Source organism: Sphingopyxis indica, from assembly GCF_032879645.1.
GTDB classification, from domain to species: Bacteria; Pseudomonadota; Alphaproteobacteria; order Sphingomonadales; family Sphingomonadaceae; genus Sphingopyxis; species Sphingopyxis indica.
Map to the genome: position 1 here is coordinate 4105960 of NZ_CP076394.1, position 110619 is coordinate 4216578.

The window sequence follows — 110619 nt, forward strand, 5'->3', positions numbered from 1 at the left end:
AAGGATTTCGCCGTTTCGATCAGTCCCCGTCATGGTCGTTCATCCCGGCCATGCCGGCTGCTGCGCCGGCTTCGGCGATGGCGTCGTTGATTTCCTCGATCGTGAACCGCGCGCCGTTGCCCTTCACTATCCCGCGCAGGTCATCCCACGAGCTTTTGCGCGGTGCCGGCGGCGCGATGCCCGCCGCCGTCGCGGCGGTCATCAGGTCATCCAGCGAGAATCTGTTAAACTTCCCGCGCAGGAGGTCGTTGAGGCGGGGCGGCGTCAGCCCGAGCCGCTTGGCGGCCTCGCCCAGCGGCACGTCCCACGACTTCACCCGCGCGGTGATGCCCCGCATCAGGTCCGCGCGCGTCCTCAACTCCGTCGCCTCCTCCGGCGTGTCGGCGATTGCGTCAAAGACGCAGGCGAAGGTTTCGACCTTCATGTCGTCGGCGTTCATTGCCCTGCCTTCCAAACGTTCGGCCGTCGAGCCGATTACTCGAACAGTTCCGAATGGGTTCCCGCGCGCACGAAGTTCACCAGATTGCCCTCAATCGTGTAGATCAGCAGGAAATCGCCGCCGATATGGCACTCGCGATGATCGCTCCAATCGCCCTTGAGGGCGTGGTCCAGCCATTCCGGGCCAAGCGGCGCATCGTTGGCGATGAGCAGCATCATCGCTTCCTTGAGCTGGTTCATGTTGTAGCGGCCGCTGCGCGACAGCCGGCTCTGTTGCAAAAATCGTGAAGCTTGAGCATGCTTGGCGGAGATTGGACGGACGGAACGATGACGGATTTCAAGTGGCGCCATTTCCAGGGTGATGTGATCCTGTGGGCGGTGCGCTGGTATTGTCGCTATCCGATCAGCTATCGCGACCTTGAGGAAATGCTGGCGGAACGCGGCATTTCGGTCGACCATACGACGATCTATCGCTGGGTCCAGTGCTACGCCCCGGAGATGGAGAAGCGGCTGCGCTGGTTCTGGCGGCGTGGCTTTGATCCGAGCTGGCGCCTGGATGAAACCTACGTCAAGGTGCGGGGCAAGTGGACCTACCTGTACCGGGCAGTCGACAAGCGGGGCGACACGATCGATTTCTACCTGTCGCCGACCCGCAGCGCCAAGGCAGCGAAGCGGTTCCTGGGCAAGGCCCTGCGAGGCCTGAAGCACTGGGAAAAGCCTGCCACGCTCAATACCGACAAAGCGCCGAGCTATGGTGCAGCGATCACCGAATTGAAGCGCGAAGGAAAGCTGGACCGGGAGACGGCCCACCGGCAGGTGAAGTATCTCAATAACGTGATCGAGGCCGATCACGGAAAGCTCAAGATACTGATCAAGCCGGTGCGCGGTTTCAAATCGATCCCCACGGCCTATGCCACGATCAAGGGATTCGAAGTCATGCGAGCCCTGCGCAAAGGACAGGCTCGCCCCTGGTGCCTGCAGCCCGGCATCAGGGGCGAGGTGCGCCTTGTGGAGAGAGCTTTTGGCATTGGGCCCTCGGCGCTGACGGAGGCCATGGGCATGCTCAACCACCATTTCGCAGCAGCCGCCTGATCGGCGCAGAGCGACAGCCTACCTCTGACTGCCGCCAATCTTTGCAACAGAGCCAGCTATGGTGCAGCGATCACCGAATTGAAGCGCGAAGGAAAGCTGGACCGGGAGACGGCCCACCGGCAGGTGAAGTATCTCAATAACGTGATCGAGGCCGATCACGGAAAGCTCAAGATACTGATCAAGCCGGTGCGCGGTTTCAAATCGATCCCCACGGCCTATGCCACGATCAAGGGATTCGAAGTCATGCGAGCCCTGCGCAAAGGACAGGCTCGCCCCTGGTGCCTGCAGCCCGGCATCAGGGGCGAGGTGCGCCTTGTGGAGAGAGCTTTTGGCATTGGGCCCTCGGCGCTGACGGAGGCCATGGGCATGCTCAACCACCATTTCGCAGCAGCCGCCTGATCGGCGCAGAGCGACAGCCTACCTCTGACTGCCGCCAATCTTTGCAACAGAGCCAGCTATGGTGCAGCGATCACCGAATTGAAGCGCGAAGGAAAGCTGGACCGGGAGACGGCCCACCGGCAGGTGAAGTATCTCAATAACGTGATCGAGGCCGATCACGGAAAGCTCAAGATACTGATCAAGCCGGTGCGCGGTTTCAAATCGATCCCCACGGCCTATGCCACGATCAAGGGATTCGAAGTCATGCGAGCCCTGCGCAAAGGACAGGCTCGCCCCTGGTGCCTGCAGCCCGGCATCAGGGGCGAGGTGCGCCTTGTGGAGAGAGCTTTTGGCATTGGGCCCTCGGCGCTGACGGAGGCCATGGGCATGCTCAACCACCATTTCGCAGCAGCCGCCTGATCGGCGCAGAGCGACAGCCTACCTCTGACTGCCGCCAATCTTTGCAACAGAGCCGATGCTGGCAAGCTCGGTCATCTCGTTCATGCGACGAACTCCTTTACAGCGTTGGCTCTGCCGTCCGCAGGATGCGGACCTGGTGCGGATAGGGCGAATTGTGCGCGCGCGGCTGCTTGTGCAATTCTACGGACATCGCCGCGTGAGCCAGCGCCAGCTGTAGCCTGAACAGGCGCAGCGTCGGCGCCGGCATCGCGTCGAGCGGAAAGGTCTCGACATGGTCGAGGATGGCTTCCGAACGGGAGAGCAGCACATCGTAGAAGCGGGTTATCTCCGCCATAGTCGCGCGCGCCCGGATATCCCATCGTTCCTGCGCCGTCTCGCCGATCCAGTGCGGCACGAATTCGAGAAGATCCTCGAAGCCGGGGGGCAGCACGGGCTCCTCGTCGAGCGCGGGGGCCGGCATCAGATCACCCGCTCGGCCGATGCCAGCATCGTGTAATGCTGGCCGGCCTGTGCCAGGAGCGCATCGAACGCCGCGCGATCACCCGCCACGCCGCGTTCGAAATCGGATAGCGTCGGCCACCACAGTTCGCGCGCGCCGATGAACGGCGAGGTGCCCTTGTGCACCGCGTCTATCGCGAACGAGCGGACATGCCGAAACGCGCCGATGCGATCGCCCAGCGCCTTGTCCTGATCGCCTGCCCAGGCCGGATTGCCATCCGCCTTGACCAGTTGCAGGATCTTGACGCTTACCGACCATTCGGTGGGCGACCACTGCACGGCCGCATCATCGGGATCGTCCACCGCCGGTCGCGAGCGGATAATGTCCTCCTCGAAGAAGGTGAACTTCAGTCCGTCCATGTCGATGAACAGCGGTTCGTCGGGGATGTTGTATTTGCGATGCGCGGGATCTTTGCCCATGTTGAGCGCATCGTCGAGACTGTCATACCACAGCTCGGTAATGCCGTCGTAGGCCAGCTGTGTATCAGGCAGCAGCGGAGAGACGATCCGGTGCGATTGCACATAGCCGCGCAGGCACGCGATCTTCTTGCTGAGTGTGCCGTGCGGATGGCGCCAGTGATCGTGGAACTGCTGTTCCGAAATGTCCTTCCGGCGCGGGATCGTCGCGAGTATCTTGATGCTGTGCATGGAGGCTGCTCCGTAAAATGATCAGATCGCGGTAAAGCCGCCGTCTGCTGCAAGGCAGGAGCCGGTGACGAACGAAGCCGCGTCGGACAGCAACCATACGGCGGCCTGGGCCTGCTCGTGCGGTTCGCTGAAACGGCCGATCGGGTGGATCGAGTTCAGATAGGGCTCAAGGCCCGCATCATTGTCCATCGCGCGCTGCAGCATAGGCGTGCGCACCGCGCCGGGCACAAGCGCGTTCACGCGAATGCCGTGCTTGCCATAGTCTGCCGCCGCCATGCGGGTCAGCCCGACCACCGCATGCTTCGCGCCGACATATTCGCCGTGCATCGGCACGCCGACCACGCCAGCGACGGATGCGGTGTTGACGATCGATCCCTTCGTCCCGCGCTCGATCATCGCAAGGATCTGGTACTTCATGCACAGGAACGTGCCGGTTACATTGATATCCATGCTCTGCCGAAACCGTTCGAGCGACACTTCGGCAAGCGGCAGTCCGGCCTGCGGGATCCCCGCATTGTTGAACGCGCCGTCAAGCCCGCCGAACGCCGCCAGAGTCTGCGCGACAAGTGCCTTCACGTCCTCTTCCTGTGCGATGTCGCACCGGAAATAGGCGGCCTTCCCGCCAGACGCAGCGACGACCGCCTCACCGGCCTCGTCGTTGATGTCCGCCACCGCGACGTTGGCACCACTGGCCACCAGCAATTCCACGGTGGCGCGCCCGATGCCGCTGCCACCACCCGTCACGATTATCGTCTTGCCGCTCAAATCAGACATCTATCCCTCCAACAGTTTCTTATCGGCGTTCCGGTTTCATTACTGGACTTGAAGCGCACGGTCAAGCCATATTCGGCGGGTCGACCAGCGTAGCGAACAACGGTATCGTAAGTCTGGATCGTGTTTGTCCAGTAATACTTGTTGAAGATATTGCGACCCCAGCCGAAGACCGCCCAGCGGCCATCAGGCGCTTCCACGCCAAGCCGCGCGGAAACGAGCGTGCGGCCATTCACCTCGTAGAGATCCTTGTCCGCGTTGGTGATGGCCAGAACGCCCAGCGATTTGCTTTGTGAGGAGATCGTCGTGCCCATGGTTAGGTTCACGCCACCCAGCGGCAGGCTGTAGTCCGCGCTCAGGCTCGATTGCCATTTGGGCGAAAACGGCAGCCGTGCGCCGCTGAAATCGCCCCGGATCGGATCGAACAGGCCCACTTCGTTGGCAACGGAGCCGACGATCCCCTGATAGTGGCGAACCTTGGCGTCGATATAGGTCGCGGCCGCACTGACCGTGAGCCCCTCGACCACTCTGGCGCTCAGTTCCAGTTCGGCACCCTTGACGCGCGACTTGGGGACATTGACCAGGCCATCCAGCGCATTGAAGAACGGATCGACGATCTTGGCGCGCAGCTGCTTGTTCTTGTAGTCATAATAGAAAACGCCGCCATTCAGCGTCACTTTGCGATCGAACAGTGTGGTCTTGAAGCCTGCTTCGTAATCGACCAGCGATTCCTGCGTGACGGCGGCATATTGCGCGAACGTTCCGGCGGAGACGCCCGGGAAACTTCCCGCCTTGTACCCTTTCGAAACATTGGCGTAGAGCAGGAGCGTCGGCGTCGCCTTGTAGTTCACGCCGAGCATCCATGACGTGCTGTTTTCATTCAGCTTGTCCCGAAACGTGCCCGGCAAGCCCGTCTGGCTGTTCAGCGAAACCGAATCTCCCAATGGCACCAGCGGTATCGGGCCGCCGAAATCGAAGATCTGGCGATAGGTGTTGATGACGGTGGTGAACAAAGAGGCTCTGTTGCAAAGATTGGCGGCAGTCAGAGGTAGGCTGTCGCTCTGCGCCGATCAGGCGGCTGCTGCGAAATGGTGGTTGAGCATGCCCATGGCCTCCGTCAGCGCCGAGGGCCCAATGCCAAAAGCTCTCTCCACAAGGCGCACCTCGCCCCTGATGCCGGGCTGCAGGCACCAGGGGCGAGCCTGTCCTTTGCGCAGGGCTCGCATGACTTCGAATCCCTTGATCGTGGCATAGGCCGTGGGGATCGATTTGAAACCGCGCACCGGCTTGATCAGTATCTTGAGCTTTCCGTGATCGGCCTCGATCACGTTATTGAGATACTTCACCTGCCGGTGGGCCGTCTCCCGGTCCAGCTTTCCTTCGCGCTTCAATTCGGTGATCGCTGCACCATAGCTCGGCGCTTTGTCGGTATTGAGCGTGGCAGGCTTTTCCCAGTGCTTCAGGCCTCGCAGGGCCTTGCCCAGGAACCGCTTCGCTGCCTTGGCGCTGCGGGTCGGCGACAGGTAGAAATCGATCGTGTCGCCCCGCTTGTCGACTGCCCGGTACAGGTAGGTCCACTTGCCCCGCACCTTGACGTAGGTTTCATCCAGGCGCCAGCTCGGATCAAAGCCACGCCGCCAGAACCAGCGCAGCCGCTTCTCCATCTCCGGGGCGTAGCACTGGACCCAGCGATAGATCGTCGTATGGTCGACCGAAATGCCGCGTTCCGCCAGCATTTCCTCAAGGTCGCGATAGCTGATCGGATAGCGACAATACCAGCGCACCGCCCACAGGATCACATCACCCTGGAAATGGCGCCACTTGAAATCCGTCATCGTTCCGTCCGTCCAATCTCCGCCAAGCATGCTCAAGCTTCACGATTTTTGCAACAGAGCCGTGTTGACCGAGCGCGGCCGCGCCTCGCGCTTCTCCTGCAATTACCACAACTGGGTCTACCGCAACGACGGCAGCCTGATGGGCGTGCCAGACGAGGCGAACTTCTTCGATCTCGACAAGAAGAAATGCGGCCTCGTGCCGATCGCCACCGATGTGTGGGAAGGCTGGATATTCCTCAACCACCAGAAGCAGCCCGAAGTCAGCCTGCAGGAATTCCTTGGAGACTTCGGAACGCGGTTTGCCGGGGTTTCTTGGGAAAATACGGATACGTCACTCTATTTCGAGGCGCATCTCGATGCGAACTGGAAAGTGCTGGCCGATGCCTTTTCGGAAACCTACCATATCCCTTCGATCCACCCGGCGACGATCGGCAAGACTTTCGCCAGCGCGGTCAATCCGCATTCCCGCCCGCTCGATGCACGCTTCTGGGGACCACACCGCCAGTTTTCCACTTTCGGCAATCCGGACTACGCTCCGCCCGAAGATGCGATGGTCGAAAAGATGGCCTATGCGAACCGCGATACCGGCAACGTGCTGGGTGCCGCGGAAACGGCGGGGATGACCGAGTATCTCGATCATCCCGCGATCAATCCCAAGCAATCGAAACACTGGGCGCTGGACATCGCCGTCGCTTTTCCCACGCTGCACATAAACCTTTCGCCCGGCGGTTTCTGGTCGCACAGGTTCTGGCCGATCAGCGTCAATCGCACGCGGTGGGAAGCCGAGTTTCATGTACCCAAGCCACTGACCGGGCGGGAAAAGCTGCAACAGGAACTCTATATCACGCGCATCGCGGAAATCCTGCTGGAGGACGTGACGAACACCGAACGCACCCAGCGCGGCATCGAGGCCGGCGCATACGATACGATGCAGTTGCAGGATGGCGAAGTACAGATCCGCCACAACCTTCACCACGTCGATCGCTGGGTGAACGCCAGGACCGTGCGCGAAGCGCTGGGCATCTGACAGGCAGCGCCCTTCACTTGCCCGTCAGTCAAAAATGGGGTCCTCAATGTCCGGATTGGAGCAACGCAGCTATATCGTGACGGGCGCAGGCGGCAGTATCGGCCGCGCTGCCGCCCTTATTCTTGCCCGTCGGGGCGCGAATGTGGTTGTCGCCGATATCGTCGAAGCCGCAGCCGAGGAAACGGTCAGACTGATACGCGCGGAAGGTGGCAACGCCGTCTACAGCCATTGCGACGTCAGTATCGAGGACAACGCGTGGTCGACCGTGGAACTCGCCATCACCGAATTCGGTCGCCTTGATGGCGCATTCAACAATGCGGGGCTGCCGCCGGTCAACGTGCCGCTTCATCAACTGACGAGCGCCGATTTCCAACGATCCCTGGATATCAACGTGCTCGGCGTTTTTCATTGCATGAAACATCAGATCGCAGCGATGCTGAAAGCGGGGAGCGGCGGTTCGATCGTGAACACGGCGTCGGTTGGCGGCACCGTCGCGATCCCCGCACATGGCGAGTACATCGCAGCCAAACATGCCGTTATCGGGCTGACGCGGATCGCTGCCGTCGATTACGGGCAACAGGGAATCCGCGTGAACGCAGTTCTACCGGGCGCTATCCGCACTCCGATGCTGATGTCGGTGATCGAGAACGAGCCTTCGCACGCGGAATTCCTGAAAACCGCCCACCCGATCGGTCGATATGGCGAACCGGCGGAGATCGGCGAAACGGCAGCCTGGTTGCTGTCGGATGCCTCTTCGTTCGTCACCGGCGCCGCCATTGCTGCCGATGGCGGCTACACCGCAATCTGAACTGCCAGAACCGTTGGGAACCGGACTATGAGCGCAATACGAATGATGGCGGTCTTCGCACGGAGAGTGGGAATGACGCCTCAGGCGTTTCACGATCACTGGCGCTATCCCCACGGCTCGCTGGGACAAGGCATCCGGATTATCAAGCGCTATGTCCAGAGCCATCAGGTCGACGTCGATTTCCTCGATGCCGATCAGAACCGCTACGAAGGCATCGCCGAAGTCTGGTTCGACAGCGAAGCGGACGCTGCCGCCTTCGTGACCGATCCTGATTATGTGGCCTATGCGCTGAAAGATGAGCCGAATTTCGTCGACATGGACAACTTCTTTGCCGTTTTCGCACGCGAAGAGGTTCTCAAAAGCCGCGCCGAAGCGCTGCGCGGTGACGAGGCGGCCTATAACTGGTCGATCGACCGACGACCGAACTTCGCCAAGCTTACCCAGGTGGTGTTCGAGGAAGGCGGCACGGCCTGGGCCGGAGACGACGATTTCGCACTTGGCGAGCGTCTTGGCGCATTTCGCCATACCCGGTGCCATCCGATCGAAAAGCTCGTCCTCCCCGGCCCCTCGGTGATCGGTGTGCGCGAACTTTATTGGCCGACGCGGACATTGGCAGAACAGGGCATAGCTGCAGCAGGTGACGCTTTCCATGCGCTGTTTAGCCGAGCGCCAAAGGCACAAACGATCTTCTCGATAAGTGAGCGCTACGTCTGACGGTGCAGGTTAACCGCCCCTGCGCCTCAAGACGCTTCTCAACCAGACGCCGCTCCTGCGCAGCCCATGGTAGAGCCAGAATGCGATCCATACCGAGCTTCAGCGGCCCTTCCAGGCGCTTCTGCAAATAGCGGCCGATCTCGAACGGGTTAGTCTTCGCCTGCCCTTCCACCACGGTCTTGCCGTCGGGATCGAGAACACAGATGCTCGTGCTGCGCTGGCTGACATCCAGACCCACGCTGTATGTTGCTTCGTGCCGGATAGGCGAGCCGTCCGATCAGGCGCAGGATGTTGCGCTCTGCCGGCGATTGTGGCGCATTGCGCAGCCAGGATAGCCATGTCGCGGCCTGCCCCGGTCGTCGGGCTAGCAAATCGTCCAGACCCTGAGCCAGCCAGCGCGGACGACGGCGATGCTGGCCGATGCGCGAAATCGTCGAAGCCATTTTCTATCTGCTACGGGCAGGATGTCCCTGGCGGCTTTTGCCCGACAGTTTTCCGCCATGGCGCACGGTATACCAGTGGTTCTGCACCTTGCGCGACGATGGGGTATTCGAAAGCCTCAATCATCATCTCGTTCGGATCGATCGCATCCGGACAGGGCGAGAACCAGCACCATCCGCGGCAGTCATCGACAGCCAGAGCGTGAAGACCACCGAAGCAGGCGGACCTCGTGGTTACGACGCAGGCAAGAAGACCATGGGACGCAAACGCCATGCAATGGTCGATACCGATGGTCGCGCCCTTATCATACTGGTCCATCCTGCCGATGTGCAGGACCGCGATGGCGCGGTGCCCTTGCTCCAGCAGTCTCACCAGCGGCATCCCTTCGTCGCGCGCGCCTATGCCGACAGCGCCTACAACAGCGATCGCGTCCGGGACGCCACCTCCATTACGATCGAAATCGTCCGCAAATTCGCCGATCAGACCGGCTTCGTCGTCCATCCCAGACGATGGATCGTCGAACGCACCTTCGCATGGATCAACCGCAATCGCCGTCTGGCCAAAGACTTCGAGCGGACCATCAAATCCGCAACCGCGCTCCTCTATGCCGCCGCTGCCATCGTCCTCATCCGACGCATCGCTCGTTACCCATGAGATTCAAGACAGACTCTTAACAAAATTTCGTTACTTGACGGATTTCTTGGACTTAGGGTTGCAGTGCGCCGCATGTAGATGGCTGTTCGTGGAGAAAGACAACGTGATACGTATGTTGGGTGAATTTTGGCCAGATATATTCGTGATCTTACTGGTCTGTTCGCTCGTATCATTTGCAAACCAAAAATTCGGAATATTTGTCGCTACTCCGATAACATTGGGATCGACTGCATTAACGCTATTGCTCGGAGCCGCTGGGGCGACATGATTCTACTCTTATCTTCCTTTTGGCCTTGGCTTGTTCCAGCAATTGCGTGGATCGGATTTTTCACCGGTCGCTATTTTAGAAGAAAGAGCATAGCGAAAAACACATGATGGCTCTGTTGCAAAAATCGTGAAGCTTGAGCATGCTTGGCGGAGATTGGACGGACGGAACGATGACGGATTTCAAGTGGCGCCATTTCCAGGGTGATGTGATCCTGTGGGCGGTGCGCTGGTATTGTCGCTATCCGATCAGCTATCGCGACCTTGAGGAAATGCTGGCGGAACGCGGCATTTCGGTCGACCATACGACGATCTATCGCTGGGTCCAGTGCTACGCCCCGGAGATGGAGAAGCGGCTGCGCTGGTTCTGGCGGCGTGGCTTTGATCCGAGCTGGCGCCTGGATGAAACCTACGTCAAGGTGCGGGGCAAGTGGACCTACCTGTACCGGGCAGTCGACAAGCGGGGCGACACGATCGATTTCTACCTGTCGCCGACCCGCAGCGCCAAGGCAGCGAAGCGGTTCCTGGGCAAGGCCCTGCGAGGCCTGAAGCACTGGGAAAAGCCTGCCACGCTCAATACCGACAAAGCGCCGAGCTATGGTGCAGCGATCACCGAATTGAAGCGCGAAGGAAAGCTGGACCGGGAGACGGCCCACCGGCAGGTGAAGTATCTCAATAACGTGATCGAGGCCGATCACGGAAAGCTCAAGATACTGATCAAGCCGGTGCGCGGTTTCAAATCGATCCCCACGGCCTATGCCACGATCAAGGGATTCGAAGTCATGCGAGCCCTGCGCAAAGGACAGGCTCGCCCCTGGTGCCTGCAGCCCGGCATCAGGGGCGAGGTGCGCCTTGTGGAGAGAGCTTTTGGCATTGGGCCCTCGGCGCTGACGGAGGCCATGGGCATGCTCAACCACCATTTCGCAGCAGCCGCCTGATCGGCGCAGAGCGACAGCCTACCTCTGACTGCCGCCAATCTTTGCAACAGAGCCCGGCAAGATGCTCCTCCGCCTGAGCGGCGGGAAAGGCTGTTCCGACCTTCGCGCGCACGCTTGGGTCCGTTCGCATGATATTGGCGACCTCGAGGCCGATCGCCGGTTCCTTCGCAAACTCCTCCCGAAAAATCTCGAGGCGGCGGCGGAGCGGCGGCAAGCCGCCGCCTTCGGCAAATCGTTCGGCAAGGCGGCGGTATCGCGCCGCGATGAAGGCTGCCATCGCCGAAGCGGCGATATCTTCCTTCGCTGGGAAATGATGAAAAACGGCGCCGCGAGACGCGCCGGCTTCGACGGCGATCAGGTTGATGGAAAGCTTGGCATAGCCGTCGCGTCCGAGGCATCGCAGGGTTGCGGCATGGAGGCGTTCCACCATAGCTTCGCTGCGCTCTGCCTGAGTCCGTCTCGCCATTTAAAGGGTTGCCCTGCTTAGCTTCATTCCCCGGCACCGCCGTCGCGCCAGAACTTTTCACTAACATACGGGTTGGCTGGTATGCTAGTGAGATTTCGCTGCCGCAGTCTCGTGCCCTGGCTTTACGCTTTCCGCCGGATCATCCGCGCGATCGCCCGGGCGAGGGTTTGCCGCAGCCATTGATGCGCGGGGTCCGCCTGGTTCCGGTCGTGCCAATATTGCTTGACCTCGAAACCGGCGATCGGGAACGGCGGGCCAAGCGCCACCAGCTTCAATTTCTCGGAGAGCCCGCGAACGATCAGCCTGGGCGCGGTCAGGATCGCTGTGGAGTCGGACGCCGCTGCCAGGGCAACGAGGAAGCTGCCGGTGATGATCCGCATTTTCGATGTGGGAAGCATGCGGGCAAGGACACGCTCCGCGTCCAAGTGGGCATGGGAAAGTCTGCGCACGCTGACGATGACATGGTCGGAGGAGAGAAACTCCTCAAGACTGGGCTTTATGGCGAACGGGTGCTCACATCCAGCGAAACACGCATATTCTTCCTCGTACAGCTTCTGGCTACGGATACCGGTTACAAGCCTCGGGTAGGGGCCGAATGCGAGATCGACATGACCTGTCTCGAGCGCCGCGATCATTTCGTCACCGCTGAGCGTCAGGGTACGGAATCGTACGCCAGGTGCCTCGTCCTTGGCCACGGTATCCAGCGCTTTGAGGACAGCAAATTGGGCGATATCGGATCCGGCGATCACGAATTCGCGCTCGAGTGTCGCGATCGAGAACGCACCGCCGCCATCGGCGAGGCTTTGCCGCAGGCTCAGTAGGCCTTCAACGATCGACGTCAGGGCGACGGCGCGCGGCGTGGGTTCCATGCCGCCGCGCGCGCGAACGAGCAGGGGGTCCTGCAAGGCGACCCGCAGCCGGGTGAGACCGTGGCTCGCGGAGGGCTGGGGGATATCGAGCTCCCGCGCAGACGCGGAAACGCTGTGCGTCCGCAGGAGCGTGTCCAGCAATCGGAGGTGTTTGAAGTCGAGATCATCGATATTCATTTTTTGAATGTATATTATTGAAGTCACTCAATTGTCAAATATTATGGGCGTGGCACTTTCCAATCCAACTACTCGGCCGACTTGAGTCGAGACCACCGGACAGGAGAGTGATCATGCATCAATTGCCCGAGAGGCTTCAGGGCCTTCATCACATCACCGTGGCCACCGGGTCGGCGCAAGGCGACGTCGACCTCATGGTAAAGACGCTCGGCCAGCGCCTCGTCAAGCGCACGATGTTCTATGACGGCGCAAGGCCCGTCTATCACCTCTATTTCGGAAACGAGCTCGGCGAGCCCGGCACGCTCTACACGACCTTCCCCGTTCGCCAGGCGGGCTATACCGGGCGGCGCGGCGCGGGGCAGATCTCGGCTGTCTCCTACAGCGCGCCGCGCGGCACGCTCGATTGGTGGCAGGAGCATCTGACCAAGTCGCAGGTGTCCGTCTCCGAGGTCAAGGAACGCTTCGGCCAGCGCTATCTCTCCTTCGCGCATCCGGACTGCGGCGTCGGATTCGAGATTGTCGAGCAAGACGTCGAGGGGGCGTTCGAGCCGTGGGACTCGCCCTATGTGCCCAAGGAGGTCGCGCTTCGCGGCTTCCATAGCTGGACCGCGACCCTCAACGCGAACGAGGAGATGGACGACTTCATGCGCAACGCATGGAATCTCAAGTTCGAAGGTCAGGACGGAAAGTATCGCCGCTATCACTTCGACCAGGGAGGGCCGGCAAAGGTGTTCGACGTCTTCGTGGATGAAGACGAGAAGCCCGGCAGCTGGGCGCTGGGCGAGGGGGCAGTGCATCACGCCGCCTTTGAGGTGGCTGATCTCGATGTGCAGGCGGCCCTCAAGTTCGATGTCGAAGGTCTTGGCTACACCGACTTTTCGGATCGCAAGCATCGCGGCTATTTCGAATCCATCTATGTCCGGACCCCGGGGGGCATCCTCTTCGAGGCGGCCGTGACGATCGGCTTTACACATGACGAGCCCATCGAGACTCTCGGCACCGAGGTCATGGTCGCGCCGCAGCTCGAGGGTGTGAAGGATAAGCTCCTTCGCGAAATGAATGATCCGATAGCCGTCTAGGGCGCGCCGCCGCCCAAAGCCGGACACACGCTCAAAAATTAGGGGACGTTGGAAACTGCGCGACCGGCCCAAGAGCCGGCGTGCTTTGGAGGGGAAGTGCGATGAAGAGTCGGAGATTTTGGCTGTTGGCTTCGAGTTCGGTGCTGCTTGCAACACCCGCTTTTGCACAGGAGACGCCACCGTCAAGCCAGCCGGCGGCCGCGCAAACGGACGATACTGGCCGCAGCGGTGGGTTGGCAGACATCGTCGTCACCGCACGGCGGACCTCGGAAAATCTGCAGAGCACGCCAGTCGCGGTGACCGCTGTTTCCGCCGAAACGCTCGCATCGCGGGGCTCGGCCGATATCACGGCGCTTCAGGATTTCGTGCCGAATGTCACCTTCAATCCGACCGCGTCTAACTCGGGCAGTTCGAACGCAGCGGTGATCTTCATCCGCGGCATCGGGCAGAGCGATTTCTATCCCCAGGTGGACCCCGGCGTCGGCGTCGGCTCTGTTGCAAAGATTGGCGGCAGTCAGAGGTAGGCTGTCGCTCTGCGCCGATCAGGCGGCTGCTGCGAAATGGTGGTTGAGCATGCCCATGGCCTCCGTCAGCGCCGAGGGCCCAATGCCAAAAGCTCTCTCCACAAGGCGCACCTCGCCCCTGATGCCGGGCTGCAGGCACCAGGGGCGAGCCTGTCCTTTGCGCAGGGCTCGCATGACTTCGAATCCCTTGATCGTGGCATAGGCCGTGGGGATCGATTTGAAACCGCGCACCGGCTTGATCAGTATCTTGAGCTTTCCGTGATCGGCCTCGATCACGTTATTGAGATACTTCACCTGCCGGTGGGCCGTCTCCCGGTCCAGCTTTCCTTCGCGCTTCAATTCGGTGATCGCTGCACCATAGCTCGGCGCTTTGTCGGTATTGAGCGTGGCAGGCTTTTCCCAGTGCTTCAGGCCTCGCAGGGCCTTGCCCAGGAACCGCTTCGCTGCCTTGGCGCTGCGGGTCGGCGACAGGTAGAAATCGATCGTGTCGCCCCGCTTGTCGACTGCCCGGTACAGGTAGGTCCACTTGCCCCGCACCTTGACGTAGGTTTCATCCAGGCGCCAGCTCGGATCAAAGCCACGCCGCCAGAACCAGCGCAGCCGCTTCTCCATCTCCGGGGCGTAGCACTGGACCCAGCGATAGATCGTCGTATGGTCGACCGAAATGCCGCGTTCCGCCAGCATTTCCTCAAGGTCGCGATAGCTGATCGGATAGCGACAATACCAGCGCACCGCCCACAGGATCACATCACCCTGGAAATGGCGCCACTTGAAATCCGTCATCGTTCCGTCCGTCCAATCTCCGCCAAGCATGCTCAAGCTTCACGATTTTTGCAACAGAGCCGTATTACACAATCGCGGACGCTGGTGGCTCTTCCCTGACCAGCCCCGCGAAGGGATGCCCCCAGCCGTAGCATTGTCGGGTCGGCTAACGCCTGCTGCGACGGAATTCTACAACCCTCTGCAGGCTGACTATACCCTCGGCGCAGGCATTGAGGCCTTGAACTCCGGCAGCCTATGCTGGCGCGGCAAGCTCGTCCTTGTTCCAAGCCATACTGATACGACGCTCTTCGACATTGATGCCCACTGGCTCATCGAGGAAATTGACGAGCGAGAAACCCGCCGATTGCGGATGCTCATTGATGCCATGTTCCATTCCCTGCCCGCAGGTTTCGTTTCCGTTGCGACAGCAATGCCCAGCTGCGACACGCCCGTACTGGCGATCCGCTATTCTGGCTACCAGTCCGCTGTTTTCGAGGTTCTCACCGCGAAATATCGCCCCGACCGAAATCCTGCGACGCCGTGGCGCACCCTCAACGGCAATGCCGTTTCCGATCACGGAACCGAGATTATCGGTTGGGCCGACGGCACGACATGGCTTGCGCCCGCTTGACGCAAAGATGTGCCAGCGGCGCCTTAGTGCACCGCTGGCACCACATTCAATTCCCCATCTCGCCGGCAGCGAATGGGCCAGGCGCGCCGGATCACTCCGGCGCGCCGGCGCCTTCGTTGCCTCTGATCTGATCCATGACCCGATCCCGAAAGAAAGCGACCTCTTCGTCCACTCGCAGCACGCGCTTGCCCTCGATGCTCAGTGTCTCGCCATTGTCCCACGCGTCCATCTCATGGCCGCGCGACACCAGCTCCGCGCGCTGCTCCTTGCTGAACTTCAACGCGTCGGGGCCGTGATAGGACAAAAGATCGCCGACATCGGCCGCGAGATGTTTGAAGGCGAAGCGCTCGCGCGAGGCCACCATGATCGACTTCTCGCACCGCGGGCCTGTCCGGTACCGGTCGATGAGCTGGTCATAGGTGAGGATCTCGATCCCGGCGCGCTCTGCCTCCATCACGAACATCGCCTTGTGCGCGTCGCTCCGGTTCTTGGTCGGCGAGCGGCCGATGATCAGCTGATAGGCGAACATCAGCTTGTTCCCCGACATTGGGCGCATCAGCTTCGCGAGACTCTCTCGGACCGCCGCGCGGTGCTCGTCGACATAGTGCTGCCATTGCTTGATCTGGGCGAGCGCACCGTTGAACTCGGCGGTAAAGGTCGGGCGATCGAGGTCGCTCGTGAAGATCGCCTTCTCGGGCTTTTCCAGCTCGACGAAAGTCACCAGATAGCGCCCTGAATTCTTCGTGAGATAGGCATAATCGGTTGTCAGTGCCGTCCCCAGCGGGAACTTCGAGACGATCGATCTCATGTGCAGGCCGTGGTGGTCGAGGTTGGTCATCGGCACGAGCACGGTGTTCGCCTCGAGGAAATCCTGGACCACCTGTTCCTTCTGCCGTCCCTGCGGTGCCGGCGCATCCAGCATCGCCTTGAACCGCGTGATCAGATCCTCGTCGACTGCCGGCACGCTTTTCCCCCTCAAACTGATCGACACTGGCTAGCGCGATCGGGGCGAACCGCAAGCCAGTACTTGGCGCGGCGAGGCGTCCAGCACAGCATCCACTCATTTCGTGGCTATCCCGGATGTCACAATGGGACGGGCCATCCCGCCCATGGGCGCGCCCCGGGCGGGACCGGGGCTCTAGTCGCGTCCCGCTCCCGGAGCCGCGCCGCGAGCGTCTCCGCCCTGCCGGGTGACGATCCCCTTGGTACGGGACAGGGCAGGGGCGCTGGACGCGGCAGCGGCCATCAACACGATCGAGCTGCGGCCGATTTGCCGTTAACCCGCGCGATCCCGCGCGGGGCAAATCGAAAAACTCTCCAACATCTCGGGATCAGACCAGCTTCATCGCCAAAGTCTGAGGGGCTCCGCGCCCTTTCGTCAAGGATGAGCGGTCCCCCCAATTTTCACGCAGGGCCGCGCTGCGCCCGGCCCTGCGAGAAAATCGGCTCCCCCGCTCCCCGCCGAGGCGGCGCGGTTCCTTGCGTCACCGCGTCCCTGACCAAAGCGCCTCCACCCCTCCGATGACGATCATCTTTCATCCGATCCCGGGTGGGAGAGCATTCAAGGAGGCTCAATTGACCCACAATTTCACCAGCTTCGCCGATCTCGCCAGCTACGTCGCCGCAAACCGCGGCAATGACGCGCAGGTCGAGGCCTATGCCGGCGCCTTCGTCGAATATGACGAAATGGCCAAGATGAGCATCGTGGCCGAACCCGAGCGGCTCGAAATGCCCGATGAAGGTCAGGCGCGGGCAGCGGTCGAAATGGTCGTCGGAACGATCTTCGATGTCTTCCGCGATACCCGGCTCGAAGCCTTCGCACGCGACCTCGTCTGGGGCTTCGTTCACAGCTTCCACACGGTCGCAAAGCGCATCGAAGGCCAGGAAGACGATGCGGCAAAGAAGCTCAAGGAGCTCATCCGCGAATTCGACCCTTCCGAAAATTACGCGGTCGACGTCGAGGATACCCAGGCGCTTTGCCAGACGCTCCAGGGATGCCGCGAGGCGATGGAATGCATGCGCGACCACGCCGCCGAGGTCTATCGCGTCGAGACGGGCAAGCCCTTCTCACCGACCCGGGGAAGCAAGGTCTCGCGGGTCCTCAATGCCTCGATGATCGATGCGCGCGACTTCCTCGCCGCTCGCGCACGAGAGCGTGACGCCCAGTTCAAACCGACCGGACCCGTGGTCGTCTTCTCGGGCGGTCAACAATGGGAAGACCATGACCTCCTGTGGCGCGGTCTCGACTCCATCAAGGCCCGGATCCCCGAGATGGTCCTCGTCACCACCGCCCAGAACAAGGGCTGCGACGCCATAGCGCAAGCCTGGGCCGCGGCCCGCGGCGTCCAGGTCATCCTGTTCCGCCTGGACAGGGGGCTCGGGGCCAAGGCAGCCTTCGTTCGCAACGACCGCCTGCTGTCGCTGCGGCCCGTCGAAGCGGTGGTGTGCGAAGGCAGCGGCATCCAGATGAACCTTGCCCAGAAGCTGCGCAAGGCAGGCGTGCCGCTCCACGTCGTCAGGCTCGACCAGCAACGCAACCAACGGTCTCCTGAAGAGGTCGCAAAGGTCGAAGCGCGTCGCCGCGACGCGGCCGAGCGGAACATCGCCCGCGCTGCCAGGGCATTCGTCAAGCAAAGCACCATCCGGTCCGATGCGTTGCATGCACAGGACTGAGCCCACAGATGGGGCCTCGACTTCGGTCGGGGCCTCATTCCCTCTTTTTGCCTGTTGATCGGCACGGCGAGGCATCGAGCCCCGCCGCACCGCTGGCGCACACCCGAGAAGGGAAAATCTCTCACAGTCCTCCAAGGGTTTCAGACGGCCAAGACCGCCTCAAGGACGGCGGGGCCCCACCATTTTCTTCGGCGGATCGGCCGCCGCGCCCATGGTTCGCCGTCAGTGGCCGCCGAAGAAAATCGTGACCCCCACCGCCGCTGGCGCGGTCGCTTCGCGATCCTTGACCCGGTCTCGGCCGCCCGAACGGCGCGCGCCTGTCATTCAAGACAGACAGGAGCACGTCCATGCAGATGATCTCGACCAGCGCCGCCGCCGACAACGCCGCCTATTTCGCCGCAGTGGCCAACGCCGAGCGGCGCGCGCGTCACAGCTACTTCGAGCAGCATGTCATAGCCGAAGAGGGGGGGTACTTCGCGATCGACGAGGGCGATTATGGCGCATTGTCGCAGGTGATGATCGACCGCATCGTCTACACCGCGCTGCCCGGGCTTCTCGACGAATATTGAGGGCAGGGGCGGCGCGAGCCGCTCCTTTCTTCTATCACGGAATAAGCGGACATGGGGGCATCGAACCCCCATGTCCGCGTCGCGACCGACGTCGCGACGCAGGCTTCGATCCGGCTCGACCTTTGACAGCCCGAGATGGACCGTTCTAGATTCGGACCCCAACGGGAGGCGCGTTCCGCGGCCAGACCGACAACATGCAGGGCAGGGGGCCGCCATGGCGACCGCAGAATTACCCGGCGAGGCAGGGGAGACCTGGCTCGGCCATCCGCGAGGCCTATTCCTCCTTTTCTTCGTGGAAATGTGGGAGCGGTTTTCATTCTACGGAATGCGCGCGCTGCTGATCTTCTACCTGACCCAGCACTTCCTCTTCAGCGACCGTGACGCCAGCTATTCCTACGGCGCCTATATGTCGCTCATCTACATCGCCCCGCTCATGGGCGGCTACCTTGCCGACCGCTACCTCGGGCAGCGCAAGGCAGTTCTCTTCGGCGGGATCGTCATCGCGATCGGGCACATCATCCTCGGGCTCGAAGCCGACGACAAAGGCGCGATGGGGCTCGGCCTTTTCTGGCTTGGGCTGGCGACCGTCATAACGGGTACAGGATTTCTCAAATCCAGCGCATCGGCCCTCGTCGGGGCGCTTTATCCGCGAGACGATATCCGCCGCGATCCGGCCTATACGATCTTCTACATGGGCATCAATCTCGGCGCGACCATGGGGCCCATCCTTTGCGGCTATCTGGGCCAAACATGGGGCTGGCACTGGGGCTTTGGCGCCGCCTCCGTCGGAATGGTCGCGGGCGTCATCGGGTTCATTTTATGCAAGCCATTGCTCCACGGGAACGGCGAGCCCCCCGATCCCGATCGGCTTGCCGAGCGCATCGCCGGCATCATCTCCCGCGAATGGCTCGTTTATCTTTCCAGTCTGGCGTCAATCGCGATCTGCTGGCTCCTGATTCAGCAGCATGTCATCGTCGGCTGGTTGCTCGCCGCGGCAAGCGTCGGCGCGGTCCTCTACATCCTCTGGGAAGCCTTCGGACGAATGGAGCGCGCCGGGCGCAACCGCCTGCTGGCCGCACTGTTCCTGCTGGTCGTCAACCCGATCTTCTGGGGCCTCTATGAACAGACCGGATCGTCCCTCAGCCTCTTCACCGACCGGTTCACCGACCGGAACATCCTCGGCCTCACAATCCCGGCGTCGATGTTTCAATCCCTGACAGCCCTTTACATCCTGATCTTCGGACCGGTCATGGCCGCGCTCTGGATGTGGCTCGCGAAGCGCGGGTGGGAGCCATCGATACCGGCGAAATTCGGGATCGCGCTGGCACTGGTCGGCACCGGATTTCTCGTCCTCGTCGCCGGGTCGGGCGAACCGGGCGCGCTGACACCCGTTTTGTTTATTTTCATTCTCTACCTCTGCCACACCATCGGCGAGCTTTGCCTTTCGCCGGTTGGTCTGTCGGCGATGTCGAAATTGGCCCCGGCACGGATGATCGGCCTGATGATGGGCATCTGGTTCCTAGCGATGGCGCTCGGTGAATATGCCGCAGGCATGATAGCAGCCGCCAGCGGCGGCAGCAGCGGTACGGCCGACCGGCAGTCCGTGCTCAATGTGTATAGTCAGATCGGCTGGTGGTCCGTCGGTATCGGCGGGGCAGTGATGGCGTTCGCGCCGTTGGTAAGACGCCTGATCGACGCCGATCCCCCGACCAGCTGAAGCCTGTTCGTACCGCGACCGACGTAGCGCCGTGTGCTGCCCCGCTCGCGCGACACTTCTGATTGTCCCAGGGGTGAGCGAGGGCGCCGCCCTCTCTCCCCCGCAAGGACAATCAGCCAGACCGAGGCTCTTTCGCTTCGCTCCCTGCGCCCGCACCACTCCGTCAGATTCTCCTTGCCCCCCACTCACCCGCCCTCGCCGGGAGCAGGAGTGCGGCAGCCAGCGGGCTGTCGCCCTCCAGTTCAAGGACGAGACAATGAAGGCTCTGGAACAGCAAATCAGCGCACTTGAAGCCGACCTCGCCGCCTGCGGCGACCCTCTCGAACGGTTCAGGATCGAGGCCGAATTGACCGTCGTCCGGTTCGCCAAGAAGCGAGCCGATGCGAAACGGGAGAGGCAGCGCGCGTCCGCCGGTTATACCGAGCCATCGGCCGCAATCCGTTACAACCCATGGCTTGGCCTCGCAGACGACATTTGTCCGCCATATGCGCCACCCGAGGCGCCGCCATGGACCGCACTTGAGCTCATCGAGCGCCTTGGGGCGATCGCCCTCGAATTGCATCTCGCTTACGCCAACGCTGAGCGCGCCGACACGCACATCGCGATCGCGCTCAACAGTCTCAACGACATGCAAGTGGAACTTTCCGGCGACCCCTTCTGACGTGGATTGCGGCGGCCGTTGTCGCTCTAGCCATGTGAGGCCGACGCCTCAAAGGAAAGAGGGTTGAGGTGTAATACTATGTATGATAGACAATCGGAAAGGGCCGGTGGCGACCATGCCCATTTATAAGAACCGCTGGTTCGACAAATTCGCCAGGCGCGAGCGGATCGCGGACGCCAGTTTGCATGAGGAGATCAAGCGAGCCGAAAGCGGATTGATCGATGCCGATCTTGGCGGCGGGCTGATCAAGCAGCGCGTCGCTAGGGAAGGGGAGGGGCGTTCGGGCGGATACCGGACGATCATCGTTTTCCGGTCAAAGGACCGGGCGATTTTCGTCCTCGGCTTCGCGAAGAACGACCGGGCCAATATCAGCGCAGGCGACCTCGCGATTTTGCGAGCGGCGGCAAAGATCACACTGAGCTTCACGCTCGACGAACTGGAAATTGAAGCCGAAAACGGCAATCTCATCGAGGTACGAAATGACGACGAAAACTTATAGGAGCGATGCGGCAGCCTCCATCCATGAGATGGCTGAGGGATTCTATGAGTCCGGGCTTATCGACAAACGGACCATGCGCGAGTTCGACGAATCCTGCCTGATCCCCGCTGCCCCGCTTCCGCCCGAAGAAATACGCGCCATTCGCGAAGCGGAGCATGTCTCGCAGCCCGTCTTCGCACGTTATCTCAACGTGTCGAAGAACCTCGTGTCAGACTGGGAGCGGGGGACGAAGCGGCCCGGAGGACCCGCCTTGCGGTTGCTCTCGATCGTCAAGCGCAAGGGTCTGAACGCAATCATCTAAGCGCATCGTCCCGCTTCGCTGGCGGGACGGATTGCGCCTTCCAGTCGACCAACACAGGAGGAGGCCGCGCGCCTCCTTTTTTGTGCTTGCGGTGAGGCGGCCGGGAAGGGCATCGAACCCTTCCCGGCCGCGCCGCGACGTTTAGTCGCGGCAGGTCTTGATCAGACGGCCAAACGCTTTTCCACCTCGTCGATCCCGAGCGCGCGTATGCGCGCAAGAAGACCGCCAAGACGCTTTGCGTCGATCCGCAAGAGCCCCGACTTCTCGACCTCCCCGATCGCCTGCTCGCGCTCGCGTTCCTCAAGGCGCCGCCGCCGTTCTCCCAGCCTCTTCTCCTCCGTCTCGAGCGCCGCGCGCTCCTGTTCCAAAGTGCGTGCCATAAGGCCCTCTTCGTTCACGCTGATCGGGCTGCGAACCGGAAGGACATTAGGCGCGGCCCCACCCGCGCGTCGAGAAAACCGCCGCCTCAAAACGTCTGAATTTGGTCCGATTTGGTGCCGGATCAGACGACAGGGGCCGGACCCTTTGCCTGCCCCTTCCTGACCCGCAAATGATGTCCACGCGGGGCAACATCCAATGGCCCGAGAATGTGACCGATGAGGCTCAGATCCAGCGGATCTCCCGATCCCATGACGGGCCGCCGTTCGACCGTATCGATCGCATGCTGAAGGTAGATCGCCGCCTCGCTCCGCCCTGCTCGGTCGAGCAAATCGAGCGCTTCGCGCATCAGTGCAACGGCCTTCGCCCGATCCACATTCGCCACATCATTGGGCATGCTCTAACCTCCAACAACCGGGACACCGCGCTGTCCTGCGGCCACCCGAACTCCCGCGCGTTCCGCGCGGGAGCCGCCGGGGCTGGTAACATGCGAACACACATGCGCCGAAACTTTTGGCCCGAATGGGCTTGGACATGTGCAACGGCACCCCGGAAAACGCGAGTTTCCGAGTTGCTTTGTTCGCGGGATTACCAGTCCCGGCGCCGCGCATTTCCGCGACGCAAATCCCGCCTAGCAGACGCCCACCAAGGCGCCAAGGCGAGAACCGACACCTGCGCTGATCGGCCCGACCAATCGGGCGATGCGTTCCGTCCGCTGGACGGAACGATGCCCTGCCGGACGCGGTCTTTCCCTCGATATCGATGATGGTCCTGGACGCTCATGATTCTCATGCGTCCTGGGGCAGCATAGGCACACCTTTGCACCTGAAGGTGCTGGTGTGTCGTTGGAAATCAACGAGTTATGGAAATAATCCGTGTGGGCCGCCGTGGGACAACTCGTGGAGCGCCAAGAAATGGCCGAAATCCGCGCCTTTCCGGTGTTCGCACCGAACACGAATGGTGAGTAGCAGCCTGCAATATTGTCCAATCCGCCATTTTCGGCTATGAATTCAGCGATCTCCTGAGACCCCGCCAGCCTCCCTGCTAGGAGGCCTGGTTTGTCGACCCCAAACAAGCACTGCACAGTGCGCCTCGACCGCGCCAAATATGAGCGTGTCGTCGAGCTTGCCGCGGCGCGCCAATGCACGCCATCGGACATCATCCGCGCCGCCGTCGAAAGCTACCTCGCCGGCGGTATGCTGCTGAGCTCGAGCCAGCGTCGGATCGCCCGGATCAACGAGTATCAGCACCTCGCGCTCGACATCATCATCCGGGAGCAATTCCCCGAATATCGCGATCGCCTCGTGGCGGAAACCGACCGGCGTCTGGAGCAATTCCATGGCGCGTGATGACATCCGCACGAACCGCCGGCCGGTTCCCCTCAGCCATCATTCGGCGCGCGGTGACGTCCAGCGCAACGCCGGCAATTTCACGCGGGGCAGCCAACTCCTGACGCATGAATTGCTGATGTGGCTGTCGGGCGCCAGGCTCCCTTTCATCCTATGGTTTTTTCTCTTCATCGCCGCCTGGTTCGTGATCATGTCGATCAAGCTCGACGAGCATGGTTTCCAGCTTGTCTGCATGAAGCTCTACGCGGTCCTTTGGGACTGGATGGATTTCGATCCTGCCAAGCGCGTCAACGTCACGCTGCCGAATGGCGAGATCGTGCGCACGGTCATGCAAGCGGTCTCCTATATCCCGGAGGTCATCAAGGCCTGGGACACAGCGCTACGCGGCTTTCTCGGCGCTGTTCTGATCTCCATTTTTACGGCGATCCCGGCTGCAATCTGGTTCGTCGACATCTCCCATCGTCGCGGGCGAACGATCCTTCAGGAACGCCATGAGCGGGGCGCGATGCTCGTCGATCGAGCTCTGCTGGAAGCTGAGATCGCCCAGCATAACCGGGTCAAATTTGAAGAGGATGTGACAGCCTTTTGCCCTGGTCTGTCGCCTGCTCAGGTGCTCGCGCTCCCCTTCGCCACGCGCAAGGAGGCGGGAATCCATCACCCCTATCTGCTCGCCGGGATCCCATTCCCGCACCGCACCGAACAGTCGCACGTGATGCTCTTCGGGACCACCGGGTCGGGCAAGACCACCGAGCTTCGCAGCCTTGTCGCGCAGATGCGTGCGCGGCAGGACACGGCGGTTATCTTCGACCTCACGGGCGCCTATGTCGAAGCCTTCTATGAGCCGGGGCGCGACACCATACTCAACCCGATGGACGCGCGGTGCCCCGCCTGGTCCATCTTCAACGACTGCCGCACCTACAGCGAGTTCACGGCCGCTGCGGCAGCATTGATTCCTTCAGACGGCGGCGCGTCCGAACCGTTCTGGGCACTGGCGGCGCGCACGCTGTTTATCGAGATGTGCGTGCGGCTCCAGGAGCGCGGGCAAACGACAAACCTTGCGCTATCGGAGGATCTGATGACCGCCGACCTGAAGCGCGTCCATCGCTTCCTTGCGAACACCATCGCCGACCCACTGACGGCGCCTGAGGCAGCCCGCATGGCGGAGTCGATCCGCGCCGTGCTGAATACCAATGCGCAAGTCCTCAGGTTTTTGCCGGACGACGGCGAGCCCTTCTCGATCCGTGACTGGATCACCCGCGACAAGGTGCCAGGATCGATCCTGTTCGTCACTTCGAGCTATGTCGATCTGCCTATGAACAGGGCGCTGCTCACGCTCTGGATGGATATTGCCATCAACCGGCTGATGACGCTTCCGCGCACGCGGTCGCTTCGCACCTGGTTTATCTTCGACGAGCTTGGCGCGCTGCACCGACTGCCCGCTATCGAGAGCGGCCTTCAGACCGCGCGCGCGTTTGGGGGCGCGATGATCCTTGGCATCCACAGCTTCGAGAAGCTCGTCGAGGTTTATGGCGAGCAGGGCGCAAGAAACCTGGCGTCGCTCGCGCGTTCAAAGCTGATCCTGGCGACGGCCGATCTCGACACCGCCGAGCAGTGCGCGCGCTATATCGGTAACCGGGAGGTCCGCCAGATGGATGAGGCCTATAGCTACGGGTACAACAACACCCGCGACGCCTCGACCCTTACGCCGCGCAAGCAGGTCGAACCGCTCGTCATTCCCGACGACATCACCAATCTTCCATCCCTCCATGGCTTCGTGAAATTCCCCGAGGGCTTCCCTGCGGCGCGCATTCTCCTTGAATGGAAAGACTATCCGACCGTGGCCGAAGGCTTCATCGTCCGACCCAATATCGCGCCGGTGAGATCGAAGCGCGGAGAAGAGGCGTTCGAGGGCGGGGAAGGGGAGGAGGCCGGCGGCCGGGACGGCGGCGCGCAGGTATCAGAGGAGGTCACCGAGAAGGCCAATCCTGCCCGTGATTTGGCCGCGCGGATCCTGTCCATGGAGGCTGAGGCCGGAGCCGAGACGCCGTCTCGAAATGAGGGCGATGCGGGAGATCCTCAGCTAGTCGGGGAAGGGCGTCCTCTTGGTGTTGCGCCGGGCGAGCAGGCGCAGCCAGTCCCCGATCGAGACGTACATTCGGGGAACGAAGCTTCCGATCGCCAGGGAATGGCGTCCTCAGATCGCCAGGTCCCAAATGTTGAGGATCAGACCCTCATCGAGCTCCGCCAGTCCTTCACGAATGAGCGAGACGATGACGGTATGGACATTGGCATTTGACGGTGCTGTCCGTCGCACCGGTCCGCTCGGCGTCAGGCGCTGCCAGCTATTTCGCGAAGGACGACTATTACACCATCGAGGGGTCATCGGAAGTTAGCCTTTGGGAAGGCGAGGGCGCGAGGGAACTCGGCCTACAGGGCGAGGTTTCGAAGGACGAGTTCGAAGCGACGTTGAATGGGTTTCTGCCGAATGGGGAAGCGGTCGCCCAGGTCGAGAACCGCCGGGCCGGCTTCGATCTCACCTTCTCGATGCCGAAATCCGCATCTGTCATGGCCTATGTCGCCGGCGACCGTCGCGTGCTCGCCGCCAACATGGCAGCCGTCACGAAGACGATGGCCTGGGTCGAGAAGAATCTCGCGGAAGGGCGGCGCGCAGTTCAGGGCGAGGTCGTGCCCGTAAAGACTGGAAATCTTGTCTACGCGCTCTTCCAGCACGATACGAGCCGGGCGCTCGATCCGCAGGCCCACATCCACGCCGTGATCGCGAATCTGACCCGGATGCCGGACGGGAAATGGCATGCCCTCCATGCGGACAAGGTCTGGAGCCGCAATACGGTGATCGGCGCGGTCTATCACGCCTTTCTACGCAGGGAGGTTGAGAGACTCGGGTACACCGTGGAGCTCAAGGGTAAGCATGGGACCTTCGAGATCGCCGGCGTTCCCAAGGGGGTGATCGATGAATTCAGTAGGCGTCGACATGAAATTCGAGAGACATCCGGAACGCTCGGAATCTCCTCGCCAGAGGGCCGGAGCGAGGTTGCCCAGCGGACACGTGACCCCAAGCTCGCGGTCGAGGATCGGGACGCTCTGAAGCAGCAATGGGTCGACCGTGCCGCATCGCTCGGTTTCGACGGCGCGGCGATCCTGGAAGCGGCCGAAGCGCGCTCCGGCGCTCGGCCGCCGGATGGATTCTTGGAAAAGAGTTATCGTGCAATCGCTGGCGCGATCGACAAGGCTCGTATCCGCCTTGATGCGCATTTGCGACCGCGAGACCCCCTCGTCGATGCCAATCTGGCTCGGTCGGTGCGCTCGCCAGAAGAGGCTCGAACGCAGCTTGCCGTCGCTTCCGCTATTCGCATCCTTGGTGAGCGGGAGGCGGCATGGCCGGAGCATAGCCTCACCAAGACGGCGCTCGACCTTGGCCTCAAAGGTGTGACGGTCGATCTGGTGGAAGGCAGAATCGCGGATCTTTTGAATCGCGAGCAACTCCTGCCGGGAGTCGTCGCTGCCGAGGCTCGTACGGGCCGTATGATCACGACGCCCGAACTCCTCCGGACGGAGGAGCAAATCCTGGCTGCGGTGAAAGCGGGCGAGGGCCGTGCGCGCCCGGTCGTATCGCCGGCGTCCGCGCCGGACCAGCTCCAATCTGCAGCGGATAAGCCGCTTAACGCCGGCCAGCTCGCCGCCGCGTCGATGATCCTTTCATCGGAGGATCGGACCGTAATCGTCCAGGGCGTCGCCGGCGCCGGCAAATCGACCATGCTGCAGGCCGTCGCCAGCGTTGTGGAAGGTAAGGGCCGTGCGCTCCTCGGCCTGGCATTCCAGAACAAGATGGTCGCAGATCTCAGCGAGGGGGCTGGGATACCTGCAGAGACGATTGCATCCTTCGTCTTGGCAAACGAGGCTTTCATTATCGAGCGCGATACCGACCGATATGAGGCTGCCCGCGAGCGCGTCGCGGGCATGATGATCATCGTCGACGAAACCTCGATGGTCTCGAGTGACGACATGCTGAAGCTCCATCGGATCGTCGACGCTCTAGATGTCGACAAGCTCGTCCTGGTCGGGGACCGACAACAACTATCATCGATCGACGCCGGCAAGGCTTTCGCCATGATCCAGGCCAAGGGCGCGACAATGGCCCGGATGGACGAGAATATCCGGCAGACGAACCCAAGACTGCGAGCCGTCGCAGCGCTCGCAAATCGCGGGCAGGCCGGACAGGCACTGAGGGTCCTTGGGGAGAAGGTAATTGAGGCGAAAGAGCCCGCGCTGGCAGCCGCCGAGCTGTGGCTCTCCTTGCCGGAGGCGGAACGCTCGCAAACCGCGGTATTCGCGTCGGGCCGTGCAGCGCGGGCGATCATCAACAGACGTATCCAGGACGGACTGGTCACCGAGGGGGCGGTCAAGGGAAAGGCGGCAACCCTCACTGTCTATGACCGCATCAACCTGACCGCTGAGGAGCTTCGCCATGCTTCGACCTATGAGAAGGGGCAGACCCTTGAGGTTGGTCGTGGCGGTGCACCCGAGGTGGGCCTTCGAGAAGGACGCTACGCGGTGGAGAAGGTCCATCCGAATGGCCGAATCGAGCTCATGTCAGGCCGCCGGCGAATCCGTTTCGATCCGCAGCGCCTCTCGCCAATAGACCGCCGAGACCGGCTGCTGCTCGCGAAGGAGAAGACCATCAATCTGCGGGAAGGGGATCGAATACGGTGGACTGCAAACGATAAGCCACGGGGATTGCTGAATTCGGCTACTGCGCGCGTCCTTGGCGTCGATGCCAAAGGGGTCACAGTCGAGGTGCCTGGCAGGCACCCGCTTACTCTCTCGCTTGGGGATTCTATGCTCTCTCGGCTCGACCTTGCCTACAGTCTCAACATGCACATGGCGCAGGGGATCACGACGCCGAAAGCGATTACCGTCATGTCCTCGCAAGAACGCCAGCTCTCGAACCAGCGTCTGTTCAATGTCGGCGTGACCCGGGTGCGTGAGGAGCTCACCATGGTCGTGGACGACCGCAAAAAGCTCACGCGTCAGCTACAGCATAATCCCGGGAACAAGACGTCGGCCCTTGAGGTGAGGGGAAAACTGGACATCGATGAGAAGCTTGCCCTGCCGAAGGGTGCAGAGAAATTCGATCCGGGGCCAATCGAAGGGCTTGGCCTTCCTGATGGGCTCGCGATCGCGGCCGGGTCACCCGAGAAGTCAAACGGGTTCGCTGAAAATGCAAAGCCCTCCGCAGTGCCGGCAGACGGGACGCGTGCAACCGATGACCTGCTCCCGCCATTGCCTGAGCGAAGTCTTGGCCTCGATCTGTAGGCGCAGAATCGATCCGGCTGCACTGGCCGATCATTCGCTCTTTGTCGTTCCCCGTGGGATTTGCCGGGGCAAATTCGAGAAGAGGATGATAGTTACACCGGCCTCGCCAATCATGAGGTTCGACGCCTGAATGCCGCAGCACATCTTTTATTCCTGGCAAAGCGACACGGACAATCGCATCGGGCGTGGCTTCATCCAGTGGGCCCTCGACCGGGCCATTCGCGCGATCAATGCGGACGCGGCCATCGATCCTGCCGATCGGGACCTCAAGGCTGACCGCGACACTGCGAATGTGCCAGGGATGCCGCCGCTCGTCGACACGATCTTCGACAAGATCGACAATGCCGTGGCTTTCGTCTCCGATCTTACACATGTCGCAGTTCGGGGAAACGAACAGCGCTCGCCCAATCCCAATGTCCTTCTCGAACATGGTTGGGCCCTTAAATCACGCGGTTGGCGCAGCCTCATTGGCGTTATGAACACGGCGATGGGCCACCCGGAAGAGCATCCGCTCCCGTTTGATCTGCGGCATTTCAAGCGCCCGATCCTGTTTCATTGTGCACCCGATGCGACCGACGAGATCAGGCAGGCCGCACGGCTCGGGCTTCAGCGAGACCTTGAAGCAGCGCTGAGGGCGATCCTCGACGACGAGGTCCTGCGGGCTGCGCGCATTGCCGCTGCGCCAGCCCCCGAACCGGCGACTGCAAAGATTGATCCCCGCTGGGACGCGGCGCGCGCCATGTTGACGGAACTGGCGTCCGACCGAATTCGGGGCGGCGTTCCCCGAATTGTAATGTCGCCGGCTCTCGTCCTTCGGCTCGTTCCGCTCGCTGCCATCGATCGGCCCGTACTCAACCCGAGAGTCGTAATGGCCGCGTCGACGCGATTTCCCCCTGATATGTCGGTCAGGGTCGAAGCCGGCTCCGACGAGCGGCAATGGTGGAACCATGGACTCCCCTTAATTCCGACGCAGAACAACCCGGAGACCCGGTGGTTGACCCGGTTTGTCCGGCCCGGAGCCATCGAGTTTGAAATGACGATCGCGGACCGGATTGACGATGACCCGGAGATAGCGATCGATGGCCGCGGGCTGGAAGACTCAATTGTCGAACACCTCGAGCGGCTGGCGAATGTCCTTGCATCGATCGGGCTTGGGGGAGCTGGCCTGATACAGATCGTCCTGCGAGGCGTTGACGATGTCATCCTTCGGCAGGCCAGACCTGGCGGGCGCCCTGTTCGGAAGCCGGAGCTCTACCTGCCTGAGCTACAGGTCGAGGACCTTGGAGACAGGATGAAGGGCCTCCTGCGCGAACAGTTCAATATCCTTTGGCATGCATCGGGTTGGCCTGAGGGTTCGCCTTCCTTCGATTGACGGCAGCGGAAGCACCCCTGTGGGGTTCAAACCATCATCACGCGGGAGGTTCGACGTCAGGCGGGTTCATATAGGCGCGGAACTCCGAAAGGTCCTCGTCGCTGGGCTCCTCCAACTCGGGAATGAAGCGGATCGTCTCGGCGACGTCTCGCCGGGTAATGAACCCAATGATCGCGCCGCCATTGCTCAATTCGTATTGCATGGACCCGGAATAGCGATCGATCATCGCAAGGCCTGGGGCAAAGGCGATCGGCTTTTTGTTCCCCTTCTTGCTCACTTCGTGCTTTGCGAGCGCGACGCGGAGGAATTCGAGCCGCGTGAATCCCATCTCGGTTCGACGCAAGTCGTGGCGCATTTGCGCGACCAGATCAGGGCGCTCCTCAGCGTCACGAAGCTGTTGCGCGCGGAGTTCGCGATCGTAATGGCGGTATCCCAGATCCCGCTCTAGGTTCGTCGCTTTGAGACCAAAGCCTCCGTTTTCGGCGAGCTTGATCACTTCCTCACAGCGCTGCCGCCATGTCCTCAGGAGCTCATAGGCTGCATAGATCCACATCGGCGTCAGCGCCGAAAGCTGTGCGATCCGGCTCCGGGGCTTTTCGTCGTCCAACTGGCGCTTCAGGATATGGTCCTCGAGACCGTTCAGCATATTGTCGACGAGACAGAGCTGGCTTGCCTGCATGGCGAGGAACGGATTCTCGGCAAAGCCAGCGAGCGTCATCAACGCCTCATAGAGTTCGGACGTGCCGATCTCTGCGACCTTGCGATACCGCGGTTCGGTTCCGTAGAAATCGGCGGCGCTCTCGTCGTCCATCCTTCTCATTTCTCCAATTCGTAGGCCCACCCTGCGCTGGCGGCGCTATGACACTTTTTCCCTCAGCCAGGACGTCAGTCCGCTGTCGACAATCATTCGGGCGAGACGCGTCGGGCCGAGGAGGATCACCCCGTTGGCGTCCAGATCCTCCGAGATATTGCCGGAGTGCCAGACGAAGAACATGCGATCATAGGCTTCGGCATCGGCGAGCCGCTCTCGATAGTCCTCGAGTGCGGCCCGTGAAGCCTGAGACTTCACCTGGACGAATGCGCGTTCCGCGGTGCTTGGAAGGATGAGTTCGAGATCGACGGTTTTCTGTGTCCTGCCGACTTGGGTGACGCGGCGCCAGCCGCTGCTCGAAAAGATGAGGTCGACCAGCAGTTCGAAATCCTGCCACGTCAAAAGGCGCATGAGCGGGATCGTCGCCGCCATCAGCAATCGCTCGGCTTCCTCGGCCGCCGCGACTTCGGGAGAAAGCTCGTCGCTGAGCTTGCGTAACAGGTAGTCGGCCGCCGCGACGTCGCAAATGGTGCCGCGAAACATCTGGACTTTGAGAAGGTGCCCGGAGAGCCGGTCGGCCGTCAGCAAACTGCCGCCCGTTGTGCTGTTGTGCCAGCCGTCTACCGTCCCGCGTCGATGGCTTTTGTCCGCGAGCAGCTCAATTTCGCCGCTGGGCCGGCACCAGTAAAGGAGGCCGCCAACGAAAGTGATGAAGATCGTGCTTTCATCGCTCTCGTAGAAAGCGCGGATCTGCTTCACATCGCGCGTCGCAGCCCCCGGGTCGCCTCGGACTCCCATCATCACTTCCCAGACGCCGCTCCAATCACCAGCAGCGCAAAGGTCGTGAGGCGCCTCCCGATATCCGAAACGCAGGATGCCGTCGCGGATGCATTCAGCCTCCCAGTCACCTCCGCGTCCGAGCTTGATATAATAGACGTTCGTGGCCGAGACGGCAGTCATCTTTCCCCCAATCAGTGCGGCGATGTTTCGAGTTCGGCCGTAGGATATCCGGCATTGCCGAACTTAGGTGGAATTCCCTTACCAAGCGTTTGCCCGTTTGGTGCAGCTTCTTGGAAGGGGCTGCCATGCATGCCCGACGCGCCTAAAATGCCAACAATGACACTTTACCCGAGGGTAAAGTGTCACCAGCGACAAATATGCCTCGAATGGGCGCTTCGGGGATTCACTTTTCGTTCTACATGTGCATGATTCTCCCATGCTCCATGAACCCCTTCATCCTCGCACGGCCAGGAGCAGCCTCGATATGCCGAGGCTGCTTGAGGTTCTGGCGCGAAACTCGGCCCGCCCGCGCTATGCATTCATGGTTCTGAACTTGATTGCCGGCGCGGCCGGACCTGATGGACGGCTCGGACCCATCGTGCTGCACGAAGGTGAAGCCGTGCCCGTTCGGGACTGGCTCTGTGATGCGCTTGCGCCGATGGGCGATCGAGATCCGCGTCGACTGGCATTATTCGCAAGGGTGCGTGAAGAGCTGGCTTCCGCTGGCCAGCTTGGGGATGATCCCGATCTTGCTGAGCGTGCGATCGAGGCCGAGGTCCGCGCGCGAGCTCGCAATTCCGGCAAGACGAACGTGAGCCGCGCTGTCTCCGAGCTCGTCCGGGCTGGCATGATCACCCGTCATTATCAAGGCTACCGGATCGACCATGAGAACCGTGGTGCTCAGCGACAGGCGGTCTATACGCTTACGCCTTTGGCGCGCGGTCTCCTGCAACCGCGTCCTGTAGCCAGCACGCCGCATCGCCGTCCACAGCAGGCTGCATTGCCGTTCTAGAACGCTCGGTGGCTCCGACGTAAGCCATTGATTTAACATAACACTTATTATCGAACTTTCGAATCGGCGTGCGGTGCGAGCCGTCGAACTCGCCTATTGAGCGACTTTCAATCGCGTTGGCAGCAGGTCGCCCTTCTGCTTCAGAATCGGATAAGCCGACGCCTCGATGAGATGACTGCTGACCCGCTTAAGATCGCGCAGCGCGTCCAGGTGCAGGGCGCTGCTTTCGGAGGACTCAATGTTACCCGAACGAAGTCGCCCGAAATGCGCGATCGTGGCGTCCTCTTCGATCCGGCGAAATTTCTCTTTGGAGGCCGCGAGCGCCCGCGCCCCTTCAACATCCCCGTTGAGGAACACGGCTGTCGACAGGCGCAGCGTTTCGATCAACTCGTCGACCTGCGCAATCAGCTCAGCCTTCCCTTCGCGGGAGAACGGTTTTCCACGCTTCTCGGCGCGGCCGATAATGTCGAGCAAGCTGCGGTCGACCACATCACCTGCTTGCTCGAGGTTGATCGAGTAGGCGATGATCCGACCGGCCCTCTCGCTCGTTTCCCCATCCAGTTTCACCGGATCGAGAGCGACCAGCTTGTCCTTGATGATCCGCGTGATCTGATCGAGCTGATCGTCGAGCTTGCGAAGGTCCTCGATTCGGCGCCGATCTGGGTCACCGAGCGCGCCGCGCAACCCTGTTAACATTGCTTCCAGGACGTCGGCGAGGCGCAAAGCCTCGCGCGTCGCCGCAGCGAGGAGCTGACTAATCGGCGCGTCTGGGGCCACGTATGTGAGATATTTCGGCGCCCCCGGTCGCTCCGCTTCGTCGCGCTCGGGTAGCAATCCCTCCAGCAGTTTCGCGAATGGCGTGAGAAACGGGAAGAGCAGGATCGCCAGGCTCAAATTGAAAAACAGATGGAAATTCGCGATCGCGCGGGCCGGATCCGCCTCAATGCTCTGAACGAACGGTGCCACCAGTGGATAGACAGCCAGTACCAACACCACGCCTGCGACGCGGCTGAGCAGATTGCCAAGCGGCAATCGGCGTGCCGCGGCATTGCGCCCTGCCCCCTCCAGAATGGGATTGATGGCGGTCCCGACATTGGCTCCCAGAGCCAGCGGGCTCTGTTGCAAAGATTGGCGGCAGTCAGAGGTAGGCTGTCGCTCTGCGCCGATCAGGCGGCTGCTGCGAAATGGTGGTTGAGCATGCCCATGGCCTCCGTCAGCGCCGAGGGCCCAATGCCAAAAGCTCTCTCCACAAGGCGCACCTCGCCCCTGATGCCGGGCTGCAGGCACCAGGGGCGAGCCTGTCCTTTGCGCAGGGCTCGCATGACTTCGAATCCCTTGATCGTGGCATAGGCCGTGGGGATCGATTTGAAACCGCGCACCGGCTTGATCAGTATCTTGAGCTTTCCGTGATCGGCCTCGATCACGTTATTGAGATACTTCACCTGCCGGTGGGCCGTCTCCCGGTCCAGCTTTCCTTCGCGCTTCAATTCGGTGATCGCTGCACCATAGCTCGGCGCTTTGTCGGTATTGAGCGTGGCAGGCTTTTCCCAGTGCTTCAGGCCTCGCAGGGCCTTGTCCAGGAACCGCTTCGCTGCCTTGGCGCTGCGGGTCGGCGACAGGTAGAAATCGATCGTGTCGCCCCGCTTGTCGACTGCCCGGTACAGGTAGGTCCACTTGCCCCGCACCTTGACGTAGGTTTCATCCAGGCGCCAGCTCGGATCAAAGCCACGCCGCCAGAACCAGCGCAGCCGCTTCTCCATCTCCGGGGCGTAGCACTGGACCCAGCGATAGATCGTCGTATGGTCGACCGAAATGCCGCGTTCCGCCAGCATTTCCTCAAGGTCGCGATAGCTGATCGGATAGCGACAATACCAGCGCACCGCCCACAGGATCACATCACCCTGGAAATGGCGCCACTTGAAATCCGTCATCGTTCCGTCCGTCCAATCTCCGCCAAGCATGCTCAAGCTTCACGATTTTTGCAACAGAGCCGCGTCACGCGCCAGCCGAAGGACTGGTTGAGGTAGCCGCCCACGACAAGTCCTAGAAACAACCCTGCCGGTACGCCCAGTGAATAGATGCCCATCGCCGTGGCGCGGCGCTCACGGGGGAACAGGTCTGCAAGCATGGAATGTGCCGCCGGATTGCAGCCAGCCTCACCAACGCCGACGCCCATGCGAACAAGGGCAAGCTGGATAAAATTCTGCGCTAGCCCGGATAGTGCGGTGAACCCGCTCCAAATCGCGAGACAGACGGCGAGCAGCGTTCGCCGGTTTCCGCGGTCGGCCAGCCTTGCGATGGGGATACCCAGTGTCGCATAAAAAAGGGCGAATGAGATCCCGACCAGGAATCCCATGCTGCTGTCCGAGAGATGGAGGTCCCGCTTTATCGGCTCGAGGACGATCGACAAGATCTGGCGATCGACGATATTGAGCGCATAAACGAGGAGCAGAATGCCAAGCGTATAGCCCTGGCCTCCGAAAATCCCGGCTTTGGTTCCGGTGCCGCCGTGTATGATCGCCTCCCCTTTTTACGTGTCCGGTCGATATCTTTTCGCCTTTCCAAAAAGGATAGGAGGCCGGATCGATGAACGCTTATGGAATTTAATAAGCGTAATCGCAAAAAGGTCGAGAATTTGATTGCGGGTTTCCGAGGATGCCTGGCAGGCACAAATGAAAACGGCACCGCTTGGAACGGTGCCGGTCCGAAACCCGCGACAAGCCCAGGGCAGTCGCGGGTCTCACGATCAAATTGTGTAACGGTTCAGGTAACCTGCAGGCCACCGTCGACGGCGATGATCTGGCCGGTCACCCAAGCCAGTTCGGGGCGTGCGAGTGTTGCGATCCATTCGCCCACATCGGCAGGCACGCCGCGACGGCCGAGCGGAATGGTGTTCCGCTCAAACTCCTTGATCGCCTCGATCGCTTCATCGGGCAGGCCCATCTGCTTTTGCATGAAGGTGGTCTCCACCGGCCCGGAGGCAATGGCGTTCACGCGGATCCGCTTGGGAGCGAATTCCAGAGCCCAGCAGCGGGTAAGATGTTCGACCGCCGCCTTGCTGGCAGCATAGTGGGAAAGGGGAGCGCCCGCCTTGCTGCCATAGGTGCTCGACAGATTGACGATGAGTCCACCTGTGGCCTCGAGGTGAGGCAAGGCTGCGGCCACGATCATGCTGGGGTAGGTGACGTTGACGTTGAAGATGGCGGCAATGCGGTCCGCCGTCATCAGTTCCATCGGCCCTACCGCACCGTCGCCCGCGTTGTTCACCACCACATCGAGACGGCCCCACAATTCGACAGCCTTGGCCACCACGCCCGCGGCGGAGGCGGGATCGGCAGCATCGGCGGCGAAACCGACGATGTTCGGATTGGTCGCTGTTATCTCGTCCAAAGCATTCGCGCGGCGGCCGGTAATCAGGACCTTGGCTCCACCCGCTGCAAAGGATTTCGCCGCGGCAAGGCCGATGCCGCTGCCTCCGCCGGTGATGATGACAACCTTATCCTTGAAGTCCGACATTTTTAACCTCCAGAGCTATTCATCCGGCCTGTGGGAAGGCCGCGTCACGAATGATTTATGGAGTAAGTGTCAGGGTTGAAGGACCTCGCCAAGCCGATCCTCCCGGTTCGCCGCCATTGTCAATAATTTGCGCCGGTTGCGCAAAGAGCTTTCCGGCACTCCTTTGCATGATGGATTTTCACACGTTTATCGGTTTCGGATGCGGGGCGCCGCGTCAACCTATGGTTTGCGCCATCGCAGCAAAGACAATGTGGGTCCACAATGCCATCGCAGGAATGTACTGATCGCTCGATGCACGGCTGGCCTGGCCGTGCTCAAGCGTGGGAGCCTGATCTGTGATATTTTTCCATTCTCAAAACTCCTGTTCCACGGCATCGTTGCTGGCCCTTATCGAGAGTGGCCTCCAGCACACTGTGCAGGTGTATGACGTTCGCTCCGGCCGAACCCAGACTCCGGAATATATGGCCATCAACCCGTGGGCCAAGGTTCCAGCCCTTCAAACCGAAGAAGGTCCTCTTCTGACGGAAAATGTGGCGATCCTGACCTATATTGCCGACAAGGTGACCGAGAAAAATCTGCTGCCGGCATCCGGTACATTTGCGCGCGCGCAGGCGCTTTCGTTCATGGCGCTGTTGTCCAGCACGGTGCACATCGCATTTCGACCAATCTTGCGTCCTGAAAAGTTCGCTTCCACGCCCGAGGGACGCGATGACGTAACGCAAACCGGGCTGGTCAACCTGGATAAGGTTCTCACCTCATTGGAAAATGAGATCCAGGGGGAGCAGTCGGTGTTGCCGGGCGGCTTTTCGCTGTGCGATTATTACGCTCTGGTCTTCGCTCACTGGAGTTTGCGGCCCCAGGTTGCAGGGCGGCTATCGCCAACACCGAGACTTTATGCCGTGGCCAGGGCAATGCATGAGCGGCCGGCCGTCAAAAGCGTGTTTCCCGATGGCCCCGATTTCGGATGATGGATGCGGGGGTCCGAGAGATGCCCGTGGTCTTCTGGAGCAGAAGGACCTGGATGTGCTGGGCGGCCTGTAGCGGCTGCCTGGCCATGGGGATCTGGATTTGGACCAACCTGGGTCCGCGAGCAACCCATACAGAAAACTTCCGCCTCGCGGCCCAAATCCAGTTCATACATGCGATGACTTGTTTTGCGTCGGCAACGTTCATGAACCTGGGCGCGTTGAAAGCGCGGCACGCGCCCGGATTTTTCCTGAGCGGGGCCGGTTTGTTGAGTGGGTCGCTCTACCTCAATCCGTTTTTAAAAGGATCGTTCCTTCTTCTGATGGGGGGGATGGGCTCGCTCTGTCTTTTGGGCGGTTGGCTGACGCTGATTTTGTCCGCGACGGACATTGATCGAGACAAATTTTGATGAGCAGGAACCGATGGATCGGCACGGCATCGCCCTGTTCCTGACAATTGCTGCGTGCCCGACAAATGAAGGAATACACAAATGGCGTCCGCGAACGATGTGCTTTTCGAACCGCTGAAGGTTGGTAACCTCAACCTTCGCAATAGAATTGTCATGGCGCCGATGAGCCGTCACCGGTCGGCCATGTCCGGTGTCCCAACGGACCTGAATGTTGAATATTACCGGCAACGCGCGTCGGCGGGATTGCTGATTACCGAAGGGACATCGCCAAGCCCGCTTGGTCAGGCCTATCTGTTCACTCCCGGTCTTCACACCGAGGAACACGCCGCCGGGTGGCGCCGGGTGGCCGATGCCGTGCATGGGGAAGGGGGCGCGATTTTCGTTCAGTTGATGCATGCCGGCCGGATTTCCGACACGCTTCTGTTGAATGGAGAGGCCCCGGTAGCTCCCTCTGCCGTGGCGCCGCCGCTGAACGAGCCCTATAGCTCGCCCTGGCCCAAGGTGAAGCGGGCCTATCCGACGCCGCGTGAACTCAGCCACCAGGATGTCCTGAAAACCATCGATGAATACCGGGCCAGCGCGGTGCTGGCGCAGAAGGCCGGTATCGATGGCGTGGAAATCCACGCTGCCGCAGGGTATCTGCCGATGCAGTTCCTGTCGACAAATGCAAATCTGCGCACAGACGAATGGGGTGGCAGCATTGAGCGCCGATCAGCGTTCCTTCTCGCAGTGGTGGATGCAATCGCTGCGGCGACGTCGCCCGGCTTTGTATCCGTCAAGGTTTCCCCCGGCTGGACATTCAATCAGGTGGAGGACACCGATCCCGTCGGGACCTACAGCTATCTGGTGCGCGAGCTGTCCAAGCGGTCCATCGCCTATCTTCATGTAGGCAACTACGGCATGGACTGGGATGTTTACGGCACCCTGCGGCCGCTGTTTGATGGTCCGATGATCGTAAATGCCGGTTTCCACCGTGCGGCCGCGGCTGCGATGATTGGCGCTGGCGGTGCTGATCTGACCGCTTTCGGCCAGCATTACATCGCAAACCCGGATCTGGTTGAGAGATACCGGAATGACTGGGACGTCAGCCGGCCGCAGCTGGCAACCTATTATACGCAGGGATACGACGGATACACCGACTATCCTGTTTACGCGGAGAGCGATCCCGCAACCCGTCAGGGCGCGGATTTGCCCGTCAATCCCATCATGCCTGAATAAAAGGAAGGCCCGGCATTGCATCAAGCATTGCCGGGCCAGTTTTCCAAGGGCGAGAAGAGTGCCCAAGGGGGGAGCTTGATCTGCGAAATCGCTGCCGCATCCGAGCGGCGTTTTTATTGGTCAGGCGCTGACCGACCAACCGCCGTCGACGACAAGTTCGGCGCCCGTGACATATTTGGATTCATTTGAAAGCAGATAGACTGCTGCATAGGCGATATCTTCGGGGTCGCCCGGGGATCCCATCGGAATTTTGGCGATATCGGCCTCAAGGATATCGGGCGGGACATCCGCGGTGATCGGCGTGCGCATGGGGCCCGGCACAATGGTGTTTACCCGAACGCCCTTTTTTACATATTCCATCGCGGCGATGCGGGACATCATCCGGACAGCGCTTTTTGTGGCGCCATAGCTGATCGAACCTGGTGCCGCGATCAGGGCGATCAGGGAACTGACGTTGACGATGGCGCCGTTTCCGCTTTTCACCAACTCGGGAAGAGCCGCCTGCATGCCCAGAAGAACACCGGTCTGGTTAACCGAGATGATCCGGTTCCAGCCATCCATCGTTTCTTCTTCAACGCCTGCATAATGGATGATGCCAGCAGTGTTCGACAGTGACGTCAGGCCGCCGAAAGTCTGAACGGCCGCACTTACCGCGTCTTTCCAGCTTTCCAGTTTCGATACATCGAGCTGCACGAAATCGGCGCTTCCGCCCTCATCCCTGATTTTGGCAGCGGCATCTGCGCCAGCCGTGGATATATCGGCCAGCATCACCTTCGCGCCTTCGCGTGCAAAGACCCGGGCCTGTGCTTCTCCAAGTCCGCTCGCCGCTCCGGTTACAAGGACAATCTTGCCGGTCAATCGGTTTGCCATGTCTCTCCTCCAAATATCACGCTTGAGAGTTGATGCGTTTTACCAGCCGGCAATCATTGGCCCGGAGGTGAAAGCTTCAATCCGGTGAGCGGGCTGAAAACGCGCTGGTTGACGAACCGGCGGCTGATCTTCCATGTGCCATTGCGGCGTTCATAATCGTCATGATAGCTCGCGACGACATGTGCGGCCTGACCATCGGCAAGATTGCCGATGCAGTAGACGTCGGAAATGCCCTTTGCGGTATCGCCGTTGAGTTCAAGACGGTGATTGGTGCAATAATGGTTGGTGCTCTGCCACATCGGCCAGATCAGATTTTCAACTCCGCCGCTGATCTCGTCGATACCGCTGAATTTCTGGACAAACTCGATATCCCAGACTGCATCTTCCCACCAGATCGCCTGGAATCGCTCCAGTTCATGCTTGTCCACGCCAAGGCAATAATCCGACACAAGATCGGCCAGTGCAAACCTGCTGATCACCTCTTCTAGATTCGACATGATTACTCCTCTGTGATTGTGATCGAGTTCAAGCGCTGACGGACCAGCCGCCGTCGATGACCAGTTCGGCGCCGGTCACGTATTTAGATTCGTCCGAGGCAAGTGTCAACGGCGGAGCAAAAGTCGGCCATTCGGCGGCGTAAAACCAGGCCATCGTGTTACATGCCGGGGGGAGTGGCGTGAGGGCGTAGCCCGAGGGCCACTCCCCCCGGCATTGGTGTAATTTTCAGGGTCTGGTTTTGGCCTTGCGGGCCCGGCTGTGCGCGAGGCGATAGCTTTCGCCGTTCATCTCGAGGATGCTGACGTGATGGGTCAGGCGATCGAGGAGCGCGCCTGTGAGACGCTCAGATCCGAAGGTTTCGGTCCATTCGTCGAAGGGCAGGTTGCTGGTGATGAAGGTGGAGCCGCGTTCGTAACGCTGGGAGATCAGCTCGAACAACAGTTCGGCGCCGGTCTTGGAGAGCGGCACAAAGCCCAGTTCGTCGATGATGAGCAGCTTGTATCCGGCCATCTGCTTCTGGAAGCGCAGAAGACGGCGCTCGTCGCGGGCCTCCATCATTTCGCTGACCAGCGCTGCCGCGGTGGTGAAGCCCACCGACAGTCCTTTCTGGCATGCTGCCAGTCCGAGCCCCAACGCTACGTGCGTCTTTCCGGTGCCTGATGGCCCCAGAGCGATGGCGTTCTCACGCCGCTCGATCCACTCGCAGCGCGCCATCTCGAGCACCTGCATCTTGTTGAGCCTGGGGATGGCGGCGAAGTCGAAGCTGTCGAGGCTTTTGACGGCGGGGAAGCGCGCGGCCTTGATGCGCCGCTCGACCATGCGACGCTCCCTGTCGATCATTTCCATCTCGACGAGGCGGGCGAGGAAGCGGATATGATCGACGCCTTCAGCGGCACATTGCCGCGCGAGCTTGTGATGCTCACGCAGGCACGTAGGCAGCTTGAGCGCCTTGAGATGGTGAGCGAGAAGGATCTCCGGGGCCTGATCGCTCATGCGGCCTCCTGCCGGTCGGAGAGCAGGCTCAGATAGGCTCTGGCAAAGGTCTTCTCGACCGTGGTGCGTGGCAGGAAGGGATAGACGTCCAGGTCCAGCCTGGGCGGTACGCGTTCGATCCGGCACAGGACGAGGTGCTTGACGGCATCGAAGCCGATGGCGCCAAGATCGATGGCCTGTTCGACCGCCGCCTGGAGATCGGCGAGGGTGAACGTTTCCAGCAGGCGCAGTACCTGCACATATTCGCGCTTGCCATGTTTGTGCATGCGCCCTTCCATCAACCGCTGCAGTGTCGTGAACGCTTCGGGCAGGTCCCAGCCCTGCAAAGGCGCAGCCTGGTCGAATGCGTTGATCTTCTGCTCGATCAGCGGGAGATAATGGAGCGGGTCGAAGGCAACCTCCTCGCGGGCATAGCAACGAGGATGACGGGCGATGACTTCGCTGCGGCAGCCGATCACCACCTCATCGACATAGGCCCTGATCCAGACCTCCTGATGGCCCCAGGCCACCGGAACCGAATAATCGTTGGTCCTGTAGCGCACCAGGGATTGCGAGGAGACCCGCCCGCCTTTCTGATCGCAGGCCTCGAAGGGTGTAGCGGGCAGAGGCTGCATGGCCGCGAGATCGCGCTGCAGCCGCTCACCGATCGTCTCGCTCTGCCCGCGCACCTTGTCCTGCTGGCGCTCGCGGCATTGCTCCTCCAGCCACAGGTTGAACGCCTCCCAGGTCGGGAACTTCGGGATCGGCACCATGAAGTTGCGCCGGCAATAGCCTACCAGCCCCTCCACATTGCCCTTCTCGTTCCCCTTGCCCGGGCGAGCATAGCGGTCGCGGATCACGTAATGTGACAGGAAAGCGCTGAACAATGTTGCACGCTGCCGCGTGCCGTCGGGCAGGATCTTCGCCACAAGGCAGCGATCGTTGTCATAGACGATCGAGCGCGGTACCGCGCCGAAAAACGCGAAGGCATGCACGTGTCCGTCCACCCAGGCCTCCGCCACCGCCGCCGGATAGGCCCGCACATAGCAGGCATCACTGTGCGGCAGATCGAGCGCGAAGAAGTAGGCCTTCTGCTCCACCCCGCCGATCTCCACCAGCGCTTCCCCGAAATCGGCCTGCGCATCTCCCGCAGGGTGCGCCAGCGGCACGAACATCTCCCGGCTGCGCTGTTCGCGCTCCCGGATGTAATCCTTGATGATCGTATAGCCGCCGGTGAAACCATGCTCGGTGCGCAAACGGTCGAATACCCGCTTCGCCGTATGGCGTTGCTTGCGCGGGACACTGCGGTCACCCTCAAGCCATCCATCAATGATCGCCACAAACCCGTCCAGCTTCGGGCGCTGCGGTACGGACTGGCGCCGGTAACCCGGCGGCGATGAAAACGACAGCATCTTGCGTACCGTATCGCGCGACACATTGAAACGCTTCGCCGCCGCCCGTTGGCTCATGCCATCCGCGCAAGCCAGACGGACCTGAAGATAAAGTTCCACGCTGTAGATCCCCACACCTCCCTGACTCGGCAGAAAGGCTTCAAGGTGGACGACTTTTACGCCGCCCGCAGCAGGACTATCCCGCCGCTACCGTGGTCGAATATTGCTCCGCCGTTCTCACTCGGCCCTGCCGGACGACGCGTTCAGGGCATGGACCGCGTCGCTTGCGGACGGCGCGGTGGTTGCCTTTAGGCGTTGCTCAGGAGATGGATGACATTCTCGCTCGGCGGATGGCCGGGCCACTGGATGATCGCATCCTTGACGGAGGGCCGCGCGAAGAGCCGATTGGCATAGGCCTCGACACGGGGCTTGCCTGCACCGTCTTTCCAGAAACCCGAATAGCCGAGCCAGAGGAAGCGGTAGAGACTGACGGCCCAGAACAGGTCGGCGAGCGTGAAGCGGTCGCCGAACAGCCAAGGTCCGGTGGACGCCCCGAGGTCGCGATCGAGATCGGTAACCAGCTGCTCCGCCTTCGAGATGGCGGTCCGCATTTGCGGCTCGTTGATGACGAACGAGGCGGCGGCTTCCTCCTTCACAATCTTGTGTTGGTAGGCTTCGAGGAGAAGCGGGTCGCCGTCCGCGAGCGGGATATTGCGGCGCACGGCGTCGATCTTGTGTGCGTGGATGCCGGGCATGACCGCCTGCATGCTTTCGGGCCGACGATCACCGTCCGGATCGGCGCCGTAGAGCAGGGCTACATGGGGCGTCGTGTCAGCGAGCTGGACCTGCTTGAGCACAGCCTCCCGTATGTCGGCGGGCAGAAGATCGGTACCGCCGGACAAGGCGTCGCAGAGGTAGAGGCAGATTGCCTTGGAATCGGCGAGGATCCGGCCGGTCTCATGGTCGACGAGGGTCGGTACGACGAGCGGGTCGAACCCTTCGGAATCAACAGACGACTGCCCAGTGAACGAGCTGACAGGACGGTGCTTGGCTGCGGCTTCCGATCGCAACCGCAGCCGGACATATTGCGGACAATAATTCTCATTCTGCGGGGGAAGGATCGTCAACTCGTTGGAGCCGAAGGTCACGCCCTTCTCCATTAGGGTGCCGCGCACCTTTTGCGAGCAGACTGAGAACACGAAGTGGAACAGTTCGAACCGCGGTTCGACCGTCGCTTCGCGGCGAAGGAGGCTCGGTGACTGTCGATCCGGGCTAATCAGAGTCGATTGCTCAGGCTTGATAACCTCTTCACGGACTTTCCTCGCCAGGGTTTCTGTATCAGCGCTCATATTTTTATGATCCTTTTGCCTGGAACTGAGACGTTCGGGGATTTTTGCGGGCTAAATCGTCATGTAGAATGAGTGTGTTCCGCCGGCGGCCGGATGGCTGGTGAACTTTCCCGGCGCTCCTGCCCCACGCAGCGCGCAAGGCCGGTAAGCAGCGGCAGTGCAACATAGGTCGCGGCGGGCACGACAAGCCCCACGACCAAGAAGGAGCGCAGCAAAACGGGAAGATGGGCAATGGTGTCGCCCAAGAGAATGTTGACGAGGGCCACTAGCGGCGCGAGCGTGGTGATCAGCAGCAACACTCTGAGATGGCGTGTGCGGAGCGAAGGTTGGGGCGCAGCGCTCACCCCTTCCTTATTCAGACTTTGATGCGCTGCGTCTTGTCTCTCGACGTTCGCCCCTTGCCAGGGGTATCGCCGATCGAACCCGCCCATCCGCCATTCAAGAATGTCGATGCTTTGACGTGCCCCGGACACGGTCATGGGGTCTTCGGCGATGAAGGCCCGGGCTGCGTTCCAATCGTCGACATCAACGAGATATGTCGATCCGACCAAATCGCCGCCTTCGGCGAAGGTGGTCCCCACTGCCAAAATGCTTGCGGTGTGCGACGCAAGATAGGCGCGGTGTGCCGGTATGGCTGCTGTGCGCTCTGCCAGCTTTTCAGGCGAGATGGTGGTTATGACGGAGAACAGCATGGGACGTTCAATCCGTCAGACTTGGCGTGCTTTGCGGCACGAGCGGCTGATGTCGCGGCCCGCGCGTAGGGACCGGCGGGTTCAGCTCGAAGCGTGCGATCAGGGTGTCTCGCAACAACGCGATCTCGTCCGCCCCAATTCCATGGTCCTTGATCGGTTGAATATACTCGCCGACATCAGCACCAGAGAGTCTAAAGCGCTCAGCTGTCTCCCGCACATGCTCTGCCTTGACCCAATCGTCGTTCAGACCACCTGTGAATATCGCCTTGAGACCGGTAAACCGAGGCTCAACTGGCGCGGTTGGGAGCTCAAAACCCGGGAGGCTTCCGGTCAGCGAGCCCAGGAACCCCATTTTCGCAGCGCCGCACCACATGAAGTGACTGGCGAGGCAGGCACCCTGGCTGAAGCCGACTATGCCCTGACGGTCTAGCGCGACCCAGGCTGCTTCCAGCCGCGAGGAGATCTCAGCCAAGGCGGTGCAGGCGTCAGCCACAGACCTGTCGCCGTCTGGATCGAACCCGTCATATTTGGGCGAGTACCACGCCCCGGCGGGCGCTTGCAGGGCAAGCCAGGCGACAGAGGGCAGATCGAGCTGTCTCGCAAGTTCCAGCATCGCTTGCGCACGCTGGCCACGGCCGTGCAGAAGAATGATCGCAGCATTTGCCTGTTCGACAGGCGGGCCGGTCACGATTGTCCCATAGGGTCCTTCAGGGGAAAACGTCATCGCGGCGCTCCAGCAATATGGCGGCATAGCCGGTCCGCAAAGGCGACAGGATGCTGCATCGCGACCTGGTGCGCGGCACCCGTCACAACTTCGAATGCGGCACCTGGAATGAGAGCGGCGGTCGCGCGGACCGCCTCCGGTGGCACGGCGGCATCGTTCGCACCGGCTATGACGAGCGTTGGCGTTTCGACCTGCGGAAGAAGGCTTCTCGCGTCATGGCCCTTGATCGCTGCGACAGCGCCGGTGAATCCGGCAACTGTCGTGGCCAAGATCATCGACTCAGCAAGATCCAGCAGACCTTGGTCGACCGCTCCGGAAAACCATGCCGGATACACGATCGGCACCTGCGTAATGAGCCCGCCGCTGCGCACTGCGGCCACCCGCTTGTCCCAGATCGGCCAAGCTGGCTCTGGAACGAGAGAACCTGCTGCCACGAGTGTCAGCGAGATAAGCCGGTGTCCCGCCGTGGCGCCAAGATATTGCGCGACCATCGACCCGACCGACGTGCCAACAAGATGAACTCTTGCAAACGCGAGGTTATCCATTACATTAAGCACGTCGGCCGCCAGTTCGGCTAGACTGTAGTCGCCGGCACTCGGCGAACTCGTTCCATGACCCCGCAGGTCCATCGTGATCGCATATACCCCTGAAGGTAAACGACCGGCCACGTCATTCCAGGACCGCCAGTCGGCCAGCAGGGAAGAAAGGAGCAGGATCGGCTCACCGCTCGGCAAGCCAGTGGTATGAACACCGATCCGCGCACCATTTCGGCTATTGACTGCCCGATGTCGCCACATTCTCTTCACCCAGCCTGCGGAGTCATCCTTGCGATCAAATGACGATCGGATCGTTCATCGTCCGGAGGAGCTCGTCCTTTACACCTTCGAGCTGCGGCGCGACCTTGACCTCGCTGCCGAGCTTCTCGGGGCTCTCGTCATGGGTGAAACCAAGCGTGACCGAGGCTTCGAACAACACGCCGCCCGGCGTACGAACGTAGATCGATTCGAAGTAGCCGCGGTGCTTGCGATCTGAGAAATCGGTGTAGCCGAGGCCTTCCACGTCAAATTTGAGCGCGGCCTGCACGTCGAGGTCGGCGACTTCAAACGCGGCGTGATGAACTTGGCCTTCGCCAAGCGCCCAGGTGCCGGGCCTTTCGTCCTCATCGATATAGACGTCTAGCACCTTGGCCGCACCGCCATTGCCGAAAGCGTAGCGCTGGTAATTGCCGTCGCGTCCCTGGGGCTTCAGGTTCCAGGCATTGCGCATGAAGGAGTCCATCTCCTCATTGCGATTTAGGGTGGCCGTCCAGCTGTGAAAGCCCCGCAGCGCGACCTCCTTGGGCACATAGGGAGAGTCCCAGGGCTCGAACTGGCCGTCCGTGTCCTGCTCGATGATTTCGAAGCCGACACCGCAGTCGGGGTGCTCGAACGACAGATATTTCTGCCCGAACCGCTCACGCACTTCCGAGACGGTCACAGCGCGCTTTATGAGATGCTCCTGCCACCAGGAAAGCGTACCGACGGGTGCGTTATAGGAAACCGCCGATATCTGCCCTGCACCACGCTTTCCGGTGTAGCCAGCCTGGCGAACGGGGAAAGTGGTGTACAGCGTGCCCGGTTCGCCAAGCTCATTGCCGAAATACAGATGATAGACCGGCCGTGCGCCGTCGTAGAACATCGTCTTCTTGACGAGCCGCTGTCCCAGCGTCTTGACGAGAAGATCCACGTCGCCTTGCGCGGATCCGGTCGCGACGGTGATGTGATGAAGTCCTTCGACGCGTTCGGGCAGTTGCATCATGATCGCTCTCCACTATTTTCTGCGATTGCGGATCGTCTCTTCAAACCTGCACAACGATCGCTGCTGCAGCCTGTTTGAGGGATCAGGGAGTATTTGACAATTGGCGGACCTTCATAGATACAATTCAGATTGTGAATATAGATGACCTGGATTTTCGGCACTTGGTGCTTTTGGATGCGCTGTTAAAGCGGCACAGCGTCAGCGCCGCTGCACGAGAACTCGACCTACCGCAGCCCACCGCCAGCCATGGGCTGGCGCGCCTGCGCAAAGCATTGGGCGACCCGCTTCTCGTCCGGGCGCGCGACGGCATGGAGCCGACACCACGTGCCGAGGCGATCGCCGGGGTTGTTCAGCAACTGCTGGAACTGCGTCGCGACCTGGCTGAAGGCGGGCAGACATTCTCACCTGACCGTCTCAAGCGCGAATTCATCATTGCCGGATCGGACATCGCCCATCTTGTCGTTTTGACGGCGTTGCATTCGGCGGCGCGGTTCGAGGCACCACACACCAGCTACCGCGCACTCACGCTGAGCGGCGATGAAATGGTGAGCGCGCTCGAGACCGGGCATGTCGATATCGCCGTCGGCGCCTATCCGAGCCTTGTTGCCGGCATCAAGACGCAACGGCTCTACCAGGAGGAATATCTGTGCTTCGGAAAGGAAGGTCATCCGTTCATCAAGTCCGGTGAGACCGATGACTTCATGGCCGCAGATCATATCGTGGTCAGCACCAAGGGTATGGCCCATGCCCATCGTGCCGTCGAACGCGCTCTCCTCGACAAGATCCATCCCGATCGGATCAGGATCGTCGCGAGCAGCTTTCTCGTGGCGTTGGCAGCTTGCTTCGAGTCGGACCTTATTCTTACCGCTCCGGCTCGCGTGATTGGTCGGCTCGCCGAGGTCTACGGACTCCGGGCCGTGCGGCCGCCAATTCTTATGGAAGCATTTGAGGTCAGGCAATATTGGCATGCGAGGAACCAAGACGACCCGCCTCACCGCTGGTTGCGACAGCTCCTGCACAAGGTGCTGTCCGCGCGGATGTGAGAAAGCTGCCATCGACCTAGCAAAGAAAGCCCGGCCTAGGTTAAACCCGGGCCGGACAGATAGGAGCATCCGGAGTGGGATCAGTCCGGGTCGATCAGAATTTAAACCTCAAAGTCGCATAATATTCAGACGGCCTGTTCGGCACCGCGCTCAGCAGGCCAGCTCCATTGAGCTGATTGACGCCATTTGCGATGTAGCGTTTGTTGAAAACATTGTTCCCGCCAATTGCGAGAGACCAGTCGTCGCCGGGCGCGCTGTACGTGAGCGAGGCATTGACGAGGCTGACATTCCCACTGAACAACTCGGGCGTGTTTTCCGCATCCGCCGCCATGGTGGACTTGTAGGAATAATCCGCCCGCAGTGTGACCCGACCTTCATTGGCCAGGAAAACGTTGAACTCGGGAGATAGCGTCGCGGTCCACTTCGGGACACGCGGCAGCCGGCTCGCCAGCGTGATCGTGCCCGACGGATCGTTGATCCTCCGATAGTAAGCGTCAATGTATCCCGCCGACGCGCTCACGCGGAAGACGCGGCTCGGCGCGAAGATCGTCTCGACCTCGAAACCCTTGATTCTGGCGTTGCCGGCGTTCTCGAAGGAGGCACCGATGCCGCGCTGGATCTGGATCTGGATGCCCTTGTAGTCCGTGTAGAATGCCGCAGCATTGACTTGCAGCATTCGATCGAAAAGCTGCGACTTGAAGCCGATCTCGAACGTGTCGGCTTTCTCCGGATTGAAGCTCGGCGCCTGCTTGTCCGCAGGCTTGGTCGGATCCGGCGGGACCGGAGCGGCGACGCGGGTCGTCCAGCCGCCCGACTTGAACCCCTTCGAGAATGATCCGTACAGCATTATCCGCTCGGTCGGATGGAGTTCGATGCCGACGCGCGGCGAAACATTGCTGAACGAGAGCTTCTGCTCCCCTGTCGGGTAGAATTGCGACAGGTCTGTCGGATCCGGGAACAGAAATGCCGGAGTACCGAGTTTGGTGAGAAGCATATTGAGGTCCCGCTGGCTTCCAACGAGCGTCTTATCTTCCTTGGTATAACGTCCGCCCAGCGTGATCCCGATGAGATCGTTCACACGGTAGTTGAGGTGCGTGAAGAGCGCGTAGGACTTGGTGTTGAACCGATAGTTTCCGACGATCTGCAACAGACCGCCGGGAAATGCGACATCCTCCGATTCCCTACCACCTTCTGAGAAATAATACGCGCCGACGAGATAATCGAGTTTGTCATTGAACGCCTTGCCCGAAAGCTGCAGCTCTTCGCTGAACTGATGCTGCTTCACCCGGAATGAGCCCTCGAACCCCACGACCGGTGAGTTGTCGAGATCCTGTCCGAAACGGGTGTCGAGATTGCGATAGGCGGTGATCGACTTCAAGGCAGGTCCACCCAAGTCGATATCGACGGTCCCTGTGAATCCGAAATTGCGCGTGTGTGCAGGGCGGTGACAAACCAGGCCAATGGAGCGCCGGCGATTTGCTGAGCGCGGCGGTATAAAAACCAGCCATTGGATAAGGTTGCTCCTTTTGGAGCGGCCAGGGATGTTTGCCGTGGAGGTTTACGCAGCGGTTCGCCGTTTTGTGTTTGTGGAAGGGAACAGTCAGCGTGAGGCGGCGAAGGTGTTTGGCCTGAGCCGTGATACGATTGCCAAGATGTGCCGGTTCTCGCTGCCGCCGGGCTACACGCGTACGAAGCCGGTGGCCAAGCCGAAGCTGGGACCGTTGCTGCCGGTGATTGACCGGATCCTGGCGGAGGACCGGATAGCGCCGGTAAAGCAGCGGCACACGGCTAAGCGGATATTCGAGCGGCTGCGCGACGAGCATGGCTATGACGGCGGCTACACGGTGGTGAAGGATTATGTCCGGCAATGCCGGGCGCGCGGCCGCGAGACGTTCGTGCCGCTGGCGCACCCGCCGGGCCACGCGCAAGTGGATTTTGGCGAGGCGGTGGGCGTGATCGGCGGAGTGCGGCAGAAAGTGCATTTCTTCTGCATGGACCTGCCTCAGTCGGATGCCTGCTTCGTGAAGGCCTATCCGGCGGAGACGACCGAGGCGTTCCTCGACGGGCACGTTTCGGCGTTCGCCTTCTTCGGCGCGGTGCCGCGCTCGATCCTGTACGACAACACCAGGATCGCGGTTGCGAAGATCTGCGGCGACGGCAAGCGCGAGCGCACGCGGGCCTTCACCGGACTGGTCAGCCACTACTTGTTCACCGATCGCTTCGGCCGCCCTGGGAAGGGCAACGACAAAGGAAAGGTCGAAGGACTGGTAAAGCATGCCCGGACGCACTTCATGGTGCCGATCCCGCATGCAGCGAGCTACGACGACTTCAACGGGGAACTGGAACGCCGCTGCCGCGCCCGGCAGGAAGAGCGGGCCGGACGGCACAGCCAGACGATCGGCGAGCGGCTCGTGGCCGACCTGGCAGCGATGCGCCCCTTGCCATCAGGGACGTTCGAGCCGTGCGACACGCGGGCCGCCCGCGTATCATCGACAGCATTGGTGCGCTATCGCACCAACGACTACTCGGTTCCGACCCGCTACGGCTTCCAGGACGTGGTGGTGAAGGGCTTCGTCGATCAGGTTGTAATCCTGTGCGGCAGCGAGGAGATCGCCCGTCACCCGCGCTGCTATGGCGAGGCCATGTTCGTGGCGAACCCGCTCCACTACCTGGCGCTGATCGAGACCAAGCCGGGAGCCCTCGACCAGGCTGCCGCATTGCAGGGCTGGGACTTGCCCGAGGTGTTCCAGCATCTGCGTCACCTGCTGGAGGCTCGGATGGGCAACAAGGGCAAGCGCGAGTTCATCCAGGTGCTGCGTCTTCTGGAAGCCATCCCGATGGAGGTGGTCACCTTCGCGATGAACGAGGCGATCCACATCGGCGCCATCGGCTTCGATGCGATCAAGCAGATCGCGCTGGCGCGCATCGAGCGCCGGCCCGCCCGGCTCGATCTGGCCTCCTATCCGCACCTGCCCAAAATGGAGGTAAAGACGACGCGCGCCGCCGACTATGCCACTCTCCTGCCGGAACTGGCAGCATGAGCAGGGCAGCGGACGACAGGATGCCGGCGGGCACGACGGCGGGCACGCCGCAAGTCCTGCTGGCGCATCACCTCAAGCAGCTCAAACTGCCGACGGTACTGCGCGAGTATGAGAAGCTGGCCCGGGAATGCGCACGTGATGGTGTTGATCATACCCGCTACCTGCTGCGCCTCGTCGAGCTGGAACTGATCGACCGGGAGCGCCGCACGGTCGAGCGCCGGATCCGCGCCGCCCGGTTCCCGGCGGTGAAGAGCCTCGACACCTTCGACTTCACGGCCATCCCCAGCCTCAACAAGATGCTCGTCCTGGAGCTGGCGCGCTGCGAATACATCCTGCGGCGGGAAAACATCATCGCGCTGGGCAACAGCGGGACGGGCAAGACCCACGTCGCGCTCGCGCTGGGCCTGGCGGCCTGCCAGAAGGGCTTCACCGTCGCGTTCACCACCGCCGCGGCGCTGGTGAACCAGTTGATGGAAGCCCGCGACGAAAAGCGGTTGCTCAAGATGCAGCGCGACCTTGCCGCCGTGAAGCTCCTGATCGTTGACGAACTGGGCTACGTCCCGCTCTCGTCCACGGGCGCGGAACTGTTGTTCGAAACCTTCTCGCAGCGCTACGAGCGGGGATCGACGATCGTCACCTCCAATCTGCCGTTCGAGGACTGGACGCAAGTTCTGGGGTCCGAACGGCTCACCGGAGCGCTGCTCGACCGGCTCACCCACCACGTCAGCATACTCACCATGAACGGCGACAGCTACCGCCTCAAGCAGTCCGCCCACCGCCGCCGCGCTGCCGGGGCGGAGCAAAACCAGGCCACCCCCGACGACTGACCTGACCCAAAACGGCAAATATGCAAAGGGCCCCGATCGGGGCCCTTTGCATATAGTCCGCGCTCATCCTCAATGGCCTGCTTTTACTCCGCCATGCTGGCCTGGAATCCGACCGCCGTTGACAAGCCGCCGTCTGCTGCAAGGCAGGAGCCGGTGACGAACGAAGCCGCGTCGGACAGCAACCATACGGCGGCCTGGGCCTGCTCGTGCGGTTCGCTGAAACGGCCGATCGGGTGGATCGATTTCAGATAGGGCTCAAGGCCCGCATCATTGTCCATCACGCGCTGCAGCATAGGCGTGCGCACCGCGCCGGGCACAAGCGCGTTCACGCGAATGCCGTGCTTGCCATAGTCTGCCGCCGCCATGCGGGTCAGCCCGACCACCGCATGCTTCGCGCCGACATATTCGCCGTGCATCGGCACGCCGACCACGCCAGCGACGGATGCGGTGTTGACGATCGATCCCTTCGTCCCGCGCTCGATCATCGCAAGGATCTGGTACTTCATGCACAGGAACGTGCCGGTTACATTGATATCCATGCTCTGCCGAAACCGTTCGAGCGACACTTCGGCAAGCGGCAGTCCGGCCTGCGGGATCCCCGCATTGTTGAACGCGCCGTCAAGCCCGCCGAACGCCGCCAGAGTCTGCGCGACAAGTGCCTTCACGTCCTCTTCCTGTGCGATGTCGCACCGGAAATAGGCGGCCTTCCCGCCAGACGCAGCGACGACCGCCTCACCGGCCTCGTCGTTGATGTCCGCCACCGCGACGTTGGCACCACTGGCCACCAGCAATTCCACGGTGGCGCGCCCGATGCCGCTGCCACCACCCGTCACGATTATCGTCTTGCCGCTCAAATCAGACATCTATCCGGCTCTGTTGCAAAGATTGGCGGCAGTCAGAGGTAGGCTGTCGCTCTGCGCCGATCAGGCGGCTGCTGCGAAATGGTGGTTGAGCATGCCCATGGCCTCCGTCAGCGCCGAGGGCCCAATGCCAAAAGCTCTCTCCACAAGGCGCACCTCGCCCCTGATGCCGGGCTGCAGGCACCAGGGGCGAGCCTGTCCTTTGCGCAGGGCTCGCATGACTTCGAATCCCTTGATCGTGGCATAGGCCGTGGGGATCGATTTGAAACCGCGCACCGGCTTGATCAGTATCTTGAGCTTTCCGTGATCGGCCTCGATCACGTTATTGAGATACTTCACCTGCCGGTGGGCCGTCTCCCGGTCCAGCTTTCCTTCGCGCTTCAATTCGGTGATCGCTGCACCATAGCTCGGCGCTTTGTCGGTATTGAGCGTGGCAGGCTTTTCCCAGTGCTTCAGGCCTCGCAGGGCCTTGCCCAGGAACCGCTTCGCTGCCTTGGCGCTGCGGGTCGGCGACAGGTAGAAATCGATCGTGTCGCCCCGCTTGTCGACTGCCCGGTACAGGTAGGTCCACTTGCCCCGCACCTTGACGTAGGTTTCATCCAGGCGCCAGCTCGGATCAAAGCCACGCCGCCAGAACCAGCGCAGCCGCTTCTCCATCTCCGGGGCGTAGCACTGGACCCAGCGATAGATCGTCGTATGGTCGACCGAAATGCCGCGTTCCGCCAGCATTTCCTCAAGGTCGCGATAGCTGATCGGATAGCGACAATACCAGCGCACCGCCCACAGGATCACATCACCCTGGAAATGGCGCCACTTGAAATCCGTCATCGTTCCGTCCGTCCAATCTCCGCCAAGCATGCTCAAGCTTCACGATTTTTGCAACAGAGCCGCTCACCGCACCCGGCAGGCTGAAGATCGCGCCATCGCCCGAGGGTTTTACCCAGAAGCTGATGGAAAGCGGGCCGGAAGCGAAGGCGGACGCGGGCAGCGTCACCGGGTTCGCGCCATCGAGAATGAGGCTCGATCCGATCAGGCCGCCCGCGTTCCGCGCTTCTCCGCCAGTGGCGTGGGCGCCATTGGCGGTGGCGTCCCGAGGAGCTCCCTCGTTGTCGAAGTGATAGACAAGGCGATAGTCGGCGCTGAAGGTGCCGGCTGCATCCTGCGCAGCCGCCGCGCTTTCATTGCCATAATAGGCATAGATCGCGGACGCCTGACCCGGCTGAAGTCCCTGGACATCAACCCAGACCAGCGCCTGCTCGTCCTGCGGCGACCAGCGCTCGATGTGGAACTTGAGCGGCGTGCGATCGTCGCCAGCGACAAAGCGCAGGTCGGAACCGTCCGCCTTCACATCCTTGAAGCTGAAATTGCCCGAGTGCAGGCGAACCAGCACCGGCGCGCGCGTGACTTCGCCGGTGATGCCGGCGGCGTCGACGTTGAGATTGATCCTGGTGCGATAGCTGTAATCGGCCTCCCACCAGGCATGAGCCGGAGCGGCGAATGCGACAGTCGCGGCCAGCGCGACGCCACCGGCAACCGCACCCTTTTTGAGACGTGCAATAACGGACATGATTAGAATTCCCCCTGGATGCGGAAGCGAACGAAGATGTCGCCGGACTCGGATTCCGAACCCGACCTGAGCGGAACACCGGCGTTGATCGCGCCGGTCAGATGGTTGAAGAGCTTGAGCCGTGCGCCGAGGCCGGCGCTGGAAAGCCAGGTGTTGCGGGTCGCAAGCTGGCTTTCGAGCGGCTGGTGGATGCCGACATAGCCACTGTCGATAAAGGCGTGGAACCGCAGCTCATTGATGAGCTCGCTGCCGAGCATCCGGCCTAAATCCGGCGAGCGCAGTTCGGTCTGATAGGCAAAGCCATAATCACCGATCGCCTCGGACTCATAATAGCCGCGCACGCTCGACATGCCGCCGAGCGAGAAGCCTTCGTTCGAGATCAGCGGATCGGGCGACCATTGGCCGGAGAACCGCGCGTTGAGCTGAAGATCGGGTCCGAACGTCCGCGTGGTCTCCGCGTCGAGCTTCAAGGCGATGAAGCTCTGGCGGGCCATGTAACGCTTGGCGTCGAAGCGCTCCCAGGGATCGCCGAGACCGCGGATGCCGAAGGTGCCCGAAACGGTGATATTGCTGTTCGAGCGATCGCCCGCCCAGTCGCCGCGCCAGCTCGCCATGACCGGGAAATATTCGATCGGGGCGGACGCACGGTCGGAACCGAGGATCACATCCTCCTTAAAGTCCTTCCAGTCGAAACCGAGCGTCAGCGAATGATAAAAGCCCTCGCTGGACCCGAGCGACTGGATCAGCCGGGCGCCGATCATGTTGCCCTTGCCGACGACATTGGTCCCGCCGACCACCGCGATGTCGCTGTCGGAATGGACCCCATAGAGCAGGAGCTGCGTGCCTTGCCCCAACCGCATCAGATAATTGCCGGACAAGACGGTGCCGTCGTCGGTGCGCTCGGGGGCGGTCTGAGCGGACAGACTTAGGGAATCCCCGCGTCCCCACATATTGTCGTAGCGGATTGTCGCGGACGCCCGCAGATCGGTCGTGGCCGATGAACTGAAATTGTTGAGCTCCGCAGAGGCATGGAACGGCGAGCTTTCCTCGACCTTGAGGACGACATCGAGCGTTCCGGGCGCTTCGCCGGCACGTAGTTCCGGCGTGACGCGGCGATTGGGATTGCTGTTGAGCGCGACGACATCGCGCTGGAAGGCGGTCAGGTTGGGCGTCTGGCCCGGCGCGACCGAGGGCGCCATCGCGCGCAGAGCATCGGCGCGTCCCGTGTCGCCTTCGACGAGCAGCTGGCCGATGGCCTGTTGCTGAACAGCCAGTTGCAGAACCCCGCCGTCGACGGATTGTTCAGGCACATAGACAGAGACCGCCACATAGCCGGCATCCTCATAGGCTTTCTGCAAAGCCGCCCGTGCGGCCTCCACATCGGCCTCACTTCGTCCCGGCCCCATGAAGGGCAGGATCGCCCGCTCGACATCGTCAGGCGCAAGGACGGTGTTGCCCTTCACCTGAAACGCCATGATGTCGAACTGAGCGCCTGCATCGGCGGGCGCGCCCGTGGCGTCGCCGGCCACACCGTCCTGGGCGAATGCCGGGGCTGCGATCAGGCCTATGGCGACGGCAAGCGCGACATGGCTCACAGCGCGACGCCGGTGATCTTTTTCAAACCTCAAAACCTGTACCCCCTGCCGGAAGCGCCGCCACGGCTTGGAGCCGGACGGCGATCGGTCGCTGTCGTCCCATGGCTGGCGCACGCAAAGATTCGTGCTGCATTGCAGCGCCAGTTGTCGATGCGCTCTTAAGAAGGGATGCGGGAGAGTCTCAAGACATAACGCATGAACAAATGCGTTTCGTCTCGCCTAGGTCGTTTAGTATGTAAGTTGTGTTACAGGGATCGCTGGTATACGTATTATCGTAATGCCACAGGCGAATCACTTAATAGTAATTTATGTCGAATAATATTGTATTTTTACTTCATTGCAGCAGAAATTGCGCCCTGACTATTCGTCGGGACGCTGAAGAGAATATTGTCTCCCAGGGGCGGGAGGAAGGTTCAGTCGCGCATGGCGCGAAAGGCCCGCGCGCGGGTCTTGCTCGGCGTTTCTCCAAAGTGACGTTGATAGGTCCGGCTCATCACGCCTGGCGCGCCGAAGCCGGCGGCGAGCGCGATGTCGCTGATAGATCGGCTTTCGGTCACGCTTTCGAGGCGGGCTCTCACCCACTCGATGCGGATTTGCTGAACGAGCTGGGTAACGGTGTTTCCAAGGCAGGTTCGGAAGTTCCGGCGCAAGGTGCCAGGCGTCACGCCCACCATCGGCGCCAAATCGTTGATCGTCCAACTGTGCTGCGGGTTGGCGCGGATATGCTCGACGGCCCGCTGCACCGAGCGCGCGACGGGAAAGAGCGTGTCAGCAACCGCATCCTCGCGCAACCGCTTCACCAGTCCATCAAGCGTGCGCTGCTCGAGCACGCGATCGTCCTGGCCGGGCTCCGCCGCAACCGAAGCGCGCGGCAGTTGGGCGCCCAGATCGTCGAGAGACCAGCCGAACAGATGATCGATCGCCGCGAGACGGCGCGGACTGCCAAGCACGCGCGAGGCGGCCGACTGGATGGCGGCGCGCGGAATATGCAGGAAGAGCGCGCTCGAACCGGCGGCGCAGACAACGGCCGTCCGTGTAATGGCGCCAAGGAGCAGCGCCGAACCAGCGCTGAGCGTCTGCGCTTTCCCCTCCGTCACCACCACGGCCGTCCCGGTGATCGGCATGACGATGTGGACGGTCGCGTCGGTGGAGGAGAGCGCAACAACGCGCTGGCGCGGAAAAGCCCGATAATCGAAGTCGAGCGGACCGAGCTTGAAGCGTTGCCGCAAGACCGCCGGGCGTGCCGCTTCACGGACGGCAACCGCGTGACGATGGGGCGCGACTGCACGCACGGATGGCAAGGCGATCGCCCTGTTATCCGCGTCATGCGTCTCCAATCTGATGGCCATATTCGGGTTCATGGTCATGGTCCTCGACTGGAAGACCAATCTCGCGACATCGAACGAAAGACTTTTTTCGCTTCGAGGCATTTTTCTTCAGCCCGGCATCGCGAAAGAATTCTGCCGCCCGGCCAGCTGTCACGAAGACGCGATAATTTCTGCCTACGGGCTGAGCATTTGAATGACAGTGGGATGACAGACGCACGATGAGTCGGGAGGTCTCGACACGACTGATAGGCTGGCTCGCCTCGCTCTCCATGCACGCTGCCATGGGGGCTGCTCTCTTATGGGCCTGGGATAAGGGCACGCCTGTTCGCGACGTCGCCGGCGGCGATCGCGGTTCGGTACTGATCGTCGAACTCATCCCCCTTGATCCCGCGGACGGACGCGCTCGCGACGACAGGCCCCAGCGCGGCGAGATGGCGGAGGCTCTGTCGCAACCACGCCCCCCGGAGGCGTCCGGCCTGACCGGAGATCCTGACCCGTTGCCGCGCGCTGCCGGGCCTGAGTCAGATGGGATGCGCGCCAGTGCCGAGGCGCAGGGCGACGCACAGGATCTGGCCAATCTCCCGACCGCCGATGTCCTCGCTTATCGCCGGCGACTAGAGGCTCATCTGGCGCGTTACCGCCTCTATCCCGCCGGTGCGCGCGATGCAGGCCGCGAGGGCGTGGTCATGCTGCACTTCACCATGTCGCGTGAGGGGCGAGTGATCGAGGCCTGGGTTGGAGAAAGCTCCGGCGCCACCGACATCGACCGGGAAGCGGTGGCCGCGGTCATGCGCGCGCAGCCCCTCCCGGCTTTCCCGGAAGGCTGGCCCGGCCAGCTCAGCGTCGTCCTCCCGGTGACCTTCAGGCTCGGATGACAAGGGTTGCGCGCATCCCTTTCATTGCAGTCAGGCGAAGCGGACGAGGGCTTCTGCTCGTTGCCGCCATCGTCTTCACGATCTGCATGGCCGGGGCGGCGGCAGCCCAGACAGCGCCGGCGATGCAAGAGCGGCGCTACGATATTCCCGCCCAACCCGTGGCGCAGGCGATTGCCGAGTTTGCGACCGTGAGCGGCGTCAACATCATCTATCGCCAAAGCCTCGCCGGTGCGCGGCAGTCCACACCGCTCAGCGGCGTCTATGCCGCGCCTGCCGCGCTCCGGCATCTGCTGCAAGGCACCGGCCTCTCGGCGCGCTTCACCGGCCCCAACTCCGCGGTGATTTTCGTCGAGGGCCAGCCGCCACCGACCGACCGGGCCGGAAATGCGGTGACGGCCAGCCCGTCCGCGCTCCATCTCGACATGGCGGAAGTTCGCGCGCCGCGCCTGGTCGGTCGCCGCGATCCGAGCGCCTACAACCATTATGCCCAGCGCGTTCAGACGGAAATCTTCGAGCGCCTGAAGCGCGACGGCGCCTATGAGGGGCGTAGTTTTCGCATCGAGATCGCCGTCTCCGTCGATCCGACCGGCCGCATCGATGAGGTGCGCCTGATGCGCGGCAGTTCCGAACCTGATTGGGACGCCCGCGTCCGCCAGATCCTGTTCGGCACGCTTATCAGCAGCCCGCCGCCCGAGGGGCTAAGCCGGTCGATGCGCTTCGAAGTGGAAACCGACCGTTTTGCGGGACGTGAAGCGCGGCCTGGCGGGAGGCGGCGTCAATGAGCGCGACGCGGGCCAGTCTCAAAACAACGCTGGCGCTCCGCTACACCCAAATTCGCGATCGCCTGGCCGCGCGTCTTGGCTCGCAGGACCTGGCCGGCGAAGCGCTGCACGAGACCTGGATCAAGTTCAGCGATCTCAAAGATGACGCGCCCGTCAACGACCCCGACGCCTATATCTATCGCGCGGCGATCAACATGGCCGCGACCCTGTCGGCGAAACAGCGCCGCGTATTGGGCAGCCAGGATATCGAAGACATATTGTCGATCCCCGATGACGCGCCCGGCCCGGAACGGATCGCCCTGGCGCGCAGCGAACTCGCCCATGTCTGGAAAGTGCTGGGTGAACTGACGCCCCGCCAGCGCCACGTCTTCATTGAGAGTTTCACCGGCACGATGAGCCATGAGCAACTCGCCGAGCACTATGGCGTGACGGTGCGGCTGATCCAGATGGACCTGCGCGGCGCCATTTTGCACTGCGCGCGTCGTACCCGGCGAAAAAACCCTTTCGCTGAGCGGGCCGCTCGCGTGTCTACCCGATAGGAGGAGAAAGAATTGAGGATGCAGACCGCGCAATGGCCGCGCCCGTTGGATTCGGATTGCCGATGACGGATCGGGAGATCCGTGAAGATGACGCCGACGACCTGCTCGTCGAAGCGGCCGATTGGCTCGTCTGCCTGACCTCCGGCGCAGCGACGGACGACGATGCCGCCCGGCTTGCGGCATGGCGCGCCACCAGCCCGGCGCACGAGGCCGCCTTTCGTGAGATTGCCGGCGTGCGCAATTACGCCGTCGCGGCGAAGCACAACAAGAAGCCCGCCATGGTGAGCCGCCGCGCTGTTCTGGCCGGCGGCGGCACGGCAGCGCTCGCCGCACTGACGCTGGGCGTCGCCCGACCGCCGCTCGGCCTCTGGCCTTCCTTTGCCGAGCTCACCGCGGACCACCGGACCGCAATCGGGCAGCGATACGCCTTTGCGCCCGTAAACGGCGTCAAGGTGGAGATGAATTCCCGCACCGCCATATCCCTGCTCGACACGACCCGCGACGGTGCAAACGGCATCAGTCTCGTGGTGGGCGAGGCCTTCATCACCGCCGGGGAACGCAGTGCGCCGTTCCGGGTGAAGGCAGGCGCAGTGGAGGCCTCGACACGGCGCGCCAGCTTCAACGTCCAGCGCCTCGATGGCGGCGTTCGCATCGCCTGTGTCGATGGAGAGGTAACATGCCGTGGAGGCGATCAGCCCATCATGCTGCGCGCCAATCAACAGGTGTTCGTCGCAGCCGATGGCGGAACACGTCGCAGCGAGATCGACGGCGCCAAGGCGACGGCCTGGCGGCGCGGCCTGCTGATCTTCGAAGGCGCTTCGCTGGCCGAAGTGGTCGACCAGATCAATCTCTACCGCTCGGGCAAGATCGTGCTCGCCAATACGGCGCTGGGCAGGCTTGAGGTCAATGCGATCTTCCACACCAACCGGATCGAGGAAGCCGTCCCGCAGATCGAGCAACTGCTGAACTTGCGCGCACGCCACCTTGCCGGCGGCGTGGTGGTGATGAGCTGACACATTACCGGCCATCCACGCCTCGACTGGACATGATGATCTGAAAACGAACCATTCGACACAGCAATGATATGTTTTAGTATCTTTGGTTGATTGTCATTCGTCTATATGATACCTATTCGGATCAATTATGAGTCGATCGATCCGCAAAGGCATCAAATGGAAGACGACCTGTTAAAAGAGATCGGCGATCAGCTTCGGCGGGCGCGGCAGGCCGCGCGGCTGACCCAGGAACAAGTCGCTGATCTCGCCGGCATATCACGCCCGCGCTATCGCGACATTGAGACAGGGGCAGCGGCGGCGCGCGCCACGACATTGATCAACATCGCCCGGGCGGTCGGCCTTGAGATGATGCTGGTGCCCCAGGCGGTGGCGCCGGCCGTGGCGGCGCTCTTGCATCCGGAGACAGACGATGATCGCCCAGCCTTCAGCCCGCAACCGGAAGAGCGGTGATGACAGCCTTGCCAACCGCTGAGGCGATAACCTCCCTGGATGTGTTGCTGAAGGACGTGAAGGTCGGCACGATCGTCAGAACGCCCGGTGATTTCAGCGCCTTCAGCCTTGATCCGGCCTATCGCGCGACGGGCGGCGTTCCGGTTCTGAGCCTGTCCCTTCGCTCGGCATCAGGGGATTTGCGTAAAGACCCGCGTCCTGTCTCTGGCGCCTTGCCGGCCTTTTTCGCCAATCTCCTGCCCGAAGACCGTTTGCGCGCAGCGATGGAGAAGCACCACGCCGGCACTGTGCGGGCGGGCAATGATTTTGATCTCCTGGCGGCGCTCGGCGCTGACTTGCCCGGCGCTGTGCGTGTATTGCCCTCTGACGGACAAGCCAGCGTCACCACAACAGCCTCACATGGACCACGCAAGGCTCGTTTCTCATTGGCGGGCGTGCAAATGAAGCTCTCGGTGATGAAAAACGCCGGCAAGGGCGGCGGTCTGACGCTGCCGCTTGGTGATGGCGAAGGACAATATATCGCCAAGTTCCCGTCCACCGCCTTTCCTGGCGTATCGGAAAACGAATTTGCCAATCTCGCGCTTGCCGAAGCAATCGGGATGGACGTACCGGAGCGAGACCTCCTTAGCCGCGACCAGTTCGAGGGGATACCCGAAGAGTTTGATACGCTGGCCGAGGGACAAGTTCTCCTCGTTCGGCGTTTCGATCGCGAAGCCGGTGGGCAGCGTGTCCATATCGAGGATTTTGCGCAGGTTTTCGGTCTCTATCCTGCACGTAAATATGACGGTGCAGCCTTCCACGACATCGCATCGGTGCTGAACGTCGCGATCTCACCCTTCCCCGCGCTGGAATTCGTCCGGAGACTGACTCTCTCGGTTGTGATGGGCAACGGCGACATGCATCTCAAGAACTGGTCGTTAATCTATCCAGGTGCGGGGGACACCCCGGCACTGGCGCCGATCTACGACATGCTTTCAACGGTTCCCTATATTCCCTCAGATAGTCTGGCGCTGTCGCTTGGCAGTGAACGATCGTTCAAGGCACTGGGACCGGCCCGATGGAAGGCCTTCGCCAATCGGGCGAGGCTTCCAGAGCCTGCCGTGCTCAAAGCCGTTGCAGAGACAGTACAGCGCATCGACGCGCATTGGTGGACCTTGCCAGAACGCGACGCCGTTCCCGCAGCGGTGCTGGAGCGGATTGATGCGCATGTAAAAACCATGCTGCCGATCCTCACGGATTGAGCGCCCTTGCGAGCTGACAAGGTTAATTATTTCGTTTCGATGACAGAATCCGTTTCGTTTGCAGCCGCCTCCGCTGGTCTTTCAGTCAGGAGGAAGTGATGTGAGCAACGGATTTCAGGGCCGGACTGACAGACCGCGCCGGACATCCCTCCCTTCCTCCGTCGGGGAGGTCGGTCGTGCCACTGGAAACGAAACAATTGCGCTACGCAGTGCTCGCTGCGGAAACCAGGAGCTTTTCACGGGCGGCGGCGCTGCTGCGGATCAAACAGGCGACGCTCAGCCGCAACGTCCTGCTTCTCGAACACCGCCTGGGCGTAAAATTGTTCGAGCGCCGGACGCGCGGCGCGATCGTGACACCAGAGGGCTTGCCGATCATCGCCACCGCTAGGCGTATATTGACCGACGTCGAGTGTCTCCAAACGCGAGCGCGCGCCATGCGGAATGGCGATGCGGGTGAACTGACCATCGGCTTTTGCAGTTCACTGACCGCAGGCGATCTGCGTTTCGCAATCGTCGAGTTTCAACGCCGGTTTCCCGATGTGCGGCTAAATGGCGTCGAACGGGATCGCGGTTTTCTGCACCATGCGCTTCACGCCGGGATGATCGATCTTGCCGTCGTCACCGGCGACCTTGGCGATCCTGGCGTCAAACGCCGTCCACTCTGGTCCGAGCGGGTGCTCGTCGCCCTGCCTGACGAACATCCGCTAATCGATGCCGAGAGAATCTACTGGCATGATCTGCGTCGCCAGACCTTCGTCCTCGGCACGCAGGATCCTGGCCCTGACCTGATGCGGTTGCTTCAGGCCCGTCTCGCGGAACCGGGCTATCAGCCCGACGTGGAGATCCAGGATGTCAGCCGTGAGAATGTTCTGGCGATGGTGTCCGCAGGCTGGTTTCTGACATTGGTTTCGGAATCGGCGCTGGGCGTCAATCATCCGGGCATCATCTTCCGCGAGGTTCATGAGCCGACTGGCCAGGCCCGGATCGACTATGGCTGTTATTGGCGCACCGACGACACGAGCCCTGCGCTGCGTCGGTTTCTCGGACTCATCCGTGAGCGCTACCCGGATGCCTGATCCGGCGCCCTTCGTCCCACAGACCATGCAAAGGAGTTACCAGATGCACGCAAAGCCATGGGTGATCGCGCTCGTCGCGCTCGTGATCGGTTTCGGTTCGGGGTTCGTCCTGCGCCCGGTGCTGGTGCCGGGCGCCGACACGCCACCGGCAGCAACCGCACCCTTCGCGGTCAGTTCATCAGAACCGAGGGGAACGCAATATTTCGAGGTCAATCTGGACGAGGCCCGCCAGATCATCGCGCAATGCCGCGACGGCATGGTGCGCGGGACAGAATGTGCGAATGCCGACATCGCGGTGGCTCAGGCGGACGGCAAGGCCAATTTCGACGCCTTCATGGGGCGATAACGCGAAGCGGTGATCCGCCGCATCCACCGAAGCGCCTCGGCCAATGCAGAGATCCTCCTGTCGAGAGTAACCAAATTAGCTATATTCTTGGCTAAGGGAGATTCTGATGGCTCCGTTCTCTGTCCACGATGCAAAGACCAACCTATCCAAACTCATCGCCGCCGCGCTCGATGGCCGTGACGTCGTGATCGCACGCGGGGGCCGGCCTGTCGTGCGCCTCGTTCCCGTTGCTCCAATAGGCAAACGTCGATTTGGAGCGCTAAAGGGCAAGATCGCATTGGATCACCGTTTCAACGACCCTTTGCCTGACGACGAGTAGAAGGGGTGGGGTCTGGGGTGAAACGTCTCCTCTATACCCATGCTCTAATCTGGTGGCTTGCGGGGGACGAAGCTCTCAGCCCGGCGGCGCGGGAGGCCATTGCCGATGATGTGAACAGCGTTGCCGTGAGCGCGGCTTCGGCAATGGAAGTCGCAACGAAGTTTCGGATCGGGAAGTTGCCCGACGCGGCGCTTCTGGCGCAAGAGTTCGAGACGATCATCGCATCGCAGGGATTTACCGAACTGCCGATTTCCGTTCACCATGCCAGGCTTGCGGGTGAGATGAAGATTGCCCACAAAGATCTTTTTGATCGGTTTCTGATCGCCCAGGCTCAATCGGAGGACATGATCCTCGCGTCGAACGAAGCGTTGTTCGACAGCTTCGCTGCAAAGCGACTCTGGTAGAATTGCGCGTAGTGCGGCGCCGGAGCGCCTTGTCTGTGCTCACTGGCGCTGTCGCGGGTGACTATATGGGGGGTGTTCTTGAGCGGTAGGTCCACGCCTCGAACCTTCGTCATCGACGGAAGCAATATCCACGACATCCCGTCCTTCTATGACGAGATCAACCGCGTGTTCATGGGCGGTGAGGATTGGAAGCTGGGGCCGAGCCTCGATGCGCTCGATGACATGCTCTATGGCGGTTACGGCGCCTTGCAGGGGAGCGGCCCGGTCGTCCTGATCTGGCGGGGCATGGAGAGAAACCGGACCGATCTTGGGGTGGAAGCGACGCGCGCTTATTACCGCGCAAAAATGGACGCCCCTGATCGGTACAACGTCGCCCGCATCAATGACGATCTCGCTGCCTTGGAACGGGGCGAAGGCGCAACATATTTCGAGATCATCTGCGAGATCCTGGCCGGTCATCCCCGCATCGAGGTTCGAGCAGAAAGTTAGACGCGATCAGATCGGGTCAGCGGTCACGATGGCCTAGTTATCTCACGACGCGCTTTCGAAAACCCGCGATCCGTCGCCATGAACCGTTCGAGCATGGGTGCGACCAGCCGCACCGGGCTGACCGGCTGCGCTGCACCCGTCGATTTCGCCAGCACCCGCCCGTAATCCACAAGATCACGGTGGACGGAGGCCGGCAACTCAATGGTGAGCCGGACCGGCTTGTCCTCCGCCAGATCTCCGAGCTTGAGTTTGGTCATCGTGTCTGTCTCCACGGCGCCAGCACGAGGTCACGGCTCACAAGGACCCGGACCGGATAGCCGGGCCGCACTGTGAGTGTGGGCTGGATGTTGAGCTGACGGCGGACAATGTCCTGACCCGCCTGATTGATCGTGTTCTGCCCGCCGTCACGGATGGCGCGGGCGATATCATCATCGGAGTCCGTTCCCAGTTCAGCGCCGATGCTGAGAAGTGTGGAGAGGCCTGCCGCACGCAATATGCCGCCCCAATGCTCGTTGACCTTATCCTCAAGGCCGGCATAGCCGGAAGGATCGCCGGTGGGCTGGCGATCAAGGATGATCGAGCGCCCATCGGGCAGGATGAGACGATTCCAGACTAGCAGGACACGGCGCTGGCCGAAGGCGACCTCGGCATCATAATCGCCGATCAACCGTGATCCCTGCGGAATGAGTAAGGTACGACCTGTCGGACTGTCATAGACACTTTGCGTCACCTGGGCGGTGACTTGCCCCGGAAGATCGGAACGGATGCCGGTGATAAGCGCCGCGGCGATGACGCTGCCAGCCTGGACGATATGGGGAGAGACCGGGTCGACAAGACGGCCGCTATTGAGCGTTCTGCCTTCCGGGCCGCGCTCTACGAAGTCACGTTTCGCGCGCTGCATATTCGGGCCGTCTGCGGGTTCGGGAACGGTAGGCGTCGCCGCTCCGAGGTCGGCCAGATCGAGGCCAGGCATCGATGCAGGCGCTCCGGCCGCCTGAGCTGAGGCGCCGGCCTGGCCACCCAGAAACAGCCGGCTTGCGATGGCGGCTTCCTGCTCCTGCGCGGCGCGCTGGGCCGCCAGTTCCTCTGGCGTCAGTCCCTGCGGGCCGGCGGCGGAGGGATCGCCCGGAATGCCAGTCGGATCGCCCTGCTGGGCGGCGAGTATGGGGCCGCCGAGATCGCCCGGAAGCGGATCACCAAGCTGCGGCACGCCAGGCGGCAATTGGCTGTAATCGCGCGGTCCGGTCGCGACCTGCTCGGTCACGGCGCGGCTATCGGTATTGTAAAGCTCTTCCGGGCCGCTGCGATCACGGCTCTGCAACGCGAAGGTGAGCGCGCCGCCGACGGCAAGCGCCCCGGCGCCGCCCAAGATCGCCATGGCCTTGCGCGAAAGGCGCATGACGCGAGGCGGTTCACCGCGCAGCCTGAACCCCGCGGGATCAGCCAGAGGCGGCCCTTGCAGGGGGCGGTCCTCCTCGGTCGCCTGCTGCGGTGCGTCATCCGATGCGCCATCGACCGGCGCCGCGACGCCAGCCTCATCTTCGCTTTCCGGCCCTTCACCCTTGGCGCGGGGATCATGCTCGCCGGTCATCGCCGGCTCCTGCGCTGGCGAGGAACGTCATCGCGCATAATGCGGACGACCTGCTGGCGCTCGCCGCCCAGCCGCAGTTCGGCCGCGGCGAACAGACGATCGACGACGATATGGCGATCCGCGACCCGATAGTTGACCAGTTCGCCGCCGCCTTCGGGACCGATGACGAACAGAGGCGGCATTTCCCCCTGGGCGACGCCGGCGGGGAATTCGATAAAGACCTGTCGTCCGTCATCGAAGGCGCGAACGGGGCGCCAGGGCGCGTTGTCGCCGTCGATCCGGTAACGGAAGTTCAGCCGGGCAATATCGACACCCGATGCAATCGGCGCCGATGCCGCCGCGACGCTATTCTGTGTGCGCAGCGCGATCAGACGGTCCTGCGGATAGGTCCAGGAGACCGACGCCATATAGGTCGATGGCGTGGCGCGCAGTTCAAGATGATAGGTCCGCCGGTTCGTATTGATGACGAGATTGGTGGAAAGATCGGACCGTGTCGGTTTTACGAGAATGTGGACGCGTGCCGACGCGCCGGACCCGCTCACTGTGTCGCCGATGATCCATCGGACCGTGTCGCCCGCTGCGACGGGACCGGGCCCGACGAGCTGCTCGCCTTCCTGCAAGGCGATGTCGGTCACCTGTCCGGGCGCGGCATAGACCTGATAAAGCGCGCCGTCGGACCAGGGGTAGACCTGAATGGCGTTGATGAAACCATCGCGCACCGGTTGCATCCGTGCGGCGGCATTGGCCTGATTGACGCGCGCCGAAGGGTCGGACGGCTCCGGCCGAACTACGCCCTCTTCCGCAGGCTTCAACTGACCCGGTAAGGGGAGCGGTTCGGGGACGGTGACGATCTCAACCGGCATGAGCGGTGCGGCCATTTCAACGGCGGCAATGGCGGGCGCGTCGTCATAGCGTATCGCGGGGATCTTTGCCGACGTGCTGGCGCAGGCGGACAGCGTGGATACGGAAATCAGCAAGGCCGAAAGCACGGTGATACGCGATGACCGCTGACGCGGAGGGAATGCGGACATGGTCATTGGCCTAGCTCCTTCGACCAGTTGATGGCGTTGACGTAGACACCGAGCGGATTCTTCCGCAGGCGCTCGGGATCGCGCGGCGGCTGCACGGTGATGGTGAGAATGGCGGACCACCGCTCGGTCGCGGCGAGGCTGCCGTCAGAATAGCGGCGCTCGATCCAGGCGACCCGGAAGCTGTCGGGCGATGCCCGGATGACGCTGGAGATTTCGGTAGCGACCTGAACCCGGCCGATATTGGCGAACGGATCATTCGTGCGCGCATAATCATTGAGCGCCATGGCGCCGCGATCGGTCGTGAAGTCATAGGCGCGCAGCCAGTTCTCGCGCACGATCACCGGATCGGCGGGCACGCCGCGAACCTGCTCGATGAAACGCGCCAGATGGAAGGCGATCTGGGGATCGCTCGGCCGATAGTCGGCGTTGGCGGGCGCGACGGTCTGGGCTTGCCCCAGCTTGTCGACCTCGACGATCCAGGGCGTGATCGTGCCGCGTGCGCCCTGCCAGACAAGGCCGCCGGCGAGACCGGCGGACAACGCCAGGCAGCCGAAGGCGGCGAGCCGCCAGTTGCGGGCCTGGACACGGGCGGAGCCGATCCGCTCATCCCAGACCTGCGCCGCGCGCTGGTACGGCGTTTCCGGCTCCGCAGCTTTGCCGTATCGAATGGAGGGTCGCTTGAACATGAGCGGTCAATCCTTTTGCTTGATGTCGGGCGACATGCCGCCGCCGCCGCGATCCCCGGAGCGCACCGCATGGGTGACGGAGGTGACGCCGCGTTGCAGCGCCTGCTGGCGCTTCATTGACTGCGCCCAGGCGGGCGGTGATCCTCCGCCAGAGGAAGAAGCGGCGGGCGCCGCAGTGGCGGACGCGCCGCTCGAAGCTCCAGCGCCGCCCGAGATCGTGCCGCCTGTTGCGCCGAAGCCGGCACGCGCGCCGGAACGGAAGCTGGATTTGACGCTGTCCCCGGCTTTGGAAGCCGCGCTCTTGATCGGGGCCATCGCCGCCTTCGCCGCTCCGCTTGCGGCAGCTTGCCCTACGGCGGAGAGACCGCCTGCAACCGCGCTTGCCCCGGTTTTGCCAATCGAGCCGACGCTATAGCTGCTGGCGGCCGCGCCAGCCGCGAAGGAACCGCCGCGCGCGGCGGCTGCTCCCGCCTTCATCCCGCCGCCGATCGCGGACGCCGCGCCGGAGGCCGCCATTCGGGCGCCCATGGCGCCGCCCACCGCCATGCCGCCTGCGGCCAGCGCCGTTCCGACGGCAGCGCCAGCGCCCAGCTGGGGTGCGCCTGAGACAAGGCCGGTCGCGATGCCCGGACCGAAGATGGAAAGACCGAGCAGCGCCAGCGCCGCAAGCGCGACCGACATGGCCTGTTCGGCGGTCGGCATCTCCCCGAAGGCGCTCTCGAACTGGGCGAAAAGGCCCGTCCCGATTCCGACGATGACGGCGAGGACCAGCACCTTGATGCCGGAGGCAACGACATTGCCGAGCACCTTTTCAGCGAGGAACGCCGTCTTGTTGAACAGGGCGAACGGCAGCAGCACGAAGCCCGCCAGAGTGGTCAGCTTGAACTCGATCAGCGTGACGAAGAGCTGCACGCTGATGATGAAAAACGCGATGAGGATGATAACCCAGGCGATCAGCAGGATCGCGATCTGGACGAAATTGGTGAAGAGCCCGACCGGGCCAGTCAGTTCTCCCGCCGCTTCGAGCAATGGCTCGCCGGCGTTGAACCCAGCGGCCGCGACGCTTCCCGGCTTCATGAAATCGGCAAGGCTGATCGCAGAGCCGCTGGCTTTGAGGCCAAGCCCGGCGAAACTGTCGAAGACGATGCCGGCAAGCGCGGAGAAATTACCGATGACGAAGGCGAAGAAGCCGACATAAAGCACCTTCTTCACGAGCCGGTGCATCACATCCTCATCGGCTCCCCAGGCCCAGAAGAGACCGGCAAGGGTAATGTCGATGACGATCAGCGTCGTGGTGAGAAACGCCACCTCGCCGCCGAGCAGGCCGAAGCCGCTATCGATGTAGCTGTTGAACGTGTTGAGGAAGGTGTTGATGACGCCGGTGTCGTTCATGGCCGGTCGCCCTTGCCGCCGATGAACCGCCGCCGATGTTCATCCCAGGCCGCATCGCAGCCACTGTCGGGCATGGTGAGGGTCCGACAACGCGCCAGTTCCTCGCGCAAGGGATCGTATGGCGTGAGGTCCGCGGGCGACGGCAACGGCGCGGCAGAGTCGCGCTCGTCCACCGCTATGGCGATCGCAGTCGCCATCAACAGGCCTCCGGCAAGTGCGACCCCGGCGATTTTGGCGCTGCGGCTCATCTGCGTTTCCCCCTGTTTATTATCGCCGGGTCACTGACCGCTGCGTTTCATGAAGCGCCGGAAATGCTCGCGGCCCTGTTCTTCGGTCGCGGCGTCGCGAGCGGATTCGAGCGCCTGGGCGCGACCTTGCGCGGCGATCAGCGCCGTCAGGTCCGCGATCTGGCGCGATTGCAGGGCGAGAAGCTGATTACCGGCCTGGGCCGCCTGAAGCGCGCCCGTCGCCGACTGGCTGGCGCCGACAATGTTGGCCATCGCCGTCTGCGAGCCTTCGATATTGCCGACGACGCCGGCCTGGACGCGCAGCGCATCCTCGAAGCTGCTGACGCTATCCTTCCAGCGGTCGCGGGCGTTGGCGATCAGCGTCGCATCGGAGGCATTCATGTCGACGCCGCGATAGCGGGCCGTGAACGCATCCTCGATCGTCTTCACATCATAGGCGATGCGCTGGGCTTCGCTCAGCAACTGGCGGGTCTGTTGAATCTGCGCCTGAAGCTCATTCAGGCTGCTGAACGGCAGCGAGGCGAGATTGCGGGCTTCGTTGACCAGCGAGGTCGCCTGCTGCTGGATCTGCTGAATCTGATTGTTGATCTGCTGGAGCGTACGCGCCGCCGTCAGCACATTCTGGGCGTAATTTGTGGGATCATAGACGATGCCGCCGAAGCCGAACTGAGCGCTGGCGGGGGCTGAGACGGCGGTGAGGCTGAGCACGGCGATGCCGGCGATCAGGCTGCGACGAAGGACAGGACGGGTCATAGCGGGTTCTCCTCGGTAAAGGTTGGCAAGAGGTCGGCGGCCCAGACCAGCCCGCGGTGGCGTAGCCAGGCGTCGGCGAAGCCCTGCTGCCCATGGGCGTCCATCAGTTCGCCGATGGTGATCTGGTCGGTCTTGGAAGAGGCGGCCGCGAAGGCGAGCGCGACATCGCCCAGGCCCAGCTCGAACAGCCGGTTGCCGCGTGGGCTCTGGCAGTAGTAATCGCGCTTGGGCGTCGAACGGGCCAGGATCTCGATCTGACGATCATTGAGGCCGAAGGCGCGATAGATGCGGGCAATCTGCGGTTCCAGCGCGCGCTCGTTGGGGAGCAGGATGCGGGTCTTGCAGCTCTCGATGATCGCGGGGGCGACGCTGCTGTTCTCGATCTGAGCGAGCGACTGGGTCGCGAAGATGACGCTGGCGTTCTTCTTGCGCAGCGTTACCAGCCAGGTGGAGAGCTGGCGCGCGAAGGCCGGCGAGTTCAACGCCAGCCAGCCTTCGTCGATGATGATGAGCGTGGGCGACCCGTCGAGCCGTCCGGCGATGCGATGGAAGAGATAGGACAAGACGGCGGGCGCCGCGCCGCTGTCCATCAGCCCTTCGGTTTCAAACGCCTGCACCGAGGCTGTGCCGAGCCGTTCCAGTTCGGCATCGAGGAGCCGCCCCCAGGCGCCGCCGACGCACCAGGGCGCGAGAGCTTGTTTGAGTTCCTGCGACTGGAGTAGCACGGCAAGACCTGTGAGGGTGCGTTCACCGACCGGCGCGCTGGCGAGTGAGGTCAGCGCCGACCAGATATGATCTTTGGCCTGCGGATCGACAGCGGCGCCTTCGGATTCGAAAATCCCGGCGAGCCATTCGGCGGCCCAGGCGCGCTCGGCCGCATCATCGATCCGGGCCAGCGGCTGCAACAGGACACTGCTGTCCTCTTGCCTATCGGCATCGCTTGCAAACAGGCTCCCACCAAGATCCTGCCAGTCGCCGCCCATGCCGAGCGCGGCGGCGCGGATACTGCCACCGAAGTCGAACGCGAAGATCTGACTGCCGGAATAGCGCCGGAACTGAAGCGCCATGGTGGCGAGCAGCACGGATTTACCCGCGCCGGTGGGACCAACGATAAGGGTGTGTCCGACATCGCCAACATGGAGCGACAGGCGGAACGGTGTGCTGCCCTCGGTTTTGGCGAAGAGCAGCGGCGGCGCCTTGAAATGCTCATCGCGCGGCTGACCCGCCCAGATCGCCGAGAGCGGGATCATATGGGCAAGATTCATCGTCGAGAGCGGCGGCTGCCGGACATTGGCATAGACATGGCCGGGCAGCGATCCGAGCCAGGCCTCGATTGCGTTCATACCCTCGGGGATGCAGGTGAAATCCCGGCTTTGGATGATCTTCTCGACCAGGCGCAGCTTCTCGGCCGCAACACCGGGATCTTCGTCCCACACGGTGACGGTCGCGGTCACATAGGCCTGGCCGACATCATCAGAGCCAAGTTCCTGAAGCGCGGCATCGGCGTCGGCCGCCTTGTTTGACGCATCGCTGTCCATCAGGACGGACGCCTCGTTGGTCATCACCTCCTTGACGATGGCGGCGATCGACTTGCGCTTGGCGAACCATTGGCGCCGAATCTTACTGAGGAGTTTGGTAGCGTCGCTCTTGTCGAGCATGATCGCGCGGGTCGACCAGCGATAGGGAAAGGCGAGCCGGTTCAGTTCATCGAGAATCCCCGGCCAGGTCGTGGTCGGAAAGCCGACGACGGTGAGGACGCGCAGATGATGCTGGCCGAGACGCGGTTCGAGACCGCCGGTCAGGGGTTCATCGGCCAGCAACGCATCAAGATGCATCGGCGTATCGGGAACGCGGACACGCTGGCGCCGCGTTGAAATCGTCGAATGAAGATAGGTCAGGGTCGCGGCGTCATCGAGCCAGGCCGATTCCGGCACGAAGCCTTCGATGAGATTGAGAAGCTGGGCGGCGCGGTCGGTGAAGCTTTTTACCATCTCCCACGGATCGACGCCGTCTTTGGCTTTGCCCTCATAGAGCCAGCTTTCGGCGCGCGCGGCGTCTTCCGCTGGCGGCAACCAGACCAGCGTCAGATAATAACGGCTCTCGAAATGCGCGCCCGCATCAACGAATTGCGCCCGGCGTTCCTCATCCACCAGCGCCGAGACCGGGTCTGGGAACTCAGATACGGGATAGTCATCGGATGGCACGCGCTGGGCTTCAACGAAGATCGACCACCCCGATCCCAGACGGCGAAGCGCATTGTTGAGCCGATAGGTGACGCCGACCAGCTCGGAGGGTGTGGCGGAATCGAGATCGGGGCCACGGAAGCGTGCGGTGCGCTGAAACGAGCCATCCTTGTTCAGCACGACCCCGTTCGCGACCAGCGCCGCCCAGGGCAGGAAGTCGCTGAGCCAGGCGGCGCGATGGCGATATTCGGCGAGGTTCATCATGGTCGCGGCTCCTCGTCAGACGCGCAAAAAGGCGGGATATCGAAGGTGGCGGCGGGCAACGTCGGCGAACTGCGCGTCGCGCCGGGCAGCCCAGACGGCGGCGAGATGACCGACGAGCCAGAAGACGCCGCCGGCGGTCCAGAGCTGGAGGCCGAGGCCGATCGCGGCCGCGAGCGTGCCATTCGCGATGGCGAGCGTACGCGGAGCGCTGCCGAGCAGGATCGGCTCGGTCAGCGCCCGGTGGACGGGGGCATAGAAGCCCGCGACCTCATAGCCGCCGCCCTGCATCAGATGACGGCCCCGCCACCGAAGCTGAAGAAGGAGAGGAAGAAGGAGCTGGCGGCAAAAGCGATCGAGAGACCGAAGACGATCTGGATCAGACGGCGGAACCCGCCATTGGTATCGCCGAACGCCAGCGTCAGGCCGGTCACGATAATTATGATCACTGCGACGATCTTCGCCACCGGCCCTTCGATCGACTGGAGGATCGATTGCAGCGGCGCTTCCCATGGCATGGAAGAACCGGAAGCCTTGGCGGCGCTCGACATGGCGAGCGCGACGAACACGCCGATGATGGCCGTGTTTGCGGTACTGCGAATTTGGGAAAGCGAGCGCTTCATGTGCGGTCTCCTGTTGTGGGAATTGGGGATTTTTCCGTCGTGCGGATGGGGTCGAGGGGCCCCGGAAGCTGGCGCAGCGCATATTCGCCGGCGGCATTGAGACCATCGACGCGGGCCAGTTCGGAGAGGCGGCGTCCATGGCCATCGCGCACCAGCACCGCGACAAAATCGATGGTCTCGGCGATCAGGGCGCGCGGCACCGTCACCACCGCTTCTTGGATGAGCTGTTCCATCCGGCGCAACGCGCCGATCGCGCTGCCGGCGTGGATCGTGCCGACGCCGCCCGGATGACCCGTGCCCCAGGCTTTCAGAAGATCGAGCGCCTCGGCGCCGCGCACTTCGCCGATCGGAATCCGATCGGGGCGCAGACGCAAGGAGGAGCGTACGAGATCCGACAGGCTGGCGACGCCATCCTTCGTCCGCATCGCCACCAGATTGGGCGCGCTGCACTGGAGTTCGCGCGTATCCTCGATCAGCACCACCCGGTCGCCGGTCCCGGCGATTTCGGCAAGGAGCGCATTGGTGAGTGTGGTCTTGCCTGTGCCGGTGCCTCCGGCCACCAGGATGTTCGCCTTGTCGGCGATTGCGATGCGAAGCGCGGAGGCCTGCAAGCGGGTCAGGATGCCGTCAGCGACATAATCATCAAGGGTGAAAACAGCGACGGCGGGCTTGCGGATCGCGAAGGCTGGTCCGGCGACAACTGGCGGCAGCAAGCCTTCAAACCGTTCCCCGCTTTCCGGCAGCTCGGCCGAAACGCGCGGGGCGCCGGCATGGACCTCGGCGCCGACATGATGGGCGACGAGACGGATAATCCGTTCTCCGTCCGTCGGTGCGAGTGTTTCGCCGGTGTCGGAAAGTCCTTCTCCCAGCCGGTCCAGCCAGAGGCGGCCATCCGGGTTCAGCATCACTTCGACCGTTTTGGGATCGGCGAGCCAGCCTGCGATCGCGGGGCCGAGCGCGGTCCGTAGCATCCGCGCGCCGCGCAGCGAACTCTCCGATTTTAGGCTGTAGATCGCCAATGCCTGTCCCCTGATTGCCTGTGCGCACACGCCGCACGAGGCCATGGGGACAGTTAGAAGAGACAGAAAAAAGGCTATCGCAACAACAATTTGCGTTTAGCGTAGAGCGTCGAAGCAATAGAAAGCCGGGCGTATGCCGGGAGGATCATCCAAGTGGCGAGCTCCCGTCTCGGATCATATTCCAAGACCACTGCGCCACCCGAATCGCGGAGCCTGACCACACCGCGTCTTGAAAATAATGCAATTTTGCATTATTTTCTTATCTAGAAGGAGACAGGTGGTGATCACGCTCACTGTGACGGCTCGGGGCCAGGTGACATTCCGAAAGGAAATTCTTCAGCATCTGGGCATTCGACCCGGCGAGCGGATTCATCTCGATCTGCTCCCCGACGGACGAGCGGAACTCAAGGCGGATAAGCCCGCTGGCTCGTTCCGGGATCTGCACGGCTTTCTGAAATCCAAAACCAATGGGCGGAAGCTTTCGATCAAAGAGATTGAAGACGCGATCGCTGCCGGCGGAGCTGATGCCGGACTTGGTCAACCGTGAAGATCACGGCTGATACCAATGTACTGCTGCGTGCCTTCGTCGGGGATGATGCCGAGCAGGCCAGCCGCGCTGTCGATGTTATGGATCGGGCCGACATCGTTGCGATAAGCCTGCAATCGCTCTGCGAATTCTCCTGGGTGCTGGCCCGCGCCTATGATGTTTCGCGAGAGGATATCGCATCGGCCATACGCCGCCTACTCGACACACGGAATGTCGTCGTGAATCGTCCTGCGGTGGAAGCTGGCCTCACGCTCCTCGACGCCGGCGGAGACTTTGCGGACGGCGTGATCGCCTATGAAGGCAACTGGCTTGGCGGAGAAACCTTCGTCTCGTTCGACAAGAAAGCCGTCAAACTGCTGACGGATCAGGGGCATTCCAGCCGCCTGCTACGTTAATCGGCAAAGGTTCGGTCCTCTGTCGCTGGCCGGTCCTCACTCAGCTCACGCGCCAGGCTCGATCCCATTTCGACGCGGCGGCCCAGAGCCTCAATGAAACCCTTATAGCGTTCACTGCCGCTGGCCTTGGCAGCAGCCTGTCCGGTGTCGGGCAGGGGCGGAGTCGTGGTGAGCCAGAAGCGAACGAACAGGGCGATCGCCTCATTGGAGATGGTGATATTCTGCTCAGCCCGCTCCAGTTGCCGCGACAGGCGATCGAGGCGCCTTGCCAGTGCGGCCTCCAGGCGCTCAGGCCCGTCTGGAGACAGAAATGAGAGAAGCGCCGCTTCGAGTATCTGGGTCTGGGGCACACGCTTGCGAGCGGCATAATCCTCGATTTGATCGACGAGATCAGGCGGCAGACGATAGGTTCGCTTGACGCGCATGGTCTGATTATCTCCCTGTCAAAGTTCGATGCCATCGCCGGGATCGAGACTTGCGATGCGGGCAACGCGGTGCATCCGGCGCTGGGTGGTTGCCTCCTCGCTGGCGGTATCCGGCTCATCGAAGTCGAATTCATTTGCTGGCGGCGGCGCCTCACGCACCACTTCCTCATGGTCGGGAAGGCCTGGCTCACGGCGGATATTGGCATTGGCGTCATCGCTTTCAGGCGTCTCAGGTTTGACCGCCGTACCGCCGGATTGACCGGGCGGCGGATTGTCCGGCTGCGGCGGCGGTTCGATACCGGTCCAGTCGTCTGGACGTGGCGGCCGTGGGCTGCGCCGGGGCTTTGGCGCTGGCAGCAGGCGGCGTGTGAGGCGAGGATCGGTGAAATATCGCGCTTTCTTCGCCCGCACCGGCGGCGTGCCTGCCACCATGACGATCTCATCGTCAGGGGGAAGCTGCATGATCTCGCCCGGCGTGAGAAGCTGGCGCGCGGTCTCGGATCGCGAGACCATCAAATGGCCGAGCCAGGGCGAAAGCCGATGGCCGGCATAGTTCTTCATCGCCCGCATCTCAGTCGCCGTGCCAAGTGCATCGGAGACACGTTTGGCGGTCCGCTCATCATTCGTGGCGAACGACACGCGGACATGGCAATTGTCGAGGATCGAGTGATTGACGCCATAGGCCTTCTCGATCTGGTTGAGCGACTGTGCGATCAAGAAGGATTTCATGCCGTAGCCCGCCATGAAGGCGAGAGCGGACTCGAAGAAATCCAGCCTCCCGAGTGCTGGAAATTCATCGAGCATCAGCAGCAATCGCTGGCGTTTGGCGGTCGAAGCCAGGTCCTCGGTCAGTCTGCGGCCGATCTGATTGAGAATCAGCCGCACCAAAGGCTTCGTTCGGTTGATATCGGACGGCGGGACCACGAGATAGAGCGAGACAGGATGCGGTCCGATCACCAGGTCGGCTATCCTCCAGTCGCATTGCCGCGTGACGGCCGCCACGACCGGATCTCGATACAAACCCAGGAACGACATCGCGGTCGAGAGCACCCCCGACCGCTCATTCTCGCTCTTGTTGAGCAGTTCGCGTGCCGCCGAGGCGACGACAGGATGCACGCCCGCTTCACCCAGATGCGGGGTTAGCATCATCGCGCGCAGCGTGGTCTCGATCGGGCGGCCCGGATCGCTAAGGAAGTTAGCCACGCCGGCCAGAGTTTTGTCCGGCTCGGCATAGAGGACATGGAGGATGGCGCCTACCAGAAGCGCGTGGCTGGTCTTTTCCCAGTGGTTGCGTTTTTCCAGCGAGCCTTCCGGGTCGACCAATATGTCGGCGATGTTCTGAACGTCGCGGACTTCCCATTCGCCCCGGCGCACTTCGAGTAAGGGGTTGTAGGCTGCACTCGCCGCATTGGTCGGGTCGAACAGCAGCACCTTGCCGAACCGGCTGCGGAAGCCTGCTGTCAGCCCCCAATTCTCGCCCTTGATGTCATGAACGATGCAGCTACCCGGCCAGGTCAGCAGGCTCGGCACGACCAACCCGACGCCTTTGCCCGAACGGGTCGGTGCGAAGCAGAGAATATGCTCCGGCCCATCGTGGCGCAGATAGTCATTGTCCAGTTTGCCGAGGATAACACCATCATCGCCGAGCAGTCCGGCAGCGCGCGCCTCCTTCTCGGTCGCCCAGCGCGCTGACCCGTAGGTCTCGGCATTCTTCAGCTCACGGGCGCGCCACACCGACATGCCGATGGCCACTACGATCGAGATGAATCCGCCTGATACCGCGATGTACGCACCAGTCTGGAAGATGTCGGGCGCATAAGCGTCGAAGGAAAACCACCACCAGAAGAAGGCGGGCGGCGGATAGACAGGCCAGTTGCCAAGGCTGAACCAGGGCGGCCCGAGTTGGGGCTGATGAGCAAGGGCTGCGGCGGTCCACTGCGTCGCAGACCAGACGGACACCAACACGATTGTAAAGACAGCGAATATCTGTCCCCACAGGATCTTGGTCGCAGACACATCCTCTCCTTTCCGGCCAAAAGTCAGAAAGTCGGGATTATAATCTCACGATTAAAAGGGGGTGGGGAAGAATGTCGACGTAATAGAAATGGCGGCGTAGGAATAGAAGCGATGGCGTAAATGTCGGACACTCCGGAAAGGCTCCTTTCAGGATCGCAATTCGGGATAGCGGACATTATCGCCAGCGATCCGGCGGGTCAGCACGCACCCCAATCTTGGTCGTTAGGCTTAGCAATCAATTCACCTGAAACCGGGCATTGTTGCTGCAATGGCATCATGTCGGCAATGTACGTTGGCGACCGACCGGGCTTTGAGTCACAAGCCGGAAAGCAGCCAACGGTTCACTCCAATCAAGGTTCTGCAAACGGGGGTGATGCCTGCCTCTAGCAGGCAAGTTATCTTGTGACAGAAACCGCGCTCGGAATGGCTCGAAGCCAAATACCGAGGGTCAATGCCTCATGCCCGTTGAAGAAGGTCTCGAAGCGAAAGGCATGGCGATCGCCATTTCGGTCGATCAGCACGACTTCGTCATCGCCCAGCGGCCCGCCCTTTTGCGCGCCGGCGTAGCCGACCGTGGCAGCGAATAGCTGAGCCTCGGTGATGGCCCCGAAGCGGTCGCTGAAAGGTGGAGATTGGATGCAGTAGCGGCAGGGGTTAGCCGGATCGAAGGTGGCCTTGCGTCTGGCCGGATGTGGATGACCTGTGACCAGCGCCACCATGGGAATATTGCCGTGCGCCTGCTCGGCAAGCCTCCACAATGTGGAGGTCATGGTGTTTCCAAAATTTCCGCTTAGCCGACGCACGAGGTCCAGCGTCGGCGATTCCGATCGCGCTTCTGCCTCGAAGCGTGACGCGAGGAAAAGCATTTGGCCGGCCGCATAATTGGCTTCGGCTTCCATGATCTCGTGGCAACTTGGGGTGAGCGTCTGTTCAGTGTCGCCAAGCATCATGCCGACGTGCCAGGGAATGATGTCGTGGCCGATCTCGTGCGCCTCGTTCCAGCGATGCTTGAGCTTGGGCAAATCCTGATCGATCAGGATGCGCTTCTGGTCCGGCAGATACAGCGCCTTGAGACTCAGTGTGCGCACGGCATCCTTCAGGATCGTGGGGCGCTTGAGCACCTGGATTCCGGCAACCATCATGCGCGAGAATGTCTCGCGAAGAAGGCTGTCGTCGGTCGTGCTATAGTAGCCGCGATCGAGCTTGAGCAGCTCGCGCACCAAACGAAGGTCTATGGGTGGTTGGGGATTGCCAAGGCCCCTGAGCACCTTGGCGACCTGATCGTCGATATCCTGAACCGTGCGGTGATCGAGCCGTATGTTCTTCACGTCGGATGCAATGGCCCCTTTTTGCTCAGCACCGCTACGAAAGCTTCGAGCGCCGCACTCTCCTCGCGCGTCAGCTTATGCACCGCCTCTGACCGCGCGGCAAACCGAACGGCTTCCTCGCGCAAGCTGTCATCGTTGGCCGCAGCCAGGCCGGCAAGCTGCATCAGGCGCGGTTGCGGCACTTCGAACAGCTGCGCCAACTGAAAGACCGTTCGTGGTCCAGGCACATAATGAACGTCATCTTCGATGATGAGAAGCTCGCTTGCATCCACTCTGGCTGCATCGGCGAGCTGCTCGATCGAATAGCCCCGCCGACGGCGCATCATGTTGACGAACTTGCCGAACGCGATGCGACTTTCCTCGGGCGCGGCAACGGCTGGCGCGGCGCGATCATCCGGCATCGGGTCTGCCGCCAGCAAGCCGGCGCCAATGAACGCGTCGCCTTCGCGCCGCGCCCGTCCCAGCCACCATTCCTTGCTCCGTTCTATCCTCATCGTCGTCACTCCTCTTCGAGGAACGCCCTGGCCCGCTCAGCGGTCATCTCGAAGTATATCAAATCCTGATAGGCGGGATCGGGTCCGATCTCGGTCATCCCGCACTTGCGATAAAAGTCATCCGCCTGCGGAAGCGAATGCAAGCCGATCCGGCCCTTGAAGCCCTCGTCCTCGCTGAGCGCTACGGCCGCGGTCAGCAGTGTCGATCCAACGCCGCGCAGCCTCGGCGCGAACCCGAGATCCGGCCGATTCCACGGGGCGACCTCGAGATAGTCTACGTAGACGAGTGGCTTACCCGCATGCGAGGGCTCACGTCCGGTGCCGGTCAGATTGACCTGAGCAAGGCCTTGGGTTTCCCCGCCGGCAATGACGCTGAAGCCCTTGAAGGCGAGCAATCCCTGAACGCCCGCGGTCTTCCTGCGCCAATCCCAGTGCCAGTTCTGCGGCCAATCGCTCATGGGCACGCCGCGTTTGGCGAGATCGCGCAATATGTCGATGAGCGCGGGCTGCCATCGCGTCTGCCAGTCGATCAACTGAGCTTCTTCGATGGCATCCCGCAACTCGGCCTCGACAGCATCGCCGCTTGCCGAATCCAGAAGGTAGATGGTCGAAATCTCAACCATCAGAGCAACATCAGCTCGGCCTTCTCGCGCGTGCTTTCATTCTCGAAAACGAGCTTCTCGCCCTTTTCGACGCGCGCCTCCACCGCTTGGTACAGGCGTAGAGCCTGCCGAAGCACCGCCGTCTTTGTCAGATCCTTGCGTGCGGACAAGTCGTCCAGCGCGCGCATCTCGGCGTCGGTGAGGTTCAGCGTCATGGTTCGCTTCGCCATCATCTTCACCTCCATCGTCCTTGGTTCAGATAGGGAATCTTCCATAGGATGTCAATTGGAAATAGCCAATTACCACCCCTTGAATAGCTATTTTCTAGCTACTATATATGTGCTGGACGTTGAAGTCCGCGATTCCCGCGGCGAAAGGAGGCGAGTGTGTCACGCCAGCATGTCGATCACCGCGAGATCGCGGCGTTCGCCCAAGACAAGGTCAACCTGCCCAAGGACAAGGCCGACGAATATCGCGCGCAGGCACGGCGGTTGCGCGAACGGCTCGAAACCTACCTTGATGAGCACCCCAGTTTCACATTGAAGCGGATGCAGCTGTCGGGCAGCCTCGCAAAGGGCACGGCGCTGCGCTCGCTGAACGATATCGACGTCGCCTGCTATGTGAGCGGCGCCGAGGCGCCGCATCAGATTTCCGAGTTGCTCGAATATCTCGCAGAACGGCTCCGCAAGGCATTCCCCAATTTCAGCGCGGATCAGGTCCAGCCGCAAACCTATAGCGTCACGGTCTCGTTTCGCGGCTCAGGTCTCGATGTGGACGTGGTGCCGATCCTCTATGATGGCGATCCGAACTGGTATGGCAATCTCGTCAGCCAGGATGACGGGTCATTCCTCAAGACCAGCATCCCGCTCCACCTCGATTTCTGCTCGAAGCGCAAGAAGGCGCAGGAGAAGCACTTCGCGCAGGTGGTTCGCCTGGTCAAATTCTGGGCACGGCGCATGAAGAACGAGCAGGACGGGTTCCGCTTCAAGTCCTTCATGATCGAGATGATCATGGCCAAGCTCTGCGATCAGGGGCTGGACCTCTCGGACTACCCCGACGCGCTCCAGCATTTCTTCGGCTATGTCGCCAGGAGCCGCTTGCGCGAGAAAATCCTGTTCACCGACTATTACCCGGCGTCGCGGGTCGGCAGCTTCAGCGAGACGGTCCAGATCATCGACCCGGTGAACGAGCTGAACAACGTCAGCCGGCTGTATACCTCCGCCAACGCCGACGCGATCGTCGAGGCAGCGCTCGATGCGGGCGATGCGATCGACGCCGCACTCTACGCCCCCACCAAGCAGGAGACCGTCCGCTATTGGCAGATGGTCTTTGGCCCCTCCTTTCAGGTGTAACGATCATGGCAAGCAGCTACGCGATCACCGAATCCACCGCGTTCACCATCACCCACGCCCGCCATATTGCCGCCAAGGTCGCGGCCGATCTTAAACGCATGCAGCGCCACTATGGCAAGCCCAGCGACAGCGACATCGCCGACTATGAGGCGGAAGTCGTCGCCCTGCTCAAGGCCGGCTATCTCGGCACCGTCAGCTATGGCTTCCGCCGCAATGAGAACTGGATCGAACCGACGCTGCGCTACACCGCGCGTGATCTCGCTGGGGGTACGGCCGATGACGACGACGATCCCGGGAAGGTTCGCCCTTGGGCTGATATCTCGGGCGCCTCGTTCCACAGCTATCTGACCTATTCCGCGGCCTGGAACCGGCTCGACAGCGCACAGCGGGATGCGTTCAAGAAGACGCTACCCTTCTACCGCTCCGGTGGCAGCGAGCCCGGCATCACCGGCTATCTCGAACAGGATCGAACTTATTCAGCCGGCGGCCAGGCGCTGGGCCGCGCAAGCGTAAGGAGCTATTGATGCAGACCAAGCCAGGTCTCGACGAGCTGTTCGAACGCCGCATCACCTATCCCGATGTCGATCCGCAGACGCGGCTTGCACGGCTCGTCGGGCTCGACGACCAGAAGCTGCGGCTGACCAAGATCCTCGGCCTGCTGGTCAACCCGGCCGGACTCGAGCGCTGGGCAAACAAGCATCACCCCGGCGCGCAGCTCCTGCTCGACACAGTGCTGCGGCGGCCGCCGCTCGTAATTCTCGCTGGCGACGTCGGCTCGGGCAAGACCGAACTCGCCGAGACGATCGGCGACGCCGTAGCCCGTCAGGAAGATATCGACATCACGCTGCTGCCCCTCAGCCTTTCGACACGGGGCCAGGGGCGTGTCGGCGAAATGACCCAACTGCTCTCGGCGGCGTTCGACCATGCGGTCGCCGAAGCAAGGAAGCTCAAGTCAAGCTCTGGACGCGCAAGGGGCGGTGTCATCCTGCTCGTCGACGAAGCCGATGCGCTTGCCCAGTCGCGCGAGGCCGCACAAATGCATCACGAGGACCGCGCGGGCGTCAACGCCTTCATCCGCGGCATCGACCGTCTCGCCAACGAAAAGCTTCCCGCCGCCGTCATCATGTGCACCAATCGGCTGAGTGCGCTCGATCCGGCAGTTCGGCGCCGCGCCGCAGACGTGCTCGAATTCACGCGGCCGAACGAGGAACAGCGTCGTTATGTCCTCTCTTCGCGGCTTGCGCCGCTCGGGCTGCAGAACGGGCATATCGACGCGCTCGTGACGGCTACCGGACCACAACGCGGACGCGATTTTGGTTTCACCTTTTCCGACCTTACCCAGCGCCTCCTGCCTTCGATCGTGCTCGATGCCTATCCGTCGCGGGCGGTCGACGGGGCGAGTGCCCTGGCGGTAGCGCGGTCGATACTGCCGACGCCGCCGTTTCGGGACTCCGCGTCGTGATGGGAACCCCTGCGGGAGATATCCGGTGACGCAGGCGGTGACTGTCCGGCGCGATGGCGACACATTTCAGGCGCGCCTGTTCTGGCTTCGCGCCGCGCGCCTGCTCGACGCCGAGAGTCCCGTGGTCAAGGTCGGGTTCGAACTCGGCCCCAAGAGCTTCGACGATATATGGGTCGACTACGATCCACGTCGCAGCCCCGTCGATCAGAATGGCGCGCCGCTGCTGCGCGAACATATCCAGTGCAAATGGCATGTGACGCCCGACAGTTATGGTTACGGCCAACTGATCGATCCCGAGTTTATCAACGCGAACGCCAAATCGCTGCTCCAGCGCGCCCATGTCGCGCAGTGTGCCCATGCGCCGGCCGGCGTCGGTATCCGCTTCAAGCTGCTTACCAACTGGCGCATCGATCGCGCCGATCCGCTGCGCGAAATTATCGGCACCCGGTCCGGTGCCCTCCGCCTCGAGCGGCTGTTCGGAACAGCAACGGACAACAGCAAGACCGGCGCGATTCGCAAGGCCTGGCGCGAGCATCTCGGGCTGGACGAAAACGGGCTCCGCCTGTTGGCCGGCACGCTTGCGTTCGGCGAAGCCACCGATTCGCTCGATGATCTGCGCGAAACCCTCGACCTCCTCTTCTCCTATGTCGGGTTGCGCCGCATTCCTGTCCATCAGAGCGCCTTTCCCTATGACGATCTGGTCTTCCAATGGATGGGCCAAGGAAGATTGGAATTCGACCGAAGCTCCTTCCGCGCAGCCTGCGACCGGGAAGGCCTGCTGGACGCGGCTAAGCCGGTCGTGGCGGTTCATGGGGTCAAATCGTTCGAGCATCCGATCGACCGGCTCGAGGATCGATGTGTAGAGGTGCTCGACCTCACACCCGAATTCGACGAACGGCATATCCGCAATGATGAGGATTGGGCGGACAAGCTCTATCCGGCGTTGTCGGCCTTCCTCCTGGCCGCCGCCGCTAAGTCCGACCGGCTACGCCTTGCGCTCGACGCGCATGTTACGCTCGCCTTTGCCGCTGGGTCGGTGCTCAACATCAAGTCAGGTCGCGCTATCGAGCTGGAGCAGCGAACGACCGATCGGCGCATTTGGTCGCCCGACGACACCGACGCCGACGACGCGTGGCCGACGCTTGAGATGCAGCTTGTCGAGGTCGATCCGGACAAACCCGACCTGGCGGTTGCGGTCGGGCTGACGCATGATATCGCCGGGGCAGTTGAAACCTATACGAAGGATGCGCTGCCCGAAGTCGGCCGCATCCTCGTCTGTCGGCCCCGCGGCGGCCCCGGCGCGCGTTCTGTCACCTGCGGGCGCCATGCGTTCATGCTCGCCGAAGCTGCGGCCGCCGAGATTCGCCGAGCGCGCGGCAATGGACCGCGTGTGATCCATCTGTTCGTGGCGGCTCCCAATGCCTTCACCTTCTTTCTCGGCCAGCGCCAGCCAGCGATGGGTGTCGTCCGGCTCTACGAGTTTGATTTCGAGGGCCAGCGCAGCGGTTCCTATCGCCCGTCGATCTCGCTGCCTCCCATCCGCGCTGCCGCCGACGTAGCATGAGTCCTACCGAGGAATGTAGATGATGATCGACGGTGGCGAATCCGGACTGCCGAATTCGCAAGTGGCGAGGAACCGCCTGCGACAGGCGATCCCGTACCCAGCCTGCGAACGGATTTCGTGGTCTGGATCAACGGATGGGACAACGACGACGAGGTGAGGCGCGGGCGGTCGAACCAGACGGATGATACCCGGCCCTGCAATGCTTCCGCCAAGTGGCCTATGTCGCGTACCGTCTTTACATTAGTATCGCGGGGTCGGGATTTCGGTCGCGCCTGCAATGCGGTGGACAACTGGCGAGGGGACGGAGGGCCGCGTCTGATCGAGGCGCGCGCAACGGACGTGTGGCCGGTCCAGACCAGATTTTGGGATCCAGGGAACGCGGTGTGCGCTCGCCAGCGCAGTCGTCCCTGACTAGTGCGGCAATAGGGGGGCACGGGCATGCCGAAGAACATCGTCATCCTGCTGGACGGCACATCGAACGAGATCAAGCGCGACCGTACCAACATTCTGCGCCTGTATGGCGTTCTGGCGAAGGACGCCGAGCAGCTTGTCTATTATGATCCGGGCGTTGGAACGTTCGGCGCGGAAGGGGCCTGGTCGCGCTTCTGGCGCAAGGCGCATGAGGTCTGGGGTCTCGCGACGGGCTGGGGGCTCGATCAGAACGTGAAAGAGGCCTATCGCTTCCTCGTCGAGAATTACGACAACGGCAAGCGCAAGGGCGAAGATCCGGTCGAACGCGATCAGATCTTCATCTTCGGGTTCAGCCGCGGCGCGTATTCCGCGCGCGTGCTGGCCGGGTTCATCCATGCTGTCGGCTTGATCGAGCCGCGCAATCTCAATCTGCTTGACTATGTGTATCGAGCTTACAAGTCGATCGGGGAGGATGAGAAGCAGGAGGCTTTTGCCGAGGTCCGCCTCTACGAACGCATTCTCGATCCCGACCGGCCGCCGATCCGAATGCTCGGCTTGTTCGACACCGTCGGATCGGTGATCGAGAGCGGACGAAAGGGCCTGCGCCTCAAGTCGCACGCGTTCTCTAGCCGCAATACCAGCGTTCAATCGGTATCCCATGCTGTCGCGATCGATGAAAAGCGAACGATGTTCCGCCCACAGCTCTGGCCAGGCGATCAGGAATATTGGGGCAACCCCTTCAACAATGCCGCGGCCCAGCCTCAGGACGTGAGCGAGGTCTGGTTCGCCGGCGGCCATGGCGACGTCGGCGGCGGTTATCCGGAGGCCGACAGCGCCCTGTGCAAGGTGCCGCTTCTGTGGATGATCGGACGCGCGAAACTCTGCGACCTGCGCATCCGCCAGCAGAGCGTCAACGCGATCGTGATGGGCAACAAAGAGGGAGCCAAATATGTCGCACCGAACGCGCTCGGCAGCGCTCACGAGACCATGACCTTTGCCTGGTCGATCCTCGAATTCGTGCCGCGCCGAAAGCCCGCAGGCTCGTCGCGCCCGTCGCTGTTCGGCATCAGTCTCCCCCTCTTCGAGCGACGGCGTCTTCCGAACGGTGCTCGACTCCATGGCTCGGTTGCCGAGCGAAAGGAGCAGCTCGGCCAATGGGCACCCAATATTCCGGCCGACTATGAGGTGGAACCATGATCCGCGCCTACGCCTCGATCGCCGGGGTCTGCACGGCGTCAGGGTTTCGCCGCCAGGCATGACGGGGTCCGAGGGCGTGCAGCAGATCATCTCCGCTCGCGCGGTGGAAGCAGTCTTGGTTGGATACGCATTCACGCCTGGCAGGAGAGTAGGAAATGGCTGACGCAATCGATGGAGGGCAGGGAGACGGCGGTGCCGCCGGCTTTCACGCTGCCCTCACTCCATTCATTTCCCTTACGCTCGCCAAGGCAGCGGGAGTTCCTGTCGCCGACCAGCTCGAACGCTGTCTCGCCGATATCGAGGCGATCTGCGCGGCCGAGGAGCAACCGGCCACGTCGGATTTCACGCGATTGCCCGAGCTTCAGCACGCGAGTGTCCGCTTGCAGGCGATGTGGTACAAGCGCACGCTCAAGCCTGCCTGGACTGGCTCCGCGGAGTTCGTCGATGTCCAGCACCATCTCGTCATCGCACTTGTGCGCAAGGGCCATCTGGCGCTCCATATCAGCGACTCCAAGATCAAAGGGCCGCTGCGCGCAGCACTGATCGGGGACGTCGATGCGGACGCACCCCTGACCTGGCTCTCGCCGATATCCCGTTCAACCATGGCCGCGGCATTTCTGGAGAATGGCCAGGCGCGGACCCTGTGGCTGTCGGGCGTTCACCGGAGAAGTGCCACGAAGGCCGATGCCAAGATCCTTGCCGGACAGGATCTGGACTATTCGCTCGACCCCTTTGATGACCAGAGCTTCTACTGGTCGGCCGCGCGTTCGCGCAATGCCGCGCTGGAGGTCACCGTGGGCGTGTCGCCCAAGGCCTCGCGGGTCTGGCTCGGCAAGGCAAATTCGATCGAAGGGTTTGCCGCTTCGGCGGCGCTGCTCATCAATGCTGTCGCGGCCGCGAAGCAAGGAACCGCCGAGCCATTCCGCTTTCTCGCAACCCCGGTGCAGGCGCTCGACCCTGCACAGGTCAAAGGCGGATATGATCTGTCGATCCTGCCGCCCGACATGCTCGACGATGGCGACGAGGATGCGGATACGGTCAATGCCGATGCCGCGCTGGTGATCGCCTCCAGCCTTGTCGTCGAAGCCGCTGATGGTTCGAATCTGTCCGTAAGCGTCGAGATCAACGGCAGCGTCATTGGGACGCTGAGCCTCGAGGTCAGCGTCACGCGCGACGGCAAGGTGAAGTTCAAGGTTTCCGATCCGAAGCCGGCCGGTGTCGACGATGACGCCTTCAACCGCATCAAAACGCTGCTCGGGCGCGGCGTCGGCGTAAACATCCGCTATGACAGCGGGCACAGTGTGTCCGACCGGCAGGTCTATGCCCTAAGAATGCCCCGGATTACCTTCTCGCATTTCGAAGCAGTGGACTTCAGCGGCTATGCCGTAAAACAAGAAAAACCGCATGATCTCACCAAGATCGGCGAGGGAAAGAGCCTATTCTGCTGGGTCCAGAATACGCACAAGGGATGGCTCGCCTGCGACGATGGCGCGAATGAAAAGGCGGATTTCATCCATCTCGATGTCAGCGGCGCAAAACCAATTCTGTCGCTCATCCATGTGAAGGGGGCAAAGAGCGACACGACCGGCCGTAAACTCTCTGTCGCGGCCTACGAGGTCGTTACTGGTCAGGCGATAAAGAACCTCCAGTGGCTCGACAAACAGGCGCTTGCCAAAGGCCTCTCGCAAGCGGTGCGCGCAACGAACTATTGGTGGAAGGACGGCGAACCTATCGCGAAAGATGCGCTCGTGGAAGCGATCGAAAATCTCGGCGACGACTATGTCCGGCGCGTCGTCGTGGTGCAGCCGCATGTTACGGAAGCCGCACGGGCGAATGCCGATACCGCCAAGACTGGCGTAAACCGGCTGCGCCTCGATCAGCTGAACACGCTGCTCGCCAGCGCCTGGCGTAGCTGCAATGGGCTTGGCGCCGAGTTCAAGGTAATTTGGGCCCAGTAGCGGCTCGCGCCATCGTCCTCGAAGCGGACTTTGCTCGCACCGTTGGTGAAGTGCGCATACGAAGGAGGTCTGTCCGCAAACGGCCATTTAGGTCGCCCACGAGAGGTGAAAGTACGGCCGTCTTCAAGGATCGGGTTTTAACCTCGGAATGGCGGCTATGTCGGCGAAACTGGTCGTGTGGTCACAAGCCCAATCCGCGCTGCCGCCCAAACGACCAGTCCACTCCGCCACCTGGGGTCATCGTGCCAGAGACATGCTGCCCAAGATGCTGTTCGAGTGCCGGCCGCCAAGGGACGAGTTGGAATCCCAGCCCATTGTCGATCATCGCGAACCGGCCTGAGGCAAGCGTCACTCGCTGCCGATAGACGCCCGCGACATGGTCTCCGGGTTTCGATGGCAGCGGCGCGAGCCCGGTGCGGTCCACGAGGTCGGTTTTGACGTGCAACATCTCCCGGTCCTTGAGCGTCTGGATTAGCGCGCGAGCGAATATGACGCGGCTACCCCGCCGCTGCGCCAACCCCTCATTGACCAGATGGTCGGTGCGCGACTCCATGGCAGCGGCGACTTCCGCGCCGAACCCGCCACCCAAAACAGGCTGCTCGCTTGCGATGAGATTGCGATCGAGCCAGGTCGCGCCATCGGACGTGATCTGTTCGCCAAGCGAAAGGTCCGATCGGGTCGCGAGCGAGTGGCGTTGCTGCCCCCTGCCATCTTCCCACGAGCGTAGCTCGACAATGGCGCCGGACTTCCCGTCTCCAGTCATATCAATATCTTCGAACCGAAGATGATGGGTGCGACCGTCAACGCCATCGACAACGGCATAGGCGCTGCCTTTGAGTTCGTCGTACAACCCGCGATCGACGAGACGCCCCACGACGGCATCGACCGGCGGGCCATGATGAATTGCAAAGCGCGACACGTCCGGATTCGGCGTTTCTCTGGCCATCGCCTTGTGCATCGTCTTGATGATATCGCCGCGAACGCCGAGATAGCGGAGCGTATCTTCCAATCCGGGCTTTATGGTCCAGGCTGCGGGACCGAGCGGATCGACCAGACCCATGGCCTCCAGCTTCTGCGCGCGGCCAACAAGGAGATGTCGATTCTCAGATGAATGCCCGGTGGGGTCCGGGCGCAGATCGACAATGCCGCCATGGCGATCGGCGATATCCCTCAACGTGCGATCAAGGCTGGTCCAGCGATCAGCCTGTACCTCGCGGGCGAGTCCGGCCTGAATCTCACGCTGGGTGCGCGGTCCCAATTCGAGGGTCACGCGATCCTCGGCGCGACTTCGGAAGCCCTCGCGGATATAATCTCGGCTCAGCACAAGGTCGCGCCCATCATCTACGCGGCCGCGAACCAGCACATGAATATGGGGATCATCGGTGTTCCAATGATCGACCCCCACCCAATCGAGCGAGGTGCCGAGATCGCGTTGCGCGTCCGCCATCATCTCGCGGGTAAAGGCGCGCAGGTCCTCCATCTCTCTCGCATCCTCCGGCGAGATTATGATACGAAAATGGTGGCGATCGTCCTCGCAGCGTTCTGCGAAGGCGTTCCCATCTGCCTGATCCCCAACAGCGTCGAAAAGCCGACCAGCTGTCCCGTCACGGGTAACACCTTCCCGTTCGAGATAGCTGGCGTGCCGGGCAATGGGCGCTGCCCGATATTTGACGCCCTGGTGCCGGACGATGCGCATCTTGACGACGACGCGCCGATCGGTCGCCTGACGGGTACGTCGTGCGACCGTTACCCTGCCTCGCCCAAAGCGCGACGCGACGGCGCCTCTGCGGTTATTGCCATGAGTGCGAACACCACGCCCGCCCTTGTTGGCGGCGCGAATGACCTGTCCGACAAAGGACTTTGCCTGCCGCCCCTTTACCCCGCCGTCGCGTGGACTTCCCGGCCTGACCTCAAACTCATCGTCGCCTCCGCTCATCGGGCGAGGAATCCGGTGCCGCGATAGCGTGCCAGACGCGGAATTACTGAAATGTCGATGATTTCGGGAAAGCGAGCTGGCAGGCCGAAACGGGAGCCATACGAGAAAAGCCCGCCCAACCAACCACATGGACCGAGCCTGCTGGCGGTCCTTTTATCTTGCCGTGCCTCCCTGTTCTTCCTGCGTTCCCAGCCGCTTATTCGATAGAGGACGTCATTGCTCCCCTGAGTACGCCTGCCTGCGAGCGGGCCCGTCATGACGGGTGCAGACCGGAAAGAGGGACGAAGAGGCTGTCCTCGAGCTGGCGAGGCGCGGGATCTGGTGCGTCTTCACCATCGTCCGGTGGCGAACCGGATGACGTCGACACGGTAGTGGACTGGACGCGGACCGGACGCGAAAAGAGCGGCGCGTGGGTCCAGGCCAGCGCATCGGCGGGCGCGCTCGCGAGCGCGCGAGCGGGCGGTCCGCCGACCATCGGCGCGAGCATGGCGAGATAGGCGCGCGTCTCCCGCGGTAGCGCCCGGCCCGTCGCCAGATGCTCATCATAGCGTCCTGGGCCGGCGTTATAGGCTGCCAGCATTGCCGTCGAATTGCCGTAACGATCATACAACTCACGAAGATAAGCCGTGCCCGCGATGATGTTGTCGCGGGGCTCGTAGGGATCGCGGCCGAGGCGATAGCGCGTGCGAAGCTCCGCCCAGGTCCCGGGCATGATTTGCATCAGACCCATGGCTCCAGCGTGCGAGATCGCGGTCACATCGCCGGCGCTTTCGACGCGCATGACCGCCCGTATCCAGCGCTCCGGGATGCCGAAGCGGCGGGCTGCCTCGGCCACATGGGTGGCGATCGGCGTTACCGCGGATGGCGACCGCGCCGCGGTGGTTTCGCCGCCCGCTATGGCCATCGCCGGCGCGCTCGCAAGACATGCGAGCAGCGCCAGCGACAGCGCCCGGCGGCGCGATTTGCAGCAGCTCGGGCGCACCGGATCAGCTCCGGTCTTCGCGGACACGGTGACGGCTTACCGACAGGCGGAACGCCGAGCCCTCGTCGTCGGTGCGGAAGAGATGCGCGCGCAGAGTCTGGCCCGCGAACAGCGGGCTTTCGATCTCCAGCGAGACATAGTCGCCAGCGCGTTCGCCGACATCCTTCCACGCGGCGCCAACTCTCGGGCCATGTCCGTCGTCGAGCAGCACGCGGAAATCCGGCGCCTTGTCTGCATCGCTCGGTTCGGCGGGAACAAGCGTGACAATCTCGTCGATGCCGAACAACCGGATGCGGCCCTTATAGCCCTCATCGGTGGGTTTGAAGATATTGGGTTGCATTGCCAGTCTCCTTTGCTTGGCGGGGTGGAATGAATTTCGCGGCACGGCGAACGCTCACATGGGCGTCGCCCGCCCGATCACGGTTGCTGCGGGAAGTGGTCCGAAATAGCGGCCGTCGAGGCTGTCCTCGCGATCGGCATTGAGGAAAAAAAGCTGGTCGGCTGCGAGCGTCCGGCATCCCGTCCAGACCGGCAATTCACGCCCCAATCGATCCGTTCTTTGCGCCACGGCAACTGCATCACCGTCGATGCTGATCGTGTCGCCGGTTCGGCAAACCGTCTGTCTGGGAAGAGCCGCGACGCGCTTGATGAGCGGCAGACCGAGCGGCAGATATCCGCCCTTGTCGAGGAACAAGGCAATGGCCGGTGGCGGCGCGACGACAGCAAGATCGCCGCGCGATACGGGGTCGCCGACGCGCACGCGGTAGAAGCCGATCGGAACGCTCGGACTGGCGTTCCAGATCAGTCGCGGCGGCGGATCGATCCACATGGAGATCGCGATGAGATTGACCGCGGCGACGGCCGCCGCGAGCGTTTTCCAGGGATAGGTCATTGCAAGGAGCCTTTGCGGGCGAGCCAGGCGCGATGGCGCTCCAGCGTGTAGGGACGCGGCGTTTCGCGGGCGGCGAGGCGATTGTGGACGTGGCGCCAATGGTCCGGGGCGACGTCGGCGGGATCGATTTCGAGGGCGTCCACCGCGTCGATCGCTTCGAACACACGCTGAACCTTGGGCCAGCCGGAAGCCCGCAGCAGAATGTCACCGCCCGGATCGACACCAGGCACGGTCTGATAGGGCTCGCCCGGCAGGACCGCGCGCAGGATGTCGATGCGAGAAACGACGGTGCCGTAGTCGTTCGACGCCCAGCGCACGAAAGCGAATATGCTGTCGGGAGCGAAGCCCAGGCGGCGCCGGCGCCGGTCGAGTATCTGATCCTCGACAGGGCGGCCGAAGCGTATCCAGTGCTCGATCTTCTTTTCGATCCACAGCAGCTCGACGCGGGTGCGATCATCGCGGACAGCGATCATGGCGCGCGCTCCTGGTCTTCCGCCGGGAAGGCTTCGGCCAGCATGGCCCGCACCAGATCGGCCAGCGTCAGCCCGCGCTGGAGCGCGGCAAGCTTGAGCCGTTTCCGCAGTTCCGGCGTCACGTCGATGGTGAGGCGCGCGGTGTTCGCGCTGCGTGACGGCGACGTTGTCCGTTCCCCTTCGCCGGCGGACACCCAGGCTTCGACGCCGCGTGGCCGGGCGACGAAACGCCTGGGCGGTTTGACCGGACCGCTCATGACAGCAGGTTCTCGACCTGCTGCGCCAATGCGGAGATTTCGCGCGTAGCGATGCTGTCCGCGTCCATTTCGGACGCGAGGCGCCCGGCTCGCAGCGCATCGGCGAAGATCACCCGCTGGCCGACATGGGCCGACAGCAGAGGCGGATCATGGGCTTCGAGACTGTCGGCAGTGGCCCGCCCGATCAGCGTGCGCGCGGGATAGCGGTTCAGAATGAACCGCGCCGCGATCGCGGGTTTGAAGATGCGTGCCTGATCGAGCAAGGCCAGCATCTCGGCTGACGCCCAGCCATCGAGGGGGGATGGCTGTACCGGCATGAGAACGAGATCGGCGGCCAGCAGAGCCGAGCGAAGCAGCCCTGCGACGCGCGGCGGTCCGTCGATCACCACATGGTCGACACCACGGGCCAGTTCCGGCGCCTCGTGATGCAGCGTGTCGCGTGCGAGACCGACCACGCTGAACAGCCGTGGCAAGCCTTGCGATGCACGCTCCTGCGCCCAGTCGAGCGCAGAGCCCTGCGGATCGGCATCGATCAGCAGGACACGCTTGCCTGTCACAGCCCACTGGCCAGCCAGATGGAGCGCCAGCGTCGTCTTGCCGACGCCGCCCTTCTGATTGAGCAGCGCGACGATCATCGCGTTTCGTCCACTGGCGCGCAGTTCGTTAGTATGAATCCGTAGGATTCAGAGTTAGCAATGTTAAGGGGCAGAATCGGAAAACGATTCCAAGGTGTTAAGCCCGGTTTCGGTTCCTGATAGTCCGAGGATCGGGTTCCCGATCGTCCGATAGTCGCGGTTCCTGATAGTCCGTGTCTCATGGCAACTTATCCACAGGCGGGTAGCCCATTCGCCGCATGGCGGCGTCGAGCGGATCGATGGGGAGCGGAGCGAAGTTCAGCCGCTGACGGCCGAGTTCGAAGGTGAGTGTCAGCCGGTATCCGGGCAGCGGCTGGCGGCGGACGATATCTCGCAGCTCGAAGCTGAAGCGCTTGAGCGGCGAGAGGACGCCCGACTTCAGGTGAAGGTGGGCGACGTCGAAGCTCCACCCATGTTCCTGACGCCCGCCATGCTTGCGGCAGATACGATAGAGCCAGCGTTCCAGGCCGCCGGTCAGGTTGAAATAGGCTCGGTCGATGGTGAGGACGAGCGCGTGATCCAGCACCCCGGCATAGAACCAGTCGGGGACGATCATCTCGATGCCGAGCGCGCGACCCTGGCCATCGAGACGCTCACGCCACTCATTGATCCAGGAGAAGCGATGGCGCCTGCGCTGGGTGGTTTGACGGATGCTGGTAGCGATCGTGGTCGACTGAAGCCGGTCGAGCCCGGCGCGCAGCCGCTCATAGCTCGCCTTGCCGGTGCCGCGCCGGGTGAAGGTCAGGATGTCATAGGGCGTCGCGGCGATGAGGCGGGAGGTCGGCAGCCCCGCATCATGCGCCTCGACAATCTGGCTTGCCGCCCAGATCAGGATATCGGCGTCCCAGATGGTCGCCATCCCATGTTCGGGTGTCGCTTCGACATGGATCGAGACATCGCCCATGCGGAACAGGATCGGTGCGACCCGCTTGCTCTTGGCGAGCGAGAAGAAGGGCCAGCTCATCAGATCCTGGGCGTCACGCGGGGCGATATCTCCGGCGATCGGACGGAACAGGTCAAGCTGCCGGGAAGTGAAGCCTTTGGCTGTCACGGATTACCGTCCACGCCCGGCATTCGCAGGCCGTCTCGTGGTGGCGATGCCCGGTCCCGGATCGGACGTTGACCGGCGCATCCCGGCCGCTGCCCAGTCGTCGATGTCGGCGACCGTGTAGACGATGCGGCCACCGAGCTTGTGGTAGATGGGGCCGGTGCCGAAGCAGCGATGTTTCTCCAGCGTGCGCGGCGAGAGGCCTAGACGCTTCGCGGCATCGGGGGTTCTCAGAAAGCGTGGCGCATCATCTGGGGGATTGGGCTGCATTGTCGGTCTCCGTCGAAGCGCAGGCCGCGTGGGGCGAGCGCGTAGTGGCGGAGACAAGGCTGGCGTAATCTGCTTGCGCCGGGAGAGAGGGGAAAATCAGGCCAAGGAAAATGTCGCACTGGCCCTGGTCGATCAGCGCCCGCGCAGGAGATCCAGATATCCGCTCTCGCTGAGCCGGAGCGCCTCGTCGCGAAGGCGCTGAACCTGTCGGCGTTCATTGGCCGCGCGCCAGTCCGAACCATGTAGGCCAAGCTCAGGATAGACGGCGGCATCGGCCAGTTCGCGGGTGCTGAGGCCCGTCGCGAGGAGGCCCAGCAGATGCAGAAGAAATGTCAGTCTCATGCGCTGGAAGTCTGTCGGCCGGAAAGCTGTGGGTACGCGCCCGCCTGCGACGCCCTGCAGTCGGAGGGCCAGACGATCAGCGACCGAACGCCGCAAAGTATAGTCGCGGTCGGGGGTGAGAACTATGGCCGGCTCGACTTCCAGATTCGGTTCAGCGAGCCACAGTCGCAAGCGACCGCCAGGGTCGTCGATGACGAGATGCCGACCGCGCTCATCACTATGATCGGCGAGGATCAGGCCCAATCGTTCTGGTGCAAACCGTCCCCTGATCTCCAGGCCACGCGGCGGAGGCGCCAGGGCAACGGTCCCGGGGGCGACCTCAGGCCGCCAGAGCGCAGGAGACACTGCGGCGGAAACATCGGGATCGATCGGAAAACACCAACCCCCAGCGCCGGGCAAAGCCCGTGCTGAGGGTCTCCTTTGATGAAGCGCCGTTCCTGCGCGCGGCATATCGAGCGTATTGCCGCCGGTATTCCTTGTTGTGCCGCAGGAATTCCTGCGCGAAATCGGCATAATCGAGATCGGCGGTTTCCGCGGCAATCGCTTGCGACCGCCAATCGCTGGCAGTTGGCATCGCACCTCTCCCTGTTGCCCCTATCTCAGGACAGTCGAAGAGCTTGCCCGCGCTGATGTCCGCTGGAAGGGCCGGGTGCGCGATGGAGTTGACCTGGGATTCGAATAACTTCGAACCTTCAAACAGCTCGGTTTATCGAGGCCTTCCCTGCAGGAGATCGAGGTAGCCGATCTCGGTCATCCACCTGGCCCTGGCGAGATGGCTTTCATAGACGCCCCATGCCCGCTGCGGCTCGCGAACAGGGTCGAGATCGAAGATTATGCGGACGATTTCAAGCCAATGCGCGCCTTCCTCGTCCGCTTCGAGCATTCGCAGATAGGTGACGAAATGGCGTTCGTCGTAGCGGGTCACGCGCGAGGATTGCGGCGGGCGGTCATCGAAATCGGGGATCGCCATTTTCAGCGGCCCGCTCGGCGCCCAGAGCGCCAGTTCTTCGGTCGTCGGGGTGAGATTATCCTGTCCAGGGGATAATGGAGAAAGCCGCCGCGTCTCAGCGCACTCATCGCGTCGGGGGCGCGAACTCGGAAACGAGATGGTGCCCGTCCCACCTGGCCCGACGACAATACCGCTGGAAGATCAATCTGCCTTGCGGAAGAATTCGATGGGATCGACTTCGAGTATCGCGGCGATGCGTTCGAGCATATCGACCGTCGCGGCGTGTTCTTCACGCTCCAGCATTCCGATATAGTTGCGGTTGACACCTGCACGATCGGCAAGCTCCTCCTGCGACAGGCTCTTGGCATGACGCATTTGACGCAAATTCGTGGCGACGATCTCCCGCAGGCTCATGCGGGGGACGTCGCCGCTCTGCCTAGCCCATGGCCACCCAATATACTAGGGAATCGTAAATACGTATCTGCGTATCTACGCGAAAGCGCGCTTCAGGGTTTCAGGAAAGCGGGGCCGACCAGCGGCCCCGCATTCGCCTCACCAGGCGAAGGGATCAAACTCGCGAACGATGCTAGCCGAGTCGCCGTCCCATTCGCTGGCCGGCATCGCGCTGAAAAGACCGGCTTCGGTGCGGAACACGATGATATTGACCATGAGGCTGCGGGCGAGGCTCCAGGCATAGGCTGATACGGTTTTGAGCGACGTGGACATTTTTGGGCTCCTGTCTTTCGTCGCGGGGGCCATCCCCGCTCGACAGGCTCCCGAAGTGTCGGGCGCATGGCCGCAATCACCGCGCAGGCGCAGCCTGAAGGCCGCACGCGAAGCGTAGCGGACCCTTTACGGGTTGATGGCGTCAGGCCTTGGGCCGGACCAAGGAAAGAGCCAAATGAGAGCGGGGATGGCGCCGGCGGCGAAGCGAGCGTGATGTCCGTCCCGATAATCGTCGCTCTGCCTCGGATCTTCCGTCCATTTCTACGGTCTCGGCCGCGAGGTTGAACAGAGCGCTCCATTCGCGATCACCTCGGATCTCGCGCTGACCCCGGAGCCTCTGGAAGCATGTGATGGCGGTGTCAGCGTCGCGGCCCAAACCCCACGGGCGTCGGCACGAAAAAAGGCCCGGCGGATCGCTCCGCCGGGCCTGCTGCGTTCTGATCAGAACGGGATGTCATCGTCCGTGTCATAGCTGCCGCTGCCGGCGTCGCCGCCATTGTCCTGGGCGGGCCTGCCCCGACTGAGGAAGTCGATCGTCTCGGCAATGATCTCGCAGCCGTAGCGTTTCACCCCCTGCTGATCGTTCCATTCCGTGTAGTGGATGCGGCCGCGAACCAGAACCTTCATGCCCGTGGTGCAATGGGCCTGAACCGTCTTGCCGAGGCCGTTGAATGCGGTGATGCGGTGCCATTCGGTGTCCTGGAGGCGGCGGCCCTGGTCGTCGCGAAGCGCCTTGCCGTCCGCGTAGCGGGGACGCGAGGTCGCGAGGCGAAAGCTGGTGATGTTAGTTCCGCCCTGGGTGCTGCGGCTTTCCGGCTCAGCGCCGATGTTGCCGGCGAGGATGACGATGTTCTGCATGATGTATCTCCGTTGCTTCGAGTCCGAGGGACCGTCCCTCCGACGAAGCCCGGGTGAAGGCCGTCCAGAGCCGTCTGCATCGCCGCCCTCAGGCGGCGGCCTGACCCCATAGGCCCGGAGTGGTGCGGGCAGCCGCGCAGCGGCAACTCGGTCCGGCGCCGCCGGGGTTGCTGGCGGAAATGGAACGGACTTAGGGATTCGCCAGTCGGAGGGAACGAACCCTCGATCGACGCATGACGGTGATGACCGCGAACGAAGGCAGCTCTCGCACAGTGGCGCCAAGCCGAAAGGACGCCTCAATCGAAGAGACTAACCCGCTCCGACCTCGCGCACCCGACCGCCCAGACCTTTCGGCACATATCTTCGCAACTGGGGCCGCTGCTTCATCGCCGCCATACGCCATCACGCAGCGGCAGCCGCGACGGGGCAGACAACGCAACGGGCGTGAGGGTGGTGCGGACGCCTTTTCCACGAACTTGGACCTGGCAGCAGGGAGAAAACGCTATGACGCGGGATGCCAGACCCAGCACTGGGACCGAACTGCCCGTTCACGAACGGCGGGGATGTTGCGGTGCGCGTCCAACGTAACGGGACACTGTGATGGCTCTGGTCGGAACGCAGCAGGCTCGGCGGAGCGATCCGCCGGGCCTTCTTATCTGGCCGCGCCCGTGGATCGATCAGCGCGCTGCTGGACGCCAACCGGCACGACGGGCCTCCGCAAGCGAACAGAACCAGCGTTCGCCCCGCGCGGTGTCGATCCTGACGGCGGCATAGTCGCGTTGGCCGGGCGCGTGAACGATCCGGCTCCCGTCCGCACTGATGTTGCCCTTGAGCGCGCAACGGGGATTGGGCGGCGGTGATGGGGCCTCGCGCCGCGCAACCTCGCGCGAGCCGCGCCACTCCCATGGCGGCGTGACAGTCCCGGCCCAGACGCCGGCCCGGCGGCGATGGGCGCCCTGTTCGGCGGTGTGGTAGGCGCCGCTGCTGTAGCGCGGATAGTCAAGCGCCCAGCCATTCTCCACCAGCCATCCCCCTATATCGCGCCCGCGAGCAGCGCAGCGAGCGACAGGACGACCGCCCTGGTCACGATAGGCGGGAATGCAGCGAACGGAGGCGCCGCCGAGCCAGGTCCGCAGGGCCGCCTTGGCGCGCTGACCGCACGGCCATGACCGGCCTGCTGCATCAGCACAGGATTGATCCATCTCCGGGGCGTCGATCCCCAGAATCCGCACCCGTTCCCGGCCGAGATCGAACGTGTCGCCGTCGACCACGCTGGCCCGGCCCTCGATAGGCGGGGCCGCGTAGCTCGGAACCGGGAGGTCGAAGGATAACGCAGCGAAAAAGCCGGCAGTTATGTAACGCGAGATGTTCATGATCGAGGGACCATATCGCCCCATCGAGAGAATGCGAGGATGGGCGGCGCTTACGCGCCGCCCAGATGCCGGAAATCCCAGACCTTGATGCCGAGCGCCTTGGCCTTGTCGCGGATGTTCGACTGGATGCCGGTGCCCGGAAACACGATCAGTCCCTTGGGCATGGCGGCGAGCATCTCGTCATTGCGCTTGAACGGAGCGGCCTTGCCGAGTTTCCAGTCGGGCTTGATGGGGACGCTCGGCACGCCGCGCTGGTCCGCCCAGAGGACTGCGATATGTTCGCCGCCGCTTTCGGTCGCGCCATGGATCAGCACCATGTCGGGGAACTTGGCCCGGATCTTGTCGAGCGTCGACCAGATCAGCCGCGTATCGTTGAACGCCGGCCCAGACGAGATCGCGATGCGAACACCCTTGGGCATAAGCACCTGCTTGTCGGACCATTTGCGATCGTTGATGAAGTCCTTGCTCGCGATGACCGCCGAGGTGAGCGCCTTGCGATTGACCTTCGAACCCGACCGGGGAAGCCAGGGCTTCTTGGTGAAGCTGCGGTACTGGTCGGCGGCGGCATCGCGCAGATATTCGAACGTGTCGCGCCGCTCGATCATGGTCACGCCCTCGGCGATCGCGCGCTCCAGCTCGACCGAATTGACCTCCGAGCCGTCCTGTTCGCGCTGCATCCGCTTTTGCGCCACTTCGTTATCGTCCAGTTCGCGTTCGACCCGCTGGATGCCGTTGTGGAAGACGTTGACCAGCCCCCAGAGGATGTCTTCGAGGTCGGGTTCGATCCGGGTGTCGATCAGTGCCGAGACCATACTATCGAACATATCGGCCACTGCGCCATCGACGAGGCGGGATTCGGGCAGCGGACGCTGATCTGGTTCATCTTCGAAGGGACGATAGCCATAGAGCTGCATTTCCTCGAGCAGATAGGCTGTCTGGGATTGGGCGTGTTCGGGCTCGTCAGCGGGGATGTCGTTGCTGTCGTTCACGGGATGTCGCCTTTTCGTCTGGGAGCCGCGACCCTCGCGGCCTTCATGGCGACGAAAGGCGGCGGGCCGGACGGCGCGCACACCGCCAAGCGCCAAGCGTGCGCGCGTCCCTTTCGGGCGCGTGATGGCGGCCGGAGCAAAGCGGAGGACGGACAAAGGGGGCTATTTTGATGATGTGGACGCCCCACCCAGCCGGACATTTATGGCAGGCTGGGCAAAGTCTCTTTTCGAGCAGGAGCTTTGTATGTCTGCACTTCTTACGGTCGGGTTCGATATCGCAAAGAACGTCTTCCAAGCCCACGGCGTCGACTCGGATGGCAAGGTAGTAATTCGGAAGAAGATACGCCGCGATGAGGTGACGCCGTTCTTTGCTGACCTTCCACCTTGCCTGATCGGGATGGAGGCATGTGCAACCGCCCATCACTGGGCGCGGCAGCTCGAGGCGCTCGGGCATGAGGTGAGGCTTATGCCGCCGGTCTATGTGAAGCCGTACCTGAAGCGCGGGAAGAACGATGCCCTCGACGCCGAGGCGATCTGCGAGGCGGTGACGCGGCCGACGATGCGCTTCGTGCCGGTGAAGTCGGTCGAGCAGCAGGAGGCGTTGATGCTGCACAAGTCGCGGATGATGCTGGTCAAGCACCGCACCATGATCGTCAACGCGCTGAGAGCGCACATGGCCGAACTGGGCATCATCGTGCCCAAAGGGATCAAGCGGTTGCCCGAGTTGATCGAGCGCGTGCATGGCTCACGGTCGGCCGAGACGATCCCGGCCTATGCCCGTGCGGTCGTCGCGGTCCATGTCGGACAGCTCGAAGCGCTCGAAGAGCAGATCGCGACGCTCGATGCCGAGATGCTCGCCTGGCACCGGGCCAACGAGGACAGCCGCCGGCTCGCCACGATTCCCGGCATCGGCCTGGTGACCGCGACCGCGCTGGCCGCGACGATCGACGATGCCGCGCAGTTCGATTCCGGGCGCGCGATGGCGGCATGGCTCGGGCTGACGCCACGGCAGAACTCGTCCGGCAACAAGGAGCGGCTCGGCAGGATCACCAAGGCCGGCAACAAATACCTGCGCACGCTACTCGTCGTGGGTTCCACCGCGATCATCCGATCGGCGCGGATCAACTCCCCGGGCCGGCTGCTCGATTGGGTGCGCGGGCTGCTGGGAAAGAAGCCGGCAAGGCTCGTCACCGTGGCGCTGGCGAACAAGCTGGCGCGCATTGCCTGGGCGGTCCTCATGCGCAAGCGTGCCTTCAGCAACAGCATCGTGACGCCGGCGCCGGCCGCGATCTGATCGTCATTCGAGGCTCGGCCTCACAACAGTTCGGGAGGGGTGCACCAGAGAGTATGATGCAAGTCGGTCAATCCGTTGGATCAGGACAACCCGTTCGCGAGGCTGCGCCATATGAGCGCGTTTTTTTGATAGGGACCAGGATCCGCGGACTTCATCAGGGCCCGCGGCCAGATGCGCCGCCTCGCAGAGGCCGGACATATGGAAGCACCCGACCGTTTCTTGCTCCTGCTCGAAAAATGCATCTTCCCCCGATAGGGGCGTCCACATATGCCTCGCGATGCAAAGCGGCCGCTCGCGGGCGCGGCGGAAAATAGCCCCCGTCTGTCCGTTGTGCTCGCCGGACGCCCGCTGCTCCTGTCGCCCTCTATGAAGGCGTGGGCGCGGCCTTTTCAGCGAAAATGGCGCCTATGACGCGACACAGCTTCGCCGGTGACGACAAAGCTGAACTCCCGCTTCCCGGCCTTCAGCCGGACAGGAGAAGGTGACGCTCGGCATCTTCGTCCCGCAGTTGAGGGGCCAGATGCGCTCGCAGCCGATCCGCCCCCAGGCCATGCAGGTCCGAGTTGAAATCGTCGAGCATCGGCGCCAGCGGGATAGCCTCGATCCCGACCTCCGCAGCCCTGCGGGTCAACAGGGTTTCGGCGGCGGCTCCGGTGGAATCCGCGTCGCGGGCGATATAGAGGCGCCGAAGATCCGGCGGGAACCGGATGGCTGCAAGGTGGGCGCCCGACAGCCCCGCGATCGCTGGCAATGCAGGCATGATCGTGCGGAGCGATAGCATTGTCTCGATGCCTTCGCCGGCGACGATCACCGCGCCAGCGCGCCCGAAGCGAACGCCGTGGCCGAGCAGATGGCCCATCGCGCGGCGTGGATAGGCGACCGGCGCTTTATCGATCGTCGTGGGATCGAGCCAGGTGCGATGCACGCCTGTGATCGCGCCGGCCAGATTGGTGACAAGAGCGATCATCGCCGGCCAGGCCCGACGGGTGCCGGGAGGATCCTTCCGGGATGGCCGATAGTAGCAGCGCGGATGGAAGCGCAGCGGATCGCCCGCTTGCAGCGGTCCGATGCTCCGCCCTGCAAGATAGTCCGTGACAAGGGTGCCGCCAACGGGTTGGGAAGCAGCCGCCAGACGCTGAGCTGCCTCCGGCGTGCCGGACGGCGTTTTGCGCTCCCGCCGGGACCCGGCGCCCTCATGCCGGGGCGATGGCTGCGGCAGGCTGAGAAAACGCCGGGCTTCCTCCAGCGTATCGCGTAGCCGCGCATGGCCTCCCGCAATGGTGATGATATCGAGCAGATCGCCATGGTCGCCGGTTGCGGCATCAGTCCATTTACCGGCCGCCCCTCCATCGGGAGAGGCGACCAAACGGACATAGAGGCTGCGTCCGGGCGTGTTGCGGGCATCGCCCACCAGCCAGTACCGGCCTTCGCGATGTCCTTTCGACAGATAGCGGCGACAGACACTCTCGGCATTATCGGCGAGGCGCTGCGATATCTCGGTGGCGGAGTCCTTCATCTCACATCCCTCCGTCACGCCGCATGGCGCTCGCCGACCCGCTGAAGCGGATACCGCTCCAGCAGTCGGGCGAGCACGGTCCGGCCGTCGCTTCCGGTCGGAACGAACAGCCGCAGCTTCCAGGAGATGATCTCCGAGATCAGCCCCATCGCCTTCAGCCGGTCGCGCATTGTGTCGGTGAAGCCGTCCAGTTCGATCCGATTCACGCCCATGACACGCACCCGTCGAAGCTGGAGCCCTTCGGCAAGATCGAGGATGGCCTGACCATCCATCAGCGCCGTGAACGCCGCATCGGGCGCGAGCACCGGACCACTGTCGTTCGCGGTGGCGGTCGCCGCCCAGGCAGGCGACACACGGCGCCCGACGATCCGCTCGCCATCGTCGGTCTGGAGCCGATAGACGCGCGTGGATTCCTGCGGCAGTCGCTTCCAGATCGGCAGCAAAAGCCCGGCGACAATGTGCATGGTGCTGGTCGCAAACTCCGGCACATCGGCAAGTTCCGCCTCCCATGCCCGCTCGAACTCGCCTCGATCGGCTTCGCGCCATTGGGTTTCCGCCATGGTGGCAAGCGGCATCGGCGTCGACTCCATCGGCCGGACGAGCCGGATGCGCGCCTCTATGCTCCCGTCATCAAGTTGCAGACCGCGCGTCGGTATCTGCACCGCAGCACGCCCTGACTGGGCGTTGACCAGCAACCGGGCGCGGCGATCACGCAGGTGGTCGAGCGCTTCGTCAAGCGTCACCGGCCTGTTGCAGTCCTTGCGTTCGATGGTCAGCAATCGCGTCTCCGCTTTCGTGCCCGGATGGGTATAGATGGTGGCGCGATCGACGATCTTGAAGCTCTCGGCCTGGAGCGTCTCCAGTCCCAGCTCATAGGTTCCGCTCGCGATCGCCCCCTCGATGCGGGCGGTCAGCAGATCCTCGAATCGCGTGAACAAGATGTTCTGGAGATCGATGGTGAGCGCGAGCATCCGGTTGAGGAAGGTGGTGATCGGGGGCAGTTCGTCCCGAAGACCGCCCTCGTCGCCGAGCGTCAGGCCGGTCGCGGCCTCGAACTCGCCGAGCGAGCAGCCGTCGACCTTCCCCGCATGGATCAGCCGGTAGAGCTGGCGCAGCGCGTCGCGCGCATACCAGGATTCCAGATTGTCTTCCGGCCGGAACAGGCCCTGACCTCCGGTCTGGCGCTGGCCGCGCGTGATGGCGCCCAGAGAATCGAGCCGCCGGGCGATGGTCGAGATGAAGCGCTTCTGCGCCTTCACGTCGGTTGTCACCGGCCGGAACAGCGGCGGCTGCCTCTGGTTGGTGCGGTTCGAGCGCCCGAACCCCTGGATCGCATTGTCGGCCTTCCAGCCCGCTTCGAGCAGATAATGGACGCGCAGGCGCTGGTTCTTAGCTCCGAGGTCGGCATGATAGCTCCGCCCGGTGCCGCCCGCGTCGGAGAAGATCAGGATGCGCTTGGCGTCGCTCTGGAAGGCGTCGGTTTCGGCGATATTGGCCGAGCCCGGCCGGCTTTCGACCACGAAACGGTCGATCCCGTCTGAGCCGCGCCGCTTGACGATCCGCCGCGAGCGCCCTGTCACCTCGGCCACCAAGTCTGTGCCGAAGTGATGGATGACCTGATCGAGCGCGGCCGGCACCGGCGCCAGCGATGCAAGCCGCTCGATCATCCGGTCGCGGCGTTCGATGGCCTCGCGCGAGATCACCGGATTGCCATCCTTGTCGGTGACCGGCCGTGACGAGAGATTGCCTTCGCTGTCGGTGAACGGCTCATAGAGCTGCACCGGAAAGCTGTGCTCGAGGTACGACAGCACATACTCGCGCGGGGTCACGTCCACGCGGACATCATCCCATTCCTCGGTCGGGATGTCGGCGAGGCGGCGTTCCTGCAGGGCTTCGCCGGTCGAGACGATCTGGATCACGGCGGCGTGCCCGGCTTCGAGGTCTCGCTCGATGCTGGCGATCATCGTCGGGGTCTGCATCGCGGTGATGAGATGGTTGAAGAAGCGCTGCTTGGCGGACTCGAACGCACTGCGCGCGGCCGACTTCGCCTGACTGTTGAGGTTGCTGCCGGCGGCGCGCATCGCCGCGTCGAGATTGTTGTGAACGATCTGAAACGCCCCGGCATAGGCGTCGTAGATCGCGACCTGGGCCTCGGTCAGCTGATGCTCGAGCATGTCATATTCAACGCCGTCGAAGCTCAGCGAACGTGCCGAGTAGAGCCCGAGCGCCTTGAGATCGCGGGCGAGCACCTCCATTGCCGCGACCCCGCCATTCTCGACCGCGCCGATGAACTCGCCGCGCGTCGCGAACGGAAAATCCTCGCCGCCCCACAGGCCGAGGCGTTGGGCATAGGCGAGGTTCTGCACGGTGGTCGCGCCGGTCGCCGAGACATAGACGACGCGCGCGTCGGGCAGCGCGTGCTGGAGCCGGAGCCCGGCCCGGCCCTGCTGCGACGGCGCCTGGTCGCCGCGTTCGCTCTTGCCGCCGGCGGCATTGGCCATTGCGTGGGATTCGTCGAACACGATCACCCCGTCGAAGTCGGCGCCGAGCCAGTCGACGATCTGCTGAACGCGGCTCGCCTTCTCACCGCGATCCTGCGAGCGCAACGTCGCATAGGTGACGAACAGGATGCCTTCGTCGAGCGTGATCGGCGTGCCCTGGCGGTAGCGCGAGAGCGGTGTCACCAGCAGACGCTCCTGCCCGAGCGCCTCCCAGTCGCGCATCGCGTCTTGGTGCAAGGTCTCGGAACGGCTCACCCAGACTGCACGGCGGCGGCCTTTCAGCCAGTTGTCGAGGATGATGCCCGCGACCTGCCGGCCTTTTCCCGCGCCGGTGCCGTCCCCCAGCATCCAGCCCCGCCGGAAGCGCACGGCGGTCTCCGCATCGTCCGGCGCCGCGGTGACGACGTCCCAGGTCTTGTCGACGGTCCACGCGCCCGCGAGATGCTCGCCATGCGCTTCGCCCGAGAGGATGATGGATTCGAGCTGGGCGTCGGAGAGGATGCCGTCATCGACCAGATGCGCCGGAAGCGACGGCCGGTAGCTGGGCACCGGCGGCGGGACCGACGCCATCGACGCCGATTGGACCAGCTGGGTCGGATGCGGTCTGGCGCCAGGGATGCGGATCGACTGGAGCGCATAGGGCTCGTAGATCGCATCGGTCAGATGGCCATGACCCGGCACAGCTTCGGTGCAGGGCGCATAGGCCAGCTCGACGCCCTCGGTGACGGGCGATGGGACCACAGGCCGGGCGGCAGCGGCGCGACGCCCCGGACGAGCAGCGATCGCCTGAACCGCGAGCGGCGCGCTGGGCGGCGGCGCATCGGGCGCGGGCGTGCGCGGCGGCACCTGAGCCAGCACCCAGTCGAGCAGCGTCGCCGTATCGGGAGCAACGCCGGAAGCCTCGGGGAATCGGCGCGGATCGTCGGCAGGCGTCCGATCGATGACGGTCAACCGCGTATCGATCGTGGTGCCATGCTTGCGATAGACGCGCCCGTCGATCGCCGCCGAGAACAGGACGCGGCCACGCTCCTGGAGTGCGACAAACGCATTGGTGAAGGCGGGATTGTCGGGCGCGCAGGACGCGCCGGTGATGACGACGAGGCGGCCGCCGGGCCGTAGCCGGGCCAGCGCCGAGCCGATATGGCGCAGCGCCGCATCCTTCATCCGCGCATCGACATGGGCGATCGCGGAGAATGGCGGGTTCATCACCACCACGTCCGGCACGGCGGCGGGATCGAGATAGTCGTGGATATGGGCGGCATCGTGCGCGGTGACGCCGGCCTGCGGGAATAGCAGGTCGAGCAGCGCGGCGCGGGTCTCGGCCAGCTCGTTGAGCATGAGGCGGCTGCCGGCGATCTCGGCCTGGATCGCGAGCAGGCCGGTGCCCGCCGAGGGTTCGAGCACGCGCTCGCCCGGCTGGAAGCCAGCGGCGACGCCGGCGACATAGGCGAGCCCGGCGGGCGTCGAGAATTGCTGGAGCGCCTGGCTGGTTTCCGAGCGGCGGGTATGCGTCGGCATCAGCCCCGCGATCTTCTCGATCAGCGCCAGACGTGCTTGCGGATCGGCGTATTTGCGGAACAGCGTATTGGCGTATTTCCGCAGGAACAGGATCTGGGCGGCCTCGCAGGCGTCATAGGCCGCCTTCCAATCCCACAGCCCTTCGGCGTCGGACCCGCCGAACGCGGTTTCCATCGCGCCGCGCAGCGCGGGCGCATCGACGGGACGGCCACTTTCGAGGTGAGGCAGGATGAGCTGTGCGGCAGCAAGCAGCTTCCCGGCGGTGTCGGCGAAATGGCGCGCAGCGCCAAGCGGCACGGCAGCGAGCGCCGTGGAACGGGTGAAGGTCATGGGGGAATCTCCGGAAGAGGTACGGGATCGCGAGCCGGCGGACCCTCTCTCTCAACCCGCCAGGCTCACCCCGTTCCGGCCTTCCTCTTCCTCTCCGAGATCACGGGTTCCCAACAATGCGGACTGCGTATCCTGGGCCAGTCCGATCGGATCGATACGAGACTCTGACATGCGAACAAAAAAATGGGCGACCCCATGACGGGGCCGCCCGGATTGATCAGACTTCCAGATGCCGGGCCTCGTCGATTACGAACCCGAAGCGCCCGGCGACATACTCATCGGATGGAACGAGGAAGCGCCGCTCATCACCATGATCGCGGCGACCGCCGATCCGCGCGATGCAATCCGTCATTTTGGGATGCTCGGTTGACCGGATCGCCGACACGACCACCCAGTCGTGCCGGTGTTTCTCGCCAAAAAGCCGCCGATCATTTTCCACGGCTTCACCCGGCGCCAGGAAACGATCATGGATCGCCTCCCAGCAATTTGGGTAATAGTCGCGCAGGGTCTTCTCTGCATGACGCCGTTCATAGGCGGTGAAGAGATCGGGGAATCCCGTCGCGACCTTCGCCCATTCGGCATCTTCTTCATACCAGCCACCGGCAACCCTTATGGCTGCGGGCATCCTCGCGTTATGCGCGCGATCGAGCTTGAAGCCTCCGTGGCTGGCAGTGGAATGGAAGACGACTCCATCGGCGTAGATCTCGCTGGACTGGGATTGGCCCCAGGGCGTCGCGACCTTTCCGTTACCGCGTTTGCGATCAAGCAGCAGCAATTCCTCCCTGTGCTGGACCAGTTCGGCGATTAGGTCATGGAACCCCAGCGCATCCGCGACGACGGCGATTGCGCCATGGAAATCATCGCGCCGCCATTCGCTCATCGGCTTGCGGAGCCGCCAGCGGTTGGCGACCCGCAGGCCGCTCGGACCTGGAATGGCGGCGTAGGCGGTGTCGTCGACAAGCGCGGCGAGATCGCCATCGACGGTGCGGCCATAGGTGGCCGGCACCAAAGGCGCCGGGTTCATGCCGCCCTCCTGAGGGTCGAGACGACGGGTTCATCCTCGACAAGCTGAAGCACGAGATTGGAATAGCGGTTTCGCGACGCCCAGCTTTCGGCGTCCGCCATATTGGCGGCAAGATGCTTGAGCTCGTCCTTGCCGTTCCAGCGGGTGAGAACCCGCACCATGCCCGGCTGCGGCAATTCGAGAACTTCGAAGCGAAGGTCGGTCGTGACCATATAGTGTCGACGTACGACAAGGACCGGCGTGATGCCGGACATGAAGGTGCCCTCGTGGAGCACGAAGCTTGCCGAGTAGGTCCTGTCGCCCATAGCCGCCGAAGGTGATTTCTCCACGAGGCGGCCGGTGCTATTGCGGGTCTGCCAATCCCGTAGCTTGCGGGTGTGCCGGGCCGGCGGCTGCGGGGCGCCATCGAAATAGCGCAGGACGGCCCCGAGGGGCGCCGCTGCGTGAACCGCTTCGCCATCAAGAATGATGGAGGTCGCACCCGCAGCAGGGGCGTTGCCGGTTCTTTCGGTCATGTAAGGTCTCCAGGAGAGCAGCGAGGAAACGAGCCGCCGACCGCTCTCTCTCAAGCCGGCCGGCTCACCCGCTTCCCCGCCACCCTCTCACTCTGGCCGCCGGCCCGGAGACGCAGCCGACGGCAGTCCGATCACTCCCGCAGCGATCCCGCGGCTATGTCAGCCAACCACTCCAAGGCTTCTTCCACGTCTGCGTCATCCTCTTCGACAAGACGCGCGAGGGCGATCGCGCCGTTGCGGCCTAATTGGCCGAGGCGCTGCAGGAGGGTGAGCAACACAGGCGCAAGCGCCTCCGGGTCGGCCGTTTCGATGTCGGAAATCTTCATGGGTCAGTCTCCATTGTTTGGAAGGAAAAGGCCCGAGCGCAAAGCGCCCGGGCTTTGATCGCTGGCAGTCACCCGCCGGCCTGCGCCGTTCAACGGGCAGCGAGTTTGCGCTCGGCCGCGAGAGAAATCGCTCGCGTCGCGGCCTTGAAGGCGGCGGCTCCCTCTTCATGGGAGAGGTCGCTCGCCGCCTTCACATCAAGGGATGCCTGACGGATATCGGCGTTGCTCACATCGGCGATTTGGAGACCATCCGGCGCTTCCGACTCGAAGACCACGTCCACGGTCGCGCGGACATGCTCCTCGCAGAGGCGAAGCAGGACGTGCGAGCCGAGCCCCGGCTCGACGCCGAGCGGCCCATATTCCGCGATGCCGAGCATTTCATCGAGCATGGACTCGGTGCTGCGCACCATGATGTCGTCGGCCGTGATCAGTACGGCCATGCCGCCGAAGCCATCTGGTCGCATCTTCGTGCACGTCCAGGCGGACATCGCAGAGACATAAGGAAGTGCCGGCGACCGCCGGACGATGCTCTGGAAAAAGCCCTCCCAGCCGGAAACCGACAGGTCCAGTTGGAGATAGGCGTCATCCTCGCCGAGTTCGGCCAGGCCGGCCCTGACGACGTCAGCAGCCGTGCTTTCAACATCGCCGGACGAGGCAAGCGCGGCGCGGACCTCGTCCACGGGATAAGCGGGCATGTCGTTGGCGCCCTGTTCGGCATAGAAGTAGAGGCCATCGCCATCGGCATCGCTGCTGAAGACGCCCGAGAGGATCAATCGTTCGAGCGGCGTCATCGCGCTCAGCGGAATGGTGGGCTGAACCACCGTGGAACAGAAATAATCAGCCATATCGGATCTCCGAAAACACGAAAGCCCGGCGCGTGGCCGGGCTTTCGGGAAAAAGAATGAGGGTTGGATCAGGACGCTGGCGGGTTTTCGATCGCGAAAGGGTCCACCAGCTTGTGGATCGGCTGCGCGCGGCCCATCCAGGGTTGCGGACGGATGCAGCGAACCCAGTCCGCGAAGCTCGGTATGAAGCCGAGATCTTCCAGGATATGTTGTTCGCCGATCAGTCGGACGGGAACGACCCGCCCGCTTGAGACGGTGATAGTTGCGCCGAAAAAACGCTCGAGCATGAAAATGCCCTCGGCGTGATGGCGCAGCGCGCGGTGGCGGAAGTCAGCGGTGATCGCCTTGGACTCGTCGAACCACTGATGCAGTGGAAGATAATCCTCGGCTGA

At 62.6% G+C, this 110619-nt stretch carries 122 protein-coding genes and 3 pseudogenes (1 of these 125 only partly in view); 48 read left to right on the forward strand and 77 right to left on the reverse strand.

Features of this window, described 5'->3' with window-relative positions; genetic code table 11:
- Positions 1 to 19 precede the first annotated feature (19 nt).
- Both KNJ79_RS19500 and KNJ79_RS19505 read right to left on the reverse strand, forming a co-directional pair.
- Positions 20 to 439 carry a helix-turn-helix domain-containing protein gene (locus tag KNJ79_RS19500; protein WP_007685989.1) on the reverse strand — a complete coding sequence of 140 codons (420 nt, stop codon included), beginning with the start codon at positions 437 to 439 and terminating at the stop codon, positions 20 to 22.
- Between the two features lie 35 nt (positions 440 to 474).
- Positions 475 to 678, reverse strand: coding sequence for a type II toxin-antitoxin system YafQ family toxin (locus tag KNJ79_RS19505; protein WP_317152259.1), 204 nt, complete (start codon positions 676 to 678; stop codon positions 475 to 477).
- 87 nt (positions 679 to 765) lie between these two features.
- On the opposite strand from KNJ79_RS19505, the gene KNJ79_RS19510 reads away from it, so the two are divergent.
- From KNJ79_RS19510 to KNJ79_RS19520, 3 genes and pseudogenes are all read left to right on the forward strand, one after another.
- A complete protein-coding gene (locus KNJ79_RS19510; protein ID WP_001389365.1) occupies positions 766 to 1530 on the forward strand; it encodes an IS6-like element IS6100 family transposase in 765 nt (254 codons plus the stop codon).
- 54 nt (positions 1531 to 1584) lie between these two features.
- Positions 1585 to 1929 (forward strand): annotated as a pseudogene (locus tag KNJ79_RS19515) (IS6-like element IS6100 family transposase); the annotation flags it as partial.
- Between the two features lie 54 nt (positions 1930 to 1983).
- Positions 1984 to 2328: pseudogene (locus tag KNJ79_RS19520) on the forward strand (IS6-like element IS6100 family transposase); the annotation flags it as partial.
- Positions 2329 to 2425: 97 nt separating this feature from the next.
- On the opposite strand, the gene KNJ79_RS19525 reads toward KNJ79_RS19520, so the two are convergent.
- The 5 genes from KNJ79_RS19525 to KNJ79_RS19545 are packed head-to-tail and all read right to left on the reverse strand — an operon-like array spanning position 2426 to position 6080.
- Positions 2426 to 2788 (reverse strand): hypothetical protein, encoded by a 363-nt coding sequence (locus KNJ79_RS19525; protein WP_007682395.1) that lies wholly within the window; start codon positions 2786 to 2788, stop codon positions 2426 to 2428.
- The gene (locus KNJ79_RS19530; RefSeq protein ID WP_317152260.1) at positions 2788 to 3474 is read right to left on the reverse strand and encodes an EthD domain-containing protein; all 687 of its coding nucleotides are present in this window, start codon (positions 3472 to 3474) and stop codon (positions 2788 to 2790) included. Before KNJ79_RS19530 ends, KNJ79_RS19525 begins: the two co-directional genes overlap by 1 nt.
- 21 nt (positions 3475 to 3495) lie before the next feature.
- Positions 3496 to 4248 carry a 2,5-dichloro-2,5-cyclohexadiene-1,4-diol dehydrogenase LinC gene (gene linC, locus KNJ79_RS19535; RefSeq protein ID WP_317152261.1) on the reverse strand — a complete coding sequence of 251 codons (753 nt, stop codon included), beginning with the start codon at positions 4246 to 4248 and terminating at the stop codon, positions 3496 to 3498.
- Positions 4236 to 5258 carry a TonB-dependent receptor domain-containing protein gene (locus KNJ79_RS19540; RefSeq protein ID WP_317152262.1) on the reverse strand — a complete coding sequence of 341 codons (1023 nt, stop codon included), beginning with the start codon at positions 5256 to 5258 and terminating at the stop codon, positions 4236 to 4238. The genes linC (KNJ79_RS19535) and KNJ79_RS19540 overlap by 13 nt, the downstream gene beginning before the upstream one ends.
- A 57-nt stretch (positions 5259 to 5315) precedes the next feature.
- Entirely contained in the window at positions 5316 to 6080 is a 765-nt protein-coding gene (locus KNJ79_RS19545) for an IS6-like element IS6100 family transposase (protein ID WP_001389365.1), read from the reverse strand.
- On the opposite strand from KNJ79_RS19545, the gene KNJ79_RS19550 reads away from it, so the two are divergent.
- Genes KNJ79_RS19550 through KNJ79_RS19560 form a run of 3 tightly spaced genes read left to right on the forward strand, consistent with a single transcriptional unit; the run spans position 6067 to position 8629 of the window.
- Entirely contained in the window at positions 6067 to 7107 is a 1041-nt protein-coding gene (locus KNJ79_RS19550) for an aromatic ring-hydroxylating oxygenase subunit alpha (RefSeq protein ID WP_238559290.1), read from the forward strand. The genes KNJ79_RS19545 and KNJ79_RS19550 overlap by 14 nt on opposite strands.
- A 46-nt stretch (positions 7108 to 7153) precedes the next feature.
- Positions 7154 to 7915, forward strand: a complete 762-nt coding sequence (locus tag KNJ79_RS19555; protein ID WP_007682039.1) for an SDR family NAD(P)-dependent oxidoreductase — start codon at positions 7154 to 7156, stop codon at positions 7913 to 7915.
- Positions 7916 to 7957: 42 nt separating this feature from the next.
- A complete protein-coding gene (locus tag KNJ79_RS19560; protein ID WP_317152255.1) occupies positions 7958 to 8629 on the forward strand; it encodes an EthD domain-containing protein in 672 nt (223 codons plus the stop codon).
- On the opposite strand, the gene KNJ79_RS19565 is transcribed toward KNJ79_RS19560, so the two are convergent.
- Positions 8574 to 8867: a hypothetical protein gene (locus KNJ79_RS19565; protein WP_145907151.1), complete on the reverse strand. Its 294-nt coding sequence runs from the start codon at positions 8865 to 8867 to the stop codon at positions 8574 to 8576. The genes KNJ79_RS19560 and KNJ79_RS19565 overlap by 56 nt on opposite strands.
- Before the next feature lie 161 nt (positions 8868 to 9028).
- Between KNJ79_RS19565 and KNJ79_RS19570 the strand changes: the two are divergent.
- A pseudogene (locus KNJ79_RS19570) lies at positions 9029 to 9724 on the forward strand (IS5 family transposase); the annotation flags it as partial.
- A 437-nt stretch (positions 9725 to 10161) separates the two neighbouring features.
- The gene (locus KNJ79_RS19575; protein WP_001389365.1) at positions 10162 to 10926 is read left to right on the forward strand and encodes an IS6-like element IS6100 family transposase; all 765 of its coding nucleotides are present in this window, start codon (positions 10162 to 10164) and stop codon (positions 10924 to 10926) included.
- On the opposite strand, the gene KNJ79_RS22550 is transcribed toward KNJ79_RS19575, so the two are convergent.
- Together KNJ79_RS22550 and KNJ79_RS19585 are read right to left on the reverse strand one after the other, a co-directional pair.
- Positions 10898 to 11392 carry a TetR/AcrR family transcriptional regulator gene (locus KNJ79_RS22550; RefSeq protein ID WP_394357137.1) on the reverse strand — a complete coding sequence of 165 codons (495 nt, stop codon included), beginning with the start codon at positions 11390 to 11392 and terminating at the stop codon, positions 10898 to 10900. The genes KNJ79_RS19575 and KNJ79_RS22550 overlap by 29 nt on opposite strands.
- Positions 11393 to 11514: 122 nt before the next feature.
- Positions 11515 to 12438 carry a LysR family transcriptional regulator gene (locus KNJ79_RS19585; RefSeq protein WP_317152264.1) on the reverse strand — a complete coding sequence of 308 codons (924 nt, stop codon included), beginning with the start codon at positions 12436 to 12438 and terminating at the stop codon, positions 11515 to 11517.
- A gap of 113 nt (positions 12439 to 12551) precedes the next feature.
- On the opposite strand from KNJ79_RS19585, the gene KNJ79_RS19590 reads away from it, so the two are divergent.
- Together KNJ79_RS19590 and KNJ79_RS19595 are read left to right on the forward strand one after the other, a co-directional pair.
- The gene (locus KNJ79_RS19590) at positions 12552 to 13517 is read left to right on the forward strand and encodes a ring-cleaving dioxygenase (protein WP_317152265.1); all 966 of its coding nucleotides are present in this window, start codon (positions 12552 to 12554) and stop codon (positions 13515 to 13517) included.
- Between the two features lie 101 nt (positions 13518 to 13618).
- Positions 13619 to 14041, forward strand: a complete 423-nt coding sequence (locus tag KNJ79_RS19595) for a TonB-dependent receptor plug domain-containing protein (RefSeq protein WP_317152266.1) — start codon at positions 13619 to 13621, stop codon at positions 14039 to 14041.
- A gap of 18 nt (positions 14042 to 14059) precedes the next feature.
- On the opposite strand, the gene KNJ79_RS19600 is transcribed toward KNJ79_RS19595, so the two are convergent.
- Positions 14060 to 14824, reverse strand: a complete 765-nt coding sequence (locus KNJ79_RS19600; RefSeq protein ID WP_001389365.1) for an IS6-like element IS6100 family transposase — start codon at positions 14822 to 14824, stop codon at positions 14060 to 14062.
- A 28-nt stretch (positions 14825 to 14852) separates the two neighbouring features.
- Here KNJ79_RS19600 and KNJ79_RS19605 point away from each other — a divergent pair, with 28 nt between their 5' ends.
- Positions 14853 to 15434 carry a hypothetical protein gene (locus KNJ79_RS19605; RefSeq protein WP_317152267.1) on the forward strand — a complete coding sequence of 194 codons (582 nt, stop codon included), beginning with the start codon at positions 14853 to 14855 and terminating at the stop codon, positions 15432 to 15434.
- A gap of 91 nt (positions 15435 to 15525) precedes the next feature.
- Here the strand turns inward: KNJ79_RS19605 and KNJ79_RS19610 are convergent, their stop codons facing one another.
- On the reverse strand, positions 15526 to 16398 hold the full coding sequence (locus tag KNJ79_RS19610; protein WP_317152268.1) for a Shedu immune nuclease family protein: 873 nt from the start codon (positions 16396 to 16398) through the stop codon (positions 15526 to 15528).
- A gap of 611 nt (positions 16399 to 17009) precedes the next feature.
- On the opposite strand from KNJ79_RS19610, the gene KNJ79_RS19615 reads away from it, so the two are divergent.
- The 6 genes from KNJ79_RS19615 to KNJ79_RS19640 all read left to right on the forward strand — a co-directional run bounded on the left by KNJ79_RS19615 (position 17010) and on the right by KNJ79_RS19640 (position 21854).
- Positions 17010 to 18107: a DUF2493 domain-containing protein gene (locus tag KNJ79_RS19615; protein WP_317152269.1), complete on the forward strand. Its 1098-nt coding sequence runs from the start codon at positions 17010 to 17012 to the stop codon at positions 18105 to 18107.
- A gap of 347 nt (positions 18108 to 18454) precedes the next feature.
- Positions 18455 to 18676, forward strand: coding sequence for a hypothetical protein (locus KNJ79_RS19620; protein WP_317152270.1), 222 nt, complete (start codon positions 18455 to 18457; stop codon positions 18674 to 18676).
- Positions 18677 to 18890: 214 nt separating this feature from the next.
- A complete protein-coding gene (locus KNJ79_RS19625) occupies positions 18891 to 20393 on the forward strand; it encodes a peptide MFS transporter (RefSeq protein WP_317152271.1) in 1503 nt (500 codons plus the stop codon).
- Positions 20394 to 20649: 256 nt separating this feature from the next.
- Positions 20650 to 21054 carry a hypothetical protein gene (locus KNJ79_RS19630; RefSeq protein WP_317152272.1) on the forward strand — a complete coding sequence of 135 codons (405 nt, stop codon included), beginning with the start codon at positions 20650 to 20652 and terminating at the stop codon, positions 21052 to 21054.
- A gap of 115 nt (positions 21055 to 21169) precedes the next feature.
- Complete coding sequence (locus tag KNJ79_RS19635) at positions 21170 to 21553, forward strand: type II toxin-antitoxin system RelE/ParE family toxin (protein WP_317153956.1); 384 nt, start codon at positions 21170 to 21172, stop codon at positions 21551 to 21553.
- A complete protein-coding gene (locus tag KNJ79_RS19640; protein ID WP_317152273.1) occupies positions 21534 to 21854 on the forward strand; it encodes a helix-turn-helix domain-containing protein in 321 nt (106 codons plus the stop codon). The genes KNJ79_RS19635 and KNJ79_RS19640 overlap by 20 nt, the downstream gene beginning before the upstream one ends.
- A 161-nt stretch (positions 21855 to 22015) precedes the next feature.
- On the opposite strand, the gene KNJ79_RS19645 is transcribed toward KNJ79_RS19640, so the two are convergent.
- Positions 22016 to 22234 (reverse strand): hypothetical protein, encoded by a 219-nt coding sequence (locus KNJ79_RS19645; RefSeq protein ID WP_317153957.1) that lies wholly within the window; start codon positions 22232 to 22234, stop codon positions 22016 to 22018.
- 122 nt (positions 22235 to 22356) lie between these two features.
- Positions 22357 to 22629 carry a hypothetical protein gene (locus KNJ79_RS19650; protein WP_317152274.1) on the reverse strand — a complete coding sequence of 91 codons (273 nt, stop codon included), beginning with the start codon at positions 22627 to 22629 and terminating at the stop codon, positions 22357 to 22359.
- A 661-nt stretch (positions 22630 to 23290) separates the two neighbouring features.
- Between KNJ79_RS19650 and KNJ79_RS19655 the strand changes: the two genes are divergently transcribed.
- From KNJ79_RS19655 to KNJ79_RS19670, 4 genes are all read left to right on the forward strand, one after another.
- Positions 23291 to 23581, forward strand: a complete 291-nt coding sequence (locus KNJ79_RS19655; RefSeq protein WP_317152275.1) for a ribbon-helix-helix protein, CopG family — start codon at positions 23291 to 23293, stop codon at positions 23579 to 23581.
- Positions 23571 to 25877: a type IV secretion system DNA-binding domain-containing protein gene (locus KNJ79_RS19660; RefSeq protein WP_317152276.1), complete on the forward strand. Its 2307-nt coding sequence runs from the start codon at positions 23571 to 23573 to the stop codon at positions 25875 to 25877. Before KNJ79_RS19655 ends, KNJ79_RS19660 begins: the two co-directional genes overlap by 11 nt.
- A 2-nt stretch (positions 25878 to 25879) precedes the next feature.
- The gene (gene mobF, locus KNJ79_RS19665) at positions 25880 to 28915 is read left to right on the forward strand and encodes a MobF family relaxase (protein ID WP_317153958.1); all 3036 of its coding nucleotides are present in this window, start codon (positions 25880 to 25882) and stop codon (positions 28913 to 28915) included.
- A gap of 130 nt (positions 28916 to 29045) precedes the next feature.
- Entirely contained in the window at positions 29046 to 30287 is a 1242-nt protein-coding gene (locus tag KNJ79_RS19670) for a hypothetical protein (protein ID WP_317152277.1), read from the forward strand.
- A gap of 37 nt (positions 30288 to 30324) precedes the next feature.
- Here the strand turns inward: KNJ79_RS19670 and KNJ79_RS19675 are convergent, their stop codons facing one another.
- Both KNJ79_RS19675 and KNJ79_RS19680 read right to left on the reverse strand, forming a co-directional pair.
- Positions 30325 to 31098: a hypothetical protein gene (locus tag KNJ79_RS19675; RefSeq protein ID WP_317152278.1), complete on the reverse strand. Its 774-nt coding sequence runs from the start codon at positions 31096 to 31098 to the stop codon at positions 30325 to 30327.
- Between the two features lie 45 nt (positions 31099 to 31143).
- On the reverse strand, positions 31144 to 32058 hold the full coding sequence (locus KNJ79_RS19680; protein ID WP_317152279.1) for a restriction endonuclease: 915 nt from the start codon (positions 32056 to 32058) through the stop codon (positions 31144 to 31146).
- Positions 32059 to 32314: 256 nt separating this feature from the next.
- Between KNJ79_RS19680 and KNJ79_RS19685 the strand changes: the two genes are divergently transcribed.
- Entirely contained in the window at positions 32315 to 32890 is a 576-nt protein-coding gene (locus KNJ79_RS19685; RefSeq protein WP_394357138.1) for a hypothetical protein, read from the forward strand.
- A 93-nt stretch (positions 32891 to 32983) separates the two neighbouring features.
- Here KNJ79_RS19685 and KNJ79_RS19690 read toward each other — a convergent pair whose 3' ends face one another.
- The 4 genes from KNJ79_RS19690 to KNJ79_RS19705 form a co-directional block, all read right to left on the reverse strand.
- The gene (locus tag KNJ79_RS19690; protein WP_317152281.1) at positions 32984 to 34015 is read right to left on the reverse strand and encodes a Na/Pi cotransporter family protein; all 1032 of its coding nucleotides are present in this window, start codon (positions 34013 to 34015) and stop codon (positions 32984 to 32986) included.
- Between the two features lie 41 nt (positions 34016 to 34056).
- Positions 34057 to 34821: an IS6-like element IS6100 family transposase gene (locus KNJ79_RS19695; RefSeq protein ID WP_015449415.1), complete on the reverse strand. Its 765-nt coding sequence runs from the start codon at positions 34819 to 34821 to the stop codon at positions 34057 to 34059.
- A 32-nt stretch (positions 34822 to 34853) separates the two neighbouring features.
- On the reverse strand, positions 34854 to 35300 hold the full coding sequence (locus KNJ79_RS19700; protein WP_317152282.1) for an MFS transporter: 447 nt from the start codon (positions 35298 to 35300) through the stop codon (positions 34854 to 34856).
- Between the two features lie 353 nt (positions 35301 to 35653).
- On the reverse strand, positions 35654 to 36406 hold the full coding sequence (locus tag KNJ79_RS19705) for an SDR family NAD(P)-dependent oxidoreductase (protein ID WP_317152283.1): 753 nt from the start codon (positions 36404 to 36406) through the stop codon (positions 35654 to 35656).
- Positions 36407 to 36741: 335 nt separating this feature from the next.
- Between KNJ79_RS19705 and KNJ79_RS19710 the strand changes: the two genes are divergently transcribed.
- The 3 genes from KNJ79_RS19710 (at position 36742) to KNJ79_RS19720 (ending at position 38999) form a co-directional block, all read left to right on the forward strand.
- Positions 36742 to 37374 (forward strand): glutathione S-transferase family protein, encoded by a 633-nt coding sequence (locus KNJ79_RS19710; protein ID WP_317152284.1) that lies wholly within the window; start codon positions 36742 to 36744, stop codon positions 37372 to 37374.
- Between the two features lie 86 nt (positions 37375 to 37460).
- Positions 37461 to 37781 (forward strand): DUF423 domain-containing protein, encoded by a 321-nt coding sequence (locus KNJ79_RS19715; RefSeq protein WP_317152285.1) that lies wholly within the window; start codon positions 37461 to 37463, stop codon positions 37779 to 37781.
- Between the two features lie 81 nt (positions 37782 to 37862).
- Positions 37863 to 38999, forward strand: a complete 1137-nt coding sequence (locus KNJ79_RS19720) for an alkene reductase (protein ID WP_317152286.1) — start codon at positions 37863 to 37865, stop codon at positions 38997 to 38999.
- A gap of 120 nt (positions 39000 to 39119) precedes the next feature.
- Here KNJ79_RS19720 and KNJ79_RS19725 read toward each other — a convergent pair whose 3' ends face one another.
- From KNJ79_RS19725 to linE, 10 genes are all read right to left on the reverse strand, one after another.
- Entirely contained in the window at positions 39120 to 39869 is a 750-nt protein-coding gene (locus KNJ79_RS19725; protein ID WP_317152287.1) for an SDR family NAD(P)-dependent oxidoreductase, read from the reverse strand.
- Positions 39870 to 39922: 53 nt separating this feature from the next.
- Positions 39923 to 40366: a nuclear transport factor 2 family protein gene (locus KNJ79_RS19730; protein ID WP_317152288.1), complete on the reverse strand. Its 444-nt coding sequence runs from the start codon at positions 40364 to 40366 to the stop codon at positions 39923 to 39925.
- A gap of 28 nt (positions 40367 to 40394) precedes the next feature.
- Positions 40395 to 40520 (reverse strand): hypothetical protein, encoded by a 126-nt coding sequence (locus KNJ79_RS19735; protein ID WP_269078864.1) that lies wholly within the window; start codon positions 40518 to 40520, stop codon positions 40395 to 40397.
- Positions 40521 to 40592: 72 nt separating this feature from the next.
- Positions 40593 to 41360, reverse strand: coding sequence for an IS21-like element ISSsp5 family helper ATPase IstB (gene istB, locus KNJ79_RS19740; RefSeq protein ID WP_007686288.1), 768 nt, complete (start codon positions 41358 to 41360; stop codon positions 40593 to 40595).
- Positions 41357 to 42850 carry an IS21 family transposase gene (gene istA, locus KNJ79_RS19745; protein ID WP_031294232.1) on the reverse strand — a complete coding sequence of 498 codons (1494 nt, stop codon included), beginning with the start codon at positions 42848 to 42850 and terminating at the stop codon, positions 41357 to 41359. The genes istB (KNJ79_RS19740) and istA (KNJ79_RS19745) overlap by 4 nt, the downstream gene beginning before the upstream one ends.
- 188 nt (positions 42851 to 43038) lie before the next feature.
- On the reverse strand, positions 43039 to 44079 hold the full coding sequence (linD, locus tag KNJ79_RS19750; protein ID WP_013035740.1) for a 2,5-dichlorohydroquinone reductive dechlorinase: 1041 nt from the start codon (positions 44077 to 44079) through the stop codon (positions 43039 to 43041).
- A 59-nt stretch (positions 44080 to 44138) separates the two neighbouring features.
- Positions 44139 to 44771 carry a YciI family protein gene (locus KNJ79_RS19755; RefSeq protein ID WP_007686013.1) on the reverse strand — a complete coding sequence of 211 codons (633 nt, stop codon included), beginning with the start codon at positions 44769 to 44771 and terminating at the stop codon, positions 44139 to 44141.
- A 7-nt stretch (positions 44772 to 44778) separates the two neighbouring features.
- The gene (locus KNJ79_RS19760; protein ID WP_007686010.1) at positions 44779 to 45495 is read right to left on the reverse strand and encodes an alpha/beta hydrolase; all 717 of its coding nucleotides are present in this window, start codon (positions 45493 to 45495) and stop codon (positions 44779 to 44781) included.
- Positions 45492 to 46292 (reverse strand): alpha/beta fold hydrolase, encoded by an 801-nt coding sequence (locus KNJ79_RS19765; protein WP_218847786.1) that lies wholly within the window; start codon positions 46290 to 46292, stop codon positions 45492 to 45494. Before KNJ79_RS19765 ends, KNJ79_RS19760 begins: the two co-directional genes overlap by 4 nt.
- A 34-nt stretch (positions 46293 to 46326) precedes the next feature.
- Positions 46327 to 47292, reverse strand: coding sequence for a chlorohydroquinone/hydroquinone 1,2-dioxygenase (gene linE / locus KNJ79_RS19770; protein WP_007686007.1), 966 nt, complete (start codon positions 47290 to 47292; stop codon positions 46327 to 46329).
- Positions 47293 to 47423: 131 nt separating this feature from the next.
- On the opposite strand from linE, the gene KNJ79_RS19775 reads away from it, so the two are divergent.
- Complete coding sequence (locus KNJ79_RS19775; RefSeq protein WP_013041683.1) at positions 47424 to 48335, forward strand: LysR family transcriptional regulator; 912 nt, start codon at positions 47424 to 47426, stop codon at positions 48333 to 48335.
- Between the two features lie 94 nt (positions 48336 to 48429).
- On the opposite strand, the gene KNJ79_RS19780 is transcribed toward KNJ79_RS19775, so the two are convergent.
- Entirely contained in the window at positions 48430 to 49713 is a 1284-nt protein-coding gene (locus tag KNJ79_RS19780; protein WP_317152289.1) for a TonB-dependent receptor, read from the reverse strand.
- A 163-nt stretch (positions 49714 to 49876) separates the two neighbouring features.
- Between KNJ79_RS19780 and istA (KNJ79_RS19785) the strand changes: the two genes are divergently transcribed.
- Both istA (KNJ79_RS19785) and istB (KNJ79_RS19790) read left to right on the forward strand, forming a co-directional pair.
- The gene (gene istA / locus KNJ79_RS19785; protein ID WP_317153959.1) at positions 49877 to 51376 is read left to right on the forward strand and encodes an IS21 family transposase; all 1500 of its coding nucleotides are present in this window, start codon (positions 49877 to 49879) and stop codon (positions 51374 to 51376) included.
- Positions 51377 to 51396: 20 nt separating this feature from the next.
- Positions 51397 to 52203, forward strand: coding sequence for an IS21-like element helper ATPase IstB (gene istB, locus KNJ79_RS19790; protein WP_394357185.1), 807 nt, complete (start codon positions 51397 to 51399; stop codon positions 52201 to 52203).
- 83 nt (positions 52204 to 52286) lie between these two features.
- Here the strand turns inward: istB (KNJ79_RS19790) and linC (KNJ79_RS19795) are convergent, their stop codons facing one another.
- The 5 genes from linC (KNJ79_RS19795) to KNJ79_RS19815 all read right to left on the reverse strand — a co-directional run bounded on the left by linC (KNJ79_RS19795) (position 52287) and on the right by KNJ79_RS19815 (position 57592).
- Positions 52287 to 53066 (reverse strand): 2,5-dichloro-2,5-cyclohexadiene-1,4-diol dehydrogenase LinC, encoded by a 780-nt coding sequence (gene linC, locus KNJ79_RS19795; protein ID WP_317152291.1) that lies wholly within the window; start codon positions 53064 to 53066, stop codon positions 52287 to 52289.
- Between the two features lie 60 nt (positions 53067 to 53126).
- On the reverse strand, positions 53127 to 53891 hold the full coding sequence (locus KNJ79_RS19800; RefSeq protein ID WP_001389365.1) for an IS6-like element IS6100 family transposase: 765 nt from the start codon (positions 53889 to 53891) through the stop codon (positions 53127 to 53129).
- Positions 53857 to 54630 carry a DUF2341 domain-containing protein gene (locus KNJ79_RS19805; protein WP_317152292.1) on the reverse strand — a complete coding sequence of 258 codons (774 nt, stop codon included), beginning with the start codon at positions 54628 to 54630 and terminating at the stop codon, positions 53857 to 53859. Before KNJ79_RS19805 ends, KNJ79_RS19800 begins: the two co-directional genes overlap by 35 nt.
- Before the next feature lie 2 nt (positions 54631 to 54632).
- Positions 54633 to 56225, reverse strand: a complete 1593-nt coding sequence (locus KNJ79_RS19810) for a ShlB/FhaC/HecB family hemolysin secretion/activation protein (RefSeq protein WP_015460404.1) — start codon at positions 56223 to 56225, stop codon at positions 54633 to 54635.
- 413 nt (positions 56226 to 56638) lie between these two features.
- Positions 56639 to 57592 (reverse strand): AraC family transcriptional regulator, encoded by a 954-nt coding sequence (locus KNJ79_RS19815; protein ID WP_317152293.1) that lies wholly within the window; start codon positions 57590 to 57592, stop codon positions 56639 to 56641.
- A gap of 179 nt (positions 57593 to 57771) precedes the next feature.
- On the opposite strand from KNJ79_RS19815, the gene KNJ79_RS19820 reads away from it, so the two are divergent.
- The 11 genes from KNJ79_RS19820 to KNJ79_RS19870 all read left to right on the forward strand — a co-directional run bounded on the left by KNJ79_RS19820 (position 57772) and on the right by KNJ79_RS19870 (position 65090).
- Positions 57772 to 58428 carry an energy transducer TonB family protein gene (locus KNJ79_RS19820; protein WP_070933761.1) on the forward strand — a complete coding sequence of 219 codons (657 nt, stop codon included), beginning with the start codon at positions 57772 to 57774 and terminating at the stop codon, positions 58426 to 58428.
- Positions 58425 to 59210: a secretin and TonB N-terminal domain-containing protein gene (locus KNJ79_RS19825; protein ID WP_317152294.1), complete on the forward strand. Its 786-nt coding sequence runs from the start codon at positions 58425 to 58427 to the stop codon at positions 59208 to 59210. Before KNJ79_RS19820 ends, KNJ79_RS19825 begins: the two co-directional genes overlap by 4 nt.
- Entirely contained in the window at positions 59207 to 59749 is a 543-nt protein-coding gene (locus KNJ79_RS19830; protein WP_015460408.1) for an RNA polymerase sigma factor, read from the forward strand. Before KNJ79_RS19825 ends, KNJ79_RS19830 begins: the two co-directional genes overlap by 4 nt.
- 32 nt (positions 59750 to 59781) lie before the next feature.
- Positions 59782 to 60762: a FecR family protein gene (locus KNJ79_RS19835; RefSeq protein WP_317152295.1), complete on the forward strand. Its 981-nt coding sequence runs from the start codon at positions 59782 to 59784 to the stop codon at positions 60760 to 60762.
- 93 nt (positions 60763 to 60855) lie between these two features.
- Positions 60856 to 61215 (forward strand): helix-turn-helix domain-containing protein, encoded by a 360-nt coding sequence (locus tag KNJ79_RS19840; protein WP_317152296.1) that lies wholly within the window; start codon positions 60856 to 60858, stop codon positions 61213 to 61215.
- Positions 61216 to 61256: 41 nt separating this feature from the next.
- The gene (locus KNJ79_RS19845) at positions 61257 to 62456 is read left to right on the forward strand and encodes a type II toxin-antitoxin system HipA family toxin (protein ID WP_317153960.1); all 1200 of its coding nucleotides are present in this window, start codon (positions 61257 to 61259) and stop codon (positions 62454 to 62456) included.
- A 176-nt stretch (positions 62457 to 62632) separates the two neighbouring features.
- Positions 62633 to 63532, forward strand: coding sequence for a LysR family transcriptional regulator (locus KNJ79_RS19850; RefSeq protein ID WP_317152297.1), 900 nt, complete (start codon positions 62633 to 62635; stop codon positions 63530 to 63532).
- A 43-nt stretch (positions 63533 to 63575) separates the two neighbouring features.
- Positions 63576 to 63878, forward strand: a complete 303-nt coding sequence (locus KNJ79_RS19855) for a hypothetical protein (protein WP_317152298.1) — start codon at positions 63576 to 63578, stop codon at positions 63876 to 63878.
- A gap of 106 nt (positions 63879 to 63984) precedes the next feature.
- The gene (locus KNJ79_RS19860; RefSeq protein ID WP_317152299.1) at positions 63985 to 64197 is read left to right on the forward strand and encodes a type II toxin-antitoxin system Phd/YefM family antitoxin; all 213 of its coding nucleotides are present in this window, start codon (positions 63985 to 63987) and stop codon (positions 64195 to 64197) included.
- Positions 64198 to 64214: 17 nt separating this feature from the next.
- Positions 64215 to 64601 (forward strand): type II toxin-antitoxin system VapC family toxin, encoded by a 387-nt coding sequence (locus KNJ79_RS19865; RefSeq protein WP_317152300.1) that lies wholly within the window; start codon positions 64215 to 64217, stop codon positions 64599 to 64601.
- Positions 64602 to 64673: 72 nt separating this feature from the next.
- Positions 64674 to 65090: a barstar family protein gene (locus tag KNJ79_RS19870; protein ID WP_317153961.1), complete on the forward strand. Its 417-nt coding sequence runs from the start codon at positions 64674 to 64676 to the stop codon at positions 65088 to 65090.
- 23 nt (positions 65091 to 65113) lie between these two features.
- Here the strand turns inward: KNJ79_RS19870 and KNJ79_RS19875 are convergent, their stop codons facing one another.
- From KNJ79_RS19875 to trbB, 11 genes are read right to left on the reverse strand one after another with little or no spacing between them, the layout of a single operon-like run.
- The gene (locus KNJ79_RS19875; RefSeq protein ID WP_317152301.1) at positions 65114 to 65347 is read right to left on the reverse strand and encodes a DUF2274 domain-containing protein; all 234 of its coding nucleotides are present in this window, start codon (positions 65345 to 65347) and stop codon (positions 65114 to 65116) included.
- Complete coding sequence (locus KNJ79_RS19880; protein ID WP_317152302.1) at positions 65344 to 66681, reverse strand: TrbI/VirB10 family protein; 1338 nt, start codon at positions 66679 to 66681, stop codon at positions 65344 to 65346. The genes KNJ79_RS19875 and KNJ79_RS19880 overlap by 4 nt, the downstream gene beginning before the upstream one ends.
- A complete protein-coding gene (trbG, locus tag KNJ79_RS19885; RefSeq protein WP_317153962.1) occupies positions 66678 to 67712 on the reverse strand; it encodes a P-type conjugative transfer protein TrbG in 1035 nt (344 codons plus the stop codon). Before trbG ends, KNJ79_RS19880 begins: the two co-directional genes overlap by 4 nt.
- A gap of 2 nt (positions 67713 to 67714) precedes the next feature.
- Complete coding sequence (gene trbF / locus KNJ79_RS19890; protein ID WP_317152303.1) at positions 67715 to 68398, reverse strand: conjugal transfer protein TrbF; 684 nt, start codon at positions 68396 to 68398, stop codon at positions 67715 to 67717.
- A gap of 6 nt (positions 68399 to 68404) precedes the next feature.
- Positions 68405 to 69790 (reverse strand): P-type conjugative transfer protein TrbL, encoded by a 1386-nt coding sequence (gene trbL / locus KNJ79_RS19895; protein ID WP_317152304.1) that lies wholly within the window; start codon positions 69788 to 69790, stop codon positions 68405 to 68407.
- On the reverse strand, positions 69787 to 70038 hold the full coding sequence (trbK-alt, locus tag KNJ79_RS19900; RefSeq protein WP_317152305.1) for a putative entry exclusion protein TrbK-alt: 252 nt from the start codon (positions 70036 to 70038) through the stop codon (positions 69787 to 69789). Before trbK-alt ends, trbL begins: the two co-directional genes overlap by 4 nt.
- A gap of 30 nt (positions 70039 to 70068) precedes the next feature.
- Entirely contained in the window at positions 70069 to 70791 is a 723-nt protein-coding gene (trbJ, locus tag KNJ79_RS19905) for a P-type conjugative transfer protein TrbJ (protein ID WP_317152306.1), read from the reverse strand.
- Complete coding sequence (gene trbE / locus KNJ79_RS19910; protein ID WP_317152307.1) at positions 70788 to 73238, reverse strand: conjugal transfer protein TrbE; 2451 nt, start codon at positions 73236 to 73238, stop codon at positions 70788 to 70790. The genes trbJ and trbE overlap by 4 nt, the downstream gene beginning before the upstream one ends.
- Positions 73239 to 73253: 15 nt before the next feature.
- The gene (locus tag KNJ79_RS19915) at positions 73254 to 73526 is read right to left on the reverse strand and encodes a VirB3 family type IV secretion system protein (RefSeq protein WP_317152308.1); all 273 of its coding nucleotides are present in this window, start codon (positions 73524 to 73526) and stop codon (positions 73254 to 73256) included.
- Positions 73526 to 73858, reverse strand: coding sequence for a TrbC/VirB2 family protein (locus KNJ79_RS19920; RefSeq protein ID WP_317152309.1), 333 nt, complete (start codon positions 73856 to 73858; stop codon positions 73526 to 73528). The genes KNJ79_RS19915 and KNJ79_RS19920 overlap by 1 nt, the downstream gene beginning before the upstream one ends.
- Positions 73855 to 74829, reverse strand: coding sequence for a P-type conjugative transfer ATPase TrbB (gene trbB, locus KNJ79_RS19925; protein WP_394357186.1), 975 nt, complete (start codon positions 74827 to 74829; stop codon positions 73855 to 73857). Before trbB ends, KNJ79_RS19920 begins: the two co-directional genes overlap by 4 nt.
- 328 nt (positions 74830 to 75157) lie before the next feature.
- On the opposite strand from trbB, the gene KNJ79_RS19930 reads away from it, so the two are divergent.
- Together KNJ79_RS19930 and KNJ79_RS19935 are read left to right on the forward strand one after the other, a co-directional pair.
- Entirely contained in the window at positions 75158 to 75424 is a 267-nt protein-coding gene (locus KNJ79_RS19930; RefSeq protein WP_317152311.1) for an AbrB/MazE/SpoVT family DNA-binding domain-containing protein, read from the forward strand.
- Positions 75421 to 75819 carry a type II toxin-antitoxin system VapC family toxin gene (locus KNJ79_RS19935; protein WP_317152312.1) on the forward strand — a complete coding sequence of 133 codons (399 nt, stop codon included), beginning with the start codon at positions 75421 to 75423 and terminating at the stop codon, positions 75817 to 75819. Before KNJ79_RS19930 ends, KNJ79_RS19935 begins: the two co-directional genes overlap by 4 nt.
- Here the strand turns inward: KNJ79_RS19935 and KNJ79_RS19940 are convergent.
- From KNJ79_RS19940 to KNJ79_RS19965, 6 genes are all read right to left on the reverse strand, one after another.
- Positions 75816 to 76244, reverse strand: coding sequence for a CopG family transcriptional regulator (locus KNJ79_RS19940; RefSeq protein ID WP_317152313.1), 429 nt, complete (start codon positions 76242 to 76244; stop codon positions 75816 to 75818). The genes KNJ79_RS19935 and KNJ79_RS19940 overlap by 4 nt on opposite strands.
- Before the next feature lie 18 nt (positions 76245 to 76262).
- Positions 76263 to 78260 carry a conjugal transfer protein TraG gene (locus KNJ79_RS19945; protein WP_317152314.1) on the reverse strand — a complete coding sequence of 666 codons (1998 nt, stop codon included), beginning with the start codon at positions 78258 to 78260 and terminating at the stop codon, positions 76263 to 76265.
- Between the two features lie 395 nt (positions 78261 to 78655).
- On the reverse strand, positions 78656 to 79588 hold the full coding sequence (locus KNJ79_RS19950; protein ID WP_317152315.1) for an ImmA/IrrE family metallo-endopeptidase: 933 nt from the start codon (positions 79586 to 79588) through the stop codon (positions 78656 to 78658).
- Positions 79585 to 80082, reverse strand: a complete 498-nt coding sequence (locus KNJ79_RS19955; RefSeq protein ID WP_317153963.1) for a helix-turn-helix domain-containing protein — start codon at positions 80080 to 80082, stop codon at positions 79585 to 79587. The genes KNJ79_RS19950 and KNJ79_RS19955 overlap by 4 nt, the downstream gene beginning before the upstream one ends.
- A 5-nt stretch (positions 80083 to 80087) precedes the next feature.
- Positions 80088 to 80705: a GNAT family N-acetyltransferase gene (locus KNJ79_RS19960; protein WP_317152316.1), complete on the reverse strand. Its 618-nt coding sequence runs from the start codon at positions 80703 to 80705 to the stop codon at positions 80088 to 80090.
- Positions 80705 to 80917 carry a transcriptional regulator gene (locus KNJ79_RS19965; protein WP_317153964.1) on the reverse strand — a complete coding sequence of 71 codons (213 nt, stop codon included), beginning with the start codon at positions 80915 to 80917 and terminating at the stop codon, positions 80705 to 80707. Before KNJ79_RS19965 ends, KNJ79_RS19960 begins: the two co-directional genes overlap by 1 nt.
- 153 nt (positions 80918 to 81070) lie before the next feature.
- Between KNJ79_RS19965 and KNJ79_RS19970 the strand changes: the two genes are divergently transcribed.
- From KNJ79_RS19970 to KNJ79_RS19995, 6 genes are all read left to right on the forward strand, one after another.
- Positions 81071 to 82036, forward strand: a complete 966-nt coding sequence (locus tag KNJ79_RS19970; protein WP_317152317.1) for a CBASS oligonucleotide cyclase — start codon at positions 81071 to 81073, stop codon at positions 82034 to 82036.
- A gap of 5 nt (positions 82037 to 82041) precedes the next feature.
- Positions 82042 to 82560: an HORMA-1 domain-containing protein gene (locus KNJ79_RS19975; protein WP_317152318.1), complete on the forward strand. Its 519-nt coding sequence runs from the start codon at positions 82042 to 82044 to the stop codon at positions 82558 to 82560.
- Entirely contained in the window at positions 82560 to 83498 is a 939-nt protein-coding gene (locus KNJ79_RS19980; protein ID WP_317152319.1) for an AAA family ATPase, read from the forward strand. Before KNJ79_RS19975 ends, KNJ79_RS19980 begins: the two co-directional genes overlap by 1 nt.
- A 25-nt stretch (positions 83499 to 83523) precedes the next feature.
- Complete coding sequence (locus KNJ79_RS19985; protein ID WP_317152320.1) at positions 83524 to 85062, forward strand: SAVED domain-containing protein; 1539 nt, start codon at positions 83524 to 83526, stop codon at positions 85060 to 85062.
- A gap of 438 nt (positions 85063 to 85500) precedes the next feature.
- Positions 85501 to 86670: a DUF2235 domain-containing protein gene (locus KNJ79_RS19990; RefSeq protein WP_317152321.1), complete on the forward strand. Its 1170-nt coding sequence runs from the start codon at positions 85501 to 85503 to the stop codon at positions 86668 to 86670.
- 155 nt (positions 86671 to 86825) lie between these two features.
- Positions 86826 to 88628 carry a hypothetical protein gene (locus KNJ79_RS19995; protein ID WP_317152322.1) on the forward strand — a complete coding sequence of 601 codons (1803 nt, stop codon included), beginning with the start codon at positions 86826 to 86828 and terminating at the stop codon, positions 88626 to 88628.
- A gap of 181 nt (positions 88629 to 88809) precedes the next feature.
- Here KNJ79_RS19995 and KNJ79_RS20000 read toward each other — a convergent pair whose 3' ends face one another.
- The 17 genes from KNJ79_RS20000 to KNJ79_RS20085 all read right to left on the reverse strand — a co-directional run bounded on the left by KNJ79_RS20000 (position 88810) and on the right by KNJ79_RS20085 (position 100358).
- Positions 88810 to 90564 carry a relaxase/mobilization nuclease domain-containing protein gene (locus tag KNJ79_RS20000; protein ID WP_449464994.1) on the reverse strand — a complete coding sequence of 585 codons (1755 nt, stop codon included), beginning with the start codon at positions 90562 to 90564 and terminating at the stop codon, positions 88810 to 88812.
- 253 nt (positions 90565 to 90817) lie between these two features.
- A complete protein-coding gene (locus KNJ79_RS20010) occupies positions 90818 to 91468 on the reverse strand; it encodes a lytic transglycosylase domain-containing protein (protein ID WP_317152325.1) in 651 nt (216 codons plus the stop codon).
- Positions 91469 to 91550: 82 nt separating this feature from the next.
- Positions 91551 to 91886, reverse strand: coding sequence for a DUF736 domain-containing protein (locus KNJ79_RS20015; RefSeq protein WP_317152326.1), 336 nt, complete (start codon positions 91884 to 91886; stop codon positions 91551 to 91553).
- Between the two features lie 54 nt (positions 91887 to 91940).
- Positions 91941 to 92438: a S26 family signal peptidase gene (locus KNJ79_RS20020; protein WP_317152327.1), complete on the reverse strand. Its 498-nt coding sequence runs from the start codon at positions 92436 to 92438 to the stop codon at positions 91941 to 91943.
- The gene (locus KNJ79_RS20025) at positions 92435 to 92911 is read right to left on the reverse strand and encodes a DUF2840 domain-containing protein (protein ID WP_317152328.1); all 477 of its coding nucleotides are present in this window, start codon (positions 92909 to 92911) and stop codon (positions 92435 to 92437) included. Before KNJ79_RS20025 ends, KNJ79_RS20020 begins: the two co-directional genes overlap by 4 nt.
- On the reverse strand, positions 92908 to 93168 hold the full coding sequence (locus tag KNJ79_RS20030; protein ID WP_015460450.1) for a ribbon-helix-helix protein: 261 nt from the start codon (positions 93166 to 93168) through the stop codon (positions 92908 to 92910). Before KNJ79_RS20030 ends, KNJ79_RS20025 begins: the two co-directional genes overlap by 4 nt.
- A complete protein-coding gene (gene parA / locus KNJ79_RS20035) occupies positions 93165 to 93803 on the reverse strand; it encodes a ParA family partition ATPase (protein ID WP_317152329.1) in 639 nt (212 codons plus the stop codon). Before parA ends, KNJ79_RS20030 begins: the two co-directional genes overlap by 4 nt.
- Positions 93804 to 93981: 178 nt before the next feature.
- Positions 93982 to 94767 (reverse strand): replication initiator protein A, encoded by a 786-nt coding sequence (locus KNJ79_RS20040; RefSeq protein ID WP_236626927.1) that lies wholly within the window; start codon positions 94765 to 94767, stop codon positions 93982 to 93984.
- A 90-nt stretch (positions 94768 to 94857) separates the two neighbouring features.
- Positions 94858 to 95121 (reverse strand): helix-turn-helix transcriptional regulator, encoded by a 264-nt coding sequence (locus KNJ79_RS20045; RefSeq protein ID WP_015460453.1) that lies wholly within the window; start codon positions 95119 to 95121, stop codon positions 94858 to 94860.
- Between the two features lie 132 nt (positions 95122 to 95253).
- The gene (locus tag KNJ79_RS20050; RefSeq protein WP_317152330.1) at positions 95254 to 95706 is read right to left on the reverse strand and encodes a DNA -binding domain-containing protein; all 453 of its coding nucleotides are present in this window, start codon (positions 95704 to 95706) and stop codon (positions 95254 to 95256) included.
- Positions 95707 to 95782: 76 nt separating this feature from the next.
- The gene (locus KNJ79_RS20055) at positions 95783 to 96037 is read right to left on the reverse strand and encodes a transcriptional regulator domain-containing protein (protein WP_015460455.1); all 255 of its coding nucleotides are present in this window, start codon (positions 96035 to 96037) and stop codon (positions 95783 to 95785) included.
- A gap of 132 nt (positions 96038 to 96169) precedes the next feature.
- Positions 96170 to 96433 carry a DNA -binding domain-containing protein gene (locus tag KNJ79_RS20060; protein ID WP_317152331.1) on the reverse strand — a complete coding sequence of 88 codons (264 nt, stop codon included), beginning with the start codon at positions 96431 to 96433 and terminating at the stop codon, positions 96170 to 96172.
- Positions 96434 to 96613: 180 nt separating this feature from the next.
- Complete coding sequence (locus tag KNJ79_RS20065) at positions 96614 to 96826, reverse strand: helix-turn-helix domain-containing protein (protein ID WP_015460457.1); 213 nt, start codon at positions 96824 to 96826, stop codon at positions 96614 to 96616.
- A 138-nt stretch (positions 96827 to 96964) separates the two neighbouring features.
- On the reverse strand, positions 96965 to 97138 hold the full coding sequence (locus KNJ79_RS20070; RefSeq protein WP_015460458.1) for a hypothetical protein: 174 nt from the start codon (positions 97136 to 97138) through the stop codon (positions 96965 to 96967).
- Between the two features lie 441 nt (positions 97139 to 97579).
- A complete protein-coding gene (locus tag KNJ79_RS20075) occupies positions 97580 to 97996 on the reverse strand; it encodes a single-stranded DNA-binding protein (RefSeq protein WP_317152332.1) in 417 nt (138 codons plus the stop codon).
- Positions 97997 to 98673: 677 nt separating this feature from the next.
- Entirely contained in the window at positions 98674 to 99369 is a 696-nt protein-coding gene (locus tag KNJ79_RS20080) for a thermonuclease family protein (RefSeq protein ID WP_317152333.1), read from the reverse strand.
- A 50-nt stretch (positions 99370 to 99419) separates the two neighbouring features.
- Positions 99420 to 100358, reverse strand: a complete 939-nt coding sequence (locus KNJ79_RS20085) for a DUF2493 domain-containing protein (protein WP_317152334.1) — start codon at positions 100356 to 100358, stop codon at positions 99420 to 99422.
- A gap of 244 nt (positions 100359 to 100602) precedes the next feature.
- Here KNJ79_RS20085 and KNJ79_RS20090 point away from each other — a divergent pair, with 244 nt between their 5' ends.
- Positions 100603 to 101652, forward strand: coding sequence for an IS110 family RNA-guided transposase (locus tag KNJ79_RS20090; RefSeq protein WP_317153965.1), 1050 nt, complete (start codon positions 100603 to 100605; stop codon positions 101650 to 101652).
- 463 nt (positions 101653 to 102115) lie between these two features.
- Here the strand turns inward: KNJ79_RS20090 and KNJ79_RS20095 are convergent, their stop codons facing one another.
- The 7 genes from KNJ79_RS20095 to KNJ79_RS20125 all read right to left on the reverse strand — a co-directional run.
- Positions 102116 to 103168 carry a DUF7146 domain-containing protein gene (locus KNJ79_RS20095; protein ID WP_317152335.1) on the reverse strand — a complete coding sequence of 351 codons (1053 nt, stop codon included), beginning with the start codon at positions 103166 to 103168 and terminating at the stop codon, positions 102116 to 102118.
- 14 nt (positions 103169 to 103182) lie between these two features.
- Positions 103183 to 107517 carry a strawberry notch-like NTP hydrolase domain-containing protein gene (locus KNJ79_RS20100; RefSeq protein WP_317152336.1) on the reverse strand — a complete coding sequence of 1445 codons (4335 nt, stop codon included), beginning with the start codon at positions 107515 to 107517 and terminating at the stop codon, positions 103183 to 103185.
- A 217-nt stretch (positions 107518 to 107734) separates the two neighbouring features.
- Positions 107735 to 108541, reverse strand: a complete 807-nt coding sequence (locus KNJ79_RS20105) for a DUF7007 domain-containing protein (protein WP_317152337.1) — start codon at positions 108539 to 108541, stop codon at positions 107735 to 107737.
- On the reverse strand, positions 108538 to 109056 hold the full coding sequence (locus KNJ79_RS20110) for a hypothetical protein (RefSeq protein ID WP_317152338.1): 519 nt from the start codon (positions 109054 to 109056) through the stop codon (positions 108538 to 108540). The genes KNJ79_RS20105 and KNJ79_RS20110 overlap by 4 nt, the downstream gene beginning before the upstream one ends.
- A 131-nt stretch (positions 109057 to 109187) precedes the next feature.
- Positions 109188 to 109382 (reverse strand): hypothetical protein, encoded by a 195-nt coding sequence (locus tag KNJ79_RS20115; protein WP_317152339.1) that lies wholly within the window; start codon positions 109380 to 109382, stop codon positions 109188 to 109190.
- 89 nt (positions 109383 to 109471) lie between these two features.
- A complete protein-coding gene (locus KNJ79_RS20120; RefSeq protein WP_317152340.1) occupies positions 109472 to 110227 on the reverse strand; it encodes a hypothetical protein in 756 nt (251 codons plus the stop codon).
- A gap of 68 nt (positions 110228 to 110295) precedes the next feature.
- On the reverse strand, positions 110296 to 110619 hold the 3' portion of the coding sequence (locus KNJ79_RS20125) for a DUF6915 family protein (protein ID WP_317153966.1). Its footprint extends 51 nt past the window's final position; the window shows 324 of its 375 coding nt (coding positions 52–375); its start codon lies beyond the right edge, outside the window — the gene reads right to left on this strand; its stop codon occupies positions 110296 to 110298.

Bases quoted from the DNA above. Each gene is read 5' to 3' on its own strand.
- KNJ79_RS19510 (WP_001389365.1), top strand. From the start codon at position 766: ATGACGGATTTCAAGTGGCGCCATTTCCAGGGTGATGTGATCCTGTGG.
- KNJ79_RS19680 (WP_317152279.1), bottom strand. From the start codon at position 32,058: ATGACTGCCGTCTCGGCCACGAACGTCTATTATATCAAGCTCGGACGC.
- KNJ79_RS22550 (WP_394357137.1), bottom strand. From the start codon at position 11,392: ATGGCGAGACGGACTCAGGCAGAGCGCAGCGAAGCTATGGTGGAACGC.
- KNJ79_RS20000 (WP_449464994.1), bottom strand. From the start codon at position 90,564: ATGAGCGGAGGCGACGATGAGTTTGAGGTCAGGCCGGGAAGTCCACGC.
- KNJ79_RS19600 (WP_001389365.1), bottom strand. From the start codon at position 14,824: ATGACGGATTTCAAGTGGCGCCATTTCCAGGGTGATGTGATCCTGTGG.
- linC (WP_317152261.1), bottom strand. From the start codon at position 4,248: ATGTCTGATTTGAGCGGCAAGACGATAATCGTGACGGGTGGTGGCAGC.
- KNJ79_RS19955 (WP_317153963.1), bottom strand. From the start codon at position 80,082: ATGAGGATAGAACGGAGCAAGGAATGGTGGCTGGGACGGGCGCGGCGC.
- KNJ79_RS19585 (WP_317152264.1), bottom strand. From the start codon at position 12,438: ATGAATATCGATGATCTCGACTTCAAACACCTCCGATTGCTGGACACG.
- istB (WP_007686288.1), bottom strand. From the start codon at position 41,360: ATGAGCGATCAGGCCCCGGAGATCCTTCTCGCTCACCATCTCAAGGCG.
- KNJ79_RS19820 (WP_070933761.1), top strand. From the start codon at position 57,772: ATGAGTCGGGAGGTCTCGACACGACTGATAGGCTGGCTCGCCTCGCTC.
- KNJ79_RS19755 (WP_007686013.1), bottom strand. From the start codon at position 44,771: ATGCTGTTCTCCGTCATAACCACCATCTCGCCTGAAAAGCTGGCAGAG.
- KNJ79_RS19765 (WP_218847786.1), bottom strand. From the start codon at position 46,292: ATGTGGCGACATCGGGCAGTCAATAGCCGAAATGGTGCGCGGATCGGT.
- KNJ79_RS19555 (WP_007682039.1), top strand. From the start codon at position 7,154: ATGTCCGGATTGGAGCAACGCAGCTATATCGTGACGGGCGCAGGCGGC.
- KNJ79_RS19730 (WP_317152288.1), bottom strand. From the start codon at position 40,366: ATGTCGAATCTAGAAGAGGTGATCAGCAGGTTTGCACTGGCCGATCTT.
- KNJ79_RS20100 (WP_317152336.1), bottom strand. From the start codon at position 107,517: ATGACCTTCACCCGTTCCACGGCGCTCGCTGCCGTGCCGCTTGGCGCT.
- KNJ79_RS19725 (WP_317152287.1), bottom strand. From the start codon at position 39,869: ATGGCAAACCGATTGACCGGCAAGATTGTCCTTGTAACCGGAGCGGCG.
- KNJ79_RS20110 (WP_317152338.1), bottom strand. From the start codon at position 109,056: ATGACCGAAAGAACCGGCAACGCCCCTGCTGCGGGTGCGACCTCCATC.
- KNJ79_RS19880 (WP_317152302.1), bottom strand. From the start codon at position 66,681: ATGACCGGCGAGCATGATCCCCGCGCCAAGGGTGAAGGGCCGGAAAGC.
- KNJ79_RS20075 (WP_317152332.1), bottom strand. From the start codon at position 97,996: ATGCAGAACATCGTCATCCTCGCCGGCAACATCGGCGCTGAGCCGGAA.
- KNJ79_RS19685 (WP_394357138.1), top strand. From the start codon at position 32,315: ATGCTCCATGAACCCCTTCATCCTCGCACGGCCAGGAGCAGCCTCGAT.
- KNJ79_RS20040 (WP_236626927.1), bottom strand. From the start codon at position 94,767: ATGAGCTGGCCCTTCTTCTCGCTCGCCAAGAGCAAGCGGGTCGCACCG.
- KNJ79_RS19715 (WP_317152285.1), top strand. From the start codon at position 37,461: ATGGGGATCTGGATTTGGACCAACCTGGGTCCGCGAGCAACCCATACA.
- KNJ79_RS20015 (WP_317152326.1), bottom strand. From the start codon at position 91,886: ATGCAACCCAATATCTTCAAACCCACCGATGAGGGCTATAAGGGCCGC.
- istB (WP_394357185.1), top strand. From the start codon at position 51,397: ATGCCGGCGGGCACGACGGCGGGCACGCCGCAAGTCCTGCTGGCGCAT.
- KNJ79_RS19500 (WP_007685989.1), bottom strand. From the start codon at position 439: ATGAACGCCGACGACATGAAGGTCGAAACCTTCGCCTGCGTCTTTGAC.
- trbE (WP_317152307.1), bottom strand. From the start codon at position 73,238: ATGATGAACCTCGCCGAATATCGCCATCGCGCCGCCTGGCTCAGCGAC.
- KNJ79_RS19525 (WP_007682395.1), bottom strand. From the start codon at position 2,788: ATGCCGGCCCCCGCGCTCGACGAGGAGCCCGTGCTGCCCCCCGGCTTC.
- KNJ79_RS19675 (WP_317152278.1), bottom strand. From the start codon at position 31,098: ATGGACGACGAGAGCGCCGCCGATTTCTACGGAACCGAACCGCGGTAT.
- KNJ79_RS19590 (WP_317152265.1), top strand. From the start codon at position 12,552: ATGCATCAATTGCCCGAGAGGCTTCAGGGCCTTCATCACATCACCGTG.
- KNJ79_RS20020 (WP_317152327.1), bottom strand. From the start codon at position 92,438: ATGACCTATCCCTGGAAAACGCTCGCGGCGGCCGTCGCCGCGGTCAAT.
- KNJ79_RS19940 (WP_317152313.1), bottom strand. From the start codon at position 76,244: ATGCGCGTCAAGCGAACCTATCGTCTGCCGCCTGATCTCGTCGATCAA.
- KNJ79_RS19635 (WP_317153956.1), top strand. From the start codon at position 21,170: ATGCCCATTTATAAGAACCGCTGGTTCGACAAATTCGCCAGGCGCGAG.
- KNJ79_RS20105 (WP_317152337.1), bottom strand. From the start codon at position 108,541: ATGAACCCGGCGCCTTTGGTGCCGGCCACCTATGGCCGCACCGTCGAT.
- KNJ79_RS20065 (WP_015460457.1), bottom strand. From the start codon at position 96,826: ATGAGCCTGCGGGAGATCGTCGCCACGAATTTGCGTCAAATGCGTCAT.
- KNJ79_RS19670 (WP_317152277.1), top strand. From the start codon at position 29,046: ATGCCGCAGCACATCTTTTATTCCTGGCAAAGCGACACGGACAATCGC.
- KNJ79_RS20115 (WP_317152339.1), bottom strand. From the start codon at position 109,382: ATGAAGATTTCCGACATCGAAACGGCCGACCCGGAGGCGCTTGCGCCT.
- KNJ79_RS19650 (WP_317152274.1), bottom strand. From the start codon at position 22,629: ATGCCCAATGATGTGGCGAATGTGGATCGGGCGAAGGCCGTTGCACTG.
- KNJ79_RS20055 (WP_015460455.1), bottom strand. From the start codon at position 96,037: ATGCCAACTGCCAGCGATTGGCGGTCGCAAGCGATTGCCGCGGAAACC.
- linD (WP_013035740.1), bottom strand. From the start codon at position 44,079: ATGAGCGCTGATACAGAAACCCTGGCGAGGAAAGTCCGTGAAGAGGTT.
- KNJ79_RS19530 (WP_317152260.1), bottom strand. From the start codon at position 3,474: ATGCACAGCATCAAGATACTCGCGACGATCCCGCGCCGGAAGGACATT.
- KNJ79_RS19805 (WP_317152292.1), bottom strand. From the start codon at position 54,630: ATGTCCGTTATTGCACGTCTCAAAAAGGGTGCGGTTGCCGGTGGCGTC.
- linC (WP_317152291.1), bottom strand. From the start codon at position 53,066: ATGTCTGATTTGAGCGGCAAGACGATAATCGTGACGGGTGGTGGCAGC.
- KNJ79_RS19855 (WP_317152298.1), top strand. From the start codon at position 63,576: ATGCACGCAAAGCCATGGGTGATCGCGCTCGTCGCGCTCGTGATCGGT.
- KNJ79_RS19825 (WP_317152294.1), top strand. From the start codon at position 58,425: ATGACAAGGGTTGCGCGCATCCCTTTCATTGCAGTCAGGCGAAGCGGA.
- trbB (WP_394357186.1), bottom strand. From the start codon at position 74,829: ATGCTACGGACCGCGCTCGGCCCCGCGATCGCAGGCTGGCTCGCCGAT.
- istA (WP_317153959.1), top strand. From the start codon at position 49,877: ATGTTTGCCGTGGAGGTTTACGCAGCGGTTCGCCGTTTTGTGTTTGTG.
- KNJ79_RS19920 (WP_317152309.1), bottom strand. From the start codon at position 73,858: ATGAAGCGCTCGCTTTCCCAAATTCGCAGTACCGCAAACACGGCCATC.
- KNJ79_RS19560 (WP_317152255.1), top strand. From the start codon at position 7,958: ATGATGGCGGTCTTCGCACGGAGAGTGGGAATGACGCCTCAGGCGTTT.
- KNJ79_RS19860 (WP_317152299.1), top strand. From the start codon at position 63,985: ATGGCTCCGTTCTCTGTCCACGATGCAAAGACCAACCTATCCAAACTC.
- KNJ79_RS19605 (WP_317152267.1), top strand. From the start codon at position 14,853: ATGCTCAAGCTTCACGATTTTTGCAACAGAGCCGTATTACACAATCGC.
- trbJ (WP_317152306.1), bottom strand. From the start codon at position 70,791: ATGACCCGTCCTGTCCTTCGTCGCAGCCTGATCGCCGGCATCGCCGTG.
- KNJ79_RS19705 (WP_317152283.1), bottom strand. From the start codon at position 36,406: ATGTCGGACTTCAAGGATAAGGTTGTCATCATCACCGGCGGAGGCAGC.
- KNJ79_RS19990 (WP_317152321.1), top strand. From the start codon at position 85,501: ATGCCGAAGAACATCGTCATCCTGCTGGACGGCACATCGAACGAGATC.
- KNJ79_RS20010 (WP_317152325.1), bottom strand. From the start codon at position 91,468: ATGGCCATAGCGGGCGGCGAAACCACCGCGGCGCGGTCGCCATCCGCG.
- KNJ79_RS20090 (WP_317153965.1), top strand. From the start codon at position 100,603: ATGTCTGCACTTCTTACGGTCGGGTTCGATATCGCAAAGAACGTCTTC.
- KNJ79_RS20080 (WP_317152333.1), bottom strand. From the start codon at position 99,369: ATGAACATCTCGCGTTACATAACTGCCGGCTTTTTCGCTGCGTTATCC.
- KNJ79_RS20120 (WP_317152340.1), bottom strand. From the start codon at position 110,227: ATGGCTGATTATTTCTGTTCCACGGTGGTTCAGCCCACCATTCCGCTG.
- KNJ79_RS19995 (WP_317152322.1), top strand. From the start codon at position 86,826: ATGGCTGACGCAATCGATGGAGGGCAGGGAGACGGCGGTGCCGCCGGC.
- KNJ79_RS19545 (WP_001389365.1), bottom strand. From the start codon at position 6,080: ATGACGGATTTCAAGTGGCGCCATTTCCAGGGTGATGTGATCCTGTGG.
- KNJ79_RS19625 (WP_317152271.1), top strand. From the start codon at position 18,891: ATGGCGACCGCAGAATTACCCGGCGAGGCAGGGGAGACCTGGCTCGGC.
- KNJ79_RS19660 (WP_317152276.1), top strand. From the start codon at position 23,571: ATGGCGCGTGATGACATCCGCACGAACCGCCGGCCGGTTCCCCTCAGC.
- trbL (WP_317152304.1), bottom strand. From the start codon at position 69,790: ATGAACGACACCGGCGTCATCAACACCTTCCTCAACACGTTCAACAGC.
- KNJ79_RS19505 (WP_317152259.1), bottom strand. From the start codon at position 678: ATGAACCAGCTCAAGGAAGCGATGATGCTGCTCATCGCCAACGATGCG.
- KNJ79_RS19720 (WP_317152286.1), top strand. From the start codon at position 37,863: ATGGCGTCCGCGAACGATGTGCTTTTCGAACCGCTGAAGGTTGGTAAC.
- KNJ79_RS19965 (WP_317153964.1), bottom strand. From the start codon at position 80,917: ATGATGGCGAAGCGAACCATGACGCTGAACCTCACCGACGCCGAGATG.
- KNJ79_RS20095 (WP_317152335.1), bottom strand. From the start codon at position 103,168: ATGAAGGACTCCGCCACCGAGATATCGCAGCGCCTCGCCGATAATGCC.
- KNJ79_RS19630 (WP_317152272.1), top strand. From the start codon at position 20,650: ATGAAGGCTCTGGAACAGCAAATCAGCGCACTTGAAGCCGACCTCGCC.
- KNJ79_RS19640 (WP_317152273.1), top strand. From the start codon at position 21,534: ATGACGACGAAAACTTATAGGAGCGATGCGGCAGCCTCCATCCATGAG.
- KNJ79_RS20070 (WP_015460458.1), bottom strand. From the start codon at position 97,138: ATGTCCACGTCGCTCAAAACCGTATCAGCCTATGCCTGGAGCCTCGCC.
- KNJ79_RS20045 (WP_015460453.1), bottom strand. From the start codon at position 95,121: ATGCAGCCCAATCCCCCAGATGATGCGCCACGCTTTCTGAGAACCCCC.
- KNJ79_RS19575 (WP_001389365.1), top strand. From the start codon at position 10,162: ATGACGGATTTCAAGTGGCGCCATTTCCAGGGTGATGTGATCCTGTGG.
- KNJ79_RS19800 (WP_001389365.1), bottom strand. From the start codon at position 53,891: ATGACGGATTTCAAGTGGCGCCATTTCCAGGGTGATGTGATCCTGTGG.
- trbG (WP_317153962.1), bottom strand. From the start codon at position 67,712: ATGTCCGCATTCCCTCCGCGTCAGCGGTCATCGCGTATCACCGTGCTT.
- KNJ79_RS19595 (WP_317152266.1), top strand. From the start codon at position 13,619: ATGAAGAGTCGGAGATTTTGGCTGTTGGCTTCGAGTTCGGTGCTGCTT.
- trbK-alt (WP_317152305.1), bottom strand. From the start codon at position 70,038: ATGAGCCGCAGCGCCAAAATCGCCGGGGTCGCACTTGCCGGAGGCCTG.
- KNJ79_RS19830 (WP_015460408.1), top strand. From the start codon at position 59,207: ATGAGCGCGACGCGGGCCAGTCTCAAAACAACGCTGGCGCTCCGCTAC.
- KNJ79_RS19835 (WP_317152295.1), top strand. From the start codon at position 59,782: ATGGCCGCGCCCGTTGGATTCGGATTGCCGATGACGGATCGGGAGATC.
- trbF (WP_317152303.1), bottom strand. From the start codon at position 68,398: ATGTTCAAGCGACCCTCCATTCGATACGGCAAAGCTGCGGAGCCGGAA.
- KNJ79_RS19815 (WP_317152293.1), bottom strand. From the start codon at position 57,592: ATGACCATGAACCCGAATATGGCCATCAGATTGGAGACGCATGACGCG.
- KNJ79_RS19735 (WP_269078864.1), bottom strand. From the start codon at position 40,520: ATGGCCTGGTTTTACGCCGCCGAATGGCCGACTTTTGCTCCGCCGTTG.
- KNJ79_RS19760 (WP_007686010.1), bottom strand. From the start codon at position 45,495: ATGACGTTTTCCCCTGAAGGACCCTATGGGACAATCGTGACCGGCCCG.
- KNJ79_RS19975 (WP_317152318.1), top strand. From the start codon at position 82,042: ATGGCAAGCAGCTACGCGATCACCGAATCCACCGCGTTCACCATCACC.
- linE (WP_007686007.1), bottom strand. From the start codon at position 47,292: ATGATGCAACTGCCCGAACGCGTCGAAGGACTTCATCACATCACCGTC.
- KNJ79_RS19875 (WP_317152301.1), bottom strand. From the start codon at position 65,347: ATGACCAAACTCAAGCTCGGAGATCTGGCGGAGGACAAGCCGGTCCGG.
- KNJ79_RS19915 (WP_317152308.1), bottom strand. From the start codon at position 73,526: ATGCAGGGCGGCGGCTATGAGGTCGCGGGCTTCTATGCCCCCGTCCAC.
- KNJ79_RS19695 (WP_015449415.1), bottom strand. From the start codon at position 34,821: ATGACGGATTTCAAGTGGCGCCATTTCCAGGGTGATGTGATCCTGTGG.
- KNJ79_RS19645 (WP_317153957.1), bottom strand. From the start codon at position 22,234: ATGGCACGCACTTTGGAACAGGAGCGCGCGGCGCTCGAGACGGAGGAG.
- KNJ79_RS20030 (WP_015460450.1), bottom strand. From the start codon at position 93,168: ATGAGCGGTCCGGTCAAACCGCCCAGGCGTTTCGTCGCCCGGCCACGC.
- parA (WP_317152329.1), bottom strand. From the start codon at position 93,803: ATGATCGTCGCGCTGCTCAATCAGAAGGGCGGCGTCGGCAAGACGACG.
- KNJ79_RS19960 (WP_317152316.1), bottom strand. From the start codon at position 80,705: ATGGTTGAGATTTCGACCATCTACCTTCTGGATTCGGCAAGCGGCGAT.
- KNJ79_RS20025 (WP_317152328.1), bottom strand. From the start codon at position 92,911: ATGATCGCTGTCCGCGATGATCGCACCCGCGTCGAGCTGCTGTGGATC.
- KNJ79_RS19620 (WP_317152270.1), top strand. From the start codon at position 18,455: ATGCAGATGATCTCGACCAGCGCCGCCGCCGACAACGCCGCCTATTTC.
- KNJ79_RS20060 (WP_317152331.1), bottom strand. From the start codon at position 96,433: ATGGCGATCCCCGATTTCGATGACCGCCCGCCGCAATCCTCGCGCGTG.
- KNJ79_RS19980 (WP_317152319.1), top strand. From the start codon at position 82,560: ATGCAGACCAAGCCAGGTCTCGACGAGCTGTTCGAACGCCGCATCACC.